This is a genomic window from Paenibacillus sp. Z6-24 (assembly GCF_054161335.1).
This window is the reverse complement of the sequence record NZ_CP096398.1, coordinates 890,172-972,500: the sequence shown is the minus strand read 5'-3', so window position 1 is coordinate 972,500 and position 82,329 is coordinate 890,172. Positions and strand designations below refer to the sequence as shown.

General features: G+C 49.2%; 73 protein-coding genes, 1 rRNA gene and 1 riboswitch (2 of these 75 running past the window's edge). Of the genes, 15 read left to right on the top strand and 59 right to left on the bottom strand.

The genetic code is table 11. The annotated features are described in order from the left end of the window. From M1D61_RS04305 to yyaC, 19 genes are all read right to left on the bottom strand, one after another. Window positions 1-40 (bottom strand): 16S ribosomal RNA (locus M1D61_RS04305); it reaches 1,515 nt to the left of the window's first position. Between the two features lie 694 nt (window positions 41-734). Beyond that, window positions 735-1,613, bottom strand: a complete 879-nt coding sequence (locus tag M1D61_RS04300; RefSeq protein ID WP_458121310.1) for a nucleotidyltransferase-like protein — start codon at window positions 1,611-1,613, stop codon at window positions 735-737. 182 nt (window positions 1,614-1,795) lie between these two features. After that, window positions 1,796-3,505, bottom strand: coding sequence for a glycosyl hydrolase family 18 protein (locus M1D61_RS04295; protein ID WP_458121309.1), 1,710 nt, complete (start codon window positions 3,503-3,505; stop codon window positions 1,796-1,798). An 86-nt stretch (window positions 3,506-3,591) separates the two neighbouring features. After that, window positions 3,592-4,020, bottom strand: a complete 429-nt coding sequence (locus M1D61_RS04290; RefSeq protein WP_046216078.1) for a Fur family transcriptional regulator — start codon at window positions 4,018-4,020, stop codon at window positions 3,592-3,594. Between the two features lie 183 nt (window positions 4,021-4,203). Next, window positions 4,204-5,667 (bottom strand): DUF4097 family beta strand repeat-containing protein, encoded by a 1,464-nt coding sequence (locus M1D61_RS04285; RefSeq protein ID WP_458121308.1) that lies wholly within the window; start codon window positions 5,665-5,667, stop codon window positions 4,204-4,206. Further along, window positions 5,651-6,220, bottom strand: coding sequence for a hypothetical protein (locus M1D61_RS04280; RefSeq protein WP_458121307.1), 570 nt, complete (start codon window positions 6,218-6,220; stop codon window positions 5,651-5,653). The genes M1D61_RS04285 and M1D61_RS04280 overlap by 17 nt, the downstream gene beginning before the upstream one ends. A 90-nt stretch (window positions 6,221-6,310) precedes the next feature. Beyond that, window positions 6,311-7,018, bottom strand: coding sequence for an MgtC/SapB family protein (locus M1D61_RS04275; protein ID WP_458121306.1), 708 nt, complete (start codon window positions 7,016-7,018; stop codon window positions 6,311-6,313). A 20-nt stretch (window positions 7,019-7,038) separates the two neighbouring features. Continuing rightward, window positions 7,039-7,512, bottom strand: coding sequence for a GNAT family N-acetyltransferase (locus M1D61_RS04270; RefSeq protein WP_458121305.1), 474 nt, complete (start codon window positions 7,510-7,512; stop codon window positions 7,039-7,041). Between the two features lie 141 nt (window positions 7,513-7,653). Continuing rightward, window positions 7,654-9,093 carry an Asp-tRNA(Asn)/Glu-tRNA(Gln) amidotransferase subunit GatB gene (gene gatB / locus M1D61_RS04265; RefSeq protein ID WP_458121304.1) on the bottom strand — a complete coding sequence of 480 codons (1,440 nt, stop codon included), beginning with the start codon at window positions 9,091-9,093 and terminating at the stop codon, window positions 7,654-7,656. Window positions 9,094-9,121: 28 nt separating this feature from the next. Beyond that, window positions 9,122-10,579 carry an Asp-tRNA(Asn)/Glu-tRNA(Gln) amidotransferase subunit GatA gene (gatA, locus tag M1D61_RS04260; RefSeq protein WP_458121303.1) on the bottom strand — a complete coding sequence of 486 codons (1,458 nt, stop codon included), beginning with the start codon at window positions 10,577-10,579 and terminating at the stop codon, window positions 9,122-9,124. A 49-nt stretch (window positions 10,580-10,628) separates the two neighbouring features. Next, complete coding sequence (gatC, locus tag M1D61_RS04255; protein WP_046216083.1) at window positions 10,629-10,916, bottom strand: Asp-tRNA(Asn)/Glu-tRNA(Gln) amidotransferase subunit GatC; 288 nt, start codon at window positions 10,914-10,916, stop codon at window positions 10,629-10,631. Between the two features lie 189 nt (window positions 10,917-11,105). Beyond that, the gene (locus tag M1D61_RS04250) at window positions 11,106-11,483 is read right to left on the bottom strand and encodes a hypothetical protein (protein ID WP_046216084.1); all 378 of its coding nucleotides are present in this window, start codon (window positions 11,481-11,483) and stop codon (window positions 11,106-11,108) included. Window positions 11,484-11,788: 305 nt separating this feature from the next. Continuing rightward, a complete protein-coding gene (locus tag M1D61_RS04245; protein WP_458121302.1) occupies window positions 11,789-12,430 on the bottom strand; it encodes an MBL fold metallo-hydrolase in 642 nt (213 codons plus the stop codon). Beyond that, complete coding sequence (locus M1D61_RS04240) at window positions 12,431-13,000, bottom strand: thioredoxin family protein (RefSeq protein WP_458121301.1); 570 nt, start codon at window positions 12,998-13,000, stop codon at window positions 12,431-12,433. A 25-nt stretch (window positions 13,001-13,025) separates the two neighbouring features. Further along, window positions 13,026-13,625, bottom strand: coding sequence for a DedA family protein (locus M1D61_RS04235; protein WP_046216183.1), 600 nt, complete (start codon window positions 13,623-13,625; stop codon window positions 13,026-13,028). Between the two features lie 438 nt (window positions 13,626-14,063). Continuing rightward, entirely contained in the window at window positions 14,064-15,251 is a 1,188-nt protein-coding gene (locus M1D61_RS04230; protein ID WP_458121300.1) for a class I SAM-dependent methyltransferase, read from the bottom strand. A gap of 25 nt (window positions 15,252-15,276) precedes the next feature. Then, window positions 15,277-15,921 carry a DUF6483 family protein gene (locus M1D61_RS04225; RefSeq protein WP_458121299.1) on the bottom strand — a complete coding sequence of 215 codons (645 nt, stop codon included), beginning with the start codon at window positions 15,919-15,921 and terminating at the stop codon, window positions 15,277-15,279. Between the two features lie 36 nt (window positions 15,922-15,957). After that, window positions 15,958-16,740 (bottom strand): alpha/beta fold hydrolase, encoded by a 783-nt coding sequence (locus tag M1D61_RS04220; protein ID WP_458121298.1) that lies wholly within the window; start codon window positions 16,738-16,740, stop codon window positions 15,958-15,960. A 137-nt stretch (window positions 16,741-16,877) separates the two neighbouring features. Further along, entirely contained in the window at window positions 16,878-17,420 is a 543-nt protein-coding gene (gene yyaC / locus M1D61_RS04215; protein ID WP_458121297.1) for a spore protease YyaC, read from the bottom strand. A gap of 146 nt (window positions 17,421-17,566) precedes the next feature. Here yyaC and M1D61_RS04210 point away from each other — a divergent pair, with 146 nt between their 5' ends. From M1D61_RS04210 to M1D61_RS04190, 5 genes are all read left to right on the top strand, one after another. Further along, window positions 17,567-17,791 carry a DUF1128 domain-containing protein gene (locus M1D61_RS04210; RefSeq protein ID WP_458121296.1) on the top strand — a complete coding sequence of 75 codons (225 nt, stop codon included), beginning with the start codon at window positions 17,567-17,569 and terminating at the stop codon, window positions 17,789-17,791. Window positions 17,792-18,093: 302 nt separating this feature from the next. Continuing rightward, complete coding sequence (locus tag M1D61_RS04205; protein WP_458121295.1) at window positions 18,094-18,702, top strand: phosphatase PAP2 family protein; 609 nt, start codon at window positions 18,094-18,096, stop codon at window positions 18,700-18,702. Between the two features lie 130 nt (window positions 18,703-18,832). Continuing rightward, the gene (locus M1D61_RS04200) at window positions 18,833-19,090 is read left to right on the top strand and encodes a GlsB/YeaQ/YmgE family stress response membrane protein (protein ID WP_046216090.1); all 258 of its coding nucleotides are present in this window, start codon (window positions 18,833-18,835) and stop codon (window positions 19,088-19,090) included. A 164-nt stretch (window positions 19,091-19,254) separates the two neighbouring features. Further along, a complete protein-coding gene (locus M1D61_RS04195) occupies window positions 19,255-19,929 on the top strand; it encodes a YtxH domain-containing protein (RefSeq protein WP_458121294.1) in 675 nt (224 codons plus the stop codon). A gap of 91 nt (window positions 19,930-20,020) precedes the next feature. Beyond that, window positions 20,021-20,407 carry a DUF5665 domain-containing protein gene (locus M1D61_RS04190; RefSeq protein ID WP_458121293.1) on the top strand — a complete coding sequence of 129 codons (387 nt, stop codon included), beginning with the start codon at window positions 20,021-20,023 and terminating at the stop codon, window positions 20,405-20,407. A gap of 887 nt (window positions 20,408-21,294) precedes the next feature. On the opposite strand, the gene M1D61_RS04185 is transcribed toward M1D61_RS04190, so the two are convergent. From M1D61_RS04185 to M1D61_RS04140, 10 genes are all read right to left on the bottom strand, one after another. After that, the gene (locus tag M1D61_RS04185; RefSeq protein ID WP_458121292.1) at window positions 21,295-22,071 is read right to left on the bottom strand and encodes a sigma-70 family RNA polymerase sigma factor; all 777 of its coding nucleotides are present in this window, start codon (window positions 22,069-22,071) and stop codon (window positions 21,295-21,297) included. Further along, a complete protein-coding gene (rsbW, locus tag M1D61_RS04180) occupies window positions 22,068-22,520 on the bottom strand; it encodes an anti-sigma B factor RsbW (protein WP_458121291.1) in 453 nt (150 codons plus the stop codon). The genes M1D61_RS04185 and rsbW overlap by 4 nt, the downstream gene beginning before the upstream one ends. Before the next feature lie 18 nt (window positions 22,521-22,538). Next, window positions 22,539-22,877 (bottom strand): STAS domain-containing protein, encoded by a 339-nt coding sequence (locus M1D61_RS04175; RefSeq protein ID WP_017814317.1) that lies wholly within the window; start codon window positions 22,875-22,877, stop codon window positions 22,539-22,541. Window positions 22,878-23,116: 239 nt separating this feature from the next. Beyond that, a complete protein-coding gene (locus M1D61_RS04170; RefSeq protein WP_458121290.1) occupies window positions 23,117-24,784 on the bottom strand; it encodes a response regulator in 1,668 nt (555 codons plus the stop codon). Window positions 24,785-24,802: 18 nt separating this feature from the next. After that, window positions 24,803-25,696, bottom strand: a complete 894-nt coding sequence (locus M1D61_RS04165) for a CheR family methyltransferase (RefSeq protein WP_458121289.1) — start codon at window positions 25,694-25,696, stop codon at window positions 24,803-24,805. 248 nt (window positions 25,697-25,944) lie between these two features. After that, complete coding sequence (locus M1D61_RS04160; protein WP_458121288.1) at window positions 25,945-29,649, bottom strand: response regulator; 3,705 nt, start codon at window positions 29,647-29,649, stop codon at window positions 25,945-25,947. Further along, window positions 29,649-30,815: a PP2C family protein-serine/threonine phosphatase gene (locus M1D61_RS04155; RefSeq protein WP_458121287.1), complete on the bottom strand. Its 1,167-nt coding sequence runs from the start codon at window positions 30,813-30,815 to the stop codon at window positions 29,649-29,651. The genes M1D61_RS04160 and M1D61_RS04155 overlap by 1 nt, the downstream gene beginning before the upstream one ends. 238 nt (window positions 30,816-31,053) lie before the next feature. Then, entirely contained in the window at window positions 31,054-31,398 is a 345-nt protein-coding gene (locus M1D61_RS04150) for a general stress protein (RefSeq protein WP_458121286.1), read from the bottom strand. A gap of 88 nt (window positions 31,399-31,486) precedes the next feature. After that, window positions 31,487-32,050, bottom strand: a complete 564-nt coding sequence (locus M1D61_RS04145) for a hypothetical protein (RefSeq protein WP_458121285.1) — start codon at window positions 32,048-32,050, stop codon at window positions 31,487-31,489. Window positions 32,051-32,150: 100 nt separating this feature from the next. Next, the gene (locus M1D61_RS04140) at window positions 32,151-32,684 is read right to left on the bottom strand and encodes a DUF948 domain-containing protein (protein ID WP_458122405.1); all 534 of its coding nucleotides are present in this window, start codon (window positions 32,682-32,684) and stop codon (window positions 32,151-32,153) included. 266 nt (window positions 32,685-32,950) lie between these two features. Between M1D61_RS04140 and M1D61_RS04135 the strand changes: the two genes are divergently transcribed. Next, window positions 32,951-33,115 (top strand): DUF1328 domain-containing protein, encoded by a 165-nt coding sequence (locus tag M1D61_RS04135; RefSeq protein ID WP_046216099.1) that lies wholly within the window; start codon window positions 32,951-32,953, stop codon window positions 33,113-33,115. A 177-nt stretch (window positions 33,116-33,292) separates the two neighbouring features. Here M1D61_RS04135 and M1D61_RS04130 read toward each other — a convergent pair whose 3' ends face one another. From M1D61_RS04130 to M1D61_RS04110, 5 genes are all read right to left on the bottom strand, one after another. Continuing rightward, window positions 33,293-33,901 (bottom strand): hypothetical protein, encoded by a 609-nt coding sequence (locus tag M1D61_RS04130; RefSeq protein ID WP_458121284.1) that lies wholly within the window; start codon window positions 33,899-33,901, stop codon window positions 33,293-33,295. A 35-nt stretch (window positions 33,902-33,936) separates the two neighbouring features. Further along, on the bottom strand, window positions 33,937-34,809 hold the full coding sequence (locus M1D61_RS04125; RefSeq protein ID WP_458121283.1) for a cation diffusion facilitator family transporter: 873 nt from the start codon (window positions 34,807-34,809) through the stop codon (window positions 33,937-33,939). Between the two features lie 330 nt (window positions 34,810-35,139). Further along, the gene (locus M1D61_RS04120) at window positions 35,140-36,765 is read right to left on the bottom strand and encodes an ABC-F family ATP-binding cassette domain-containing protein (protein WP_060536339.1); all 1,626 of its coding nucleotides are present in this window, start codon (window positions 36,763-36,765) and stop codon (window positions 35,140-35,142) included. 225 nt (window positions 36,766-36,990) lie between these two features. Beyond that, window positions 36,991-38,091 (bottom strand): MBL fold metallo-hydrolase, encoded by a 1,101-nt coding sequence (locus tag M1D61_RS04115; RefSeq protein WP_458121282.1) that lies wholly within the window; start codon window positions 38,089-38,091, stop codon window positions 36,991-36,993. A 472-nt stretch (window positions 38,092-38,563) separates the two neighbouring features. Beyond that, window positions 38,564-39,682 carry a helix-turn-helix transcriptional regulator gene (locus M1D61_RS04110; RefSeq protein WP_458121281.1) on the bottom strand — a complete coding sequence of 373 codons (1,119 nt, stop codon included), beginning with the start codon at window positions 39,680-39,682 and terminating at the stop codon, window positions 38,564-38,566. A gap of 548 nt (window positions 39,683-40,230) precedes the next feature. On the opposite strand from M1D61_RS04110, the gene M1D61_RS04105 reads away from it, so the two are divergent. After that, complete coding sequence (locus M1D61_RS04105; protein WP_458121280.1) at window positions 40,231-41,382, top strand: virulence factor; 1,152 nt, start codon at window positions 40,231-40,233, stop codon at window positions 41,380-41,382. Window positions 41,383-41,540: 158 nt separating this feature from the next. Beyond that, window positions 41,541-41,737: riboswitch (Lysine riboswitch) on the top strand. 107 nt (window positions 41,738-41,844) lie between these two features. After that, window positions 41,845-43,314, top strand: coding sequence for an amino acid permease (locus M1D61_RS04100; RefSeq protein ID WP_458121279.1), 1,470 nt, complete (start codon window positions 41,845-41,847; stop codon window positions 43,312-43,314). Between the two features lie 153 nt (window positions 43,315-43,467). Here M1D61_RS04100 and M1D61_RS04095 read toward each other — a convergent pair whose 3' ends face one another. The 4 genes from M1D61_RS04095 to xylA form a co-directional block, all read right to left on the bottom strand. Next, a complete protein-coding gene (locus M1D61_RS04095; RefSeq protein ID WP_458122404.1) occupies window positions 43,468-44,415 on the bottom strand; it encodes a glycoside hydrolase family 43 protein in 948 nt (315 codons plus the stop codon). Window positions 44,416-44,920: 505 nt separating this feature from the next. Continuing rightward, complete coding sequence (locus M1D61_RS04090; RefSeq protein ID WP_458121278.1) at window positions 44,921-46,045, bottom strand: transglutaminase domain-containing protein; 1,125 nt, start codon at window positions 46,043-46,045, stop codon at window positions 44,921-44,923. Window positions 46,046-46,590: 545 nt separating this feature from the next. Beyond that, on the bottom strand, window positions 46,591-48,087 hold the full coding sequence (xylB, locus tag M1D61_RS04085) for a xylulokinase (protein WP_458121277.1): 1,497 nt from the start codon (window positions 48,085-48,087) through the stop codon (window positions 46,591-46,593). Window positions 48,088-48,312: 225 nt separating this feature from the next. After that, on the bottom strand, window positions 48,313-49,629 hold the full coding sequence (gene xylA, locus M1D61_RS04080; protein ID WP_458121276.1) for a xylose isomerase: 1,317 nt from the start codon (window positions 49,627-49,629) through the stop codon (window positions 48,313-48,315). A 195-nt stretch (window positions 49,630-49,824) separates the two neighbouring features. On the opposite strand from xylA, the gene M1D61_RS04075 reads away from it, so the two are divergent. Next, the gene (locus M1D61_RS04075; protein WP_458121275.1) at window positions 49,825-50,988 is read left to right on the top strand and encodes an ROK family transcriptional regulator; all 1,164 of its coding nucleotides are present in this window, start codon (window positions 49,825-49,827) and stop codon (window positions 50,986-50,988) included. 503 nt (window positions 50,989-51,491) lie between these two features. Here the strand turns inward: M1D61_RS04075 and M1D61_RS04070 are convergent. Beyond that, the gene (locus M1D61_RS04070; RefSeq protein WP_458121274.1) at window positions 51,492-51,842 is read right to left on the bottom strand and encodes a hypothetical protein; all 351 of its coding nucleotides are present in this window, start codon (window positions 51,840-51,842) and stop codon (window positions 51,492-51,494) included. A gap of 375 nt (window positions 51,843-52,217) precedes the next feature. On the opposite strand from M1D61_RS04070, the gene M1D61_RS04065 reads away from it, so the two are divergent. Further along, entirely contained in the window at window positions 52,218-52,415 is a 198-nt protein-coding gene (locus M1D61_RS04065; RefSeq protein WP_046216121.1) for a hypothetical protein, read from the top strand. Window positions 52,416-53,050: 635 nt separating this feature from the next. Here M1D61_RS04065 and trxB read toward each other — a convergent pair. From trxB to kduI, 6 genes are all read right to left on the bottom strand, one after another. Then, complete coding sequence (trxB, locus tag M1D61_RS04060) at window positions 53,051-53,992, bottom strand: thioredoxin-disulfide reductase (protein ID WP_458121273.1); 942 nt, start codon at window positions 53,990-53,992, stop codon at window positions 53,051-53,053. A gap of 339 nt (window positions 53,993-54,331) precedes the next feature. Next, complete coding sequence (locus M1D61_RS04055) at window positions 54,332-55,147, bottom strand: SDR family NAD(P)-dependent oxidoreductase (protein WP_458121272.1); 816 nt, start codon at window positions 55,145-55,147, stop codon at window positions 54,332-54,334. Between the two features lie 167 nt (window positions 55,148-55,314). Continuing rightward, window positions 55,315-56,184 carry a sugar phosphate isomerase/epimerase family protein gene (locus M1D61_RS04050; protein WP_458121271.1) on the bottom strand — a complete coding sequence of 290 codons (870 nt, stop codon included), beginning with the start codon at window positions 56,182-56,184 and terminating at the stop codon, window positions 55,315-55,317. A 33-nt stretch (window positions 56,185-56,217) separates the two neighbouring features. After that, window positions 56,218-56,970: a 2-dehydro-3-deoxy-D-gluconate 5-dehydrogenase KduD gene (gene kduD / locus M1D61_RS04045; protein ID WP_458121270.1), complete on the bottom strand. Its 753-nt coding sequence runs from the start codon at window positions 56,968-56,970 to the stop codon at window positions 56,218-56,220. A 55-nt stretch (window positions 56,971-57,025) separates the two neighbouring features. Next, the gene (locus tag M1D61_RS04040) at window positions 57,026-57,793 is read right to left on the bottom strand and encodes a DeoR/GlpR family DNA-binding transcription regulator (protein ID WP_458121269.1); all 768 of its coding nucleotides are present in this window, start codon (window positions 57,791-57,793) and stop codon (window positions 57,026-57,028) included. 133 nt (window positions 57,794-57,926) lie between these two features. Then, a complete protein-coding gene (gene kduI / locus M1D61_RS04035) occupies window positions 57,927-58,757 on the bottom strand; it encodes a 5-dehydro-4-deoxy-D-glucuronate isomerase (protein WP_200897763.1) in 831 nt (276 codons plus the stop codon). Window positions 58,758-59,088: 331 nt separating this feature from the next. Between kduI and M1D61_RS04030 the strand changes: the two genes are divergently transcribed. The 5 genes from M1D61_RS04030 to galU all read left to right on the top strand — a co-directional run bounded on the left by M1D61_RS04030 (window position 59,089) and on the right by galU (window position 64,113). After that, window positions 59,089-59,766, top strand: coding sequence for a response regulator transcription factor (locus tag M1D61_RS04030; protein WP_458121268.1), 678 nt, complete (start codon window positions 59,089-59,091; stop codon window positions 59,764-59,766). After that, entirely contained in the window at window positions 59,763-61,376 is a 1,614-nt protein-coding gene (locus tag M1D61_RS04025; protein ID WP_458121267.1) for a sensor histidine kinase, read from the top strand. The genes M1D61_RS04030 and M1D61_RS04025 overlap by 4 nt, the downstream gene beginning before the upstream one ends. Window positions 61,377-61,745: 369 nt before the next feature. Continuing rightward, window positions 61,746-62,741: a glycosyltransferase family 2 protein gene (locus tag M1D61_RS04020; RefSeq protein WP_458121266.1), complete on the top strand. Its 996-nt coding sequence runs from the start codon at window positions 61,746-61,748 to the stop codon at window positions 62,739-62,741. Further along, window positions 62,728-63,105, top strand: coding sequence for a GtrA family protein (locus M1D61_RS04015; RefSeq protein ID WP_458121265.1), 378 nt, complete (start codon window positions 62,728-62,730; stop codon window positions 63,103-63,105). Before M1D61_RS04020 ends, M1D61_RS04015 begins: the two co-directional genes overlap by 14 nt. A gap of 102 nt (window positions 63,106-63,207) precedes the next feature. Beyond that, on the top strand, window positions 63,208-64,113 hold the full coding sequence (gene galU / locus M1D61_RS04010) for a UTP--glucose-1-phosphate uridylyltransferase GalU (RefSeq protein WP_458121264.1): 906 nt from the start codon (window positions 63,208-63,210) through the stop codon (window positions 64,111-64,113). Between the two features lie 134 nt (window positions 64,114-64,247). On the opposite strand, the gene cyoD is transcribed toward galU, so the two are convergent. The 14 genes from cyoD to M1D61_RS03940 all read right to left on the bottom strand — a co-directional run. Next, on the bottom strand, window positions 64,248-64,589 hold the full coding sequence (cyoD, locus tag M1D61_RS04005; protein ID WP_046216132.1) for a cytochrome o ubiquinol oxidase subunit IV: 342 nt from the start codon (window positions 64,587-64,589) through the stop codon (window positions 64,248-64,250). Window position 64,590: 1 nt separating this feature from the next. Further along, window positions 64,591-65,202: a cytochrome o ubiquinol oxidase subunit III gene (gene cyoC / locus M1D61_RS04000; RefSeq protein ID WP_046216133.1), complete on the bottom strand. Its 612-nt coding sequence runs from the start codon at window positions 65,200-65,202 to the stop codon at window positions 64,591-64,593. Then, window positions 65,202-67,178: a cbb3-type cytochrome c oxidase subunit I gene (locus tag M1D61_RS03995; protein WP_458121263.1), complete on the bottom strand. Its 1,977-nt coding sequence runs from the start codon at window positions 67,176-67,178 to the stop codon at window positions 65,202-65,204. Before M1D61_RS03995 ends, cyoC begins: the two co-directional genes overlap by 1 nt. Before the next feature lie 91 nt (window positions 67,179-67,269). Next, the gene (qoxA, locus tag M1D61_RS03990; protein WP_458121262.1) at window positions 67,270-68,304 is read right to left on the bottom strand and encodes a cytochrome aa3 quinol oxidase subunit II; all 1,035 of its coding nucleotides are present in this window, start codon (window positions 68,302-68,304) and stop codon (window positions 67,270-67,272) included. A gap of 266 nt (window positions 68,305-68,570) precedes the next feature. Further along, window positions 68,571-68,855 (bottom strand): hypothetical protein, encoded by a 285-nt coding sequence (locus M1D61_RS03985; RefSeq protein ID WP_458121261.1) that lies wholly within the window; start codon window positions 68,853-68,855, stop codon window positions 68,571-68,573. A 150-nt stretch (window positions 68,856-69,005) separates the two neighbouring features. Then, complete coding sequence (locus M1D61_RS03980; protein ID WP_458121260.1) at window positions 69,006-69,203, bottom strand: hypothetical protein; 198 nt, start codon at window positions 69,201-69,203, stop codon at window positions 69,006-69,008. Window positions 69,204-69,246: 43 nt separating this feature from the next. Next, window positions 69,247-70,590 carry a GH1 family beta-glucosidase gene (locus tag M1D61_RS03975; RefSeq protein WP_458121259.1) on the bottom strand — a complete coding sequence of 448 codons (1,344 nt, stop codon included), beginning with the start codon at window positions 70,588-70,590 and terminating at the stop codon, window positions 69,247-69,249. A 619-nt stretch (window positions 70,591-71,209) separates the two neighbouring features. Continuing rightward, complete coding sequence (locus M1D61_RS03970) at window positions 71,210-73,681, bottom strand: glycoside hydrolase family 95 protein (RefSeq protein ID WP_458121258.1); 2,472 nt, start codon at window positions 73,679-73,681, stop codon at window positions 71,210-71,212. A 187-nt stretch (window positions 73,682-73,868) separates the two neighbouring features. After that, window positions 73,869-75,560, bottom strand: coding sequence for an ABC transporter substrate-binding protein (locus M1D61_RS03965; RefSeq protein ID WP_458121257.1), 1,692 nt, complete (start codon window positions 75,558-75,560; stop codon window positions 73,869-73,871). A 228-nt stretch (window positions 75,561-75,788) separates the two neighbouring features. Further along, a complete protein-coding gene (locus M1D61_RS03960; protein ID WP_458121256.1) occupies window positions 75,789-77,486 on the bottom strand; it encodes an ABC transporter substrate-binding protein in 1,698 nt (565 codons plus the stop codon). A 196-nt stretch (window positions 77,487-77,682) separates the two neighbouring features. Beyond that, a complete protein-coding gene (locus M1D61_RS03955) occupies window positions 77,683-78,585 on the bottom strand; it encodes a carbohydrate ABC transporter permease (RefSeq protein ID WP_046216140.1) in 903 nt (300 codons plus the stop codon). 70 nt (window positions 78,586-78,655) lie between these two features. Continuing rightward, window positions 78,656-79,636, bottom strand: coding sequence for an ABC transporter permease (locus tag M1D61_RS03950; protein ID WP_458121255.1), 981 nt, complete (start codon window positions 79,634-79,636; stop codon window positions 78,656-78,658). Between the two features lie 308 nt (window positions 79,637-79,944). Further along, window positions 79,945-81,477, bottom strand: a complete 1,533-nt coding sequence (locus M1D61_RS03945) for a response regulator transcription factor (protein ID WP_458121254.1) — start codon at window positions 81,475-81,477, stop codon at window positions 79,945-79,947. A gap of 95 nt (window positions 81,478-81,572) precedes the next feature. Continuing rightward, window positions 81,573-82,329: the end of a cache domain-containing sensor histidine kinase gene (locus M1D61_RS03940; protein WP_458121253.1), read on the bottom strand. 1,034 nt of this gene lie beyond the right edge of the window; the window shows 757 of its 1,791 coding nt (coding positions 1,035-1,791); its start codon lies off the right edge, out of view — the gene reads right to left on this strand; its stop codon occupies window positions 81,573-81,575.

The following is an 82,329-nucleotide window of genomic DNA, read 5'->3' as shown; positions in this document are numbered from 1 at the left end:
GCCAGCGTTCGTCCTGAGCCAGGATCAAACTCTCCATAAAGTGTTTGACTTGCTCATTCCTTGCTGACGAGAACATTGCTGTTCTCTATATTTGAAGAACTAAGTTCTTCACTCACTCGTTGTTCAGTTTTCAAAGATCAAAGTCTTTTTCGTTGTCGCTGTATCTCTCGCAACAACTCTTATATCATATCATGTTTCTTTTTATTTAGCAAGCACTTTTTTTCAAGAAGTTTTTCTTGTTTTACCAACCCGCTAATATATTCTCATGATACTTTTTATTGCCACTCATTAGCGACAACTCTTATAATATATCATGTATTTATTTTTTCGTCAACACTTTTTTTCGAAAGATGATTTAGATCATTTTTCTGAAAATAAGATGCTAACCTTACTCATTAGTGAGTAGTTTATCCCGCAAGCGGAACGTTTTATAATTTATCATATTTCCCTGAGAGTCGTCAACTATTTATTTAGCATTTTATTATAGTATTATTCAAGCAGTTCTGTGACTGCTTGATTTGTTCATTTTTGATAATTGGTTTATATTGTGGCGGGATTATATTGGACTTTGATTGTTTTAACTTCATCCATGATATTAGCGCACTATTATAGTACACTGCCTATTCAATTATTCTTTTTTCAGCTATCTTTCTTTGGTTATTCTCTTATTAGTTACTCGTATATTGACTTGGTTATGAGTTGTCCGGGCTATAATGTAACTTTTGGGCTTGGGATTAACTGATCCAGTAACGGATCTCTCTTTCACCACCAGGTTGAGGTATCCAGGTCACGGTCTCACCGATCAAGGATCGATATACGAGCTTGCGCACTACTGTGGATAGGGCATTGCCGACATGACTGAGTTCGGGATGCTGAATTAACTCTTCTATACTCCACGGCTGTTTTCTGCTTCGGAGCACTCGGAACAATATAGCAGAGCATTCCTGCATTTTGGACATAACGGAGAATTCACAGGCCAGCAGAACCAGTTCTACTCTCTGCTCCATCGTCTCCATACTGAACGCCAGCTGCTCATACAGCTTGTAGACATCAAGCTTTTGCTTTTGGACCTGTTCCCAGACGGCTGATTCGGGGTAGATTCCTTTTTCGCACAGTTCGAGCTTGGCCCAGTGTTGAAGTGCCTGAAATATGCAGTTGTAGGCATCCATCGTCTGCTTGTTCTGCATATGATAACGCGCTTCTACATACAGGGTGAGAAACAGGCTGAATTCTCTGAAAATACGGCGTTCCGCCAGAGGGCCTGCCATTTCCTTGAATTGGCTCCTCAACCGCTCTACTTCACCATCAGTATCCCAGATGACTTCTCCCTTGATAAACTGCTCGACGATGCGGCGCTGCTGGCCGGCAACTGCGTAATTTTCCATTAGTTCACGATCTATATAAATGACCTGAATATGGGTGTTGGAAATATCCATACGGTGTTCTATAAACTCTTCCTCATGATCCTGACGACAGACAACAATAATCAATACTTCAAAATCATGCAACAGTGAACCGTTAAATTGACTGCCTTTGCTTTTGGATGCTACCGCTCCGACTACTTTACGGTTATTAAAGCTTTCATTCAGAAACGAAAGATTGGTTAATTCCACATGATCCTCCCTTATCTGCCCGGGGGTTAATATATTTTTGAATTCTTTTGACTCAGGGTTAACTTCTACATTTTGGAATACCTTTCCTGCCTGAGTACATTAATTTTTCATATTCGTCAAAAAAAGACCGGATAAGCAAAGTGCTTATCCGGTCTTTTTCTGTGTGTTATTTGTGCATTTTTTTACTTAAATGTAGATAGGGTCTCCCAGGCGCGGTCATCTCCGAGGCTGCGGGTCCATGAGGCAACTCCCCCCAGCTGGAGCTTACGGGCGAGCTCTACTCTGGCTGCGAGTGATACTTCATCCTCAATCCAGATTTTGTACGTAGCGCCTTTTTCCTTATACTCGACATAGTTCTGACCTGCTGCTTGATCAAAACGCGGTTTTAACTTTTTCTCGGTCAACAGCTTGGCAATGCTCTCCATGCCGACTGCCTTGGAGGAGACTTTGGTGGCTCCATTCTGGGATTTCTCGGTCCATATCCGGGTATACAAAGGGATGCCCAGTATCAGCTTGTCAGCTGGAACCTTATCTTCTTCCAATACACGTCTCATGGCTTTCTCCGTCCAGTTCAGTGAAGCGACAGAGCCTGCTATTGGGCTGGCTGCCCAGTGTTCGTCGTAGGCCATAACCATCATATAATCGAGCGAAGGCGCCAGCGATTCCCGATCGAGAAATTTGGACCAAAGCTCGCTGTTCGATTTGGGCGTCACATCCATTGACAGCACCAGACTATGCTGGGCTGCCAGCGGCTTCAGTTCACGGATAAACTGAGTAACATTGGGACCATCGGATGTATGCACACTCTCAAAGTCGATATTGATGCCATCCAGCTGGTATACCCGGGCATACTCTATCATTTGTGCAATAATATGCCTGCGGTTCTCGTAACTGGACAGTGCTTTTGTCGTGCGGTCTGCATTAAATCCATTACTAAGCAGTGCCCAGACTTCAATTCCACGATGATGTGCCCAGTTGACGTACTCCATATCTGCTTTGCTTCGTATATTTCCCGAGTCATCGATAATCTCAAACCAGGTAGGACTTATTACATTCACCCCCGGCAGTTCACCGATGGTATGCGGATCGCGCCGTTTCTCGTATACTGCCTCCCAGGTCAGATTAACCTTTTTGCCCTTCCATTCGGTCTGTACACGGTTATCCGGGATGTTGGGAACGGGTATGGTCGTTAATTCGCCCATTCGGATTTGGCTGCGCTGCATATAACCGGTGATTCCGTTATCGAGCTGTACTTGTACCCACTCGTCGCCGGACTGCCATATTCTCAAATGCGCTCCATCTGGTACATCTGTATATATCGGTGCGTGAAGGCTGGCTTCACTGCGAAGTGGAAGCGTACTGCTGCTATTTTCCGCGGCGGCACTGGCATATTGAATTCGATCTCCTGCACGCATCAGAATCACAGCTCCGGTATCGGGATCTTCATGTACATCGATATGATAGATCTGCTTGAGCGGAGCAAGCGGAATATACAGCAGATCCTGCTGCTGCTCGGGAGCGACACGAAGCTGGAGCGGCTTCATGTTAAGCTCTGCAGCGGTACTGCCCTGCTGGAGATGCATAATATTATTGCTGGATGTCAAAATAATCGACTGGGTAGCTTGTTCATACCGAATATTGGGATCTACCTCTTGCTGAAGTACGGGTAAAGGAAGCTGCAGCGAATCTCCTGTCCCCTGCGCCGAATAACTCATCAGCTCGCCTTTGACAAAGATTGGCTTGTCGATTCCTTTCCAATCCGGATCTTCATGAAACGGGTTAGGAATAAAAATATAAACAGCTGCTGTTACTGCTATAAGGAGTATCCATACGATCCACCAACGTCTGACTCTACGACTTCTATTCGCACGTGCTCGCTTCTGTCTGCTCAATACAGCCTCCTGTATGTAGTTGTGTCGTCTGATTCTAATAAAAAAGCAGCACAGGATATCCTGATCCCGTGCTGCTGGAATTAACCTTACTTTAGATCTCTGCAATCGGTGCAAATTCCATACAATTCCATCCGGTGACCGGAAATCTGAAAGCCTGTATGCTGTTCTGCCTGATTTTCTACTTCCCGAAGTGAAGGGTAATTAAAATCTTCAATTTTGCCGCATTGCTCACAAATAATATGATAATGCTCGGTTACGTTCGCGTCAAAACGGCTGGAACTATCTCCATATGTCAGTTCACGAACCATTCCTGCTTCAATAAACATTTTCAAATTATTATACACCGTCGCAACACTCATACTGGGAAACCGCGGTTCCAGTGAACGGTAAATCTCATCAGCGGTCGGGTGCTCCATGGACTCCAGCAAATAGGCGAGTATGGCATGACGCTGTGGTGTAATCCGTACTCCACTGGTCTTTAGCTGCTCGAGTGCATGTTGAACACGTGTTGTCATCTGGTCCACCGCCTTGTTGAACTACGCAAATTAAATTCCTGCCTGACTGTCATCCATCAATACGAACCTGCAGGTCAGCTATTGCCCTTCACATTGTAAAGGTTGCCGAAGAAGCTTGTCAACGCTGCTCAAAGCAATCCATTCAAGGTAAATCTTGAACAGAAAAGGACGGAAAACAATGGATTATGGTGATTCCGATTCTGCAGGCGAGTTGACGGATGATGGCTCTGAATCGGCCGGTGAATCCGCTGATGGAGAAGGTACCGAATCGGCCGCTCTCCTTGCATCATTATTTTCTGACGAGGTGCCGGTATTGTCTGGCGATGTGCTGTCAGCATCTCCATTACCGGAAGAAGGAGCAATTTGCTGCTGGTCGTTATCTTTGATAATGGAATCCGTATTGTGCAGCACATTCAGATCGCCATTGCCATCTACGCGAACCGTATGATCATCGGTGCCGAATGTTCCGCTGATCGTTTTATTTTTTACTTCCAGCGGCAGATCGGTTCTGATCGTACCATAGCTGTTGGAGCCGGCAATTTTGTAGTTGCCGGTAGCCGGCAGATACAGATTGATAACACCTACTGCACTATAGACAGACCAGTCTCCGCCTATGCTGATGGAGCGAAGTTCAATATTGCCATTTAGCGTCTCTGCCCGGATCTCAAAGTTGGCTTCATCTACAAAAATATTACCGTTGCGCGTATTCACATCAATATCGCCCAGTCCCCCGGTCAGAGAGATGTCGCCGACCTGTGTATACAGACGGGCGGCTCCACTAATATCGTTTGCCCGGAACGTTCCCTGGTTGGTATCGGCATTGACATTCCCCAGAATGGATGTGATTTGCATATTACCGTTGGTCGTCTGCGCTTTGACATCACCCAGCAGATCGCGCAATACGAGACCGCCATTACCACTGCGTACCGAGATGCTGCGCAGCGCTTCGATATTGCTCATCATAATCTTGCCGTTGGTCGTCTGTACATTGATATCAAAATGGCGACTGGCCGGCACGGTAATCTCCATATTTACCCGCGGCTGGCGATTACTCGATTCCCCGTAAGAAAGTGTCTCCGGGCGAATATCAATTTCGCGACCTTCGGTAGCATTAATTTTGGTAGACAGAGCAATGGTCTTGGCCTCTTCCCGCTCCACCTCATCGACCCATACGACCGGACGTATCTGAATCTGATCGACATTACCGGAATGAATAAGGAGATCACCGTTAATGCCTTCCACGTTCAGTTCATCCGTCTCTTCCGTGATTGGGACAGTAATATTATCCAACTCGGTCCGTGTTCCGGAAGCTTCACTGAATTCGGCCGAGGCTGCGGTCAGGTCGAGACTGACCCGGCTCCATAAATACAAATACTGATTTTGCTCAGTAACCAGAAAAATGGATACTGCTGCCAGCAGCGCAATCAACATGCCCCTGATGTCCATCCGCAGTCTGAATAATCTTCGGCGGGATAATACATAGAAAATAATGTATTCCACTCCCCAGACGATAAGGATGACTGGCCACCATTTCAGCAGCCATAACAGCTGTCCGCCATTGGTCCACTGATCAAGGAATACCAGAATGCCGACTGCGATCCAGAGCAGGGAGGCAGTAATTCTGCCGACTCTAATTTTTGTGGGCATGAATCGCACCTCCTGTCTTATCCTGCGATCCCTTATGCAGAGCACGGTAAATGCGCAGTCCCTGGAAAACAAGCAGCAGTACGCCAATAAGCAGACATACGAATGCGGTCAGATAGCCTCCCCAGAAACTAACGATATTACGCAGCCAGTAAGGGCGCAGCAACAGGACACAGATCATCGCTCCCTCCAGAATAAGCAGCAGTCCAAAACTTATTCCGCGCAGGCCGGCGTACGGCCTATTTTTCTTTTTGAAAGGAACAAAGGCACGTATATGCTCATTGATCCAATCGGTGGATTGCAGTACATCATATACGTTGTAAAAGTAAATGACCGGTACCAGCAGGGCCAACAGACCCAGGAACGGCAGATTAATCTGAATACCCTGAGAGGTAAAATAAAAGAGTGCTGTAATATCCAGCAGCAGCAAAGCGATAAACTGAATGCCCTTCTGAGCCAGTCCAAGATAAATATGACCAAAACCCGGTAAAATCGCTGCAAGCAGCACGGCAATAAATTTGCGCTTAAGCGGGAGTCTGGACGGGGAGTTCGCCATGTTGATTCCTCCTTCCATACCGCTGATAAGCAGGTATGTTCGATAATGTCTGTGAATGGGCTGCCAGCCGATCAACAAGCTCTCCCATTTTTACTCGATGGAGACTGCAGTGACTCCCTCGATTTTTTGCATACGGCTGATCATATCCATCGGATTGTACTCATGATGAATCTCTACATTCATCCGCAGCTCGGTGAGCAATGTTTCCGAGGACAGGGTATGACCACTCCGTTCTTTAATAAAGGTGATTCTCTTGATCGTAATATTCTCGGCGTACAAAAATTTGGATACCCGGTCAAGTGTCAGTACACCTGATATGCCTTCAATGGTAATGGAATGCGCTTTGCTGCGGCGAATATAGCGCTGCTCGACAATATTTAGCACCCACAGATTCAGCAGCACCAGCAGCGTGGATACAAACGCGGCAAAGTAAAACCCTGCCCCAATTGCCAATCCGATCGCTGCCACCACCCAGAGTGAAGCCGCAGTCGTCAGACCGGTAATTGCCTTGCCGGTAAACAGAATGGTTCCTGCCCCGAGAAACCCGATCCCGGAAATGACCGCCGTCGCCAAACGCGCCGGGTCGATACGCACATTGGTCTCATGGATAAAATCGGCAAATCCGTATACGGACAGCATCATAATCAGCGCAGAACCGACACAAACCAGTATATGGGTGCGCAGGCCGGCCGCATGACTGGAACGTTCCCGTTCCCAGCCGATCAGTCCGCCCATCAGCATCGCAGCCAGCAGGCGGAACAGAATACTCAGGTTATCAATGAACCAGGGATTGGCCATACTTGTAATTACACCTCCTGTTAATTCGTGATGTCGGGATTATGACGGTGAAAAGTCGTCAGTTCCACACCAGGCGCTACTTCAAAAGACTCGATCGGCTGGAATCCATACTTGCGGTACAAGCCAACTGCCGGTTCGTTCTTCGTGCCTGTCGACACCATATAAAGCGGTACCTGCGGATACTGTTCAAATACATAAGACAGCAGCTGACTGGCAATGCCACGTCCGGAAGCTGCCGGATGCACCATCATACGTGAGACGGTGATTGTATCTGGCTTCTCCTCCTCTACAGCCACTACGCCCTGAATTTCTTCCTCCTCATTAAAGTACCCATAAAACGTCTCACCGCAGCGGCGAATACTCTCTACAGTATCCATAAGCGGCGGAAGTTCCTTGACCCCAATCAACTGAGCTTCCATCCGGTAGGCAATATGCTGCAGCGCCCAGATCTGTCTTACAATATCATCATCTTCCAGTGAGCATTGGCGTATCATGGTCGGTGTCTCCTCTCACGGTCAGCGGCAGCCTGATGACATGCCGGACCAGCCGTGGTTATTTTAAAAAGGACATGCCCCGATTGGCATGTCCTCTAATGATCTGTATGTCGTAAATCCCTGTAAAATTATACGCTGTATTTAGCGTGGCAGCAATTCGGCCAGCAGCTGGTTAACCATGCCGGGATTGGCTTTGCCTTTGCTCTGCTTCATGACCTGCCCGACCAGGAACCCGATCGCTTTATCTTTGCCTGCCTGATAATCGGCAACGGACTGCGGATTGGCAGCGATCACTTCCTGCACGATCGCTTTGATCGCACCTTCGTCACTGATCTGGGTCAGACCTTGTTCTTCAACAACCTGCTGCGGGCTTTTGCCGGACTGCAGCATTTCCTTGAATACGGTTTTGGCGATTTTGTTGCTGATCGTCCCTTTTTCAATCAGGCCGATCATCTCGCCAAGTGCCTGGCCGGTCAATGGTACTGCGGAAGCTTCGAGGTTGTTGGCGTTCAGATAACCGAGCAGTTCACCCTGAATCCAGTTGGCTGCAGACTTGGCATCGCCAGTGTAGTTCAGGCTCTCTTCAAACAGATCGGCCAGCGGTTTGGACGATGTAATGACTGCTGCATCATAGGCAACCAGTCCATACTCGGTCGTATAACGTGCCTGGCGTGCATCAGGCAGCTCCGGAATCGACGCAAGCACGCGGTCTTTCCATTGCTGATCGATATGAAGGGTAACCAGATCCGGGTCCGGGAAATATCGATAATCATGCGATTCTTCCTTGCCGCGCATAGAGATCGTTTTGCCAAGCGCTTCGTCCCAACGGCGGGTCTCCTGGACGACTTTTTCTCCATCATCGAGAATCTGTGCCTGACGCAGCTCTTCATACTCCAGACCACGCTGTACACCGCGGAAAGAGTTCATGTTTTTCAGCTCGGCACGTGTGCCAAGTTCGGCCTGTCCAACAGGACGCAGACTGATATTGGCATCACAGCGCAGCGATCCTTCTTCCATTTTCACATCCGATACATCGCAGTACTGCATGATGGCACGCAATTTCTCCAGATAGGCACGGGCTTCTTCCGGGGAAGAAATCTCCGGTTCCGAGACGATCTCGATCAGCGGTGTACCTACACGGTTAAAGTCAACGAGTGAATCATAACCGCCCGAGCTATGGGTCAGCTTACCCGCATCTTCTTCCAGATGCAGACGGGTAATGCCAATGCGCTTGGTCTCGCCGTTCACTTCAATATCGATCCATCCGTGTTCGCCGATCGGCTGATCAAATTGGGAAATCTGGTAGGCCTTGGGCGAATCCGGATAAAAGTAATTTTTGCGGTCGAACTTGCTGACATCAGCAACCTGGCAGTTCAGTGCCATTGCTGCTTTCATCGCATATTCCACAGCCTGCCGGTTCAGTACCGGCAGCACGCCCGGATGACCGAGGCAGACTGGGCAGGTATGGGTATTGGGCGGTGCTCCAAACGCGGTAGAGCAGCCGCAAAATATTTTCGATTGGGTATGAAGTTCAACGTGAACTTCCAGTCCGACGACTGTTTCATATCTGGCTGTAGACATCGGTAGATTCCTCCTTTTTCACATGGTTTTACAGCTGTGGACGCTGCTGATGGAAATCGGTATTCTGTTCAAATGCATGCGCCACACGCAAAACCGTCTGTTCGTCAAAGGCTTTGCCGATAATCTGCATGCCGACAGGCAGTCCGGAGACAAAGCCGCATGGAATACTGATCGCCGGTACGCCTGCCAGACTCACCGGAATGGTCAAAATGTCGTTCAGGTACATCGTTAACGGATCATTGACCTGGGAACCGAGCTTGAATGCAGTTGTCGGTGCTGTTGGTCCGACGATAACGTCATATTTGGCAAATACGTTGTCAAAGTCCTGCTTGATCAATGTACGGACTTTTTGTGCTTTGAGATAATAAGCATCATAATAACCGGAACTGAGCGCATACGTTCCCAGCATAATCCGGCGCTTCACTTCCGGACCAAAGCCTTCGCTGCGAGACTGATGATACAATTCCAGCAGATTGCCCGGGTTCTCGGCACGCACGCCATAACGAACACCGTCAAAACGGGCCAGATTGGAAGACGCTTCCGAGGAAGCAAGCAGATAATAGGTAGCTACCGCATATTCGGTATAAGGAAGAGAAACCTCTTCCCACTCTGCGCCGAGGTTTTCCAGCACTTTCAGTGCGCTCATGATCGATTCCTTGACTGCAGCATCTACGCCTTCACCGATATATTCGGAAGGAACGGCAATTTTTAGTCCTTTGATATCACCTGTCAGTGCACTGATATAGTCAGGAATATCGACTTTGGCCGAAGTGGAGTCTTTCTCATCGTAGCCGGCAATTGCCTGCAGAACGTAGGCAGAATCTTCCACATTTTTGGTGATGGGGCCAATCTGGTCAAGCGATGAGGCAAAGGCTACAAGGCCGAAGCGGGATACAAGACCATACGTAGGCTTGAGTCCCACTACGCCGCAATAGGACGCCGGCTGACGAATCGAACCGCCAGTGTCGGAGCCAAGGGTGAAATATGCTTCACCCGCTGCGACTGCCGCTGCGGAACCGCCGCTTGAACCACCGGGTACATAATCCAGGTTCCACGGGTTGCGTACCGGCATAAAGCTGGAATTCTCGTTGGAACCGCCCATGGCAAATTCGTCCATGTTCAGTTTGCCGAGCGTGACGGAATCCGCCAGCTGAAGCTTCTCCATAACAGTCGCATTGTAGATCGGATCATAATTACGCAAAAATTGACTGGCACAGGTCGTACGCAGTCCTTCGGTTACGATATTGTCCTTGATTCCTGCCGGCAGACCGAACAGCAGACCGCGTGCTTCGCCGCTCGCCATTTTCTTATCAAGTGCAGCCGCTTGGTGTTGGGCTGCTTCCTCATCCAGTGTAAGGTATGCCTGGATGCGGTCATCACGCTCGTTAATCGTCTGGAATGCCTGTGCTACAAGATCGGTTACTGCCAGATCTTTGGCATGCAGCCGGTTATGTATTTCATTCAGACTGAGGTCAAATAAAGTCACTTCCGTGTCCTCCTTCAATTCGGGTTACTTGTGGTCAGGCCGCCCGGTGCTATTCCAGAACAGCCGGTACTTTGAACTGTCCATCTTCATCATCGGGAGCATTGCGCAGTACTTTCTCGATCGGCAGACTCTCATGTACCTTGTCTTCACGCATTACATTGCTGACATGCAGCACATGGGTCGTTGGCTCGACATTTTCCGTATCCAGCTCATTCAGCTTTTCCGCATATTTAAGAATGGCATCCAGCTGCGCAGTGAACATTTCTTTCTCTTCTTGATTCAGATCGAGACGCGCCAGTCTGGCTACATGTTCCACATCCTGAATATTAATGGTCATTGATAAACCCTCCTTCAATCCTGTACCGGTCTCCCACCAACTGTGCGCCATTCATGGATCAATGACTGCCTGTCCAAATGACGGGTGAACCCGGCGGGAAATAACTTTTTCCATTATAGGTTACATACCCGGACAATTCAATCCGTTAAAGCGACAGCAATAAAAAAAGAGCCGGCAGCGCCGACTCTTTTAAATCCAAGCACGCAGATTGATTTGTTTGACGAAATCAGCCTGTGTACTTTTATCTGTTAAAGGTTCTTCAGGTACCGGAAGTTCCTCACCATTCATCACTTGAAAAAATAACTTCTCATTGTGTGTTGCCAGAGCATAATCGATCAGCGCCTCGCGTCCGACTCGTTCAGCTTCCTGCTGCAGTAATTTCTCCTCCGGCTCAATATCGCCAGCCGGCACAAAAAAGTTACGGTTTGCTTTAGGAATACGAATGACATAATCGAAGGCATTATCAGGGTTACGGTCATATGCAATTATATATCCATAATCTCCTACAGGCAGATTTTGCTCAAAGGTATCAGTGACAACTACGACTTTTTCTCCCAGATGCAGCATCGTCTATCTCCCCCTAGCTTATCTCCTTATTTGTACATCCTACTACAATAAGTAAGTGGTGTCCACTTTTATCCTGAAAATTACATCTTAATACCCTTGTGAAAAGTACATTTTATTAAGTACGTCTGAAGAGGTCGATTGGTGTCATTTTATTACCAAAATAAAACAAGCAGGCTGGAATGGAAATCCGGCCTGCTTGTCTGGTTTGTCGGTAATTCGCGAGTAATGATTGGCAAAAGGCAGTCTGTACAGCTGACAGATGCTATTGCGCCATTTTTTTGCATATTCGTGCAGAAGCCTGTTACTCAGCCAGGAACATAAGGATTGCCGGCTTTCTCGGCACCTATCGTTGTTCTCGGTCCATGACCCGGATAGACTTTGGTCTCATCGGCAAAACGATACAAAACGGTACGAATCGAATCGATCAAATCACGTTCACTGCCACCGGTCAGGTCAGTTCGTCCTACACCCATACGGAACAACACGTCACCGGAGAACAACTCCGTTCCGCAAAGGAAACTGACGCTGCCCGGCGAATGGCCGGGTGTATGATACACGGTAAACGTATGATTGATCAGCTCCAGCTTTTGCCCTTTGTCCAGCGCATATTCGGCAGGCTCTGCAGTGATCGGAGGCGTCACATCCGGCCACATGGCCGAACCGTTAAGCCGTGGATTGGTCATCCATTCCGCTTCCAGGTCATGCAGATAGACCGGACAGTTATAATGCTGGCGCATCTCCTGAACCCCGCCCATATGATCAAAATGGGCATGGGTCAGCAAAATGGCTTCAATCCTAAGCTTCAGCGTATCGATACGGCGGATCAGTGAACCGGGGTTCATGCCCGGATCGATGACAACTGCCCGCTGATTGTCTTCTGCGATAAGCAGATAGGCATTCGTCTGCAGCGGCCCCAGCGAAAAAGTCTCTATTTTAAACAAAGCCATTCACACTCCTGATAATAATTCATGCAGTTCACGGATCACCATCGCATGGGAAGCGGCACCTTCACCATAGCGCTCCAGCATGGCCTTGCGTACCTCGGCCATTTTATCCTTGTAATCCGGTGCTTCGCGATCCGGATTCTCTTCGCGGAAAGCGACCATCAGCTCCTGTACATGCTCTGGACGCGGTCCCCATTGTCCCAGCACGTGACCGCCGGTATCGGTAATAATCACAATCGGTACGGAGCGTCCGCCCATAGTCAGATATTCATCCATCACATCCTGATGCTCTTCCAGAATCAGCACCCGGGTCGGAATATCCGCTTCCTCAAATGCCCGGAATACGACCGGAATATTACGTACCACATCGCCGCACCAGTCTGCTGCAATAATAATGGAGCGCAGGTCATCGCGGTGACTGAGCAATTTGAAAAATTCATGGTCATCCAGATCCGTCCAGTTGAATAAGGTATATCCATCATGGAACGCTTCCTTGTTCTGTGTCATGCCCTCCATAAACTGCTCGGGCGTGATAGCTACTTCCCACTTGTCTGCCAGATTGCGCTTGCTCATCGATTCCGCCGCCTTTCGGATGGATTTATTTCTTTTTCATCTTCCTTTTAACCAAAAAGTAGGATGCCAGCAGCACAACCGCTACAATCAGAATCGGCGTCGTATACTTGCTGGCGATCTGATCGATGTTCTCCCACTGGCTGCCCAGTACCATACCGAGGTAAACGAACAAGGCAGACCATGGAATAACCGCCAGCGTCGTCAGGATGATAAAGCGGGCATGCGACATCTTGGTAATGCCTGCCGGAATGGAAATCGCGTGGCGTACGACCGGAATAAAACGGGCCGTAAAAATAACGCCGGTTCCATACTTTTCGAACCATTCTTCCGCATGATCGATATGGCTTTTCTTGATCAGGATGTACTTGCCGTACTTTTCCAGAACGGGACGTCCGCCGTAGCGACCGATCCAGTAAATGAACAGCTGGGCAATTACGCCGCCGATGGTACCAAAAGCCACCGCTCCAAAATAGTTGATACTGCCTGTGGATACAAGAAATCCTCCATAAGCCAGTACAATCTCGCTCGGAATGACCTCAATCATCAGACCCAGCATAATGCCGGCATAGCCGAGCTGTTCTACCCAGTGCAATAGTTGTGAAATAATATCAGAAATAATCTCCACCAGTCCTCCTTCAGTATGGTTGCATTCCTGTCTCTATATCAGGCCTATGTATTCCCAATGAATCAAGCGCTGTGCCCTCATGATGTCCTCACATATTTTAGCACAGGGTATGAACATGGGCTAGTTTTAAGCGCACATGTTCATACCCTGTACAGACAAAGATCAAGATAGTGCCGAAAATATCAGGCTTGGATGAAGTTTACTTTGGGGTATCATAAAAAACGGACTGCCCAAACAAGCAGTCCGTCGGTGTAGAGATAAGTCTGAATAGTGATACAGATACTATCACGCTAAAGATACAGGTTCCAGAGAATAACTTCCATCGAACCTGAAAGAACAACTTTAACAGTGTGTAGTTCACTTTCCAATACTGTACGTTTGGCTGAAAAAGACCTGACATAGGAAAATTAGCCTTACTACAGTAGCATCGTTGGCATTTTACAGGGTTGCTTCACTGGTCTGCTCCTGTGGAAGCAGATCACGGCAGACGTTCTCCAGATACGGGCTGGCCTGCAGCATGCTGCGGAATACGCTGTACTCCTGCCACATCGTCGTTATGTCTCCGGCAGAGCCTTTGACCGCACGGATTAGAATGTTTTTGGGCGTATGCTCCATATCGATAAATTCAAGCAACTGGGTGCGGTAACCCATTAGATCCAGCAGTTTGGCACGGATCGCATCAGTAGCCAGCGCGGAAAAGCGCTCCTTGAGTATGCCATGGGACAACAGCGGACTGAGAGCATCGTTCTCCACCTGGCTGAACAGCTCATGCTGGCAGCACGGTACAGAGAGAATCACAGAAGCATTCCAGCGCACTGCTTTTTCCAGTGCTGCATCGGTTGCCGTGTCACAGGCATGCAGGGTAACGACCATATCAACCTGATCCAGTTCGTTGTAATCCGCGATATCGCCGACAAGGAAGCGCAGCTTGTTATAATTCAGCTTGTCGGCCAGCTGGCTGCAGTGCTGGATAACATCTGCTTTTAGATCGAGTCCAACAATACGCAGCGGCCGACGCTGCTGAATGTTCAGATAATGATACAGCGCAAATGTCAGGTACGACTTGCCGCAGCCAAAGTCCACAATCGTCAGTTCACGGTCTTCCGGGAGGGAAGGCAGTATATCCTGCACCATTTCCAGGAAACGGTTGATCTGGCGGAACTTGTCGTACTTTTTAGCGAATACTTTGCCGTCTGCATTCATAATGCCCAGTTCAACCAAAAATGGCACCGGCTCGCCTTCATCCAGAATGTAGCGTTTTTTGCGGTTATGATTGAGATCGGCTTCGGTCTTGGTCGCCGTCTTGGTCAGGATGGACACTTTGTACTTCTTGCTGATCAGCACCTGATAATCCGCTTCGGTCGTGCACAGCAGTCCCTGGCGCATACACTGCTCGAACAATTCCATTAGCGGATGCTCCGCTTCGGCGGCAGGCACGTTCTCATGAGTGACTTTATTATTGTAATGATAAGTAAACTGGTAATGCAGCTGCTTTTTGAGTTCAACCGGCTTAATGATGACTTTGTTAAATGCATCGGGTTCCCGTTTGCGGCGCTGACTGAGCGTCGCTGAGATCAGCTCACCGCTCTCGATCAGCTCGTGAATCAGTTTCTGGAGTGAATCCATGATGTACAATCACTTTCTTTCCTTTTCAATTTTGCAGCCGGGCATGCGCCGCTTCAATATCTGCCCGCGTAATGCCGCCCTGCTGCAGCTCTTCATCGCTTTTACGGAGCATGCGCTCGTAAAAGGCATTACCGGTCTGTTGACCCTCTGCAGAGTCCAGTTCGGTCAGACGGCGAAGGGCATCCACCGCATTATCATAATAGCCTTCCTGCTCTTCATATTCCACCATCAGTTTCTCTACAGCAGCAGGAAGTACGTATTCTTCCAGCTGGTCAAGCAGCTCATCCATATGCTGAGGATAATCCAGCAGACTGCGATCTGCTCCATGAACGGCGCTGTACAGGAACAGATGCAGGGATTTGATTCGGCGTACGACTGTATCCTCCTCATGACCGCCAGCGGCATAAATATCCGCTTCGACCTTGATCATACGTGCCAGACCCTGTAACTGGTCCACCTCGACGGTCGGACCGACGCGGAACATATCAATCACTTCATCGGTCGGCATACGGTTAACGAGTTCGCTGTTCAAACGAAAGTTTTTGCGCATCAGATCATCGACTTCCCACAACGCTTCCGTATATTTCTTTTCTTCCTTGAGTCCGAACGCTTTGGAGATCATGCTGGCCATATCCTCGATCATGCCCATGAGGTAGTCTTTTCTGAACATTTCTATCCCGCCTTCAGTATAATTCTATAGTGATATTTATTTTAAAAATCGGTCAATGACGGATATAAGTTCCTGTGGGGCCTCCAGCATACTCATATGCCCTGCACCCGGAATGACTACGGCAGTAATCTTCTCTCCTTCGGCAGTAAACAATCGTTCTGCCGGTACAATAGCATCACGTTCACCCGCAACAAGCAGTACTGGAAGAACCGAAGAAGCGATCACCGACCGCCGATCCGGACGCTCACGCATCGCCATGGCTACGCCGCATGCTCCCTGAGGCGGCGTATGGTATCCGATCTCCCGTGCTTTCTGTACAGCCTGCGGCAAAGCAGTCACCGAGTCAGGCGCAAATAATCCTTCAATAAATCCGTCCACAAAAGCGGCTACACCTTCACTGTTGATTTTGGAAACGGTCTGCAGGCGCTTCTCCCGGGCTTCCGGTGAATCTTCATAACCGGTAGAATGGACCAGCCCCCATGCTTTTAGATAACCGGAATACTGTTCGGCCAACACGAGGGCAATATACCCACCCATCGAATGACCCAGCACGGTTACCTGACTGAGCTCCAGATGATCCAGCAGCCGGATCACATCCTCAGCCATCTGTTCGATCCGGTAGGAACCTTCCGGTGCCGGACTGCGTCCATGCCCGCGCAGATCGGGTACGATACAGCGGTAACGTTTGGACAATTCCGGAATCACTTCATCCCAGTAGGCGGCGCTGCCCATAAATCCGTGCAGCAGCACAAGCGGTTCCCCGGCGCCGGTGTCGGTAAAATAAAGCAGTTCGGACGAATGCTGAATATGCTGGTTCATAAGTGTGTACCTCCAATACAATTGGTCGAAAATGTATACGAATTGTTTATCTATAATAGTTGAATTATATTCAATACCGCATAAGAATAAGATACTCTTCACTGACGTATCGTCCTTTTATTGCCTGGCATACCGAATTAATCGGTCACGCCAAGTCCGCGGACTGCCGCTTCCACAACATCCTCTGCCATCTTCATCACCTGACGCAGTGAAGTGGTCTGCAGTGTCCAATAGGGCTTGGGTCCATTCTCATTGACGATCGCTGCGATGCTGTACGTGCCCACCCCCGGAAATTTGCCTCCGACAGACAATGCCGGAAATAAAGGTTCTTCTCCAATGCTGTAGAGACCGACCGAACGCGAATGGCCCAGACAGGCATCTATCGCAATAATCGTCAGATCGTCGGATATCTGCGGAATGCGTTCATGCAGATTATGCGCATCACAGGGATAATCCATCGTACCCGTAATATTGGGAATCCTGCGTGCCTCCAGCTCGCTGCCGATCAGCGGTCCAAGTGCATCCCCGGTGGAGCGGTCTGTCCCGATACACACAAAGGCAAGTTCATCCAGTCCATGGCGGCTGTGAACCATCCGGAAAAACTGGGTTAATCCATCTGTGTTCACATTACGCCGATTCTGCTGATCATAGGGAAGCAGACTTGATTGACGATTAATCATATAATAGTAGATTCCCTCCTCGAATGTGCGTATCTATAGTAATTTTAACCGATGCGTCCTATTACCGCAAAATATTGGTTCCCTGGCTCTATCCATGGTACAATACAACAAAATCAGCTTTTGTTACAGAAAGGGAGAACGCACCGATGGATCTGTCCCAACACACAACGGAGAATCTGGAAGTTATGATCGAAGCGATCAAAACGAAGCTTCGGATGGCCAGTGGTGCAGCGATGCAGGCTTCTGCTTTTTCGCTGGATCAGTATGAAGATATCTACGAAGTATATGATATTGTCATGAACAAACCGAATTTGAGCATCAGTGAAGTCGAAGCGCTTGTGTCCGAACTGGGACGTCTGCGCAATAAGTAATTCGTATCAAGCCCGTTCCTGTGTAGTCAGGAGCGGGCTTTTTTTGTCTACTTCCTGTTACGTACTTCTCTTTCATCCGTACACAGTTAGCATAACACTAATGATTGTTTGCCGCTAACAGGGTTCAGACGCTGATAGCGGGTTAAATTTAACATAACGATAACAAATGAAAGAAGGCGATTCCTATCTCATCTCCAGCTTTTCCTGACCGTTCAGGACGCAAATTCCCAAATCTGCCATTATGGCTGTTAATCACCCTGGTACTGATTGCAGGTGCAGGCTTTTCCTTTATCCTGCTCAATGTGGCTACCTGGCTCATTCAGAATGCATTCGGTGGTAAGGTTCATATATGGGAAGATGAGTTTCAGCAAAGTGTACGTACGTTCCACGATGAGCCGATACGAACGATCATGCTGTTTTTTACCTATCTTGGCGGTTTTTATTCAACGATGTTTGTATCCCTCGGCTTTGCCCTGCTGCTATCGGTATGGCGCCAGTATCGTGAAGCATTAATGCTGCTGCTTACGTCTGGCGGCGCATGGCTGCTGAATACGTTTCTGAAATCGCACTTCATGCGTCCGCGTCCGGAGCTGGAATTCTGGACTCATGCATCGGGCTACAGCTTTCCCAGTGGACATGCCACGATCGCAGCGGCGATGTATGGGATGCTGTTCTTTATCTGGGCTCGCTATCGCAGGCAAAATCATCGATCCATGGTCATGCCTATCCTCCTCGGAGTATTGCTGATCGCACTGATCGGTATTACACGGGTATATCTCGGTGTACATTATCCGACTGATATTATCGCCGGTTTTGCCAGCGGATTCCTTTGGCTGATTACATGTGCCTATGCCTTATCCCTGTGGCAAAAATCAAGGCCGCAGCAGCCTTTTGACGGTCCAAGGGCTTGAATGCAGAATGTTTCAGGTGAAGGTCCCATGTTTATATACGAAGTAAGACAAACAAGCGAGATAGCCCACTTCAATGATTACGTACCTTCAGCTGAAATGGACTAGCGTACATGTAAAGGAGGCGATCTGCATGTGGGGGATTATTATCAGTATTGTGCTCGCCGTTATTATTGGCTTGATCGGTAACGCGCTCGCAGGCAAGGCAATGCCTGGTGGCATTATCGGAGCTGCGATTGCGGGATTTGTAGGAGCATGGCTGGGTGCCCTGTTGTTTGGTGACTTCGGCCCGAATATCGGTGATTTTGCCATTATACCGGCTATTCTGGGAACTGCTATTTTCGTTTTTCTGCTTGGACTGTTATCTAAAGTGCTCCGACGGGCATCTTAATCTCAGCCAGGCATGATATAAGCCATACCTTTGGTAAGCTGCAACATAATACTTATTACTCCTAGAGAAGCTTCACTTGATATGATATGGCTGGATCTTCGGCTAGTGCCGGAGGTCCGTACGCTACTATACGTACTTTACACTAATTGAAGGAGTGATTGTTCATGAACGAAGCAGAAAAAGAGTACCCAATGCAAAGCGGATCCACATTTATGAAAGGTGTATTTATCGGTGGCCTGATCGGTGCTGCTGCCGCACTGCTCTTCTCCCCAAAACCGGGACGCGAGCTGCGTAGTGACCTGTCCGACAAACTGGCTGTAGCCGGTGAGAAAACCAAAAATGTATATGGTACGGTATCTGATCAAACGATGCAGGCTGCTGGCCTGATCGGTGACAAAACGGTAGAACTGGCAAGCGTTGTAGGCGACAAAGCAACAACAATCGCCCAAACGGTAGCTACCAAAGCAACCGATCTGACAGGCAAAGCCAAATCTTCTATCGGGGTAGGCGAGACTCCCGATCAAGACAGAGCCGATGCCAAAGAAAACATCGTCAAACATGTAGCTGAAGCTTCCAAAAACATCGCTGAAGATGTAAAAGGTGCTAAGGAAGATGTAGCCAAAGAAGTAACCAAAGCTGCTGAAGATGTGAAAAAGGATTCTCAATCGTTAACTTCTTCCGGTTCTTCTACATCTACAGGATCTACAGGTAGCGGTTCTTCTGCTACTACGAGTACAACAGGTTCTGCATCTACATCATCTTCAACTACACCGGGTTCCACAACAACCGGCTCCAACTCTTCTACCAATAACAGCTTTAATACAAACAATAAACGCTAATACACCCTGGATTGACCAAAATAGCCGGCTCATTGCAGTCGGCTATTTTTATGCCCGGTGTGGCTAATTCATATGAGAGCGAGGGAATCCCATGGCTGACAAAGACACCGAATTATCACCCACCTCCCCTGAAGTTGTACCGCCGCCGGATAGTGTGCGCGAGCATCCATTCGAGTTACGTCATGAAGTGAAGCGCCTGAACGAACGCCTCGACCAGCTGACCAAAGCGCTGGACAAAGCAGAAATCCGGGACATCATCGAAAATTACAGCAGTGTCAGACGCCGGCTGATCACCAACTTTATCGCTGGTACTGCGCGCGGTCTGGGTCTGTCGCTCGGTACGATCGTCATTCTGGCACTGCTCGCTTTCATCCTGAGCCAGATGGTCTCCTTGCCATTGATCGGTGACTACATCAGCCAGATCCTCGATTATGTCAAAGCATCCCAGGGCACAGACACCAGCGGAGGCACCGGCTAACTACTGTATCATTTACCCATTACTTTACTTATGTCTGGTATGCAATAGAGCGAAGACAGCCTGGAAAAACATCGAGGTTGGTACATCCTTATTGATCTCATTTAAATTCCTGTGCTTGGATAAAAGGCACCTCTTTCAACGGAGGAATTTTTATCCGAGTAGCAGGAATTTTCTTTTTGAGTTATTCCTATCAATCGGTTTGTATCCATCAATCGCTTCGGAAAGGGATCATTCCGTCGGCCTCTGGAACGATTCCCTTCCCTCCGCTACGCTGCTTTAGCCGACTCTGCTATTTAAAACCAAAAGATAAAGAATGAGCGCATTTGAAGTTTTTATACTTTGAATTTTTTTAGATCTTCAGTGTCTTTAAGTCATGAAGTACTTTTAAGACTTGTAGAATTTTGCTACCTTTAAAACTTCTAAAACTTTTGAAGCTACTGCTTCTACTAAGGATACTGCTCTTAATCCTGTAATGCTTTAATTCTTTGAGGTTTCTAGAAATAAATATGTATCTCCAACTATGGAGCGGAGGAATTGGAATTAGACTCCAGCAGCGAAGCGGCTCTATTTAAGATCGGATATCCTCCGCTGCAAGCGGATATTCAGGATATCTGATCTTAACGAGGGGCAGGAGACTAATCCAATTTCGGAGCGGCTGATTCTAAATACAGTTGATCTCTAGTCATCTCGCCCAAAAGCAAAAGCCCCCACCAAACAGTTAACAGCAGCATTGCCAGCCAACAAGCTCTACAGTATATGAAGCACATAAACTATAAGCAGCCCTGCGAAGGAATTAAAAAAGGTATGCTTCAACCTCCATCCGGAGAATCAAAGCATACCTCAGTCAATTGCCATATCCGACAATTTAATCTTGTACATGTGCAACATTAACCCGATGACGAAGCATTAGACATAATTTGCTTAAGCTTCTCCGTAGCGCGTTTCTGGATCCGCGATACGCTCATCTGGGAGACACCCAGTTTTTGCGCAATCGCACGTTGGGATTGACCTTCCTGGAAGGCAAGCAGCAGTACTTTTTGTTCCTGCTCCTTCAGCTGGCTAAGTGCCTGCTGCAGATCCATCCGCTTCTCTACTGCATCATAATCATTCACGTCTGCACTGATTAACTCACCCAGTGTAGCCGCGCTCTCTTCCTGGGACAGTGGCGAATCCAGAGATACATAATGATAACATTCGCGTCCTGCCAGGACTTCAATCGTTTCTTCCTCGGACAACTCCAAAAAAGTTGCAATTTCCCGCACACTAGGGGAACGTTCCAGCTTGACCGTCAATTCGTCGATCGCCTGCTGAACAAGGGCTCCCTTTTCTTTGATTCGGCGCGGAACCTGTATGTACCACGATTTATCGCGCAAAAAGTTTTTCATATGCCCGATCATACTCTTCATGGCATATGGTTCAAAGGGAATCCCCAGAGAGATATCATACTGCTGCAAAAGACGAATCAATGCCATTTGACCGACCTGGTACAAGTCCTCATACAGGTCCGGGCGGTTACGGGCAATTTTACCCGCAGCCATCTTGACCATCGGCTCGTACTTTTTGATCAGTACAGTCGCAATGTCATTGTCTTTTGTTTGTTGATACTCCCAGATCAGGCCGATCGCCTCGTCCATCGATTCGGGGGGAGTCACTCTTTCACTCATACTCTTTCCTCGCTTAGAGCAAGGCTTTTGGACATGACGACACGAGTGCCCTGGCCAGCAACGTTCTCAATGCTGACATCATCCATCAATGCCTGCATCAGGTAGAAGCCGAGTCCGCCAATCTGGACATCGTTCAAATCTTTGTCATGCAGTGTGCTGTCTTCACCGATACCCCGTACCGATTCGAAGCTCTCCCCTTCGTCTTCGACAGTAATGGATAACGTTTCTTCACCAATTTCGAACGTAACGTCAATATGTCCATCATTTTGCCCATAGGCATACAGCACGGAATTGTTGCATGCTTCAGATACGGCAACTTTCATATCTTCAATATCCTCATATGAAAATCCCATTTTGGAAGCAATTCCGTACAGGTTTAATCGTACTACATCTACAAACTCTGCGGTTGCAGGTAAATTAAGTATTACTTTTTGAGTATCAGCTTTCATGCTATGTTCGATCCTTTCCTAGTGGGAGTTCTCCTGAGGGGCAAAAAACTTGGCAATACCGGTCATTTCAAACAGTTTCTGAATTTGTGGAGGAACTTCTTCAACAGTAAAGCTGGCGTTCATACCGTGCCGTGCTTTGAGGATAGAAAGTAGGATACCGATACCTGTGCTATCAATATATTTCAGGTCTTTCATGTTTACGATGAGATCCTGGCCGGCGTCGCCTACAAGCGGCTCCATAACCAGACGGAAATCAGGCGCTACCGATAGATCCATTTCCCCGCTTAAAAAGACGGTGCATGCGCCTTCTTCGAGTTGGGTTACTGCGTTAAACTTTTCATTTTTGTTAGTAGTCATAGACATTCTCCCCTGAACAATGGTTTCTTTACTAATAACCCAATCTGTTATCTTCTGAAACATGTCACAGATAGCCGATTGGGAAGCCCTTTTGATTATATCCTGATATTTGTATTATATACAATATTTAGTTGTTATGACAACCTTCGTATGAACGGCGCAAATTCAGCCTGTGTTCACTGCTGGCAGCACGGCTTTATTGCGCATTATGTTTGTTATTCGATTATGTCTGAGAAGAATCAATATACCGTCTTTTTGGCTTCGTAATGGGACAGCTCCAATGCATACCGTTCCATCATCGCCTTGACGCTGTTCATCTTGACCGGCTTACTGATATAGTCATCCATGCCTGCTGCAAAGCATCTTCCCTTGATACCTTCCATCACATCAGCAGTCATCGCAATAATTACCGAGCGCTCTCCATTCCCCATCTCGCGTATAATCCGCGTCGCTTCAAGTCCGTCAATATTAGGCATCTGTACATCCATAAAGATATAATCATACGTCTGAGCAGAAGCCATCCGGATCGCTTGATCTCCATCATCCGCAGTATCCGGCTCGTATCCGAGTCTATTGAGCATACTAACCATCAGCTTCTGATTGATCGGATGGTCGTCTACAATCAGAATGTGAGGAATGGAGCTGCTCTTTTGCAGCACATTCACCGGTCTTTCCTCTACATTACCAATTTCCGTCTCCTCCACCGTATATTCACCTACGCAAATGCTAAAGGCGAATACCGCTCCTTCACCAGGTTCCATCTCATTGCAGTCCAGACGGATGTCTCCACCCATCATTTGAACGAGATTTTTGCAAATGGCCAGACCAAGTCCGGTGCCTCCATACTTTCTCGTCATGGACGAATCCAGCTGTGAAAAAGGCTGGAACAACTGCTCCCGCTTCTCCAGTGCAATGCCGATACCGGTATCTTTCACCTTGAACTCCAGCTCCAGCCGGTTATCCCGCTGGCCGACACATTCCACCTCAAGATATACACCACCCTGTTCGGTAAATTTAACTGCATTGGCAGTCAAATTGATCAATACCTGACGCAGACGCGCCATATCCCCGAACAGATAACCCGGTACATTATCTCCGACCCGGTACAACAGTTCCAGGCCCTTTTTGCCAGCTTCGACAGAAAAAAGGCCAAACACTTCGGAAATGCAGCCTTCCAGTGAAAAAGGATGCTCTTCCAGTTCCATTTTACCCGACTCCATTTTAGTAAAGTCGAGGATATCGTTAATGACCATAACCAGCGTATCCGCACTGCTGCGAATAATCTCTGCATAGTCCTTTTGTTCAGGTTGAAGATCAGTCTCCATCAGCAGATCGATCATACCGATAACTCCATTCATCGGCGTCCGGATTTCGTGACTCATCATCGCCAGAAATTCGGTTTTGGCTTTCGCTGCAATCTCTGCAGCTTCCTTGGCACGAACCAGCTCCTGATTCATTTTTTCCAGTTCCAGCGTTTTTTGCTGTAGAAGCATGGACTGTGTTTTATGACGCTTGTTGGTCAGATACATATTTACAAATCCTTCAATCTTGGATTTAAGGATTTGCGGAATAAACGGTTTTACCATGTAATCGATCGCACCCGCAGAATACCCGGCAAACAAATGCTCTGCTTCCTTACTGTTCGCCGATACAAAGATGATCGGAATTTCTTTTGTTTTTTCGCGAGCCTTGATCAGTTTGGCTGTCTCGATGCCATCCATTCCCGGCATTTGTACATCCAAAATAATAACAGCAAATTCATCCTTGAGCAGACAGCGCAGCGCTTCTTCCCCTGAAGTCGCTTTGACGAGATTGTAACGCTCACTCTCGAGAACGGCTTCCAGGGCAAGCAAGTTTTCAGGTCGATCATCTACCAGCAAGATATGAATCGGTTCATGAAACCTCATGGTATCCCCCTACATTCTCTAGTTAATTTTCCGGTATACCTTTTCCAGCCGATCCAGTGGTTCGTACGAATCACTGTAGCCGGTGAATTGCATGGACTCCTTGGAGCCCAGCACCAGAATACCGAAACGGCTAAGACTTTCATGAAATAATCCATGAACACGTTCACGGAGTTTATCGTCAAAATAGATCATTACATTTCGGCAAAAAATTACATTAAACTCGTTAAACGAACGGTCAGTAGCCAAGTTATGCTCCGCAAAGATGATATGTTTGCGAAGAAAAGGCTGAAAGATAACAGATTGATATTTAGCTGTATAATATTCGGAGAACGAGCGGGTACCGCCGGCTTCCAGATAATTTTTGGTATACAGCTGCATACGATCAATTCCGAATACACCTTCGCGCGCCTGCTGCAGTGAACGGTTATTCATATCGGTCGCATAGATCCGTGCCTTGTCCAGCAGACCTTCCTCATGCAGCAGAATAGCCATCGAATAGACTTCTTCTCCGGTAGAGCAGCCTGCATGCCAGATCCGAATATATGGATAGGTGCGCAGCAGGGGTATTACTTTCTCCCGGAACATACGGAACAACTGCGGGTCACGGAACATCTCCGTTACCGGGATCGACAGGTTCTGTACAAACCGCTCAAAACAGGAACGGTCATGCAGTACCTTCTCCTGCAGCGCCGAGACGGATTTGAGATTCTCGGCATGAATATGATGCCATACTCTGCGGGTCAAAGAAGCACGCGCATAGTTGCGAAAATCATACCCATACAAACGGTGTACCCCTTCCAGCAGCAGGTCGATTTCAATATTCTCGCGTTCTGCAAGATTGGTAATGATCTGGCTTTCCCCCTGGGGCGAGTTTGAGTTGTTCTGTATTTGTTCATGATTCGTCGATGTCATCTTTTCAGCCCCGATTCCTTGTAAACTGTACGCCATTCTTATTCTGTATAAAGCCGGTTGCTTTGCTTGCGCAGCCGGCTTCTCGACATTTTTACATTTTAGTTGGAAATTATATGGTCGTTCCTCATCTTTATATCAAGCTTATATCCACAGAAATCGGATATGCCTGAATCTCAATCGGTTGTATATATAGACGCAGGTAATTAACCAACGTTCTATATTATAATTCATTTACCCACTTTTGTGCTCTACGAATACAACCAAACACGCATTAATGATAAAAGTTGGTCCGTTTGGATCGGTTTTTTGACATAATCAGATGCTCCAGCCTCAATACACTTGGATCGATCGTCTTTCATCGCTTTGGCGGTCAGTGCAATAATCGGCAATTTGTCGTATCCAGGCATCTGGCGAATAATACGCATCGCTTCATATCCATCCATCTCCGGCATCATCATATCCATCAGAATCAGGTCAAAATCCTGCTTTTCCAGAATATCGATCGCTTCCCGTCCGTTCTCGGCAAAGGTAACTTCCATACGGTATCCCTCCAGTACACTGGACAGTGCAAATACGTTACGCACATCATCATCGACGAGGAGAATCCGTTTGCCTTCAAACAGAGTCTCCTTGTTATGCAGTTTCTGCAGAATGCGACGCTTGTCTTCCGGCAGATCCGCTTCCACCCGATGCAGGAAGAGGGTTGTCTCATCCAGCAGACGTTCCGGTGATTTGACATCCTTAACGATAATTGACTCTGCATATTTGCGCAGCTGGGTCTCTTCCTTGGTGTCCAGATCCTTGCCGGTATAAATAATGATCGGCAAATCTTTGAGCTGATGATTATCACGAATACGATCCAGCAGTTCAAAGCCGGTCATATCGGTCAGCATCAGATCCAGCACCATACAATCATAACGCTTGCCATCCAGTTCTGCCAGCGCAGCTTTGCCGGTCGAGACAGCAGTGATAGCTACATCGTCATGACCGATCAGCTCAATAATGGACTGGCGCTGAATCTCATCATCCTCTACAATCAGCAGCTGTTTGAGTCCCTGCTCGGTATAGGATTCCAGATGAGAAAATGCTTTTTCCAGCGCTTCTTTGCTGGATGGCTTTTTGAGGTAGGCAATCGCTCCCATCATCAGACCCTGCTTGACTTCATCCATGACGGAGATGACATGCACCGGAATATGCCGGGTATGCGCATTGCTCTTCAGCTCGCTGAGAATCGCCCAGCCATCGATAACCGGCAGCTGGATATCCAGGATAATAGCGTCCGGTTTGTACGTTTTGGCCATATGCAGACCAGTATCGCCCTGCATCGCTACGAGCGCTTTGAACCCCCGACCTCTGGCCATATCCATCAAAATTTTAGCGAAATTGGCATCATCCTCGATAATCAGCAGCATTTTGTCTTCCTTGCCGAGCTGATCACGGTCATCATGAAGCGACTGGGGAATCACAGCGGATTCCATTTCGTCGACCTGCTTGCGGTTATTCATATGTGTTGAAGCCTGCTGTAGTACCTGACCGGTAAAATCGGCCGGCATATAGGCAGGATTCACCCGATCAGCAGCTGTTCCTGTAATTGCCTCTGTCTGCTCGGACGATGATGGAACCAGCTTTGGCAGGTACATGGTAAATGTACTTCCCTTGCCTTCTTCCGAACTGACCGTAATGCCTCCGCCCAACAAACGAGACAGCTCACGGCTGATTGACAGCCCCAGGCCTGTACCACCGTACTTGCGGCTGGTTGTACCATCTACCTGCTGGAAGGCTTCGAAGATCAGATCCAGTTTATCCTGCGGAATACCAATGCCGCTGTCGATTACCTTGATGGCGATAAAGGATTGTTCTCTGTTCAGGTAGGCTGGCAATTCCGCCGGATCAGCTTCATCCAGATTCATCTCAATATAGCCTTTATCCGTAAATTTGAATGCATTGGAGAGCATATTGCGCAGTACCTGCTTCACCCGGTGCTCATCAGTTACAATTGCCTCGGGCATATTCTCGCCAACCGTAATATGCAGGTCGATTCCTTTTTTCGCCGCTACCGGCGAGAAGTTCATATTTACAAAGTACTCCAGATTTTTTACAGGTACCGCTTCACGGTTGATTTCCATTTTGCCGGCATCGACCTTGGACAGATCCAGAATTTCATCAATCATCTTGAGAAGGTCTGCACCAGACATATAGATCGTGCTTGCGTACTCCATCTGTTTCTCGGTCAGATTCCCATCTTTGTTCTCCGTGAGCAGCTGGGACAGAATCAGCAGACTGTTCAGCGGTGTACGAAGCTCATGGGACATATTCGCCAGGAATTCCGATTTATATTTACTTGTCACAGCGAGCTGCATCGCCTGCTGTTCCAACTGATACTTGCTCTGCTCGATCTCTTCATTTTGCTCTTCCACATGCTGGATCTGCTCCTGCAGCTCGCGGGTTTTGGCGATCAGTTCATTATTAAAATGCTCCAGTTCTTCCTGCTGGCGCTGCAGCACATCTTCGGAACGCTTGAGTTCCTCGGTCTGCTCTTCCAGACGCTCGTTGGAACGGCGCAGTTCTTCCTGCTGCAGCTGCAGCTCTTCGGATTGACTCTGCAGTTCCTCGGTCAATGTCTGCGACTCGCGTAGCAGTTCCTCGACGTGCAAACGGCGGTTAATGTTGTTTACAATAATGCCGAGGTCCTGAGTGAGTAAGTGAAGCAGCTGCCGCTGCAGTGACGTAAATGTGTTCAGCGAAGCCAGCTCAATAACACCCAGCAGTTCGTCATTGAACAATACCGGATAGATGAGTACACTCCGCGGCTGACTGGAGCCCAATCCGGAATTGACAGGAATATACCCTTGGGGCACATGATCCAGTACGATCGGTTTTTGGTCTGCGGCGCACTGGCCGGTCAGTCCTTCGCCAATGCGGATTTCCTTCTTCGAACACAACTCACCGTCAGCAGCATAGGCTGCTTTGAGCAGCATTTTGTCGGTCACTTCATTTGTGCGCAGATACAATGCTCCAAAGTGGGCACCCAGCGTTGGCGCAAATTCATTAATAAAGGTCTGCGCACTCTGTTCCAGCGTGCTTACGCCACGCAGCAGCTCGGTAATGCGCGCCGTATTGGAGTCCAGCCAGGACTGGTCTTCCTGGGCCTGACGATACTGCTCCTCCATATGACGCTTTTCCTGCAGATCTTCGGCCATACGCTGGAATACACGGGCCACATCGCCGATCTCATCCTTGGATTTAACCTGTATGCGGCGAATAATGCCAAAACGTTCTTCCGAAAATCCCTTGATCATCATAGAGACCGTTCCAAGTCCCTTGCTGATGCTTGGTACAATCCACAGCATAACGAGCAAGCTCAATACTACACCGGCAAGCATGACATAAGTCGTGATGCGAATAGAATTCTGGTAAGCGGCATTGGCTTGATCAATCTCGGTATCAATCGCATTATCCTGATACTCGGCCAGAGCCGAGATGCTCTGGTTCAGATTCGTCTGCGCAGCAAGGCCTACCTGTGTACGGTAATTGTTGGCGGCAGCAATCTGATCTCCCACCACGAGGGAAGTCTGCTGGCGGGAATAATCCACAAATGTCTGCCAGTTGGCAGTGACCGTCTCAATCTGTTTTTTCTCCTCCGGTGAATTGGACGATTCGTTCAGCAGCTTGAGATTATTGTTCCCACTGGTAATGTTCTGTTCAATCATCGCCCGGGTCTGCTCGATCGGCTGTGTAGACGTGCTGAGCAGCATATTGGCCACTTCACGGGCGATGATATTCATTGCAGAGCGCATATCGGTCGAATACCGTACTTTGAGATAGCGTTCCTGGTATACCTTGTCCAACTGTTCGTTCATGTAGTTCATCCGGTCATACGTAATAAAGCCCAGCGTCATCAATAATAAAATGATGACACTGAACCCCAGGACCAGCTTCGTTCTCAGCTTCATTAATTGTCCGCTCCTTCATTGAGTGAAATCCATACCAGACACTTATCATCATCTCGGTCTGCAGGTGCACTTGCTTCAAAGAATACCGTTTCGATTTTGTTTTTATCCAGATGATGATTGGATTTCAGCTGATCGATAAGGAAATTAAGCTGCACATCCTGATCGCCTTTTACCGCTTCAAGCAGACCATCGGTATACAGTACCAGATGTCCGTCTCCTTCATAATGGAAGCTGCGGGACTCCATTTCAATCCGGTCAAACAATCCTACTGGGAATGTACTTGTGCTAAGCTTGGTTACTTCCCCATTATCATCAAAGAAAAGCCCCGGCGGATGTCCGGCATTAACATAATCAATCCGTTTGTATTTGGTATCCACCACCAGATAGATGGCAGTGAAATAATATTGTACCAGCTGGTTCTCAATATGCAGCTGATTAAATCGTCGGTTCAACTCCTGGATGACTTTCTCCGGCTCCACATAGGTAGTTACCGTATCCTTGAGCACCGAAGCGATAAACATGCAGAACAAGGAAGATGAAATACCATGCCCCATCATATCCAGCAAAATGACGCCATAACGTCCTTCACCGAGCGGATACCAGGCATACAGATCACCTGCCAGCTCAAAGGATGGCTTGTACAGCGCATCTATCTGGAAAGATGGATCATGGATCGGCGTACTGAGCACAGCATGCTGTACAAGACTAGCCAGCTTGAGCTCATCCTGAATATGCTGATCCCGTTCCTTATGCCAGTCTTTCTCGTGCTTGAGCCGCAGTGCCAAACGCATACGGGCCAGCAATTCCACCTTGTTAATCGGCTTGGTCACATAGTCCATCGCTCCTGCATCCAGCGCCTCCGCCAGCTTTTTGGAGTCGCCGACGGCAGTCACCATAATAATCGGAATATCCTTGAGCAGCTCATGCTGCTGGATGATCCGGCAGGCTTCGATCCCATCCATCTCCGGCATCATCATATCCAGTAAAATCAGGTCAAATGAATTGGCTTTGGCACGCGCTACAGCATCAGGCTCACCCAGACCAAGGTGTTCAAACATTTCTCTGGCGGAAGCTGAAGTCACGATATTGGTATATTGTTCTCTTTTCAGAATTTCCCGGATAATAATTACATTGGTCGGATTATCATCAACGATTAATATATTCATAACTTCTCCTCATTCCCTTATTTCATGAAGCGGATTCCTTTACCTTTTCTCCATTATAAGCCAACTGTCATCGTTATCCAAAAGGGGCTGTATCAAAAACTCGTCAAAAAACCTCCAACTCCACCATGGAAGTGGAATTGAAGGCATTTTCCTTACAAATCTAGGCCCTAGCGGGGACAACGGTTATATGATTTTGATACAACCTCTTTGTCTTCACTACTGAATCAAGCCTGTATATTTAGGATTTATGATTGGCAATAATAAGTACTTTATCCTTGCCCAGTTCCCGTTCATAAAAGTCAGCTTCAGCCTGGGTGAAACCCAGCGAAGTGATCTTGGCGCGTAATTCATCGCCGCGTGAACGGAAAAGGTTGGCTAATGAGTCGAACATGCCTTCTTCCTTAATCCCAATCTCCTGCGCACCGGCGGTCTCGGTAATCTTGTCTGTAAGGTCTTTGCGATATGCCAGTACATAGATATCATCAAACCCATATCCTGTACCCTGCAGCTCTTTCACAACCTCAACAGCCCGGGTCCCGTTTTCCACTACTTTGGCGTATGGCTTGGCATTCGTCGGATTCATGTTGCTCACCTTCCTCAAAAGATGACTATTTATAGCAATTACCCATACAGGAAACGTTTGAAACAGCCTGTTTTGATTTTTTTGTAGATTATTCAGTTGTCGTGTCGAAAATGTCTGCACTGACAATCTCGCCTGTGTCCGGGTCGGTAAAAACTTTGAAAGCATAAAAGTCATTGTTATACCCTTCCCCGTCATCTGCTGTGAAGTCCGGCTGACCCAGCTCACTCGTAATCGCCTGCTTGTTCAGACGAAGCGTGTGGCCATCCAGTGTCAGCGATCCAGCGCGGGCCGGCACACTTACATAATAAATGTGCTCTCCCATCATACCCACTTTCACATCGTTATACTCGTATTCCGTATAACCTGCATCCGTCTGTACCTTACGGAGCGGTTCGCCCTTTTTCTCCAGCAGTTCTGCCCGGCTATCACTGAGGGATATGCCGTTCAGGGTACTATAGCTTAATGTATACTGAGTATAAGGTTCTTCGTATACGGAATCTGTTGCAGACGGCATGGAAGCAGTTTGGATACTGTTGCTGGCCGGCATAGCGGCATACTCAGCAGTTTGCACAGCTACGACTGGCTGTAACGGTGCATCAGATACTTGGGCAGAACCGGTGTAAGGGGACAATATTCCAGCAAGCAACATCATGTAAGTAAGCATCGTCTCACCCTTTCTCGGTTTACACATGAAATCGTCATCTAGCCATTGGTCGTTTGGAGATGGTCAGGAGCATTTGAGTCAGACAAGGTTATTTCGAAGGAATCTTGCGGAATTTCTGCCATACATTAACGGCTGTGTCTACCCAGTTCAACCATGCGCCATTGTTATTACCATTTTTGTCATACGTAGCGGAATAGGATTGCAATGTACGATCTTCCGGAGTCGAAGCGGTTACCATGGAATGCGCATTTGTAGAGTGTTCGGATTTGCTGCTGGCAAATTTCACACGGTCAAACAATGTACCGGATACTTCTTTTGTTTTCAGCGTCAGATCTTTTACCGTTTCAGTAATCTCGCTCAGTACCACACCGAGGTTTTTGACGGATTCTACAACCGGATCAACCTGCTGCAGCTTATGTTCGACGTCTCCAGTAATATCATTGACATTACGGATGGTCTGTTTGACTTCGTATGTCAGTTCTTCCATTGTCTTTTGTACATCCTTCAGGGTTGCGGATACATTATCCAACGAATCCTTGGCGGATAACAGGGTCTTAACGAGGAATACTACGAGTACTGCGAATGCGATAGCGACAATCGCTACACTGATACTGATAACAATGTTCATGATTTACCCTCTCTTTCAACAATGAATGTTTTGGTTTCACATTTTTTCAGGATGTTATTCATAAACTACCCTTCTGTTTTACGACCGAAACAGAAGTCACAGCCGTTCACACAAATATAACCGCTGCTGTTTCAAGGCATAAAGGCACGTTTAAAATACATTTACTAATTAATAAGTAACTAATTCCATACTTAATCGGATAATCCATTTGCGATCGGAAGTGTTTATTTTTATTTTCAAATAAAGAAAGGGTGATTATTATGTTGAAATGGTCGGTTATTTTCCTGATCATTGCGATTGTTGCCGGAATCTTTGGTTTTTTTGGGATCGTCGAAGCGGCGGCAACGATTGCCAAGGTGCTGTTCTTCCTGTTCCTTGTCCTGTTTGTGATCAGCCTGTTCACCGGACGCAGACGAACGTATTAACTGTCATGCAGCCTGCTCAAGCGATTTGCATGGTACTGATAAAATGATTCACGATCTACCGGATCCGCTGAGTATCACCATCCAAAGAGCCGCTCTCCCATAATGGGAGGGCGGCTCTTTGGATGGTGATACTTACTGTTACCGTAGTTAAAATCTTTCAAAGTTCGTTAAATTCTTTTAACGCAGCAACAGTTTTGGCAGCTTGAGCAGATCAAGCTGGAACCGGATAATGATCTGATCCTGTTCAAACTCCAGCTGCTTCACATCTACCACTGCCGGGAAATGCTTGGTCAGCGAGATATCCAGCGGCTGCAGCAGCGCTCCTTGCCACTGTCCATGGCGCACTGTTGTATGCTGGTGAGTTAGCACCAGCCGATTGCCTTGCAGCTCTGCAGTAAAATCGAGCAGCGCTCCAAAAGGAATCCCGAGATAGGTTCCTCTCAGATCCGCATGAACAATATCGCCTTCCCAGGTAAAATCAGCTCCGCTGATCCGCAGGCCCGGCGGATAATCTTCCTGGTGATCCATGAGCTCCCTGCGGGCGAGCTGATTGAACTCCTGCTCATTCAGCATAATTTCCAGACGCTTTTCCTTAATCATGGTCTGTATTTTGGCTGTCGTATCCAGATTGGTGTAGTCGAGACCCGGATTGCGCTGCGGGGCTACCATCCATGCCAGCCAGGCTGCCCCGGCTGCAACGATAACGAGCAAAATAAGCAGAACAATCAGCAGCCATCTCCAGCGTGAACGCTGGGGACGCTGCCGGGAAACCGATGATTCTTTCACAACGTCTACCTCTTTTCCATTCGATCCCTATGCGCTCAGTTTTCTTTGGGTTCTACATGTACATGCACATAATGAATATTATGCACTTCAGCCATTCTGGCTTCAACTTTATCACTAATATGATGACTTTCGATAATCGTCAGTTCGGGAGAAACTTCAATAATAACATCCACCAGGGTCTGGCTGCCATTGATGCGGGCTTTGATATCCTTGATATTCTCTACCCCTTCAATGGAAGCAATCGTCTTGCGCAGCCCCGGCAGTTCCTGTTCGTCAAAGCCGTCGGTCAGCCGGTGCATGGAGTCGCTCAGAATATCCCAGGCGGTCTTGCAGATCAGTAGACCGACGATTAGTGCAGCCACTACATCCAGCCAGGGCATGCCCAGCTGGGAACCGAGAATCCCTACAGCAGCACCTGTGCTGACCATGGCATCTGAAAGATTATCCTTGGCTGCCGCCAGCAGTGCCTGACTGTTCGTACGCTGGGCCAGCTGGAGATTGTACCGATAGACCCCATACATAATAACCGCGCAGACAATCGCCACTCCTGCCAGCCAGGGTTCCGGCGATTGCTGTTGACCGGAAAATAATAGTCCCACTCCATCGACCAGTACCTGGATGCCGACCATGGCCATAATAAAAGATGCAATCAGCGCCGCAACCGTCTCCGCCCGGAAATGTCCGTAAGCATGATCCGAATCCGGCGGTTTCTGTGAAATACGCAGTCCGACCAATACGGCGACAGAAGCTACAATATCCGTCAGATTATTCATGCCGTCTGCACGCAGCGCACTCGACAAAAACAGATAACCAAGAATCAGCTTCAAGGCAGACAGCACCAGATAAGTGATGATACTGAGCCATGCCCCGCGTTCGCCTTCCTTGATATTCTGATATACATCTACCATTTTATTATGTCCTCCTACTGCAGACCGTCCTGCTGTATAGCCCGCTTCCCATTTCGTCCGTTCATCGTAACAAACGAATTTGTTGTGGGTCTAGAGAAACGTTGTAGGGAAAGGCAAACGTTTTAGCCTGCAGCAAATCTTGTAGCGTCGGGCAAAGCAAGTAAGTCAGATGAAAAGTTGTGATAAATCGGAAACATTTTTGCCTCTACGCAAATTAGGATAAGTGGCTAATCGTTGGTTGAACATAATCAGTCCGTAACTGCTGCAACAAGATACAAAAAAGCGGCTCCTAGAAGGAACCGCCTCATTTTTATTGAAAATATTCTGAAATTATACTTGTACCGGGTACATTTTCTCACGCATTTCCTGGATTTCCTTGCTTTCCAGGTATTCGTCATAGCTCATCATACGATCGATAATGCCATTTGGCGTGATCTCGATGATGCGATTGGCGATCGTCTGTACGAACTGATGGTCATGGGAAGTAAAGATGATGGTACCATCAAAGTCAGTCAGACCGTTATTGAGCGCTGTGATGGATTCGAGATCCAGGTGATTCGTTGGCTCGTCCAGCAGCAGTACGTTACCGCCCATCAGCATCATGCGGGACAGCATACAGCGGACTTTTTCTCCACCGGACAGTACGCTTGCTTTTTTGAGCGCTTCGTCACCGGAGAATAGCATCCGGCCGAGGAATCCGCGCAGGAATGATTCATCCGGATCTTTGGAATAACGACGCAGCCAGTCTACCAGCGTCTCGTCCACACCATCAAAGTAAGCGGAGTTGTCATTCGGGAAGTACGCCTGGGAAGTCGTTACACCCCACTGGTAGGTTCCTTCATCCGGTTCCACTTCACCCATGAGGATCTGGAACAAGGCGGTTTTGACGTTACCATTAGGACCGACAAGAGCGATTTTATCACCTTTGTTGACTGTCAGAGTCAGGTTGTTGATGACTTTTTCACCGTCAATCGTTTTGCTCAGTCCGTCAATCAGCAGCAGCTGCTTGCCGGCTTCGCGTTCGCCCTTAAAGTTGATAAATGGATATTTACGGTTGGACGGACGAATGTCATCCAGCGTAATTTTGTCCAGCATTTTCTTACGGGAAGTAGCCTGCTTGGACTTGGATTTATTGGCGCTGAAGCGCTGGATAAAGGCCTGCAATTCCTTGACCTTGTCTTCTTTTTTCTTGTTCTGTTCACGGCTCAGCTGGAGTGCCAGCTGGCTGGACTCGTACCAGAAGTCATAGTTACCGACATACATCTGGATTTTGCCAAAATCGATATCGGCAATATGCGTACATACGGTATTCAGGAAGTGACGGTCGTGACTGACTACGATAACAGTGCCATCGTAGGAAGCCAGGAAGTTCTCCAGCCAGTGAATGGACTCGATGTCCAAATGGTTGGTAGGCTCATCCAGCAGCAGGATGTTTGGATGACCGAACAGTGCCTGAGCGAGCAGGACGCGTACTTTCTCGTTGCCGTTCAGTTCCTTCATCATTTTGTACTGCATTTCGTTATCGATGCCCAGACCATTCAGCATCTCGGCCGCTTCGGCTTCCGCTTCCCAGCCGTTCATTTCCGCAAATTCAGCTTCCAGTTCGCCGGCACGCATGCCGTCTTCGTCGCTGAAGTTTTCTTTAGCGTACAGCGCATCTTTTTCTTTCATAATATCGTACAGGCGTTTGTGACCCATAATTACGGTCTCCAGCACCTGGAACTCATCGTATTCGGATTGGTTCTGTTTGAGGATCGCCATCCGCTCGCCCGGAGTGATGTGCACTTCACCTTCGTTCTGTTCCACTTCACCGGACAGAATTTTGAGGAATGTGGATTTACCCGCACCATTCGCACCGATCAGACCGTAGCAGTTACCTGGCGTGAACTTAATATTTACATCTTCAAAAAGGGCGCGCTTACCGTAACGCAGCGTGACGCCTGAAGTACTTATCATGTATACAACCCATCCTTATCATTAATAAAGTATTGTGTAATGAAATCTATCTCATTTCATGAAAAAAGGCAGTATTCATTTTCATGAAATTACTGTTGGCAATAGTATAACACACAACTTTATGTAATCGAACCATTACAGCTATCTTTTCTTATTTAAAATTTTGTGATTATCCGGGTATGCCAAGACGCCGGTTTGTCATACAACCGGCGTTCCTGGCGGATATCAGATCACATTTTCTTCGTCTTCGTTATCGGCATCTTCATCGGCATTGCCGTGAACGACCAGCGTCTCTCCATAGCCGAGTACACGGATCCGGTCAGCGTCGATCTTAAGGCGCTGACGCTCGGCTTCCAGTCGATCGAGCGCTTCCTTGGCGGTATCATCAGCCAGCTTGAACGTCCCATAATGCATCGGAATCATCGTCTCCGCGCCGACATCGCAGAAAGCGCGCAGTGCTTCCTCCGGCGTCGTATGCTGGGAACTCAGGAACCACTCCGGTTCATAAGCGCCGATCGGCATTAGAGCCACGTGGATTTTGTATCGGCGTCCGATCTCGGTGAAGCCGGGGAAATAACCGCTGTCTCCGGCAAAATAGACCGTTGGCGGCAGTGGCTCATGAATATAACCATCCCCATCGGGGTCGCCGGTCACTACCGGAACATCCGGCTTTGGCACTGTCGGATCCTGCTCGGTATTCCAGATATGATGCGGCTCCTGCGGCAGTACCGGATGATGAACCGGCTCGATAACGTAGCCGCCCCAGTGTGAAGTGTTCGTATCCAGCAGCGTCCGTCGGCTCCAGTGCTGGGTTGGGACGAAGGTAATATTCACATCGCCGACTTTGAACGTCTCCCACCAGTGCATTTCATGACAGCGATGGAATCCCTTGCGAAGCATTTTGGACTTCAGGCCCGCCGGTACCAGAATAGTCGTCGAACTGCGGTACAGCTTGCGGATCGAGTTGATATGCATATGATCATAATGGGAATGCGAGATTAGAATAACATCGATCGGTGGCACATCCTCGATCGGGATACCCGGCTGTCCGATCCGACGCTGAAAAGCCAGCCGCTGCGCCCATACCGGATCAGTGACAATATTCAGCCCTTCATACTGCAGGAAAAAGGTTGAGTGTCCAATCCAGGTAATAGAAGCATCTTCCCGGTTGGCATGCAGATAATCGATTTCCGGTTCTTTGTGCGGGACGACGTACGTGCGGTCCCTGCTCGATTTCTTGCGGCGATCTTCCCGCCACTGCTTGAATTGTTTGAGCGTCTTGTCAATGCTGACATTGTCTATATTATTGTAGCGAATTTTCGGCATAGGACAGAATTCCTCCCTAACGAGTCTTTACAGTCTACCTGCTGCAGGATCATGCTGCGCATGGATACTCCATGCGGATAGGTCATCTGTTCACCTATTCATCTCTTTGCCTATTGGTCTGAAGTTACTGAGTGTAAAGGTACTGAGAGATTATTACCCGGTTTACATATCCTCGTATCAAAGAGTTGCCATAATTGCTAAAATTCGGACAGCCGCAGACGGTGCTGGAAGATCAGACAGTGGTATAAAGCGGACGTATACATCAGGTCTGCCATTGGAATGGCGGGCTTGGAGGGATTGGATAGAGATTGTGCCATGTGTTTATCAGGGTGCATTTGTGGGGAGCGAAGAACTTTACCGGGTGGTAGAGGTTCTTCGCTTTTACTTTGTTTGGGAATTTAAAGTTGGCATACAGTTCGAAGATATATTTTATTACTCTGTAGTACCATGCTGCGTTTTGTAATTTTTTTGCCTATTGATGGTCGCGGCTATTCGGTGCAGATACAGAGGATTGGCGGACAGCGGCGATCAGTTCCATGTACTGGGTGTCGCCTAGGCCGTAATGAGTGAACAGGGAGAGCATTTTGCGCATTAATGGCTCGGCGGATTCTGCCGGGTGGCTGCGAATATAGGCGGTTATCTCGTTATCGGGCTGCTGCAGGTTGAGATACAGGCGGATGCCCTGATACATAACCGGCAGAAGCTGCTGCTGCGGCATTTCCCGGTTCAGCAGTACCTGACGATAGATCCCGGTAAAGGAACCTAGTTGAAGTTCGGTCTGCTTCACTTCATACGTCTGTTCCTGAACCGCATTGAAATAGACAGTACCCTCGAAACCGATCTGTTCCAGATAAGCCAGCATGGTCAGCAGATTGATCTGACAGAACATGTCCTCGCCAAACCAGAGGACGATGCAGCGGTATTCGTTATCGTTCAGCATTTGCAGCGGCTGCAGGGTAACCACTTCATACTGCTCCCTGGATATATGATGTCCCTGTGCCCTTACTTTACAGAAAGAATCGCTGAAAATATCCTCTGTCGTCTCATGGACACACATCGCTTCATTAAAAGGAACATAATCGCTTCCTCCCATCCACTGCTGCGCCTTGAATTGTTCATACATGGTCTGCCCGTTGAGCACATTCAGAATCTGATGCTCATACAGTGACTCGACGTGCTGCTGCAGCTGCTCAATACCCTGCTTACTGGAAATGTCCATCGTTAATTCCCTCCCGTACGGATCAATGTTTAATTGGATATAGGATTGCAGCGGCTGGGGATGCTGCCGAAAAGCGTGGGGTGTCATCCCGAAGATATCCTTGAACGATCTTGAAAAAGCCTCCTGTGACGAGTAGCCGTGCTCCACTGCAATATCGATAATCCGCTCTTCCGTCTCCGCCAACCGGATGCTGGACAGGAAGGTGCGGCGCAGTTGGATATACCTTTTCATGCTGATGCCTGTATGATGACGGAACAGAAAGGAACAATAATACGGCGAATACCCTACACTCCGCCCCAGTTCGGCCAGCGAAAATTCCTCCAGCAGATGCTGCTCCAGCCAGTCGATCATCTCCTGTATCTGTGCACTCATATTTCTTCCTCCTGTGATGCGTTGTTGTATCTTCATTATATCGAATGTGCGGACAGACTTTTGATCCGGGTTGTGATGTATTCTACGTCTGCTATTGATCGGGACAGCTGCGGCTCAGAACCATTTTGATACTCGCCATACGTGTGTCCTGTTCTTTCGTGTCTAAAGCAGCGAATATAATAGAGCGTCCACTACGAATGGCTTACCTCAAGCGTGCGGATCTCCAGATGATCCGGCGGTACCGCGCACGATGTGCGATGGTATGCCGTAATGTGCATTCGTCTGTCCGCCGGTACGTGATGCAGGATAATGCATAGGCTGCTCTCCTTCTGTATGGGAGAGCAGCCTTTTTTCTGCCTTCTGCGGCAGAGCCGGTCTTCATCATTTTCTCATGTGCCAACCGTTTCCCCTTTGGGTTACAATAGATAGAGAGGTATGTGCTTAGATCCGATGCTTCAATTCCATTCAACCGCAGTCTGCCCGTTGCTTCGCAGACGGGGTATCTGCATTTTGCATAATCACAATTTGATATATGGAGGTACACTTTTATGAAAATTATTTCGATCGAACCTACACCAAGTCCCAATACGATGATGCTGCGTCTGGACGAAGAACTGCCTCAGGGTATCCGCAAAACGTATACGCTGGACAATGAGCGCTCTGCTCCTTCTTTCATTCGCGAGATGCTGCATATTAACGGTGTGAAAAGCGTGTTCCATACCGCTGACTTTGTCGCGCTGGACCGCCGGGCGAGTGCCGACTGGTCGGCAATCCTGAACGAAGTGCAGGAGAAGCTGGGCCAGGAAGGTGTCGAGAACAAGCTGGAAGTGCCGGAAGATCTGTCCGGTGATCATTTCGGGGAAGCCAATGTATTTGTCCAGTTCTTCCGGGGCATTCCGATGCAGATCCGGGTCAAAGCCGGCACCAAAGAAGAACGCATCTCCCTCGCCGAACGGTTCGTGCAAGCAGTGACCGAAGTAGCCAGCGCAACGATGATCAAAGAGCGCAAGCTGACCGACTATGGCGTACGCTACGGCGAACTGCCGGATATCGCCCGTGAAGTCGAGCAGGAACTGGAAGCGGCTTTCCCGCCGGAACGTCTGCGCAAAATTATCGATCAGGCGATCTCGCACGGTGCCAGCAATGAGGAATTCGTCGAGCAGCGCCGCGGCATGACACTGGATGAGATTACAGAAGCGATGAACAGCGAAGACTGGCGTGCCCGCTACGCCGCCTTTGACGTACTGGAGCCGACTGAAGACAGCCTGCCGCTGATCGAAAAGGCACTCTCCGATGAGAAAATGCAGATTCGCCGCCTCGCGGTCGTCTATCTGGGCGATCTGAAAACACCGGCTGCGATGGAGCTGCTCTATCGTGCACTGGAAGACAAATCGGCTGCCGTCCGCCGTACCGCTGGTGATACCCTGTCCGATATCGGCGATCCATCTGCGACTCCGGCCATGCTCCGCACCCTGCAGGACAGCAGCAAGCTCGTCCGCTGGCGTGCTGCCCGCTTCCTGTACGAGGTCGGCACCGAAGAAGCCCGTGAAGCGCTGGAATCCGCTGTCGAAGATCCCGAATTCGAAGTCAGCCTGCAGGCCAGAATGGCGCTTGAACGCATCGAATCCGGTGAAGAAGCCGCCGGAACGATCTGGCAGCAAATGGCGAAGAGCCGCCAGCAAAGCAATGGAGCCGAATAATGAAATTCCCATGAACGGTTCAAAAAATCATTGCCAAATCTTCTGCGAAATCGTATACTGTAACACGTTCATGTCAGTTAAACCTCTAAGCCAACTATACACTTAGTCGTCTGCTGACAGATACCACTAATTGAATAATATGCCTCATCAGCTTAACCGGATGAGGTAGAGGTCGCAGCATGAATCAGTATAATCGGAACAGGTGCAAGAGCCACCAGTGACGCCGATTAAAAAGGTCCTGCTGCCGAAGTTCAGGTATCCGCTCTGGATATCTGTGCTGGGGCTGTACTCGAAAGGGGCAGAACTGTCACAATGAAAAAATCCAAGCCTTTCATTGTGTTGAGCTATCTTAAAGGGAAAGTCGGATGCGGATTCTATCAAAATAGATCGCAGCTTGCCAGCGGTCTATTTTTTTATTGCTCCTTTTCCCTGGACGATGATGAAGGAGTGTACACAAGCATTATGAGTTCAAATGTGAAATCTGCGCCGGAGCACAAGCTCCGCGCTGGTCTGCGTGCCAGACATATGACGATGATCGCCCTCGGCGGTTCCATCGGGACAGGATTATTTCTCGCCAGCGGCGGTGCGGTAGCTGGTGCTGGCCCTGGCGGTGCCCTGCTGGCTTATGCCTGTGTGGGTATTATGGTTTATTTTCTGATGAACAGTCTGGGGGAGATGGCAACGTATATGCCGGATTCCGGTTCATTTAATACGTATGCTGCTCGTTTTGTCGATCCTGCTTTTGGCTTTGCGATGGGTTGGAACTTCTGGTACAACTGGGCGGTTACAATTGCCGCAGAGCTCGTTGCTGCTACGATTATTATCAAATACTGGTTTCCGGATAGTTCATCATTTATTTGGAGCTTTCTGTTTCTGGCGATTATCTTCCTGTTGAACGTTCTATCGGTCAAAGGATACGGTGAGGCCGAATACTGGTTTGCCATGATTAAGATCGCTGTGGTCATTGTGTTCTTGGTTGTGGGCGTGTTGATGATCATCGGCGTAATGGGCGGAGAAGTGATCGGATTCCGTAACTTCACACTGGGTGATGCTCCATTTCACGGTGGATTGCTTGCCTTTATCGGTGTCTTTATGGCAGCTGGTTTCTCCTTTCAGGGTACCGAGCTGATTGGCGTGGCTGCCGGTGAGAGTGAGAATCCAAGACAGCATGTGCCGCGTGCCATTCGTCAGGTATTCTGGCGTATTCTTATTTTCTACATCCTGGCGATTCTTGTGATCGGATTAATTATTCCTTATACCACCCCATCACTGCTTGGAGATGATATTACCGATATCGCAGTGAGTCCATTTACTCTCATTTTTGAAAAAGCCGGCATTGCCTTTGCTGCTGCCGTAATGAACGCTGTTATTCTCTCTTCTGTATTGTCTGCCGGTAACTCAGGCATGTTTGCTTCAGCACGGGTACTGTATGCACTGGCTCGTGATGGCAAAGCACCCAAGATGTTTGCCCGGCTCAATCGACGCGGTGTGCCGCAAAATGCACTGATCGTCACCGCTGCATTCGGTATGCTGGCGTTCTTCGCTTCATTATTTGGCGATGGAGTTGTGTATAACTGGCTGCTGAACGCTTCCGGTATGTGCGGATTTATTACCTGGCTGGGAATTGCAATCAGCCATTACCGCTTCCGCCGTGCTTTCCATGCACAGGGGCGCGATATTCATGAACTACCATTTTTGGCAAAATGGTTCCCGTTTGGTCCACTATTCGCTTTTGTACTATGTGCGATCGTTATTGTGGGGCAAAGTCTGAGCTATATCACACCGGAAGCGATCGACTGGAAATCCATTTTTGCTACTTATATTACAGTACCTTTGTTCTTGATCCTGTGGCTGGGTTATAAATTCAGCAAAAAAACCAAAATCGTACCACTGACCGAATGTGATCTGGACACTGGTGCCAGACACGAGTAAATACAGGACATTTCATAAGTTATCTGCTGTGAGCTAATGAGATATAATAAAAAAGCCTTTCCCATAAAGATTGACCTCTGAATGCAGGTCTCTTGCCGGGAAAGGCTTTTGTTATTTGCTTATCCGTGCACTCGACACGTCAGTCTTTGTTTGCTAATAGGTTGGCCAGCCGGCTGAATCAAACTTCAGATCGCTGATTAACATTTTTGGATCACCTTTAGGTGTTGTGGCATCATAAGAATGTCGGATAATAATGTTATTGTAGATATCCTGTCCACCTGGACCTCTCCAGCGATCATTACCTGCATCCAGAATCGTACCGCCACCATTCATCATGCTTACACCGTTTTTGTCCACATAAGGACCGGTGATGCTTTTGGAACGTCCGTATACGATTTTGTAAGTGCTGTTCGCACCGCTGCAGCATTTATCCATAGAAGCAAATAAATAATAGTATCCTGTTTGTGCATTATACGTAATAGCTGGTGCTTCAATTTCATGATCGCCTGTAGGACGATAGGCAATGGAACTGATGCTGCCTGTTGGTTTCATTGTATTTTTATCCAGACGAGTCAGTTTAAGTCCCGACCAGAATGAACCAAACGCGAGCCAAGGATTGCCGTCTTTATCAATAACCAGTTCAGGATCAATGGCATTGAAGTTGCTGGATGTATTGCTGGTGAGCACTACACCTTCATCTCGCCAGTTACCTGCGCCTACGCTGCTGGCTGAAACCAGACCGATTGCTGATATGTTTTTACCGAACTCGGAAGAAATCGCATAATACAACCATACACGACCATTATAACTCTTAACATCCGGTGCCCATACATCAAGTGTTCGATCGCCAGTCAATCCAGGTGCGTACTGTTTCCACCAGGAAGGCTGCGTCAAGAATATCTGCGGTACACGATAAAAGTTACTTCCGTTATCTGATTTTAATACCTGAATACCAGTGCCAGTTGAAAAAGCATACCAGCTGTTTCCTTCTTTGATAAGTGTAGGATCATGAGCGCCTACTTCTCCGCTTAATGCCCAATGTGCTGCAAACCCTTTGGTATCGGCAAAAATAGGAACAAGCAGTGTCATAATAACCAGCATAATAAGTACTTTACGTTTCATACGCAAAAAATTCCACCCTTCTGAATCGATTTAACACTGAATACCAGCCTGCGCCGCTCAATGTCTATACTTAATTATAAAGCGCTTCCAGAAAAGTGAAATATAATATTCACGTATTTTTATGTAATAGAACTTTAGGTATCTTTTGTACTTTTAATAGTTAACAATAAAGTTGATTAATATTTAAAAACATTAATTTGTAAAGGTTATTATTGATTAATATACGCATGTATATGTACTTTTCTATTATTCAATTATTTTCCAAATAAAAATCATATAATAATATAGAAGTAAGCAGCGAATGCACTTTTCTATTTTTTTCCAAATGAACAGTTTAAAATTGAAATTTCTACAGACTCATTGAATACTCCATATCAGGCTTCCCCTCTTCATTCCAACCCCATTATGATGAAAAAAAAGACCTGATCGCATCCAGCCATCAGGTCTTCCTGTTCATCCATATTTGATCCACTTACTGTAAAATTTATTTGTTCCAGCTTAGTGTCACTTTCAGATCATTGGTGCTGTTGATCGACTTCACGCTGTAGGACAGTGACTTCAGACCGACCGAGGACAGACCGCGAAGGTCATTTTTCAGACTGGTCAGACTGCCGCTGTAGCGGAAGGAAACAGCGTTCTTGCCTGCCGTCCGGGCCGCCTGTACCTGTGACTTCAGGGCAGCTGCCGAGCTAATCACTTCGGATTCGCTGGCCGTAGATACGTAGTTCAGCGTTTTAGCCAGCTGCTGATAAATGCTTGTTTTGGGACCGCCTGCTGCGATCAGCTGATCCAGCGTGCTGTGATACGTAGTGTTCGCTGCCGGATAGGTTTTGGTCCATTTGTGATCCTGCTTCATCTGGGAGTCGGTCAGCAGATAGTAAGTGGTCTGCACATCATTCCCCTGATCGGGTACCGGATCATCCCAGGTCGTATCGAGATGGTACCATTTGCCATCCAGATTGACCAGGTTCCAGGCATGCAGCTCGCCATCTGCTGTCCCCTCGGCAATCATGTTCTGAACGCCGGCTTCCTTGAGCAGTTCATACGTCAGCAGGGCATATCCCTGACAGACGGCTGTACCGTCATGAAGTGCCTCGTAGGCGGTATAGCGGGTATACGTCTCATCGTATTTCACATTGCGCACGACCCAGTCATGAATCGCTTTGACCTTTTCGTGGTCATTCATGCTGGAAGAAACGATATTGGAGAGAATCTGCTTTACCTTGTTTTTGACATAGCCGGTCTGGGCGGTCGTCTCACGGTAGTTCATGGTCACGGTGACCCGTGCAGAATAGGCATTCTGACGCCAACTCAGTCCATAGCTGTCCAGAATGTACTGGGTATACGGATCTTTCTCCAGCGCATTTTCAAATGAATTCTGCAGCATTGCTTTCAGACCGCTGGTACTTCCTTTATATAAAAGAGTGATTTCGGCATCACGATTCATCAGTGAATTATAGAGCGCACTGGTAACATCGGTCGAATTGTTAACGGTTACCTGTGAGGAGGCCGCATAGATAGCCTGGTTGGGAGTGACAGCTGGAAGCCCTGTAAACAGGATGGTTCCGGCCAGAAGGGTCTTAACCCAGAGTGAACTTGATGTTTTCATGCAGATGTAACCGCCCTTCTCATATGATTTGCGTCTGATTATATTTATCGGCAGATGGGCCGGTTTCATTAATAGAATGAGGACGCTTTACCGATAAATATCATTTATGTGTGTATAATGCTGTACAAAACCTGATCCTGCCTTAAACCCGGCATTTCATAAATAAACCCATAGATAATACGCATCCGGCCGCAAATAGTTGCGCTTAACGTCTCTGTTTTTTTGGGAAAAAGTGTAATATTAGAGTGCCGAATAGTCTTATTTCCTGTTTTACATAAAGGAGTCGATTTCTTTTCCTAGTAGGAAAGGAACCTGGTCCAATACAGTATACTTGGTTCAGCTAACTTATTGTAAAACTTTTTTGCTTCTATAATCAAATGTACCGCTTATCCCACTGAACAGGCATCTCCTCTGAAATGAACACAACCCTCTTTCCATGGTAGAAAGAGGGCTGTCGTATGTGTATCGACGCTATACTATCACTTTAAATAGTGCTCCGGCCGCTTGCGGCAGGATTCTGCCAGCTGACTGACTTCCAGTCCGCCCTATCCTCTAAACGAAGCCAGCCGCCTGTTCAGATCGGCCGTCTGGCTGTAGATCTCCTGGTAGATGGCAAACAGCTGATTATAGCGCTCTGTCCGCTCCCCGTCCGGTTCATACGATCTGGATGTGCGCAGGAACGCCGCTGCACAGTCGGCCAGCGAATCAAACCAGCAGCTGCCATAAGCTGCCAGCATCGCCGCCCCCATCGCCGGTCCCTGTTCATTCTCCAGCCGGATCACCCGGGCATTGAAAATATCCGCCTGCATTTGCAGCCACGTTTCATTGCGCGCCCCACCCCCGATGGAGATTACTTCGGTGATCGTCTTGCCGGATGCACGCAAAATATCAATCGACTCCCGCAGCGAGAAGGTGATACCTTCCAACACCGCACGAGCAAAATGCGGCAGCTTGTGCGAAGCATCCATCCCAATAAAGCTGCCGCGAATATCCGCATCCGGATGCGGTGTGCGCTCGCCGACAATGTATGGAGTGAACAGCAGCCCTTCGGCTCCTGCCGCAATCCCGTCAACACCCTCCAGCAGTTCCTCAAACGACTGATTCCTGCCGAACGTACTGCGGAACCATTCCAGGCTGTAACCGGCCGCCAGCGTCACACCCATAATGTAAAAGGCATCCTTTTCCCCATGATTGAAAAAGTGCACTTTGCCTTCAAAATCCAGATCTTTGCGCTCTTCGTAGGACAGCACGACCCCGGAGGTACCGATACTGCACATCGTCTGTCCCTCGGTCAGAATACCTGCACCAATCGCTCCGCAGGCATTATCCGCGCCGCCTGCATAGACACGTATGCTGCTGCCAAGTCCGGTACGCTCCGCCACTTCCGGCAGCAGTCCACCCACATCGTCAAAGGATTCCACCAACCGCGGACAGAGCGACAGCGGCAGATCAAATGCTCCTGCGATCCGCTCGCTCCAGGATTTGGCGGTAATATCCAGCAGCAGCGTACCGGCCGCATCCGAATAATCCATCGCCAGATCACCGGTCAGCCGGTAGCGTACATAATCCTTGGGCAGTAGGAACAGGGCGGCCCGGCTCCAGTTATCCGGCTCATGCTCCTGTACCCACAGCATTTTGGGCAAAGTAAATCCTTCCAGCGCACGGTTGCGGGCGATTCCCAGCAGATCCGCACCAAGCTCCTGCTCGATCCGGCGGCACTGGGCGGTCGTGCGTGTATCATTCCACAGTATGGCCGGACGTACAACCTGATGATCCTGATCCAGCAGAACCAGACCATGCATCTGTCCGGAGAAGCTCATGCCCTCTATCTCCTCTGCTTGTACGCCGGACACTTCCAGCAATCTGCCCAGCGAGATCAGCGTCTGCTCTACCCAATCCTCGGGGTTCTGCTCGCTGTATCCCGGCTTGGGCTGGGATAACGGATAGGACTGCGATGTCTCAAATGCTACCTGTCCCTGCTTGTTGACCAGCACGGTCTTGACCGCGCTGGTACCGAGATCGACTCCAATTACATAGCTCATCCCTGTTCCTCCTCGGAAGCTGCTTGCACAGCCATTTTCTAAGTATACCGATATCGTTTCTTGTGAATCTGTCGCTCTGTCCTGCCCGATGGCCCATTTCCATCACTCCATATAAAAATCGCTTCCCCGGCTTGTTCCCTTACGGGACCCAGGGAAGCGATCATTCTTTGTTCAGCTTCGATGTACAGCATGGATGTCAGATATGATCCATGAGCAATATTTCGCTTATTCGGTCACCAAATACTGGTTCAGTGTCGCTTTGAGCAGCTCTTCGCGGCCGGATTCGTTTGGACGCGGATTCTCGTTATTCAGTGCATATTCCGCCAAGGAAGACAGTGTGGCTTTGCCGCCAACAACGTCGGCACCAATGCCTTCGCGGAAGCTGCTGTAACGCTGGTCGATAAAATCTTCGAAGACGCGGTCTTCCAGCAGACGTGCTGCTGTTGTCAGACCTTTGGCAAATGTATCCATACCGGCTACATGAGCGATCACCAGGTCATCCGGGGTAAAGGAAGGACGGCGTACTTTGGCATCAAAGTTAATACCGCCGCGGCCCAGACCGCCATTTTGCAGCACTTCGTACATGGTAGTCGTTGCTGCATACAGGTCTACCGGGAATTCATCCGTATCCCAGCCGATCAGCAGATCGCCCTGGTTCGCATCCAGCGAGCCGAGCATGCCTTCCGTACGGGCCACGCGCAGCTCATGTTGGAACGTATGGCCGGCCAGTGTGGCATGGTTGGCTTCCAGGTTCAATTTGAAATGATCGGTCAGATCATATTTTTTGAGGAAAGAAATCGCTGTAGCCGCATCAAAGTCATACTGGTGCTTGGTCGGCTCTTTTGGCTTCGGTTCGATCAGGAACTGAGCATCAAAGCCGATTTCCTTGGCATAATCGACAGCCATATGGAACATGCGGGCCATATTGTCCTGCTCCAGCGCATAGTCCGTATTCAGCAGCGTCTCGTAACCTTCACGGCCGCCCCAGAACACATAGTTTTCGGCGCCCAGACGTTTGCCGACTTCCAGACCTTTTTTGATCTGTGCTGCTGCATGAGCGTATACATCTGCATTGCATGTCGATGCCGCACCGTGCATAAAGCGTGGGTTGCTGAACATATTGGCTGTATTCCACAGCAGTTTTTTGCCGGTCTGCTTCATATGTTGTTCAATCATATCGACAATCGTATCGATATTGTTGTAAAATTCGCGGAGACTGTCTCCTTCGGGAGCGATATCCACATCATGGAAACAGAAGTATGGCATGCTCAGTTTGTCCATCAGCTCAAACAGTCCTTCGACGCGAGCCTTGGCCAGATCCATGCCTGTATAGGAGTCCCAAGGCCGGGAAGCGGTTTCAACACCAAACGGATCAGCCCCGCCGGCAACCAGTGTATGCCAGTAAGCCATACCGAAGCGCAGATGTTCTTCCATCGTCTTGCCCGCTACGATCTGGGACGGGTTATAAAATTTGAAAGCATAGGGATTTTTGGATTGGACACCTTCATAAGCTACTTTCTCAACATTTGCAAAGTAAGCCATTACATAAATCCTCCTCTTATGTGTTCATGGGCGTGAAATTTCACGGCAGAACAGGTAGTCCATTGCCCGGTCAGCTGTCCGCTGCGCAAAATAGCCGCTTGAAAGAAATCGTTTACATCGCTATCCTAACATATACAGCATACTTTGTCTATCCGTTAAACAAAGTCTTGAAAATGGAATAAAGGGGACCCGTTCATGAAGATTACAGGAGACCAGGCACTCGTCAAAAGAATCAACAAATCACTCGTGCTCGATAGTATCCGCCAGCATGCACCACTGTCACGCGCAAGTCTCTCCCGTCTCATCGGGCTGAACAAAGCTACCGTCTCCAATCTGGTGCAGGAACTGATTGACGATCAACTTGTACTGGAATCCGGAGAAGGACAGTCCAGCGGCGGACGCAAGCCGCTCATGCTGGAATTCAACCGTACCGCCGGCTATGCTGCCGGTGTGGAACTGACCGTCAACGAACTGACTATCGTGCTCACCGATCTGGAAGGCGATATTATCGCCCGCCAGATGATGCCCTTGCAGGATCATCAGGTAGCCACGACGCTGGAGCTGATGCAGCAGATGATGACCCGGCTGCTGACCGAAATCCCTGCCTCTGTGCACGGGCTGGTCGGGATGGGCGTCGGTGTGCCGGGCATGGTCGATGCGCTGGGCAATGTGCTGTTCGCTCCCAACCTCGGCTGGGAAGGCGTACCGCTGCGCGAGGAACTGGAGCAGCTGTTCGGACTGCCCGTAACGATCGATAATGAAGCCAACGCCGGTGCGATTGGTGAGCTGCAATTTGGCGCTGGACGGCATGTCCGCAATCTGGTCTATGTCAGTGTGGGGATGGGGATCGGCTCCGGCATCATTATCGATGGCGAGCCGTACAAGGGCGCACGCGGTTATGCCGGAGAGACCGGTCATATGTCGGTCGAGGCGTACGGTCTGCCCTGCTCCTGCGGCAGCAGAGGGTGCTGGGAGCTGTATGCGTCGGAGCTGGCCTATGATCATGCTCTCCGTGATCCGCTGCTGGACAGCACTACCGCCTACTGGGTACAGCAGGCGCAGTGGGACGAACCCGAAGCGATCGAGCTGTTCCGACGGATCGGCGAATACCTTGGGATCGGCATCACCAATCTGGTCAACAGCTTTAACCCGGAAGTCGTTATTATTGGCGGCCATATGCGCCAGGCGCAGCCATGGATAGCGCCGCATGTGCAGTCAGTCGTATCGCAGCGCACCCTGCCGTATCACCGGCAGAAGCTGGTCATCCAGTATTCCGAACTGGGCGACCAGTCTACCGTAATCGGGGCAGCCTATGCGGCCATTTCACAGTTTCTGGGACGTGTACGGGTATCGGTATAAAAATGTCGAGTCCCTAACCGATTTGTCTCGTCTGCATTTTATCATTTGAATTGAATCATGATCGTGATCATCAGCTATGCTGTTCGTTTATTCGTGATTGTCTTCCTTCCATCTCTGTAGCATTCTAACAGCGTCGGATCTTGTAAACCGTCTGAAGTCCTGCTGCATCAATATACTGATGAAGAGCTGCTTACGATGGAATAGAGATGCCTGCAAATGATGATGGGTATGTGTATGGAAGACATGATGAGTAAAATGAATAACTTGAAGATAATGACCATGATGAGTGATATAAAACAAGCCAGTATGCATTCACATTGATGTGAATGCATACTGGCTTGTCGTGTAACGGAATGAATAAATGGAGGGCCGTCTGCCGGTGCAGGTACGGCTCTCTTTTTTTATAGGTTCCATACCGGATTGCTATTTGCTGCTGAAAATTTTTATTAATTACCGAAGATTTTCAGCATCTTATTTCTGTGCAGATCCTATTTCCGCGGGATCTAGTGACAGGATGGCTCATGGCTGTCCTGTTCGGTCGTCTCGGCCTGGATCTGACGGGAGACATGGATACGCTGCAGCTTGAGCTCCCACCACTGCTGAAGCAGCTTCTTTTTGGATAGTTCGCCCGTGCTCTGGCGAATATCTTCATATACTTGCATTAATTTATAATTGATACGGTCAAATTCTCTCCACAGGTTCTCCATGGTCGCCCATTCGCTGGATGTGTTCCAGTGGGACAGCCTCTCCAGAATCTCCTGCTGCCATTTCAGGTCGCCGAGCTGGATCGCATAATTCAGCAGGTCCAGATAATCGTCATTACGTTCCGATATTATTTTCTGAATACGGTTCACAGTCATTCACACCTTTGCATTCTTTTTATACCGAGTATTATACTCGGAATATAAGAGAAAACAATAGGCCAGCTATGCCATTGTCGATCAGCCGGTTATAGATTTATTAAATAGGTCAGCGATTTTTCTCCCTCCCTTTACAGACCGCCATGCCACACAATCGACATGCACCTGATACCATAAGACGACTGCTCACTAAATTGCTTAAAATTTGACGTAAAATTGCCTTATTTAGGATGAACCGGACTCGGTATTATGATCTATAATTTCGTTATTGGTAATTGTAGAATATTTAAAAAGAAAAGGCTGTCACAGCCGCTATACAAACATATAAATAGATAGAGATCAACCATTTGTGAAACGGAGAGAGCAACCATGAATTTCTGGGGAACTGCCGACATTTCGCTGCCTTTCTACTTTATGATGTTCTTATTCGCGCTCATCATTGTTCCTCTGCTCAGTCTGGGTGTGTTTAACTTCTCACAGGCCAAGCGAAAAAAAGGCATGTCTTTGTTAATGGCCGGTTTTGGAATTTTTCTGATTTTTCAGGCCATATCGAGTGTCTGGTTCTAGTATTGAAAAACAGACGATAGTGAAGTCGCATGTATATGAGTTCATTTGTATGAATCGGCACTAGTGTGTAATCCCAATAAAGCCAGTGAGCATATCGTCCGCTCACTGGCTTTATTTATGCGGACAATAATAAAGTACTCATTCGAATGTACCGTGCAATAGTACCAGCATTGTCATCTTATTCCTTTTATTGTAAGTGGAAGAATTCCTGTTGAACCGCTCCCTCAGAAGCAGCAATTACAGATTCTATTTGCAGAAAAATGATCAGGATACCTATTCAAAATCATCCCGGGATATGATGAAGCTCGCTGTGAATCAAGGAAGTTTATGACAGAAACGGTCAGAAACAGGAATACTTATTTGTGATCAGAACCGATGCTGCATTACAAGCAGCTGCTCCTCCCTTTACCATAAACAGCACTTCTGTAAAATGAGTTCTGTGGACAACAATGTCCGCTGTAGACCTTTACTTTTATTTTCAAAAAATCAAAAAAGCCGGAATGTGCAGTACGCACATATCCAGCCGATTGATATACTCTTTTTTTATAATATACATCCAGCAAACACAGCTGCAAACCAATCATCAGGACGAGATGCAAAACCATGTTCTTTGTTTGTCGCATATACCTGCCGAATTACATTTTTACCGCTGCATGCTCCATCGCTTCGATGAATTTCTCAGCATCCATCGCTGCCATACAGCCGCTGCCTGCTGCAGTGATCGCCTGGCGATACTTGGTATCCTGTACATCACCACAGGCGAATACGCCGGGGATATTGGTCTCGGCTGTACCTGGAGTGGTCACGATGTAACCATTCTCATCGGTCGTGATCTGTCCGCCGAGGAATCCGGTGTTCGGGTGGTGACCGATCGCTACGAATACGCCGTGCGCCGGGATCACTTCTTCCTGGCCGGTTGTATTGTTCATTACTTTCAGGCCGGTAACGCCCATATCGCCTGCTACCACTTCAACAGGTGTATTGTTCAGCGCCCACTCGATTTTCTCGTTGCTGCGTGCGCGATCCTGCATGATTTTGGAAGCGCGCAGTTCATCACGGCGATGCACGAGGGTTACTTTGGAAGCAAAGCGGGTCAGGAAGCTGGCTTCTTCCAGAGCGGAGTCGCCGCCGCCCACCACGATAATCTCTTTGTTGCGGAAGAAGAAACCGTCACAGGTCGCACAGGTGCTGACACCGCGGCCGATATTGTCCTGCTCGTTCGGGATGCCCAGGTACTTGGCTGTGGCACCGGTAGAGATGATCAGCGTCTCGGCGACGATCTCGCCTTTACCTTCGACCTGCAGCTTGAATGGACGCTCGGACATGTCCACGCTGTCGACCCAGCCGGTGAAGAATTCGGCGCCAAAGCGCTCTGCCTGCTTGCGCATATTGTCCATCAGTTCGGGACCCATGATGCCTTCCGGGAAGCCCGGGAAGTTCTCGATTTCAGTCGTGGTGGTCAGCTGTCCACCTGGCTGTGGTCCTTCGATCACCAGCGGGCTCATATTGGCACGAGCCAGATAAATCGCAGCAGTCAGGCCGGCAGGTCCGGTACCGATAATAACGGATTTGTACATTTAAATTCCTCCATTTATATTATGAGTGCGGCGCTGCAATACATTCAATTATGCCCATAGAACAGGTCAAAACCGATCATGCTGCACATACGCCATTACTTGATCAACGAAAATTTAAATTAGGCTTATATTAGAGTTGGAAGTTATATTATTATACATGCGAATAATTAAGTTGTATACAATTTATTTGTTTTTAAGATATTATTATTATGCTGCCACATGTGTTCGGAGTCAAATGAAGTTTTGATGAAACGGCAAAAGGCAAATCCCCTCGTACTCCGGGAGATTCACCCTCTATTACACCCTGTATAATCGAACTAAATGTCTATCGGCTGCCTATCAATCGTACACTTTGCCCCATCCGTATCCTGCTTCATCGGATACATCTTCCGGCATACCCGGCAGAATCAGACCTCCATCTACACGCAGGTTAATGCCTGTAATATAGGAAGCTTCGTCTGAAGCGAGCCAGGCTACTGCTTCTCCGATATCGGCAGGTGTGCCCATACGGCCGAGCGGAATCTTTTTGCCGAGCGGTTCGGTCAGTGCATTCTGATCCATCCGGTTAACAGTGGCACCCGGTGCGACGCAGTTGACCCGGATACCATGAGGCGCCAGTTCCAGCGCCAGAGAGGCACTGGAACGGATCAATGCTGCCTTCATCCCGCCGTAAATGCTGTCCCCCGGATAAGCCCGCTCTCCCCGGGAAGAAGTAATATAGATGATATTACCGGGAATCTCGCGGTCGATCATCGCCTGTGCCGCATAGCGCGTCGCCAGAATCGGCGCCCGGTAATTCAGATCGATCATCCGGTTAAAATCGTCTTTATTCAAATCCAGCAGCGGTGAGGATTCTCCGCCACCCGAGTTATTTACCAACAGATCAATGCGTCCATAATGCTCCACCGCCTGCTCAATCGTTGATTTCACTTCATCCTGATTGGTTAGATCACTCTGAATAACCAGCGGGGCGGCGCCATAGATATGAGCCAACTCCTCGGATACGGATTGTACATCCTCCGAATCGGAATAATAGGTAATCGCCAACCGATAACCCTTTTGTGCGAGGATCTTGGCGATTCCCCGGCCTAATCCGATGCCAGCACCGGTTACGAGTGCAACCTTGCGATGCTGCTCCTGTTGTAGATTCGTCATAATGATGCTCCCTTCAGATCGTTTATGTTGATCATTACCCCGCTGTTTGTATGGTAAACGTATGTTATAGCACCAAATATATTCCTGCTTGGGTATGTTCCTTACCATGCGCCAGGCATGACAAAAAGGACAGTACGGATGACTGTCCCTTTACTGTTTGCTGTTATTTAACCGTTCGTCGGTGTGTGCCGCTTGTCCAGCGTCTCCTGCCAGATCCGGCGCATATAAAGGGAAGCTTCCGGCAGCTGCTCCCGGGTTGCCCCTTCCAGCGAGATATCGATATGCGGCTTGTACTGCTGCAGCAGCTCAAAGAAATACGGATAATCGAGCATACCGGTGCCAGCCACGCATTCCTGCTTGGTGCCATCCTCGGTGAAGCGAATATCCTTGGCATGGATGAGAATGATCCGTTCCGCCAGCTTCTCAAATACCCCACGCAAAAACGACTGCTGGTCATCCATAAATTCATGCTTCATCATATTGCACGGATCAAACAGCATGCCTACGGTGGAGGAAGGCACTTCTTCGATCAATCGCTCCATCAGCTCCGCCGTATGCAGCGTATGTACGGCAACCGGCTCGATCGCCATATGTACGCCCCATTTCTCCGCTTCCTCGGCCAGTTCCGAGACAGTTTCCCGCAGTACTTTCCAGCCGACTTCCCGGTAGCTGTCCGGGTAAGCTTGCTGATAGGTAGTCAGAGAGCCGGTCTCTGTAGCGACCATGCTGCAGCCAAAGTCACGGGCATAACGCAGATGTTCCTTGAACCGATTAATCTCCTGCCGCCGGATCTCCAGGTCCGGATGGACCGGATCGATATAACAGCCGAGTACAGCGATGCGGACGCCGTGACGATCGAATTGTTCGGCGATCATATGGCCGAGTCCGGGACTTAGCTTGCCAGTGCTCGTATCCACATCGGAGATCGCTTTGGCGAGGGCGAGCTGCACGCCCTTGAATCCACCCTCTGCGACTCTGGCCGCCAGATCGGCGACGGGCTGCTTGCCGTATAGATGCGATAATACTGCCTGTCTCATGGTGACACCTCCCGATTCAGTCATGAAGCTGGTTTAACGTGCCATCCATCCGCCATCCACGCAGATAATATGTCCATTCAGATAATCCGAAGCTTCGGAAGCGAGGAATACAATCGGTCCCTTCATGTCTTCCGCTTTGCCCCAGCGCCCCGCAGGAATACGCTCGGTAATCGCATCGAAGCGTGCCTGATCGGCGACGATCGGAGCCGTGTTGTCGGTCATCATATAACCCGGCGCAATCGCATTGATCTGGATGCCTTTGGAGGCCCATTCATTGGCCAGTGCTTTGGTAATACCGGCCACCCCATGCTTGCTCGCCGTATATCCGGGTACATTGATTCCGCCCTGATAGGACAGCATCGAAGCGACGCTGATAATTTTGCCGCTGCCGCGTTCGATCATATGGCGGCCGACCAGCTGGGACAGATAGAATACCGTCTCCAGATTAATGTCGATCACATCGGCAAAGTCTTTCCAGGAGTGATCGACAGCCGGTGTACGGCGGATAATACCTGCATTGTTGACTAGAATATCGATACGTCCCTTGAACGCCAGCGCCTGCTTCACCACATCCTCCAGCCGGTCATGCTGGCTCAGATCGGCTTCGATGGAATGGGCGTCTCTGCCCAATTCGCGGATCTTGCTCACCGTCTCGTCACTGCTCGAATAGGAGACACAGACCACATCGGCTCCAGCTTCTGCCAGGCCCAGTGCCATTCCCTGACCGAGTCCGCCGCTTGCACCGGTTACGAGTGCTACCTTACCGCTCAAATCAAATGCTTTCATCCCTGCTCATCCTCCTGTAATTGGATTGCTGTTATTCCCTGTTCTAATCCGGCGATCAGGACGCTGAATCTCCCTGATCCAGCGGGATGCCGGCCTGACGGAACTGCTCTGCCTGCTCCGCCGACAGTCCGCTGTCCGTAATAATGCTGTCGAGTTCATGACAGCCTGCAAACGTCCAGAGGGCAAACTGCCCGAATTTCTGATGATCGATCACGCCGTAGACATGCTGTGCCGTCTCCACAAGCGCTTTTTTGAAAGGAACCAGATCGCCGGTATAAATGGACAATCCGAACTCCGGATGCAAGGCTGTAGACGAGACAAACGCCTTGTGAATATTCAGTCCACGCACATATTCAATCGCCTGGCTGCTGACCAGCATATTGCGGTTGCGCTCCCCGCCTGGAACGACCAGCCGGATCTGCTCCCGCTTGGCCAGTTCGCTGAGGATAAATAGATCATTGGTCACCACCGTCAGCGGCATCGCCGGCAGGCGGCGGGCAATCTCCAGTGTGGTGCTTCCGCCATCCAGCGCGATAATGTCATTGGGCTGAATATAATGCAGCGCCCGCTCGGCGATCTCGGCCTTTTCCGGCATATGCTTGGTGTTAATTCCCTGGCCGGACAGAATACCGTACTGATCGTTCTGAGCCAGTACGGCGCCTCCATGCACCCGGACCAGCAGGCCCATTTCTTCCAGCTTGGCGAGATCCTCGCGGATCGTCTTGCCGGTTACATTCAATGTATCGCTAAGTTCGCCGACCGTAATCTCCTGGCTGGCGATCAGTATTTCCATAATGCGTTCATGCCGCTTGAGTGCGCTCATCCTAACCCCCGTCCCTTCCAGTCTGAACCGTATCGTCGCTGCTCCTGCCCTTCTCGCTCATGAGTCGAGCCTGAGGGCAGAATGCACAACGGATACGGCATGTTCATTCATGTGCACTGGAATGGTTTTGGGCTTATTTTAAATCTTTCATGGCTACTGCGTCCATATCATCGAACGTCTGGTTCTCACCGGCCATCGCCCAGCAGAACGTATAATTGCTCGTACCCACACCACTGTGGATCGACCAGCTCGGGGAAATGGCTACCTGACCGTCACGCACGACCAGATGCTTGGTCTCCTGCGGCTCACCCATAAAGTGGAATACAACCGCATCTTCCGGCAGGTTAAAGTACAGATACACTTCCGAGCGACGGTTATGGGTATGCGAAGGCATGGTGTTCCACATATTGCCCGGTTCCAGTTCGGTAATGCCCATTACCAGCTGACAGCTCTGAATACCGCCCTGATGGATATATTTATAGATGGTACGTTCATTCGACGTCTTGATATCGCCGAGATGGCTGGGTGTAGCGTCTTCTTTCGTTGCTTTGGTCGTCGGATAGGCTTTGTGCGCCGGTGTGGAGACAAAGTAAAATTTGGCCGGTTCGCTTCCGCTGCCCGCGAAGCTGACTTCCTTCGTTCCAAGCGATACATACAGACATTCAAATGCGCCCAGTTCATACTTTTCCCCATCGGCAGTTACCGTGCCGGGAGCACCGATATTGATAATGCCGATCTCACGGCGTTCCAGGAAAAAGTCGGTACCGATATCCTTGAGATTGACTTCCAGCTTGATCTCTTTGGAAGCCGGAACCGCTGAACCGACAATATAACGGTCTACATGGCTGTAAACGGTTACAAGTTGATCTGGTGCAAATAGGCTCTCAATCAAAAACTCCTCGCGCAGACGTGCAGTATCAAACGTTTTGACATCATTCGGGTGGGAGACGTAACGGTTTTCCATGTGAATCATCCTCTCGGTTTAATATAGTGGGTATTAAGGGCAAAATGAATTGTTCGACGACTTTTTATGGGTGATTAATGATTGGTTCATGTTTATATAAGTTCATTTTAGTTCATATTGTTCATTTTGTGAAGAGGCTTGTTCATTTTATTTCTTTTTTATTCCAGCGGGTTGTTCATATATCCTACATATTCCTGTGGTACGATTGATAAAAATATGCACAAAACCGATACATCCATAGAAACCTATTATCCGGAACCAAGAGTTACTTTGGACCAAAATTGTAGTGTTAATATAGAAAAACTCATTACACATCAAAGGAGCGTTAACGATGGTACGTATTCTGATTGCTGATGATGATGCATCCATACTGGAATTGATCCATATGTATTTGACCCGTGAGGGATATAGCGTGCACCGCGCCCGGGATGGCCGGGAAGCTTTTGATATGCTGAGTGATGGCAAATGGGATCTGATTATCCTCGATGTCATGATGCCGCATATGGATGGCTGGGAGCTGTGCATGGACATTCGCCGCTATTATGGCGATGTGCCGATCCTGCTCGTTACCGCCAAAGGCGAAGCTGAAGACAAAATCAAGGGCTTCCGGCTGGGAACCGATGATTATCTGGCCAAGCCATTCGTGCCGGAGGAGCTGGTCATGCGGGTAAAAGCACTCCTGCGGCGGTACCGTATCTTCGCCGGCGAGTCACTGACGATCGGCAATGTACGGCTGGATGCGTCCACCAAGGAAGCGGATGTGGGCGGAACTCTACAGTCCCTGCCCGCCAAAGAATTCGATCTGATCTATACGCTCGCCGGATTCCCCGGACAGATCTTCACCCGGGATCAGCTGATCGAGAAGATCTGGGGTCATGACTATGATGGAGATGAGCGGACAGTAGACGTGCATATCAAGCGGCTGCGCGATCGTTTCTCCGAAGAGAACGGCTTTATGATCCAGACGATTCGGGGGATCGGTTACCGGATCGAGGTGAAGACAGATTGAAAAATATTTACAGCCAGCTCGTACTCACCTTTATCCTTGTTATCGTCGCCAGCTTCCTGGTAACTCTGCTGCTGTCGGACTGGGTATTCCAGCGCCAGCAGGTGAATTTCGTGGAAGACCGAATTCTGACGGATGCACGGGCGATGGCGGATATCCAGTCTTCGCTGCCCGAATCGATGATCCAGAAGTATCTGGACAGTCAGGGCGGTCAGCTGCAGATCGTGGTCATCGGTGAGAACGGAACGGAATACCGCTCGACCGGCGATGGACCGGGCGGTCCGCCAGGGATGTCCTCCTCCTCTTCGGAAGCGGATGACAGCAGTCATATATCATCTACGGATGCGTCCGGTGCGGATAATACGCCAGCAGCCGCTGCTACCGCCTTGCAGGACAGCAGCGTATCCTCTGCTGCAGACTCACCACCGTCGTCAAGCACGCCTTCTGCACACGCAAGGGCTCGGAAGACCGGTCCGGCAGGTCAGTGGGTTATTCCTGCACAGGTTCAGCAGCAGGTGCTGGATGGTCAGACATATCACCCGGACAATTCGCAGGATAACAAGACACCGGGGATACCGAATTTGACGTCTCTTTTTAGTCGCAGCAAGCCGGAAAATAAAACACCGCGCTATGTAGGTGTGCCGTTCGAGCGAAACGGCGAGCACTATGCCCTCTTCGTCCGCCCGTCTCCCGGTCATTTTGTAAACCAGTTCAACAACTGGATGATCCTCGTGCTGTCGGTCATGCTGGTCACCGGTGTACTGCTGTTCCTGTTCGCTGCCAGACTGATCGCCCGGCCGATCAACAAGCTCTCTGAAGCGACCCGGCTCGTCGCCAAGGGAGATTACAGTGTACGCGTGAATCTCAAGCGGCGGGATGAGATCGGCGAACTGGGTACCAATTTCAATCAGATGACGACCCAGCTGTCCAAGATCGAAGCGATGCGGCAGGAGTTTGTCTCCAATGTATCGCATGAGATTCAGACGCCTCTCACCTCGATCCGCGGATTTGCCGGTGCGCTGCGCGACAGTGCCACCGATGAGCAGATCCGGCATCTGCAGATCATCGAGCAGGAGAGCGAACGGCTGTCCAAGCTGAGCAGCAATCTGCTCAAACTCGCTTCCCTGGATGTAGTGAAGCTGAATACACGTCTTTTCCGGCTGGATGAGCAGATCCGGATGTCTGTCGTTTCCTGCGGACCAATGTGGACCGCCAAACACATCGATCTCTCCGCCGATCTGGAAAAAATTCAGTTCACCGGCGATGAGGATCTGCTCAGTCAGGTGTGGATGAATCTGCTGTCCAATGCGATTAAGTTCACCCCGGAAAAAGGAAATATTTATATCACGCTCACCGAGAATGAACAGTGGATTCGGGTATCGGTACAGGATACCGGCTGCGGGATCACCGAAGAGCATCGTCAGCATATCTTTGAACGATTCTACAAGGCGGATACGTCCCGCAACTCCGCTACCGGCGGCAATGGACTCGGACTGTCCATCGTCCAGAAAATTGTAGGTCTGCACGGCGGCCGCATTGAGGTCGACAGCGCACCTGATCAGGGTACGATCATGAGAGTGTATTTACCCCAAGAGATTGGCTCGATATCTTAATAGATAGGCATACGTAGAGCGTCTGAGAGTGGTTAAAAATCTTCGGAAGATTGCTGCTCATCCCTGATCATCTATGCAGAAAATAGATTACTTTGAATAGAACCAAAGCGGTTTTCCCGAATGAAATCTCGGATTTTCCGGGCGGTAATCCCTTTCCAGTAGAGGGATTACCGCTTTTTTTATGTTCCTTTACCGGAATGCTCAGCGATGTTTAAGGCAGCGTTCATTTATTGTTCATATTGCATTGTTATATTTTTTACATAAGCTGCTCATCCTGTTAATACGATTAACGGATGGACTGACGGAATAGACGTTTGGGATTGGATCATCACCATGATGAATACAGCTTGTGATGTATATAAGGAGGAAATGAATATGCGATACTCGATTGTCGTCCCGGTGTATAACGAGGAAGCTGTCGTATTTGAATGCTATCGCCGTCTGACCGAAGTGATGAGACAGACACGGGACAGCTATGAACTTATTTTTATTAATGATGGAAGCCGGGATCAGACCTCTTCGATGGTCAGCCAGCTGTGCAGCAGCGATCCTGCGGTCAGGCTGATCGACTTTTCCCGCAACTTTGGCCATCAGATTGCGATTACGGCGGGGATGGATCATGCGCAGGGCGATGCGATTGTCGTAATTGATGCAGATCTGCAGGACCCACCCGAACTAATCCTGCAGATGATCGAGAAGTGGAAGGAAGGCTATGATGTCGTCTACGCGACCCGTGCCGAACGTAAAGGCGAGACCGGGTTCAAAAAGTGGTCGGCTGCCGCCTTTTACCGGACACTCAACAAGTTGAGCGATATCGATATCCCGCTCGACACCGGTGACTTCCGCCTGATCGACCGCAAAGTATGCGAAGCGATGAAGAGTCTCAAAGAAACAAACCGGTTCGTCCGCGGCCTGGTGAGCTGGGTAGGCTTCCGTCAGACTTCCATCTCCTACGTACGCGAAGAGCGCTTTGCCGGTGAAACCAAGTATCCGCTCAAAAAGATGCTCAAGTTCGCCTCCGATGCACTTGTTGCCTTTTCCCTGAAGCCGCTGCGTCTGGCCAGTATACTCGGCAGTGTAATCTCGCTGTTCAGCTTTATTTACCTGCTGTTCGTCGTCGGTCAGAAGCTGCTGCATTTCTCTACGACACCCGGCTGGGCTTCGGTGATCGCCTGCATCCTGTTCCTGAACGGTATTATGCTGATCATCCTCGGGGTTCTGGGCGAATATATCGGCCGGATCTATGACGAGGTCAAGCAGCGTCCGCTGTATCTGGTACAGGAGACCAAGAACTTCAGTCAGGAGCAGCATCCTGTCAGCGAACCACGTCAGATGATTCAGGAACAACGCTATGTTGGTTTCTAAACTGTTTGCCAGCCAGGCTGTCCGCTTTGCGGCAGTAGGCGTCTCCAACACAGCGATTGATTTTATTGTATTCATGCTGCTGCATCCGCTCATTAGTGTTGTTCCTGCACAGGTGATCAGCTATGCTGCAGGAACAGCCAACAGCTATTTCTGGAATCGGCGCTGGACCTTTGAACGGGGTAAAGGCTGGAATATGGGCGAGCTGCTGCGCTTCCTGCTCGTCAATGCTATTGTTGCCGCGATCACGACAATTGTAATCAGCCTCCTTTCGGCGTCCATTCCGGTCTGGATCGCCAAAATCACAGTAACGTTTCTCGGTCTGACTATTAATTTTGGCTTTAGCAAACTATGGGTATTCCGATAAGCATTATGTGGACAGCGACAGAACTTCTCCGCTGTCCCTTTTTATACATTCCTGCTCATTCTGTTCATTCCATTTATTTCAATCCTCAAGGAGGCATTTATCATGAAATTACGCAAAGCGATTATCCCGGCAGCCGGTCTCGGCACACGACTGCTGCCTGCCACCAAGGCACAGCCCAAAGAAATGCTTCCCATCGTAGACAAGCCTGCCATCCAGTATATTATCGAAGAAGCCGTAGCGAGCGGCATAGAATCCATATTGATCGTCACCGGACGCGGCAAGCGCTCGATCGAAAATCATTTCGACCATTCCATTGAACTGGAGCTTGATCTCGCCTCCAAAGGCAAAACGGCTCTGCTGGAGCAGGTCAACCGCATTTCCGAAATGGCCGATATTCACTATATCCGACAGAAAAAGCCTCTTGGACTTGGTCACGCGATCCTCTGTGCACGTCAGTTTGTCGGCAACGAGCCATTTGCCGTGCTGCTCGGGGACGATCTGATCGTACATGAAGAGCCCGGCCTGAAGCAGTTGCTTAATCAAAATGTGTACCCTTCCACCGCCATTGTCGGCGTACAGCATGTTCCTTATGAACATACAAATAAATACGGCATCGTCGCTCCTGCCGCCATCTCCAGTACGCCCTACTCCATCATCCCGGTCAGTGATATTGTGGAAAAGCCGAATGTGGAAGATGCACCTTCGGATCTCGCAGTGATCGGCCGTTATGTACTGCCGCCGGAGATTTTCGATATTCTCGAAGACACCCTGCCGGGCAAAGGTGGTGAAATCCAGTTGACCGATGCCATCTCCCGACTGCCGCACCTGGCTGCGCTGGAGATTCAGGGCAGCCGCTACGATATTGGCGATCCGCTCGGCTATGTCAAAGCAACCATCGATTTTGCGTTAAACCGTCCGGAACTGCGCGATGAGATACAGAATTATTTGCAGGATAAATATCAACCTGTCTATGTAAATTCGGTGACTTCTACGAGTCCGAAACTTTAACATAAATAAAAAAAGCTCTTCTGCATCGATCCGATTCCCGTTTCTTTCGAAATGGAAATCCGACTTGCAGAAGAGCTTTTTCGTTGTTCATTACTGCATATTGCTCGTATGAACATTACACGTGATTGATGTGATTAGTAACCTACACCGTTGTAAGCCATGATCCAGACCGAACCGGATACGACAACCAGAACGATTGCCAGACCGAATATCAGAGCCATTACGTTCCAGCGCGGCTGGTTACCCTGACGTTCGCGTACATGCATGAAGAAGAACAACTGAACTGCAAACTGTAACACGGCTGTAATCATAATTACCAGGATCGTAGGGATCTCGGACAGCATATGATTCAGAACCACAACCAGTGGAATAATCGTCAAGATAATCGATAGGACGAAACCGATGACGTAAGATTTTACGGAGCCATGTGCATGCGCTTCGTTGTGTCCGTGTGCATGGTTGGAATGATCCGCCATTTTACATCACCCCCATCAGATAAACGACCGACAGCAGGAAGATCCATACTGCGTCCAAAAAGTGCCAGTACAAGCTGATAACATTAACTTTACCACGCGTTACATCATTGATACCACGACGGGACAGTTGGATAATCAAAAGAATCATCCATCCCAGACCCATCGAAACGTGAAGTCCGTGCGTACCTACCAGTGTAAAGAATGAGGTAGAGAATGCGCTAGTACCAAAGTTGAATCCTTCATGAACCAGGTGTACAAACTCTTGTACCTCAAGGCCGATAAACGCCGCACCCAGAATGAAAGTAACGATCAGCCAAGCGATCAGCTGTTTTACATTACCTTTGTTCATTGCCAGTACAGCCAGACCACTTGTGAAACTGGATGTTAACAGGATAAAGGTCTCTGCTATAACACCAGGCATTTCAAAAACTTCATGTGCGCTCGGGCCACCTGCTGTGTTGTTGTGAAGTACCACATACGTAGCAAACAGCGTACCGAACAAAACAACGTCCGTGATCAGAAAGATCCAGAATCCGAGCATTTTCAGCTCCTGCGGATCATGGTGACCATGGTCGTGATGACCATGATCATTCTGTGATACGGCTTGTGCCATTAAAGTGTCCCCCTTAATGAAGCCTCAGTCTTTTCTACTTCTTCAGCAGGGATATAGAATCCTTCATCGTCATTCATGGAACGTACAACCATACATGCTAGTACGCCTGCAAGGCCGAGAACGGCCATCCATACCCAATGGAAGGTGAATCCAAAACCAGCAATGAAGAAGAACGTAGAAAATACAATCGGTATACCCGAATTACTAGGCATGTGAATTGGTTCGTATTTCGGCTTCGCATCTTTCTTAGGAAGCTTGCCGGCAGCACGACGCTGCTTTTCAACCCAGAGTGGATCTCTGCTGTCCACAACCGGTGTAATTGCAAAGTTGTACTCTGGTGCCGGGGATGGAATCGTCCATTCCAGCGTATGAGCATCCCAGATATCGCCTGTTGTATCTTTCTCGCGATACTTGAAGCTGTAAGCAATCTGGATCGCCTGGAAGATAAATGCAATACCCATCAGGTATGCACCAACAGTGGATACCACGTTAAGCGGTCCCCAGCCGGTATCCCAGTCGAACGTACTTACACGACGAGTCATACCCATCAGACCAAGCAGATATTGCGGCATGAAACATACGTAGAAACCGATGTTCCAGAACCAGAAGGACCATCTGCCCAATGTCTCGTTCAGCTTGAAGCCGAACATTTTTGGCCACCAGTAGTACATACCGGCGAAGTAACCAAACACGACACCACCGATCAGAACCTGGTGGAAGTGGGCAATCAGGAAGTAACTGTTGTGATACTGGAAGTCAGCAGGCGCAACGGCCAGCAGAACCCCTGTCATACCACCGACGATAAAGGCCGGGATAAAGGCAACCGTCCACAGCATCGGCAGATCGAAGCGAATTCGACCACGATACATCGTAAACAGCCAGTTAAAGATTTTAACCCCTGTCGGAATCGCAATCAGCATCGTCGAAATCGCAAAGAATGCGTTGACGTCTGCACCGGAACCCATTGTGAAGAAATGGTGAGCCCAGGTGAAGAAGGATACGAAGGCGATGATCATCATGGCGAAGACCATGGATGTGTAACCGAACAGTTTTTTACGGGAGAATACGCTGACGATCTCGGAGAAAATACCGAACGCCGGCAAAATAACAATGTATACCTCAGGGTGACCCCACATCCAGATCAAGTTGATATACATCATCGGGTTACCGCCGCCATCGAGCGTGAAGAAGTGTCCTCCTCCAAAGCGGTCAAGGAACAGCAATGCCAGTGTAACAGTCAAAATTGGGAATGCAAAAATAATGATTACACAAGTTGCAAATACCGACCATGTGAACATCGGCATTTTCATCATTGTCATGCCTGGTGCACGCATTTTGATGATCGTTACCAGGAAGTTGATACCTGTTGCCAGGGAACCGATACCGGAGATCTGAATACCCCAGATATAGAAGTTCTGTCCAGGCCCTGGATTAAATTGAAGTTCCGAGAGCGGCGGATAACTCAGCCAGCCCGCATCCGGTGAACCACCGATTACGAACGACAGGTTAAACAGCATCGCACCCAGGAAGAACAGCCAGAAGCTGAGTGAGTTCAGGAATGGGAATGCGACGTCGCGCGCACCAATCTGAAGAGGTACAACGACGTTAAACAAACCGAACATAAATGGCATTGCCATAAAGAGGATCATAACTACGCCGTGCGTAGTAAATACCTGGTTATAATGTTCGGGATGCAAAAATTCAAAATTCGGAATAGCCAGCTGTGTCCGCATCATGAGAGCATCCACACCGCCGCGGAACATCATGATGATCGCAGCGAGGATGTACATGATACCGATTTTTTTATGATCGACGGTTGTCAACCAGTTACGCCATAACCATTTCCATTTCTTGAAATAGGTTAGTCCCGCAACGATCGCAATCGTCACCAATGCGATGGATACGTCTGCACCGTAAATCAGCGGGTCACCGGTGACAAAAAATTCTGATGCAAACTGTTTAATATTCTCGAGCATCGGGGAGCTCCTTTCACTGTCTTTATGCGTTCCGCTTACCGGTACACTGCTTCACAATCAACAGCATATCAGCAGCGGAACCTGATCGAACCTAGTTGCTTGAGCCTTCCTGAGTGTCTGTACCCAGTCCGTCATGCTCATTGTTGGATTTGGTATCCGTACCCATATCGCTTTGACCCTGTTCACTTTCCTTCTCATTGATTTCCGTCTGAGGAGTCGTGTGAGTCGCGCGGTTGCTGTTGTCAGCCAGACCGCCAGGCAGATATTTGGTTACGAGTTGTTGGAACAAATTGTCCGGGAAAGAGGAGAATGACTGCTTGTCCGCTGTTCCTGGAATAGCCAGTGACTGGTAAGTTTCCATCGTCATTGGTTTGGATTCCGATTTGATTTTGTCCACCCATGCACGATAATCCGCATCGGACACAGCGTTCACATCAAATCTCATATCGGCAAAGTGCTCACCGCTAAAGTTCGCTCCTGAACCGAAATAGGTTCCCGGATGATCGGCCTGCATGTACAGGGTCATCGCCATACCGGACATCGTGTAAATCTGGCCGGCCAGCTGCGGTACCCAGAAGGAGTTCATCGGCGCGTCGGACGTCAGTTCAAAACGAATAGGTGTGTCTTCCGGAATTGTCACGGAGTTTACAGTGGCAATATTTTCTTCCGGGTTAAAGAACACCCATTTCCAATCCAGAGAAACGACCTGGATCGTAACTGGTTCCTTCTCGGACTTAAGTGCCACGGAAGGCTCCAGAGCATACGTGTAACGAACCGTTACGACAGCCAGAATAAAGATAACGACGATCGGAATGCCCCACCAGATGGTTTCAAGCAAATTGTTGTGGCTGAAATCCGGATCGTACTTGGCCTTTCTGCCTGGCTTGTCACGATACCTCCATACAATAATAAAAGCAATTATTGTCGTCGGCACGATAACGATTGCCGTCAGAATCGTAGAAATGACGATTAAGTCCCGCTGTCCTTCTGCAATAGGTCCTTTCGGGTTAAGAACGAAATAGTTGCCTGTACCGGCAAACAACGCCCAAACCGTCAGGGCCAGTGACAGAACGGTCACAATCAGAACAACCCATTTCATAAGGCGCGAACCTGGTTTTTTGCTCATCTTGATCCCCTTTCTCACATAACGCTTATGACGTTCATAATATTGAAACCACACATTTCTATGTTAACACTAAGTGTGCTTTTTGCGTATCCATAGAAGGTGTAAATTTCGGTTTTTTTTAGCTTGTTAACAAATCTGTCAATTTATTAGCAAACGGAAGTGAATGTTTTCACATTATTTAAAGATTAACATATTTTTACTCCGTAAAAAAGCCCCTTCAAGAACAAATTCTCAAAGGAGCCACTATTTAATTGTAAGCCGCACCGTTAATCTTCCTTGATTCCTTCTTTGCCTTCATCGCTGCGTGCCTGCATGGAGCCGAAGGATTTACCAATGAAGTAAATAAAAGTTGCTGCCACGAGACAGCCGATTCCGCCCATCAATCCCATATTGTTGTCATTGAACGGTTGGAGATTGAAAATAATCAGGAAGACACCTACTGCGCAAATCACCCATGATACGATTGTCAGTGCTCTGCTCATCGCGTAAGTATTATGTCTTGGTGAATGATTACGGGGCGAATTGGAATGCCCTTTGGTCTTGGTAGCCATATGTTCCACTCCCCTTTCATGATTGTGATTCTGATTCGTCTACCGGTTGAATTATTGATGGTATCGTTCGGGTGACGTTAGCATGATATAGAGCTTATTACCACAAAAGCATGGGTTTGATTCGCTTCGGCTTCTTTTCCTTTAAAATAATTAATAATCCAGCCGCATCAGGGAGTTATTACGGCAGAGGTACAGATGGTCAGCCAATCCGGCGCAAATGACTCTCATGCTTACTGGGATGGCCACCGCCTTTGCAACCAAAAGGAAAAGCCAGCGTTCCAGAACCGAGCAGATGGCCCGATCAGCAGAACGCTGGCTTTTATACGGGACAAAATGAATTGTCTCCATAATGAATAACTTCTATTAAAAAATCTAAATGGTATGGATACGATCAGCGCGTCTCCATCCAGTTGTTGCGGACGACATTCTGGTACCAATAGTAGCTTTCTTTGGGCGTGCGCTCCAGGGTGCGGAAATCGACATGGATCAGTCCGAAGCGCATCCGGTAGCCTTCTGCCCACTCAAAGTTATCCATGAGTGACCAGGCCATATAGCCTTTGAGCGCAATGCCATCATTGATTATCCGGTGCACCTGGGCGATATGCTGCTGCAAATACTGGACGCGCAGCGTATCATTGACTGCCCCGTCTACCGGACCGTCGTTGACACAGGCGCCATTTTCGGTAATGTAGATATCGACATTGCCGTACTTTTGCAAATAATGCAGTACATCATACAGACCTGTCGCATCGATCGGCCAGCCGATATCGGTCTTGAACAGTCCCATATCCACCTCTTCACTCTGCAAATAACCCGCTTCCGGATGATAGCGATTTACCGAAGGATGATAGTAGTTAATGCCAAGCAGATCGATCGGCTGGGCAATGATCTCCATGTCTCCGTCCTGTATCGGCGGCTTGGCGCCTGCCTGCAGGAACCACTCATACAGGGAGTCCGGGTAGCTGCCTTTGTAGATCGGATCGAGGAACCAGTCTGCATACACTTCAATATTTCGGTTGCAGGCCGCGCGGTCTTCGGGGCTTTTGCTGTACGGAACCGCCCAGGCAACGTTCGGTGCAATACCAATCTGGCCTTCCAGCTGCATATCACGGAACATTTTGACCGAGTGACCGTGTGCGACCAGCAGATGGTGACCCACATTTAGGGCAATCTGCAGATCCTGGTTGCCCGGTGCATGCTTGCCCTCCAGGTTGGACAGGAATGCAATGCACCACGGTTCATTGAAAGTGAGCCAGAACTTAATTTTACCGGAAAATTCGCGGAACATGACTTCGGCATATTTGACAAAAGCATCGATTGTACGCCGATTTTCCCAGCCGCCCACATCCTGCAGTGCCTGCGGAAGATCCCAGTGGTACAGCGTACAGAATGGCTCAATGCCCGCATCCAGCAGACAATCGACAAACCGGTGATAAAAATCAATGCCTTCCTGATTGATCTCACCGTCTCCATCTGGAATGATCCGTGACCAGGCTACCGAGAAGCGGTATGTCTGGATACCCAGCTCTTTCATCAGCAGGATATCTTCTTCATAGCGATGATAGCTGTCACAGGCAATATTGCCGTTATGTCCATCAAATACTTTGCCCGGTGTATGGGCAAACGTATCCCAGATCGACAGACCGCGTCCGCCTTCCTGATAAGCGCCCTCGATCTGGTAAGCGGCTGTAGCGGTACCCCACATAAAGTCTTTGGGAAATTGGAAAATGGTCATGATTGGTTGCCTCCTGTATAGTGGTTGGTTGAAAAGGCTTCATTTGTGTATCCGGCGTTCATACGGCCGGGATCGATCCATTCGTATGCGTTTACATTATAGTTTAGCGGTGAGCCCTGTAAAAGGATGTAACTTATGTTTCATGGTGCGCAAATTCAAGGATTTTTGAGTGACGAATATGCGCAAGGTGGGATGGTGGGGGCAGCATCCACTTCAGAGCAGTAAGATATTTTGCTGCGCAAAAGTCACTTCTCATTGAACCCCGCGTTTCAATTGCCAAACGCTTAAAGCAGTAAGATATTTTGCTGCGCAAAAATCACTTCTCATTGAACCCCGCGTTTCAATTGCCAAACGCTTAAAGCAGTAAGATATTTTGCTGCGCAAAAATCACTTCTCATTGAACCCCGCGTTTCAATTGCCAAACGCTTAAAGGTCGTCCGTTGCTCTTATTTCCTTTCTTGCGTTCCCTGCTGGGTCATCATTGGTGGTTCTGTGCATACTGGATACCCAGTTGTAGGGTGGCAATTTTACAGGCTTACAGACTTATCAAGTTTACGTGTCTGCCATTTATATACATATAGTGGAAATACGATATGCATCTTCAGGCTGTGGACTGCAGTTACAGCTCGGAGGCCTGTAAGATATAGCATTGGCCCGCTTGCAGGGATAGGTTTAGTCGGTGTTGCCCGTTGCTATTGGTAACAGTGAGCACCGGGGAAGCTGCTTTTTCATTGGCCGGCACGCTTCCTGCTCCGATGGATGCTGCAGAGATGGTCTCTGTCAGGATTAATGGTACCGGGGACAGCAGGCTGCATGTATGGTCACGATCGGACAGGATGGTGGCGGTGGTCAATTTGCCGTGCTGCCAGCTCAGATCGATGGTGAAGCCGCCTCGGGCGCGCAGGCCGGTGACCTGGCCGCTAGACCAGGCTTCGGGCAGGGCGGGCAGGAGGTGGATTTCGTTCAGATGGCTTTGCAGCAGCATCTCTGCCATTCCGGCTGTTCCGCCGAAGTTGCCGTCGATCTGGAAGGGCGGATGCGCGTCAAACAGGTTGGGATAGGTGGAGCGTGCCAGCAGGGTATGCACAAAATGATAAGCTTGCTCTCCATCCAGCAGCCGGGCATACAGATTGATCAGCCAGGCGCAGCTCCAGCCGGTATGACCGCCTCCGTGGGTAATGCGCCGCTCCAGTGAGACACGGGCGGCTTCGACCAGCTCGGGAGTCTCATAGCGGTTGATCTCCCGTCCCGGATACAGCCCGTACAGATGGGACACATGCCGGTGCCCCGGTTCATGCTCCTCATAGTCCTCATACCATTCCTGCAGCTGTCCATGCTGTCCAATATGAAAAGGATACAGTCTGTCCACAGCTTGCTGCAGCTCTACCACCAGCTCTTTATCCGTTTCCAGTACAGCGGCCGCTTCCATACAATGAGTGAACAGTTCCCGGATCAGCGTCATATCCATCGTGGACGCTGCGGATGTACTGCATGGTTGACCGGAAGCGGTCCGGAATTTATTTTCAGGTGAGGTCGAGGGTACAGTGACCAGATAACCGTGCGGGTCTTCCACCAGCCAGTCCAGTGCAAACCGGGCCGCTTCACGCATGACCGGATAGCCGGTCTGACGCAGGAACTCCCGATCTTCGGAAAAGGCATAATGCTCCCACAGATGCGCACACAGCCAGACACCACCGAGCGGCCAGAAGGCCCAGCTGGCATCGCCGCCTGTCGGCAGGGCGGATCTCCACAGATCGGTATTATGATGAGCCGTCCACCCCCTGGCGCCATAGCGCGTGCCGGCAACCTCTCGTCCGGTATGACTCAGCTCCTCTACCAGATCGAGCAGCGGCCCATGACATTCACCGAGTCCGCAGACTTCGGCTGGCCAGTAATTCATCTGTACATTGATATTGGTCGTATAATCGCTGTTCCACGGCGGCTGCACATGCGGATTCCAGATGCCTTGCAGATTGGCCGCCTGATCTCCCGGACGCGAGCAGGCGATGAGCAGATAGCGTCCATAATGGAAATACAATGCTTCCAACCCGGTATCGGTCCCTCCCTGCCGGTACTGCTCCAACCGCTGGTCCGTAGGCAGCTGTAGCAAATGGACTGCTGTATTCTGCTCTGCGTCTACAGGTTCCGCGTCATCGCTGTACAGTTCCAATCCTACCCGGTCGAACAAATGGTGATGATCCTGCTGATGTGCTTCCACGAGGGTGGTCCACCCCAGCGCTGCTGCTTCATCCAGCCTGGCCGTACATTCCTCATCCAGTCGACGTCCTGCGCTTCCTGGCAGACGCTCATAGCCGTCAAAGTCCGTGACCGTTGCCAGCAGAACGATCAGCTCGGTCGTGTTCTCGATATGCAGCTGTCCATCGCGGTGATGCACATGACCACCCGCAGTATGTAATCGTGCATGCACCCGGAAATGAATACCATGCTCTTCCTCCGCATCATACCGGTACGGCTCCTGTCGGTCACGATACCACTGCATATCCGGATACACATAACCATGCATTTGCAACTCCTGCTGCCGGCTATCCAGCTGATGAGGCTGTACGCTATGCAGACGAACAGCTGCGCTGAACGGTGTGCCGTCACTGCTGCTCATCCGGTAGGCGAGCATCTGATGCGGACGACTGACCAGCACTTCCCGCTGCATCGTTCGTCCATCCTCTGTCCAGCAGGTACGTGCTATCGCATTGCGTATATCCAGTTCACGATAATAACCGAGCGGCTCCTGCTGTTCATGCACATATTCGATCTCCAGATCACCCAGCGGCTGATATGCCTCTACATCCTTGCCGAGCATCCGCGTGTTGATTATCTCCTGTGCCTCATCCAGCTGACCGTCAAAAATCAGCTGCCGCACATGATCCAGCTCAGCCGGGTCGACAGCCGGTATATCCTGTTGCGGCCTGCCCGACCATAATGTATCTTCATTCAGCTGGATCACATCCTTGTCGAATCCGCCAAATACCATCCCGCCAAGCCTGCCATTGCCGATCGGCAGTGCTTCTTCCCATACTGCTGCCGGTTGGTCATACCACAGGGAATAAGGAGAACAATATCCTCTCTGCTTCATGCCACCACTCCTTCCATACTTTTCATACTCATTTGATTCACATTCAGAGATACAGCACTGCTCAACAGGCTTGCTCATCAGCCATGCAGACCATCTGTCTGTACAGTTCAGCTCTGACGATTTCCTACATATTAAAAAGAGGAACTCCCTGAACAGGAGCCCCTCTGATGGGTACAATGGCGGCAGTTTACTTTGCAGCCACGGGCTGGCTCCATAATTCCACCGTGTCTTTGATCATTTGGGAATATTCGGCTTCCATCTGCTTGATCGCATCTGTACTCAGTTCGGCGATCATCTGATCATACACTTTATCAAACTCTTGCGGACTGGACAGGATTGCTTCCGGGATACGCTTGCGGACGATATCCTGGGATTTCTGGAAGTTGACCGTATAGTTCGGGTCATCCGGAGCCGGCAGATTGTACGCTGCTCCCCATGGTTTAACCGGGAACTCTTCTTTGGCCGGGAACAGATCTTTCCATGTTGTTGCACCATACGCTTTAAGCGCATCCTTCTCCGGCTGTGTGTAGCCTGCGATGATCTGCTCAGGGAAGTTGGTGGTGTAATAGTTACCGCTCGGGTCTTTGACACCATCGCCATAACGAACCGAGAAGTTGTACATGCCAATCCCGGATTCTCTGGTAAAGTTGGTATTATCGTTCACACGACGCTCCTGTATTTCCTGGGGAATAACGCGTTTGTCCCCTTTCATTTCATAATGCTTGCCTTCCACGCCCCAGTTGTTCAGCACCTGGGCTTCGTCGGATGCCATCCAGTCGAGGAATTTGATGATACGGATCGGATCTTTGGCCGAAGTGGTAATGCCGATACCGTAACCTACCGGAGGACCGATATCCTGGAAAGCATGGTCTTTGGTCTTCTCATCCAGCTGTACCGGATAGTGGCCGTAGGTGCGCTCCGCCATGCCGGATGTTTTCAGCGAGTTCTCGGCCTGCTGGTAATCCCACTCCTGGTCAATCAGACCGAGGACACGTCCGCTGGCGATTTTGGACAGATACTGATCATTTTTCTGGGTAAATGTCTCGGGATCCAGCAATCCTTCATTATACATATGGTTGAGCCAGCGGAAGTATTCCTTGCCTTCCGGGCGTTTGTAGTGCAGTTGTGCTTCATAGGTTTGCGGATTGATGTAGAATTCTCCGTCTGCTTCTCCGCCGGTGGCTGATACGGATGGATCGGTAACAGTAATCATGATCTTCCAGTCATCCGCATTTAGTGACAGCGGAATGGTAGGCTGACCGTTAATGGTAGGATGCTTTTCTTTGTACTCTTTCAGCACATTTTCAAAGTCCTTGACCGTTTTGATTTCCGGGTAGCCCAGTTCCTTCATGACGGCATTTTGCACTTCAAATCCGCCGCCTGCATCAAAGGAAGTCTGGCCTACACCCGCGTTGGTCGGAATCACATAGATCGACGGATCTTCCTTGCTGTACTGCAAGCGGGACAGATCGTCGCCATATACTTTTTTAATATTGGGACCGTATTGATCAATCAGGTCCGTCAGGTCAATCAGTGCGCCGGCATCCACCAGCTTGGTGATTGAGCCTTTTGGGAAAATCGTGTCCGGGTATTCGCCGGATGCCGTCATCAGGGATATTTTCTGTGAGCCGCCGCCGCTGACATCATATTCGGCGTTAATCGTGACATTGGTTGCTTTGGTGATCGCCTGTCCTACATCATCCTTCATATTGTTCCAGGTAGGACTCGGATCTGAACCAAAAAATGAAATGGTAATCGGCTGGGATGCGTCGGAAGTTTCCATTTGGGTCGGATCACTGCTTCCGCCACAGGCAGTCACTGCTGCCAATGAGAGAACCGTCAGTGGGATCAGCGTACGTTTAAGCCATTTGCCAGACATCGTAAATTACTCTCCTTTGTTATCATGCTCATTTTGGTCATTCATTACTTGCATTCATGTATTCCACTGCTGTTGTCCCTTCCTGCCGGACAGTTATAAAATATAGTATATTTCATATAAAAGGGACTCCAGCAACCGGAGTCCCCATTGTATTCAATATACCGGAGCAGCGTTATTACATTTGTACGTCCTGCTCCGGTATATCGCTTTACTGTATGACCTGCTATTTTACTTTGCAGCGGCTGTAGTCGTTTTATCGCCCCATAGTTCTACGGTATCCTTGATCATCTGGGTATATTCCGCTTCCATCTTTTTCATCTCATCCGTGTTCAGTTCGGTGAGCATCTGATCATAGACGGTATCAAACTTGTCCGGACTGGCGAGGATCGCTTCCGGAATCCGTTTGCGGACGATATCCTGTGATTTCTGGAAATTTACCGTGTAGCTTGGGTCATCAGGAGCCGGCAGGTTGTACGCTGCACCCCATGGTTTAACCGGGAATTCTTCTTTTTGCGGGAACAGGTCTTTCCAGGTCGTTGCGCCATAGGCTTTGAGCGTATCCTTCTCAGGCTGCGTGTAACCCGCTACAATCTGCTCAGGGAAGTTGGTAGTGTAGTAGTTGCCGCCCGGATCTTTGACACCATCACCGTAACGAACGGAGAAGTTGTACATGCCGATGCCGGATTCTTTGGTAAAGTTGGTGTTGTCATTGACTTTGCGCTCCTGCACGGCAGCCGGGACTACGCGTTTGCCGTCTTTGACTTCATACTGCTTGCCTTCCACACCCCAGTTGTTCAGCACCTGGGCTTCGTCAGATGCCATCCAGTCGAGGAATTTGACAATACGGATCGGATCTTTGGCAGATGTGGTAATACCGATACCATAGCCGACCGGTGCGCCGATATCCTGGAACGAACGGTCTTTGGTGGATTCATCCAGCTGTACCGGATAGTGACCGTACGTGCGCTCTGCCATACCGGATGTTTTCAGCGAGTTCTCGGCCTGCTGGTAATTCCACTCTTGGTCGATCAGACCGAGGACGCGGCCGCTGGCAATTTTGGACATATACTGGTCACTCTTCTGGGTAAATGTCTCCGGATCCAGCAGCTTTTCATTATACATATGGTTCAGCCAGCGGAAGTATTCTTTCTCTTCCGGGCGTTTGTAGTGCAATTGCGCTTCATACGTCTCCGGGTCGATATAGAATTCACCATCATCCGGTGCTCCTGTTGCAGTAAAGGCCGGGTTTGTAACCGTAATCATAATTTTCCAGTCGTCGGCATTCAACGACAATGGAATGGTAGGCTGACCGTTAATGGTCGGATGCTTCTCTTTATATTCTTTGAGAACGTTTTCAAAGTCTTTAACGGTTTTGATCTCCGGGTAGCCCAGTTCCTTCATGACGGCATTTTGCACTTCAAATCCGCCGCCTGCGTCAAAGGTTGTCTGGCCAACACCCGCGTTGGTTGGAATCACATAAATGGAAGGATCTTCTTTGCTGTATTTCAGACGGGACAGATCGTCGCCATATACTTTTTTAATATTTGGACCGTATTTATCGATCAGATCCGTCAGGTCAATCAGTGCTCCGGCTTCGACCAGCTTGGTAATCGAGCCTTTCGGGAAAATCATGTCCGGGTATTCACCGGATGCCGTCATCAGGGCGATTTTCTGTGTGCCGCCACCGCTGACATCATACTCGGCATTGATCGTTACATTCGTTGCTTTGGTGATCGCCTGTCCTACATCATCCTTCATATTGTTCCATGTCGGATTGGCATCGGAACCGAAGAAGGAAATCGTGATCGGTGTAGACGGATCGGATGTCTCCTGCTCGGTCGGATCTGTGCTGCCGCAGGCAGTCGCAGTAGCGAGCGACAGTACGACCAGTGGAGCCAGTGCATATCGGAATAATTTGCTAGGCATTCATTTAGCCCCCTTTATGAAATGGATACTGCATGAAATGAACATGACATAACATGGCCAACCCGGCTTGCCCACCATCTCTGGATATTCCACCGATTCTGGACCAGCGAAATATCCAGAGATGCTGTGGCAGACCATTTATGCTAAGACGGCGGGATGCCGCCCGGTAGCCTGGATCATATGTGCAAAGGGCGCATTATGCTTTGACCGCACCAAGAGTCATACCGCTCACAAAGTACTTTTGCAGGAACGGATACACGACCAGGATCGGCACGGTAACGACGATGGTGATCGCCATCCGGATCGATTCCGGGGAGATACTCGCCATCTGTCTGGCCATATCGTTGGCATTGACCGCTCCGCTCTGCTGGGTGCTCTGCTGCAGAACTTTCATCAATTCATACTGCAGTGTGGTCCACTGCGGTGCGCTGGCATTATACAGATACGTATCGAACCAGGCATTCCACTGACCGACCGCGAGGAACAAGGCGATCGTGGCGAGTACCGGCTTACACAGCGGCAGAATGACTTTCAGATAAATGGTAAAGTCATTGGCTCCGTCGAGTTTGGCCGATTCCTGCAGTGCATATGGCAGTCCATCGATAAAGGAACGGATAATAAATACGTTAAATGCACTTACCACACCTGGCAGTACATACACCCAGAAGGAGTTGATCATACCCAGGTCACGAATCAGCAGGAACGTCGGTACCAGACCGGCCGTTACATACATCGTCAGTGCGAGGAACGTGGAGATGAATTTACGTGCCTGAAAGTCCACCCGGCTGAGGGTAAACGCCAGCATCGAGGCGCTGATCAGACCGAGAATCGTACCGACAATTGTCCGCAGTACCGAGATCTGCGCACCCTGCAGCAGCCCCTGGTACTGGAAGATGACCGAATAATTTTCCAGTGTGAATGCCCGTGGAATCAGGTGAATGCCGCCTCTTACGGTATCGGAAGACTCGTTCAGGGATATCGCGAGCACGTTCAGGAAAGGGTACAGGGTGACGATCAGTACGAGACACATGATAATCGTATTACATACATCAAATATTTTATCGCCGCGAGTGGCGTTAAAAGCTTTATTTGCAGCCATTGCCATTCTCCTCCTTCAGATTATACAGTTGGCTCCAGCATAGGGTAACGTATTCCATACCATTCCAGCGTTACATGATACTTTCTTTGGTCGTTCTCTTGAAGATTCCGTTCGCTGTGAACAGCAGGATAATACTGATGACCGAGTTGAATATACTGATCGCTGTACCGTAGGAATAGCGGTTCATTTCCAGACCGTATTTCAGTGCGTACAGATCAAGTACCTGTGAATAATCCGTTACGAGGTTATTACCGAGCAGGAACTGCTTCTCAAAACCGATACTCACCAGATGACCGATAGACATAATTAACAGTACGATGATCGTGGTACGCATACCCGGCAGTGTGATATGCCACATCTGACGGAAGCGTCCGGCTCCATCTACACGGGAAGCCTCGTACTGTTCCTGGTCAATACCTGTGATGGCTGCCAGATAAATAATGGTGCTCCAGCCCATTTCCTTCCACACATCGGAAGCGGTTACAATTCCCCAGAACCACTGGCCCTGAGCCATAAACTGAATCGGCTGGTTTATAATATGAAGCGACATGAGCAGTTCGTTGACCACCCCGCCGTCTGTGGAAAGCGCCTTGGTTACGATACCTGCGACAACGACCCATGAGACAAAGTGAGGCAGATAGGAGACAGTCTGTACAGTTCTTTTGAACACCATGCCTCTGACTTCATTGAGCAGGATGGCAAAAACGACCGGAAAGATAAATCCGAAAATCAGACCGAGAAAACTCATGGCCAGTGTATTACGCAGAGCCAGGTAAAACTGCTGGTCCTGGAACAGGGTAATAAACTGATCGAACCCTACCCATTTCTGATCAAAAAAGGATCGGTTAGGCTTGTATTCCTGAAAGGCCATCAGCCATCCCCAGAGTGGTACATAGCTGAATATGAACGCCCAGATTACAAAAGGCACCGACATGAGGTACAAATAACGCTGCTGTTTAAATAACTTCCAGAAGCCTCCCGTTTTACGGGAATTCAGACTGGCAGCCCGATCCCTTTTCCGGGAAGAAGCCTGTTTGGTTGTTGACTCCATAACTCATCCGCCTTCCTATAATCGGTCCTGATCCTGCGCGGATACTGACCTTATTACTTGATACCGCGTCTGTGTGGGATACATACCGATTATAAAAGAAAGCGCTTACTGTTAATACCTTACAAATTGCACATAAATTCATATAAAAATTAGTCATCGGTAATTCCGTGGCCTTTATCACTAAAATTTGAGGTTTTCCCTCCCTGAGCTGCACCTTTCCGATCTTCTTCTCCACTGCTTTGACCGCATAGATTAAGAGCTACCTATACCCTGTGCTATAAAAAAAGCAGGAGCCCTATGCTCCTGCTTCAACCCTGCCCCATCTGCTCCCGATAAGCGGAAGGCGAGATACCGGTATACTTTTTGAATTTGCTGTGAAAATAATCCACATTCGCATACCCCACCTGGGCCGCGACCTTGTGTACCTTCATGCCCTGGGCCAGCATCTCCTTGGCATTGTCCAGCCGAACCTGATCGAGGAAATGATTGAACGATTCCCCGGTATATGTCTTGAACATTTTGCCGAGATAGGCGCTGTTGTAGTTGAATATCTCCGCCAGCATCTCCAGCTTGAGATTGTCACTGTAGTGGCGCCGGATAAAATCGGTCATCTGCTTCATCACCGATTCATGACTTCCGCCATCCATCGATTCCAGCAGTTCACCGATCTGCTGCAGCACCAGCCGGATGATCTGCCCGGCCGTCGACATGGCATACAGTTCCGGAATAAGCGACAGACACTTCTGCACTGCCGGACCGGAGCCGGCGATGCTGCCTGGAAGGCGGCTGAGTGCCAGCGATAATACATGCGAGCACAGACTCTTCGTATCCCGCTCAGACAGGCTCGTACTCCGGCAGGCGGTGATCAGCTCCTGCATGACTCGCTCCACTGCGTTCAGGCTGCGGATATCGACGGCATAATAGAGCCGATCCGCCCACTCGCCGGCCAGCGGCACGGTTACTTCACCTTTAGGCTCCACCGGTGCAGGCTCTATCTGCAGAATACCCGATTCTCCCGCCCAGAAACGCCGGGTCATCAGCGACTCGGCCTGCTCATAACTGTCATGAATGAGACTCTTGTCCTCGACCGCCTCACCGGCAGCCAGATACACCTGATAGCCTTCCGGTTCCTGCGCCAACAGCCGCTGGCGCAGCTGCAGCAGACTATCCCTGTCCGCTTCGCGTCCGGTCAGTATGCCCAGATAGCTGCCGGCACGAAAGACGATATTTTGGGGATCATCCGTCCACCAATCGGACAGCCGGCGGAATTGCCTTGCCAATCCTTCGGACGGTTTGCCGGGCCCTTCACGCAGTTCCAGCAAAATGACCTGATACCGATCCCAGTCCAGCTGCAGCTCGGTCTCGGCTTTGTGTTGCTCTTTGCCGGAGCTGCTCAGCAGCATCTGCTCTACCATCTCATGCACAGGTACAGGCTCCGACCGGCGCACATTGACCCGGCGCTCCTGTTCCAGCGTACGATACACCCGGCGCAGCTCTTCCTCCATCTCCTGCTCATCCACCGGCTTGAGCAGGTATCCATCCACCCCATAACCGAGCGCCCGGCGGGCATATTCAAAATCCGCATATCCGCTCAGAATCAGCACATGAGCCTGGCGCAGCTTGTCCTGACGCAGCTGCTCGATCACTTCCAGTCCACTCATACCGGGCATACGGATATCCATAATCATCAGATCGGGACGGATACGCTCATATTTCTGCAGTGCTTCCCGGCCATTGGCCGCCGTCTCTGCCACCTCAAATCCGATTGCATCCCAGTCCACAATGGTTTTCAATCCTTCACGTATTGCCGGTTCGTCATCGACAATCATTACTTTAAACATAATGAACCTCCCTCTGCCAAGAATGGTATAGCATCTGCCTGATCGATGATAGGATGCTGCTTTTGCATGTATCCGGCATAACCGGGCTGCTGTCATTATCCGGCCGGAATTTTAAAGGAAATCTGTGTGCCCACATGCGGCGTACTGGAGATATGAAGTCCGTACGCGCTGCCGTAGGAAAGGGTGAGCCGCTGATGCACATTGCGCAGACCGATCCGTTCACCTTCTTCTTCACTGTACAGGGAACGGCGCACCTGCTCGAGTCTGCTCTCGGTCATGCCTGTTCCGTTATCGATAACATCCACCATCACTTCATGGTCAATCTGCAGCGTACGAATAATGATCAGCCCGCCGCCTTCCTTGCTTTCCATGCCGTGGATGATCGCATTCTCGACGAGCGGCTGGATGATCAGCGGCGGAATCGGTGTGCGGCATGTCTGAGGGTCCAGAAGCAGCTCATAATTCAGTCGTTCCCCGAACCGGAATTTCTGGATTTCCAGATAGGAACGGATCAACTCCATTTCGCCCTCAATGGTCGTCTGTTTGCTGCCGATCTCCAGATTGTTGCGGATCAGCTTGCCGAGCAGCCGGACGATATAGGCAATTTCCTTTTCTCCGTTCATATAGGCTTTCATCCGGATCGATTCCAGTGCATTGAATAGAAAGTGCGGATTGATCTGGCTCGCCAGCATTTTAAAATTAATCTCCCGCTGGCTGATCTCCAGCCGTGTATTGCGTTCATTGGTCTCGTATACCTGATCCATCAGCTGGCGGATGCTGGCGACCATATCGTTGAATTTACGCGACAGCTGACCAATCTCATCCATCCCGGAGATGCGCGAGGTGACGGTC

Coding starts and splice junctions, on each gene's coding strand:
- M1D61_RS04290 (WP_046216078.1), bottom strand. CDS start 4,020: ATGACAACACGTGTTCAACATGCACTCGAGCAGCTAAAGACCAGTGGA.
- M1D61_RS04285 (WP_458121308.1), bottom strand. CDS start 5,667: ATGCCCACAAAAATTAGAGTCGGCAGAATTACTGCCTCCCTGCTCTGG.
- M1D61_RS04280 (WP_458121307.1), bottom strand. CDS start 6,220: ATGGCGAACTCCCCGTCCAGACTCCCGCTTAAGCGCAAATTTATTGCC.
- M1D61_RS04275 (WP_458121306.1), bottom strand. CDS start 7,018: ATGGCCAATCCCTGGTTCATTGATAACCTGAGTATTCTGTTCCGCCTG.
- M1D61_RS04270 (WP_458121305.1), bottom strand. CDS start 7,512: ATGATACGCCAATGCTCACTGGAAGATGATGATATTGTAAGACAGATC.
- gatB (WP_458121304.1), bottom strand. CDS start 9,093: ATGTCTACAGCCAGATATGAAACAGTCGTCGGACTGGAAGTTCACGTT.
- gatC (WP_046216083.1), bottom strand. CDS start 10,916: ATGACCATTAATATTCAGGATGTGGAACATGTAGCCAGACTGGCGCGT.
- M1D61_RS04250 (WP_046216084.1), bottom strand. CDS start 11,483: ATGCTGCATCTGGGAGAAAAAGTCGTAGTTGTCACTGATACCTTTGAG.
- M1D61_RS04245 (WP_458121302.1), bottom strand. CDS start 12,430: ATGGCTTTGTTTAAAATAGAGACTTTTTCGCTGGGGCCGCTGCAGACG.
- M1D61_RS04240 (WP_458121301.1), bottom strand. CDS start 13,000: ATGAGCAAGCGCAATCTGGCAGACAAGTGGGAAGTAGCTATCACGCCC.
- M1D61_RS04230 (WP_458121300.1), bottom strand. CDS start 15,251: ATGGATTCACTCCAGAAACTGATTCACGAGCTGATCGAGAGCGGTGAG.
- M1D61_RS04225 (WP_458121299.1), bottom strand. CDS start 15,921: ATGTTCAGAAAAGACTACCTCATGGGCATGATCGAGGATATGGCCAGC.
- M1D61_RS04220 (WP_458121298.1), bottom strand. CDS start 16,740: ATGAACCAGCATATTCAGCATTCGTCCGAACTGCTTTATTTTACCGAC.
- yyaC (WP_458121297.1), bottom strand. CDS start 17,420: ATGATTAATCGTCAATCAAGTCTGCTTCCCTATGATCAGCAGAATCGG.
- M1D61_RS04210 (WP_458121296.1), top strand. CDS start 17,567: ATGGATCTGTCCCAACACACAACGGAGAATCTGGAAGTTATGATCGAA.
- M1D61_RS04200 (WP_046216090.1), top strand. CDS start 18,833: ATGTGGGGGATTATTATCAGTATTGTGCTCGCCGTTATTATTGGCTTG.
- M1D61_RS04195 (WP_458121294.1), top strand. CDS start 19,255: ATGAACGAAGCAGAAAAAGAGTACCCAATGCAAAGCGGATCCACATTT.
- M1D61_RS04190 (WP_458121293.1), top strand. CDS start 20,021: ATGGCTGACAAAGACACCGAATTATCACCCACCTCCCCTGAAGTTGTA.
- M1D61_RS04185 (WP_458121292.1), bottom strand. CDS start 22,071: ATGAGTGAAAGAGTGACTCCCCCCGAATCGATGGACGAGGCGATCGGC.
- rsbW (WP_458121291.1), bottom strand. CDS start 22,520: ATGAAAGCTGATACTCAAAAAGTAATACTTAATTTACCTGCAACCGCA.
- M1D61_RS04175 (WP_017814317.1), bottom strand. CDS start 22,877: ATGACTACTAACAAAAATGAAAAGTTTAACGCAGTAACCCAACTCGAA.
- M1D61_RS04170 (WP_458121290.1), bottom strand. CDS start 24,784: ATGAGGTTTCATGAACCGATTCATATCTTGCTGGTAGATGATCGACCT.
- M1D61_RS04165 (WP_458121289.1), bottom strand. CDS start 25,696: ATGACATCGACGAATCATGAACAAATACAGAACAACTCAAACTCGCCC.
- M1D61_RS04160 (WP_458121288.1), bottom strand. CDS start 29,649: ATGAAGCTGAGAACGAAGCTGGTCCTGGGGTTCAGTGTCATCATTTTA.
- M1D61_RS04155 (WP_458121287.1), bottom strand. CDS start 30,815: ATGAATATATTAATCGTTGATGATAATCCGACCAATGTAATTATTATC.
- M1D61_RS04150 (WP_458121286.1), bottom strand. CDS start 31,398: ATGAATCCGACGAATGCCAAGCCATACGCCAAAGTAGTGGAAAACGGG.
- M1D61_RS04145 (WP_458121285.1), bottom strand. CDS start 32,050: ATGATGTTGCTTGCTGGAATATTGTCCCCTTACACCGGTTCTGCCCAA.
- M1D61_RS04135 (WP_046216099.1), top strand. CDS start 32,951: ATGTTGAAATGGTCGGTTATTTTCCTGATCATTGCGATTGTTGCCGGA.
- M1D61_RS04125 (WP_458121283.1), bottom strand. CDS start 34,809: ATGGTAGATGTATATCAGAATATCAAGGAAGGCGAACGCGGGGCATGG.
- M1D61_RS04120 (WP_060536339.1), bottom strand. CDS start 36,765: ATGATAAGTACTTCAGGCGTCACGCTGCGTTACGGTAAGCGCGCCCTT.
- M1D61_RS04115 (WP_458121282.1), bottom strand. CDS start 38,091: ATGCCGAAAATTCGCTACAATAATATAGACAATGTCAGCATTGACAAG.
- M1D61_RS04110 (WP_458121281.1), bottom strand. CDS start 39,682: ATGAGTGCACAGATACAGGAGATGATCGACTGGCTGGAGCAGCATCTG.
- M1D61_RS04105 (WP_458121280.1), top strand. CDS start 40,231: ATGAAAATTATTTCGATCGAACCTACACCAAGTCCCAATACGATGATG.
- M1D61_RS04100 (WP_458121279.1), top strand. CDS start 41,845: ATGAGTTCAAATGTGAAATCTGCGCCGGAGCACAAGCTCCGCGCTGGT.
- M1D61_RS04095 (WP_458122404.1), bottom strand. CDS start 44,415: ATGCTGGTTATTATGACACTGCTTGTTCCTATTTTTGCCGATACCAAA.
- M1D61_RS04090 (WP_458121278.1), bottom strand. CDS start 46,045: ATGAAAACATCAAGTTCACTCTGGGTTAAGACCCTTCTGGCCGGAACC.
- xylB (WP_458121277.1), bottom strand. CDS start 48,087: ATGAGCTATGTAATTGGAGTCGATCTCGGTACCAGCGCGGTCAAGACC.
- xylA (WP_458121276.1), bottom strand. CDS start 49,629: ATGGCTTACTTTGCAAATGTTGAGAAAGTAGCTTATGAAGGTGTCCAA.
- M1D61_RS04075 (WP_458121275.1), top strand. CDS start 49,825: ATGAAGATTACAGGAGACCAGGCACTCGTCAAAAGAATCAACAAATCA.
- M1D61_RS04065 (WP_046216121.1), top strand. CDS start 52,218: ATGAATTTCTGGGGAACTGCCGACATTTCGCTGCCTTTCTACTTTATG.
- trxB (WP_458121273.1), bottom strand. CDS start 53,992: ATGTACAAATCCGTTATTATCGGTACCGGACCTGCCGGCCTGACTGCT.
- M1D61_RS04055 (WP_458121272.1), bottom strand. CDS start 55,147: ATGACGAATCTACAACAGGAGCAGCATCGCAAGGTTGCACTCGTAACC.
- M1D61_RS04050 (WP_458121271.1), bottom strand. CDS start 56,184: ATGAGACAGGCAGTATTATCGCATCTATACGGCAAGCAGCCCGTCGCC.
- kduD (WP_458121270.1), bottom strand. CDS start 56,970: ATGAAAGCATTTGATTTGAGCGGTAAGGTAGCACTCGTAACCGGTGCA.
- M1D61_RS04040 (WP_458121269.1), bottom strand. CDS start 57,793: ATGAGCGCACTCAAGCGGCATGAACGCATTATGGAAATACTGATCGCC.
- kduI (WP_200897763.1), bottom strand. CDS start 58,757: ATGGAAAACCGTTACGTCTCCCACCCGAATGATGTCAAAACGTTTGAT.
- M1D61_RS04030 (WP_458121268.1), top strand. CDS start 59,089: ATGGTACGTATTCTGATTGCTGATGATGATGCATCCATACTGGAATTG.
- M1D61_RS04020 (WP_458121266.1), top strand. CDS start 61,746: ATGAATATGCGATACTCGATTGTCGTCCCGGTGTATAACGAGGAAGCT.
- M1D61_RS04015 (WP_458121265.1), top strand. CDS start 62,728: ATGTTGGTTTCTAAACTGTTTGCCAGCCAGGCTGTCCGCTTTGCGGCA.
- galU (WP_458121264.1), top strand. CDS start 63,208: ATGAAATTACGCAAAGCGATTATCCCGGCAGCCGGTCTCGGCACACGA.
- cyoD (WP_046216132.1), bottom strand. CDS start 64,589: ATGGCGGATCATTCCAACCATGCACACGGACACAACGAAGCGCATGCA.
- cyoC (WP_046216133.1), bottom strand. CDS start 65,202: ATGGCACAAGCCGTATCACAGAATGATCATGGTCATCACGACCATGGT.
- M1D61_RS03995 (WP_458121263.1), bottom strand. CDS start 67,178: ATGCTCGAGAATATTAAACAGTTTGCATCAGAATTTTTTGTCACCGGT.
- qoxA (WP_458121262.1), bottom strand. CDS start 68,304: ATGAGCAAAAAACCAGGTTCGCGCCTTATGAAATGGGTTGTTCTGATT.
- M1D61_RS03985 (WP_458121261.1), bottom strand. CDS start 68,855: ATGGCTACCAAGACCAAAGGGCATTCCAATTCGCCCCGTAATCATTCA.
- M1D61_RS03980 (WP_458121260.1), bottom strand. CDS start 69,203: ATGGAGACAATTCATTTTGTCCCGTATAAAAGCCAGCGTTCTGCTGAT.
- M1D61_RS03975 (WP_458121259.1), bottom strand. CDS start 70,590: ATGACCATTTTCCAATTTCCCAAAGACTTTATGTGGGGTACCGCTACA.
- M1D61_RS03970 (WP_458121258.1), bottom strand. CDS start 73,681: ATGAAGCAGAGAGGATATTGTTCTCCTTATTCCCTGTGGTATGACCAA.
- M1D61_RS03965 (WP_458121257.1), bottom strand. CDS start 75,560: ATGTCTGGCAAATGGCTTAAACGTACGCTGATCCCACTGACGGTTCTC.
- M1D61_RS03960 (WP_458121256.1), bottom strand. CDS start 77,486: ATGCCTAGCAAATTATTCCGATATGCACTGGCTCCACTGGTCGTACTG.
- M1D61_RS03955 (WP_046216140.1), bottom strand. CDS start 78,585: ATGGCTGCAAATAAAGCTTTTAACGCCACTCGCGGCGATAAAATATTT.
- M1D61_RS03950 (WP_458121255.1), bottom strand. CDS start 79,636: ATGGAGTCAACAACCAAACAGGCTTCTTCCCGGAAAAGGGATCGGGCT.
- M1D61_RS03945 (WP_458121254.1), bottom strand. CDS start 81,477: ATGTTTAAAGTAATGATTGTCGATGACGAACCGGCAATACGTGAAGGA.